The sequence below is a fragment of the Mesorhizobium sp. M1E.F.Ca.ET.045.02.1.1 genome, assembly GCF_003952485.1.
Lineage (GTDB): Bacteria > Pseudomonadota > Alphaproteobacteria > Rhizobiales > Rhizobiaceae > Mesorhizobium.
This window is the reverse complement of the sequence record NZ_CP034447.1, coordinates 2320244-2431035: the sequence shown is the minus strand read 5'-3', so window position 1 is coordinate 2431035 and position 110792 is coordinate 2320244. Positions and strand designations below refer to the sequence as shown.

General features: G+C 64.6%; 105 protein-coding genes, 2 pseudogenes and 1 riboswitch. Of the genes and pseudogenes, 48 read left to right on the top strand and 59 right to left on the bottom strand.

Annotation, left to right across the window (positions count from 1 at the left end; translation table 11 throughout):
* Positions 1-151: 151 nt before the first annotated feature.
* A complete protein-coding gene (locus EJ070_RS11820; RefSeq protein ID WP_126091528.1) occupies positions 152-1165 on the bottom strand; it encodes an NAD(P)H-quinone oxidoreductase in 1014 nt (337 codons plus the stop codon).
* A gap of 107 nt (positions 1166-1272) precedes the next feature.
* Between EJ070_RS11820 and EJ070_RS11815 the strand changes: the two genes are divergently transcribed.
* From EJ070_RS11815 to EJ070_RS11805, 3 genes are all read left to right on the top strand, one after another.
* A complete protein-coding gene (locus tag EJ070_RS11815) occupies positions 1273-1467 on the top strand; it encodes a DUF1192 domain-containing protein (protein ID WP_126091527.1) in 195 nt (64 codons plus the stop codon).
* A 102-nt stretch (positions 1468-1569) separates the two neighbouring features.
* Entirely contained in the window at positions 1570-2817 is a 1248-nt protein-coding gene (locus EJ070_RS11810; protein WP_126091526.1) for an MFS transporter, read from the top strand.
* Positions 2818-2848: 31 nt separating this feature from the next.
* A complete protein-coding gene (locus EJ070_RS11805) occupies positions 2849-3124 on the top strand; it encodes a metalloregulator ArsR/SmtB family transcription factor (protein WP_126091525.1) in 276 nt (91 codons plus the stop codon).
* 23 nt (positions 3125-3147) lie between these two features.
* Here EJ070_RS11805 and EJ070_RS11800 read toward each other — a convergent pair whose 3' ends face one another.
* The 4 genes from EJ070_RS11800 to EJ070_RS11785 form a co-directional block, all read right to left on the bottom strand.
* On the bottom strand, positions 3148-3612 hold the full coding sequence (locus EJ070_RS11800) for an SRPBCC family protein (protein WP_126091524.1): 465 nt from the start codon (positions 3610-3612) through the stop codon (positions 3148-3150).
* Positions 3613-3622: 10 nt separating this feature from the next.
* Positions 3623-3958 carry a metalloregulator ArsR/SmtB family transcription factor gene (locus EJ070_RS11795; protein WP_126091523.1) on the bottom strand — a complete coding sequence of 112 codons (336 nt, stop codon included), beginning with the start codon at positions 3956-3958 and terminating at the stop codon, positions 3623-3625.
* A gap of 6 nt (positions 3959-3964) precedes the next feature.
* The gene (locus EJ070_RS11790; RefSeq protein WP_126091522.1) at positions 3965-4621 is read right to left on the bottom strand and encodes a glutathione S-transferase family protein; all 657 of its coding nucleotides are present in this window, start codon (positions 4619-4621) and stop codon (positions 3965-3967) included.
* An 88-nt stretch (positions 4622-4709) separates the two neighbouring features.
* Positions 4710-5534, bottom strand: coding sequence for an alpha/beta hydrolase (locus tag EJ070_RS11785; protein ID WP_126091521.1), 825 nt, complete (start codon positions 5532-5534; stop codon positions 4710-4712).
* 92 nt (positions 5535-5626) lie between these two features.
* Between EJ070_RS11785 and EJ070_RS11780 the strand changes: the two genes are divergently transcribed.
* Entirely contained in the window at positions 5627-6145 is a 519-nt protein-coding gene (locus tag EJ070_RS11780; protein ID WP_126091520.1) for a helix-turn-helix domain-containing protein, read from the top strand.
* Between the two features lie 135 nt (positions 6146-6280).
* On the opposite strand, the gene EJ070_RS11775 is transcribed toward EJ070_RS11780, so the two are convergent.
* The 3 genes from EJ070_RS11775 to EJ070_RS11765 form a co-directional block, all read right to left on the bottom strand.
* Entirely contained in the window at positions 6281-6682 is a 402-nt protein-coding gene (locus EJ070_RS11775; protein WP_042641631.1) for a hypothetical protein, read from the bottom strand.
* A gap of 236 nt (positions 6683-6918) precedes the next feature.
* The gene (gene rpmF / locus EJ070_RS11770) at positions 6919-7101 is read right to left on the bottom strand and encodes a 50S ribosomal protein L32 (protein WP_126091519.1); all 183 of its coding nucleotides are present in this window, start codon (positions 7099-7101) and stop codon (positions 6919-6921) included.
* Between the two features lie 330 nt (positions 7102-7431).
* Positions 7432-8139: a transglycosylase domain-containing protein gene (locus EJ070_RS11765; protein WP_126095712.1), complete on the bottom strand. Its 708-nt coding sequence runs from the start codon at positions 8137-8139 to the stop codon at positions 7432-7434.
* Positions 8140-8268: 129 nt separating this feature from the next.
* Here EJ070_RS11765 and EJ070_RS11760 point away from each other — a divergent pair, with 129 nt between their 5' ends.
* Positions 8269-9186, top strand: a complete 918-nt coding sequence (locus EJ070_RS11760; RefSeq protein WP_126091518.1) for a polyprenyl synthetase family protein — start codon at positions 8269-8271, stop codon at positions 9184-9186.
* Positions 9187-9231: 45 nt separating this feature from the next.
* Here the strand turns inward: EJ070_RS11760 and EJ070_RS11755 are convergent, their stop codons facing one another.
* Positions 9232-10125 (bottom strand): LysR family transcriptional regulator, encoded by an 894-nt coding sequence (locus tag EJ070_RS11755; RefSeq protein WP_126091517.1) that lies wholly within the window; start codon positions 10123-10125, stop codon positions 9232-9234.
* 105 nt (positions 10126-10230) lie between these two features.
* Here EJ070_RS11755 and EJ070_RS11750 point away from each other — a divergent pair, with 105 nt between their 5' ends.
* The 3 genes from EJ070_RS11750 to EJ070_RS11740 all read left to right on the top strand — a co-directional run bounded on the left by EJ070_RS11750 (position 10231) and on the right by EJ070_RS11740 (position 12168).
* A complete protein-coding gene (locus EJ070_RS11750) occupies positions 10231-10965 on the top strand; it encodes an SDR family oxidoreductase (RefSeq protein ID WP_189350490.1) in 735 nt (244 codons plus the stop codon).
* Between the two features lie 63 nt (positions 10966-11028).
* Positions 11029-11925 carry an SDR family oxidoreductase gene (locus EJ070_RS11745; RefSeq protein ID WP_126091515.1) on the top strand — a complete coding sequence of 299 codons (897 nt, stop codon included), beginning with the start codon at positions 11029-11031 and terminating at the stop codon, positions 11923-11925.
* A gap of 24 nt (positions 11926-11949) precedes the next feature.
* Entirely contained in the window at positions 11950-12168 is a 219-nt protein-coding gene (locus tag EJ070_RS11740) for a 4-oxalocrotonate tautomerase family protein (RefSeq protein WP_126091514.1), read from the top strand.
* 231 nt (positions 12169-12399) lie between these two features.
* Here EJ070_RS11740 and EJ070_RS11735 read toward each other — a convergent pair whose 3' ends face one another.
* The 3 genes from EJ070_RS11735 to EJ070_RS11725 are packed head-to-tail and all read right to left on the bottom strand — an operon-like array spanning position 12400 to position 15840.
* Entirely contained in the window at positions 12400-13560 is a 1161-nt protein-coding gene (locus tag EJ070_RS11735) for an ABC transporter permease (RefSeq protein ID WP_245464852.1), read from the bottom strand.
* A 55-nt stretch (positions 13561-13615) separates the two neighbouring features.
* A complete protein-coding gene (locus tag EJ070_RS11730; protein ID WP_245464851.1) occupies positions 13616-14359 on the bottom strand; it encodes an ABC transporter ATP-binding protein in 744 nt (247 codons plus the stop codon).
* Positions 14360-14370: 11 nt separating this feature from the next.
* Entirely contained in the window at positions 14371-15840 is a 1470-nt protein-coding gene (locus EJ070_RS11725) for an efflux RND transporter periplasmic adaptor subunit (RefSeq protein WP_126091512.1), read from the bottom strand.
* 1090 nt (positions 15841-16930) lie between these two features.
* Here EJ070_RS11725 and EJ070_RS11720 point away from each other — a divergent pair.
* Positions 16931-19264, top strand: a complete 2334-nt coding sequence (locus EJ070_RS11720; protein WP_126091511.1) for a response regulator — start codon at positions 16931-16933, stop codon at positions 19262-19264.
* A gap of 101 nt (positions 19265-19365) precedes the next feature.
* On the opposite strand, the gene EJ070_RS11715 is transcribed toward EJ070_RS11720, so the two are convergent.
* From EJ070_RS11715 to EJ070_RS11705, 3 genes are all read right to left on the bottom strand, one after another.
* Complete coding sequence (locus EJ070_RS11715) at positions 19366-20220, bottom strand: lytic transglycosylase domain-containing protein (RefSeq protein ID WP_126091510.1); 855 nt, start codon at positions 20218-20220, stop codon at positions 19366-19368.
* Positions 20221-20224: 4 nt separating this feature from the next.
* Positions 20225-21475, bottom strand: coding sequence for a flavodoxin-dependent (E)-4-hydroxy-3-methylbut-2-enyl-diphosphate synthase (gene ispG / locus EJ070_RS11710; protein ID WP_126091509.1), 1251 nt, complete (start codon positions 21473-21475; stop codon positions 20225-20227).
* Between the two features lie 280 nt (positions 21476-21755).
* The gene (locus EJ070_RS11705; RefSeq protein WP_126091508.1) at positions 21756-21935 is read right to left on the bottom strand and encodes a YdcH family protein; all 180 of its coding nucleotides are present in this window, start codon (positions 21933-21935) and stop codon (positions 21756-21758) included.
* A gap of 238 nt (positions 21936-22173) precedes the next feature.
* Between EJ070_RS11705 and EJ070_RS11700 the strand changes: the two genes are divergently transcribed.
* Entirely contained in the window at positions 22174-22377 is a 204-nt protein-coding gene (locus EJ070_RS11700) for a DUF465 domain-containing protein (protein WP_126091507.1), read from the top strand.
* Positions 22378-22401: 24 nt separating this feature from the next.
* Here the strand turns inward: EJ070_RS11700 and EJ070_RS11695 are convergent, their stop codons facing one another.
* A complete protein-coding gene (locus EJ070_RS11695; RefSeq protein ID WP_126091506.1) occupies positions 22402-23202 on the bottom strand; it encodes an IclR family transcriptional regulator in 801 nt (266 codons plus the stop codon).
* 128 nt (positions 23203-23330) lie between these two features.
* On the opposite strand from EJ070_RS11695, the gene EJ070_RS11690 reads away from it, so the two are divergent.
* The 6 genes from EJ070_RS11690 to EJ070_RS11665 all read left to right on the top strand — a co-directional run bounded on the left by EJ070_RS11690 (position 23331) and on the right by EJ070_RS11665 (position 28158).
* Positions 23331-24203: a transporter substrate-binding domain-containing protein gene (locus tag EJ070_RS11690; protein ID WP_126091505.1), complete on the top strand. Its 873-nt coding sequence runs from the start codon at positions 23331-23333 to the stop codon at positions 24201-24203.
* Positions 24204-24318: 115 nt separating this feature from the next.
* Positions 24319-24984, top strand: coding sequence for an amino acid ABC transporter permease (locus EJ070_RS11685; protein ID WP_126091504.1), 666 nt, complete (start codon positions 24319-24321; stop codon positions 24982-24984).
* On the top strand, positions 24984-25634 hold the full coding sequence (locus tag EJ070_RS11680) for an amino acid ABC transporter permease (RefSeq protein WP_126091503.1): 651 nt from the start codon (positions 24984-24986) through the stop codon (positions 25632-25634). Before EJ070_RS11685 ends, EJ070_RS11680 begins: the two co-directional genes overlap by 1 nt.
* Before the next feature lie 4 nt (positions 25635-25638).
* Positions 25639-26433: an amino acid ABC transporter ATP-binding protein gene (locus EJ070_RS11675; RefSeq protein WP_126091502.1), complete on the top strand. Its 795-nt coding sequence runs from the start codon at positions 25639-25641 to the stop codon at positions 26431-26433.
* A gap of 37 nt (positions 26434-26470) precedes the next feature.
* Positions 26471-26932 (top strand): RidA family protein, encoded by a 462-nt coding sequence (locus tag EJ070_RS11670; RefSeq protein ID WP_126091501.1) that lies wholly within the window; start codon positions 26471-26473, stop codon positions 26930-26932.
* 20 nt (positions 26933-26952) lie between these two features.
* A complete protein-coding gene (locus EJ070_RS11665) occupies positions 26953-28158 on the top strand; it encodes an aminotransferase class V-fold PLP-dependent enzyme (RefSeq protein ID WP_126091500.1) in 1206 nt (401 codons plus the stop codon).
* A 13-nt stretch (positions 28159-28171) separates the two neighbouring features.
* Here EJ070_RS11665 and EJ070_RS11660 read toward each other — a convergent pair whose 3' ends face one another.
* Entirely contained in the window at positions 28172-29065 is an 894-nt protein-coding gene (locus EJ070_RS11660; RefSeq protein WP_126091499.1) for a LysR family transcriptional regulator, read from the bottom strand.
* Between the two features lie 97 nt (positions 29066-29162).
* Here EJ070_RS11660 and EJ070_RS11655 point away from each other — a divergent pair, with 97 nt between their 5' ends.
* The 3 genes from EJ070_RS11655 to EJ070_RS11645 all read left to right on the top strand — a co-directional run bounded on the left by EJ070_RS11655 (position 29163) and on the right by EJ070_RS11645 (position 31582).
* Positions 29163-29912, top strand: a complete 750-nt coding sequence (locus EJ070_RS11655) for a glucose 1-dehydrogenase (protein ID WP_126091498.1) — start codon at positions 29163-29165, stop codon at positions 29910-29912.
* A gap of 99 nt (positions 29913-30011) precedes the next feature.
* The gene (gene purE, locus EJ070_RS11650; protein ID WP_126091497.1) at positions 30012-30509 is read left to right on the top strand and encodes a 5-(carboxyamino)imidazole ribonucleotide mutase; all 498 of its coding nucleotides are present in this window, start codon (positions 30012-30014) and stop codon (positions 30507-30509) included.
* Positions 30506-31582 (top strand): 5-(carboxyamino)imidazole ribonucleotide synthase, encoded by a 1077-nt coding sequence (locus EJ070_RS11645; RefSeq protein ID WP_126091496.1) that lies wholly within the window; start codon positions 30506-30508, stop codon positions 31580-31582. Before purE ends, EJ070_RS11645 begins: the two co-directional genes overlap by 4 nt.
* Positions 31583-31592: 10 nt before the next feature.
* Here the strand turns inward: EJ070_RS11645 and EJ070_RS11640 are convergent, their stop codons facing one another.
* The gene (locus tag EJ070_RS11640; RefSeq protein WP_126091495.1) at positions 31593-32015 is read right to left on the bottom strand and encodes a lysozyme inhibitor LprI family protein; all 423 of its coding nucleotides are present in this window, start codon (positions 32013-32015) and stop codon (positions 31593-31595) included.
* A gap of 244 nt (positions 32016-32259) precedes the next feature.
* Here EJ070_RS11640 and ykgO point away from each other — a divergent pair, with 244 nt between their 5' ends.
* The 3 genes from ykgO (at position 32260) to EJ070_RS11625 (ending at position 34350) form a co-directional block, all read left to right on the top strand.
* On the top strand, positions 32260-32385 hold the full coding sequence (ykgO, locus tag EJ070_RS11635; RefSeq protein WP_040974291.1) for a type B 50S ribosomal protein L36: 126 nt from the start codon (positions 32260-32262) through the stop codon (positions 32383-32385).
* A gap of 123 nt (positions 32386-32508) precedes the next feature.
* Positions 32509-33120, top strand: coding sequence for a hypothetical protein (locus EJ070_RS11630; RefSeq protein WP_126091494.1), 612 nt, complete (start codon positions 32509-32511; stop codon positions 33118-33120).
* Positions 33121-33282: 162 nt separating this feature from the next.
* Complete coding sequence (locus EJ070_RS11625; RefSeq protein ID WP_126091493.1) at positions 33283-34350, top strand: alpha/beta hydrolase; 1068 nt, start codon at positions 33283-33285, stop codon at positions 34348-34350.
* Positions 34351-34616: 266 nt separating this feature from the next.
* On the opposite strand, the gene pyk is transcribed toward EJ070_RS11625, so the two are convergent.
* Together pyk and EJ070_RS11610 are read right to left on the bottom strand one after the other, a co-directional pair.
* Positions 34617-36044: a pyruvate kinase gene (gene pyk / locus EJ070_RS11615; RefSeq protein ID WP_126091492.1), complete on the bottom strand. Its 1428-nt coding sequence runs from the start codon at positions 36042-36044 to the stop codon at positions 34617-34619.
* Positions 36041-36595, bottom strand: a complete 555-nt coding sequence (locus EJ070_RS11610; RefSeq protein WP_189350488.1) for a DUF1036 domain-containing protein — start codon at positions 36593-36595, stop codon at positions 36041-36043. Before EJ070_RS11610 ends, pyk begins: the two co-directional genes overlap by 4 nt.
* Positions 36596-36775: 180 nt before the next feature.
* Between EJ070_RS11610 and EJ070_RS11605 the strand changes: the two genes are divergently transcribed.
* Complete coding sequence (locus tag EJ070_RS11605; RefSeq protein ID WP_126091490.1) at positions 36776-37573, top strand: N-formylglutamate amidohydrolase; 798 nt, start codon at positions 36776-36778, stop codon at positions 37571-37573.
* A 25-nt stretch (positions 37574-37598) separates the two neighbouring features.
* Positions 37599-37907, top strand: a complete 309-nt coding sequence (locus tag EJ070_RS11600; RefSeq protein WP_126091489.1) for a DUF1244 domain-containing protein — start codon at positions 37599-37601, stop codon at positions 37905-37907.
* 232 nt (positions 37908-38139) lie between these two features.
* On the opposite strand, the gene EJ070_RS11595 is transcribed toward EJ070_RS11600, so the two are convergent.
* Positions 38140-38733, bottom strand: coding sequence for a hypothetical protein (locus EJ070_RS11595; RefSeq protein ID WP_126091488.1), 594 nt, complete (start codon positions 38731-38733; stop codon positions 38140-38142).
* A gap of 179 nt (positions 38734-38912) precedes the next feature.
* Here EJ070_RS11595 and EJ070_RS11590 point away from each other — a divergent pair, with 179 nt between their 5' ends.
* Positions 38913-40094, top strand: coding sequence for an MFS transporter (locus tag EJ070_RS11590; RefSeq protein WP_126091487.1), 1182 nt, complete (start codon positions 38913-38915; stop codon positions 40092-40094).
* On the opposite strand, the gene EJ070_RS11585 is transcribed toward EJ070_RS11590, so the two are convergent.
* A complete protein-coding gene (locus tag EJ070_RS11585) occupies positions 40052-40966 on the bottom strand; it encodes a LysR family transcriptional regulator (protein ID WP_126091486.1) in 915 nt (304 codons plus the stop codon). The two genes, EJ070_RS11590 and EJ070_RS11585, sit on opposite strands and share 43 nt — an antisense overlap.
* A 97-nt stretch (positions 40967-41063) precedes the next feature.
* Here EJ070_RS11585 and EJ070_RS11580 point away from each other — a divergent pair, with 97 nt between their 5' ends.
* Complete coding sequence (locus EJ070_RS11580; RefSeq protein WP_126091485.1) at positions 41064-42020, top strand: SDR family oxidoreductase; 957 nt, start codon at positions 41064-41066, stop codon at positions 42018-42020.
* Between the two features lie 61 nt (positions 42021-42081).
* Here EJ070_RS11580 and EJ070_RS11575 read toward each other — a convergent pair whose 3' ends face one another.
* From EJ070_RS11575 to EJ070_RS11550, 6 genes are all read right to left on the bottom strand, one after another.
* Positions 42082-42240 (bottom strand): DUF3309 family protein, encoded by a 159-nt coding sequence (locus EJ070_RS11575; RefSeq protein WP_126091484.1) that lies wholly within the window; start codon positions 42238-42240, stop codon positions 42082-42084.
* 98 nt (positions 42241-42338) lie between these two features.
* Entirely contained in the window at positions 42339-45515 is a 3177-nt protein-coding gene (locus EJ070_RS11570; protein ID WP_126091483.1) for an efflux RND transporter permease subunit, read from the bottom strand.
* Between the two features lie 80 nt (positions 45516-45595).
* Positions 45596-46768 carry an efflux RND transporter periplasmic adaptor subunit gene (locus tag EJ070_RS11565; protein WP_126091482.1) on the bottom strand — a complete coding sequence of 391 codons (1173 nt, stop codon included), beginning with the start codon at positions 46766-46768 and terminating at the stop codon, positions 45596-45598.
* Between the two features lie 367 nt (positions 46769-47135).
* Entirely contained in the window at positions 47136-48557 is a 1422-nt protein-coding gene (locus tag EJ070_RS11560) for a coniferyl aldehyde dehydrogenase (RefSeq protein ID WP_126091481.1), read from the bottom strand.
* Between the two features lie 124 nt (positions 48558-48681).
* Complete coding sequence (locus EJ070_RS11555; protein ID WP_126091480.1) at positions 48682-49812, bottom strand: patatin-like phospholipase family protein; 1131 nt, start codon at positions 49810-49812, stop codon at positions 48682-48684.
* A 515-nt stretch (positions 49813-50327) separates the two neighbouring features.
* Positions 50328-51419, bottom strand: coding sequence for a citrate synthase/methylcitrate synthase (locus EJ070_RS11550; protein WP_126091479.1), 1092 nt, complete (start codon positions 51417-51419; stop codon positions 50328-50330).
* A 93-nt stretch (positions 51420-51512) separates the two neighbouring features.
* Between EJ070_RS11550 and EJ070_RS11545 the strand changes: the two genes are divergently transcribed.
* Positions 51513-52676 carry a citrate/2-methylcitrate synthase gene (locus tag EJ070_RS11545; protein ID WP_126091478.1) on the top strand — a complete coding sequence of 388 codons (1164 nt, stop codon included), beginning with the start codon at positions 51513-51515 and terminating at the stop codon, positions 52674-52676.
* Between the two features lie 202 nt (positions 52677-52878).
* Here the strand turns inward: EJ070_RS11545 and phaR are convergent, their stop codons facing one another.
* Complete coding sequence (gene phaR / locus EJ070_RS11540) at positions 52879-53472, bottom strand: polyhydroxyalkanoate synthesis repressor PhaR (protein WP_126091477.1); 594 nt, start codon at positions 53470-53472, stop codon at positions 52879-52881.
* A gap of 304 nt (positions 53473-53776) precedes the next feature.
* Here phaR and EJ070_RS11535 point away from each other — a divergent pair, with 304 nt between their 5' ends.
* The 6 genes from EJ070_RS11535 (at position 53777) to EJ070_RS11510 (ending at position 61734) form a co-directional block, all read left to right on the top strand.
* Complete coding sequence (locus tag EJ070_RS11535; protein WP_126091476.1) at positions 53777-54961, top strand: acetyl-CoA C-acetyltransferase; 1185 nt, start codon at positions 53777-53779, stop codon at positions 54959-54961.
* A gap of 113 nt (positions 54962-55074) precedes the next feature.
* Entirely contained in the window at positions 55075-55800 is a 726-nt protein-coding gene (locus EJ070_RS11530) for a beta-ketoacyl-ACP reductase (protein WP_126091475.1), read from the top strand.
* 706 nt (positions 55801-56506) lie between these two features.
* Positions 56507-59887 carry a helicase-related protein gene (locus EJ070_RS11525; protein WP_126091474.1) on the top strand — a complete coding sequence of 1127 codons (3381 nt, stop codon included), beginning with the start codon at positions 56507-56509 and terminating at the stop codon, positions 59885-59887.
* Between the two features lie 15 nt (positions 59888-59902).
* Complete coding sequence (locus tag EJ070_RS11520; protein ID WP_126091473.1) at positions 59903-60289, top strand: RNA-binding S4 domain-containing protein; 387 nt, start codon at positions 59903-59905, stop codon at positions 60287-60289.
* 149 nt (positions 60290-60438) lie between these two features.
* Complete coding sequence (fdxA, locus tag EJ070_RS11515; protein WP_126091472.1) at positions 60439-60777, top strand: ferredoxin FdxA; 339 nt, start codon at positions 60439-60441, stop codon at positions 60775-60777.
* 375 nt (positions 60778-61152) lie between these two features.
* On the top strand, positions 61153-61734 hold the full coding sequence (locus EJ070_RS11510) for a CarD family transcriptional regulator (RefSeq protein WP_040974338.1): 582 nt from the start codon (positions 61153-61155) through the stop codon (positions 61732-61734).
* Positions 61735-62028: 294 nt separating this feature from the next.
* Here the strand turns inward: EJ070_RS11510 and EJ070_RS11500 are convergent, their stop codons facing one another.
* The 3 genes from EJ070_RS11500 to EJ070_RS11490 all read right to left on the bottom strand — a co-directional run bounded on the left by EJ070_RS11500 (position 62029) and on the right by EJ070_RS11490 (position 64482).
* The gene (locus EJ070_RS11500) at positions 62029-62823 is read right to left on the bottom strand and encodes an amino acid ABC transporter ATP-binding protein (protein WP_126091471.1); all 795 of its coding nucleotides are present in this window, start codon (positions 62821-62823) and stop codon (positions 62029-62031) included.
* Positions 62820-63500 (bottom strand): ABC transporter permease subunit, encoded by a 681-nt coding sequence (locus EJ070_RS11495; RefSeq protein ID WP_126091470.1) that lies wholly within the window; start codon positions 63498-63500, stop codon positions 62820-62822. The genes EJ070_RS11500 and EJ070_RS11495 overlap by 4 nt, the downstream gene beginning before the upstream one ends.
* A gap of 208 nt (positions 63501-63708) precedes the next feature.
* On the bottom strand, positions 63709-64482 hold the full coding sequence (locus tag EJ070_RS11490; RefSeq protein ID WP_126091469.1) for an amino acid ABC transporter substrate-binding protein: 774 nt from the start codon (positions 64480-64482) through the stop codon (positions 63709-63711).
* A 308-nt stretch (positions 64483-64790) separates the two neighbouring features.
* Here EJ070_RS11490 and EJ070_RS11485 point away from each other — a divergent pair, with 308 nt between their 5' ends.
* Complete coding sequence (locus EJ070_RS11485) at positions 64791-65654, top strand: RNA polymerase factor sigma-32 (RefSeq protein WP_126091468.1); 864 nt, start codon at positions 64791-64793, stop codon at positions 65652-65654.
* Between the two features lie 22 nt (positions 65655-65676).
* Here the strand turns inward: EJ070_RS11485 and EJ070_RS11480 are convergent, their stop codons facing one another.
* The 4 genes from EJ070_RS11480 to thiB all read right to left on the bottom strand — a co-directional run bounded on the left by EJ070_RS11480 (position 65677) and on the right by thiB (position 70954).
* Complete coding sequence (locus EJ070_RS11480) at positions 65677-67083, bottom strand: M48 family metalloprotease (protein WP_245464941.1); 1407 nt, start codon at positions 67081-67083, stop codon at positions 65677-65679.
* A gap of 217 nt (positions 67084-67300) precedes the next feature.
* Positions 67301-68089 (bottom strand): thiamine ABC transporter ATP-binding protein, encoded by a 789-nt coding sequence (gene thiQ / locus EJ070_RS11475; protein ID WP_126091466.1) that lies wholly within the window; start codon positions 68087-68089, stop codon positions 67301-67303.
* Entirely contained in the window at positions 68086-69705 is a 1620-nt protein-coding gene (gene thiP, locus EJ070_RS11470; RefSeq protein ID WP_126091465.1) for a thiamine/thiamine pyrophosphate ABC transporter permease, read from the bottom strand. The genes thiQ and thiP overlap by 4 nt, the downstream gene beginning before the upstream one ends.
* A 238-nt stretch (positions 69706-69943) precedes the next feature.
* Positions 69944-70954 (bottom strand): thiamine ABC transporter substrate binding subunit, encoded by a 1011-nt coding sequence (thiB, locus tag EJ070_RS11460; RefSeq protein WP_126091463.1) that lies wholly within the window; start codon positions 70952-70954, stop codon positions 69944-69946.
* A 42-nt stretch (positions 70955-70996) separates the two neighbouring features.
* Positions 70997-71112, bottom strand: a riboswitch (TPP riboswitch).
* 144 nt (positions 71113-71256) lie between these two features.
* Here thiB and EJ070_RS11455 point away from each other — a divergent pair.
* The 3 genes from EJ070_RS11455 to EJ070_RS11445 are packed head-to-tail and all read left to right on the top strand — an operon-like array spanning position 71257 to position 74026.
* Positions 71257-71904, top strand: coding sequence for a thiamine diphosphokinase (locus tag EJ070_RS11455; protein WP_126091462.1), 648 nt, complete (start codon positions 71257-71259; stop codon positions 71902-71904).
* 1 nt (position 71905) lies between these two features.
* Positions 71906-73726: an ABC-F family ATP-binding cassette domain-containing protein gene (locus tag EJ070_RS11450; protein ID WP_126091461.1), complete on the top strand. Its 1821-nt coding sequence runs from the start codon at positions 71906-71908 to the stop codon at positions 73724-73726.
* Between the two features lie 57 nt (positions 73727-73783).
* Entirely contained in the window at positions 73784-74026 is a 243-nt protein-coding gene (locus tag EJ070_RS11445; RefSeq protein ID WP_126091460.1) for a type II toxin-antitoxin system CcdA family antitoxin, read from the top strand.
* Positions 74027-74079: 53 nt separating this feature from the next.
* Here the strand turns inward: EJ070_RS11445 and EJ070_RS11440 are convergent, their stop codons facing one another.
* Both EJ070_RS11440 and EJ070_RS11435 read right to left on the bottom strand, forming a co-directional pair.
* Entirely contained in the window at positions 74080-75861 is a 1782-nt protein-coding gene (locus EJ070_RS11440) for a hypothetical protein (RefSeq protein WP_126091459.1), read from the bottom strand.
* Between the two features lie 67 nt (positions 75862-75928).
* Positions 75929-77227 carry an adenylosuccinate synthase gene (locus EJ070_RS11435; RefSeq protein WP_126091458.1) on the bottom strand — a complete coding sequence of 433 codons (1299 nt, stop codon included), beginning with the start codon at positions 77225-77227 and terminating at the stop codon, positions 75929-75931.
* 267 nt (positions 77228-77494) lie between these two features.
* Here EJ070_RS11435 and EJ070_RS11430 point away from each other — a divergent pair, with 267 nt between their 5' ends.
* Positions 77495-78427 (top strand): DMT family transporter, encoded by a 933-nt coding sequence (locus tag EJ070_RS11430; RefSeq protein WP_126091457.1) that lies wholly within the window; start codon positions 77495-77497, stop codon positions 78425-78427.
* 122 nt (positions 78428-78549) lie between these two features.
* Here EJ070_RS11430 and serA read toward each other — a convergent pair whose 3' ends face one another.
* The 5 genes from serA to glmM all read right to left on the bottom strand — a co-directional run bounded on the left by serA (position 78550) and on the right by glmM (position 85168).
* The gene (gene serA, locus EJ070_RS11425) at positions 78550-80151 is read right to left on the bottom strand and encodes a phosphoglycerate dehydrogenase (RefSeq protein ID WP_126091456.1); all 1602 of its coding nucleotides are present in this window, start codon (positions 80149-80151) and stop codon (positions 78550-78552) included.
* Between the two features lie 69 nt (positions 80152-80220).
* Positions 80221-81396 carry a phosphoserine transaminase gene (locus EJ070_RS11420; protein ID WP_126091455.1) on the bottom strand — a complete coding sequence of 392 codons (1176 nt, stop codon included), beginning with the start codon at positions 81394-81396 and terminating at the stop codon, positions 80221-80223.
* 196 nt (positions 81397-81592) lie between these two features.
* A complete protein-coding gene (locus tag EJ070_RS11415; RefSeq protein ID WP_126091454.1) occupies positions 81593-82459 on the bottom strand; it encodes an outer membrane beta-barrel protein in 867 nt (288 codons plus the stop codon).
* 207 nt (positions 82460-82666) lie between these two features.
* A complete protein-coding gene (locus EJ070_RS11410; protein ID WP_126091453.1) occupies positions 82667-83509 on the bottom strand; it encodes an outer membrane protein in 843 nt (280 codons plus the stop codon).
* Between the two features lie 306 nt (positions 83510-83815).
* On the bottom strand, positions 83816-85168 hold the full coding sequence (gene glmM, locus EJ070_RS11405; protein WP_126091452.1) for a phosphoglucosamine mutase: 1353 nt from the start codon (positions 85166-85168) through the stop codon (positions 83816-83818).
* Positions 85169-85535: 367 nt separating this feature from the next.
* On the opposite strand from glmM, the gene EJ070_RS11400 reads away from it, so the two are divergent.
* Positions 85536-86384 carry a hypothetical protein gene (locus tag EJ070_RS11400; protein WP_126091451.1) on the top strand — a complete coding sequence of 283 codons (849 nt, stop codon included), beginning with the start codon at positions 85536-85538 and terminating at the stop codon, positions 86382-86384.
* A gap of 422 nt (positions 86385-86806) precedes the next feature.
* On the opposite strand, the gene ftsH is transcribed toward EJ070_RS11400, so the two are convergent.
* The 9 genes from ftsH to ybgC all read right to left on the bottom strand — a co-directional run bounded on the left by ftsH (position 86807) and on the right by ybgC (position 96998).
* The gene (gene ftsH, locus EJ070_RS11390; RefSeq protein ID WP_126091450.1) at positions 86807-88741 is read right to left on the bottom strand and encodes an ATP-dependent zinc metalloprotease FtsH; all 1935 of its coding nucleotides are present in this window, start codon (positions 88739-88741) and stop codon (positions 86807-86809) included.
* A gap of 105 nt (positions 88742-88846) precedes the next feature.
* The gene (gene tilS / locus EJ070_RS11385) at positions 88847-90256 is read right to left on the bottom strand and encodes a tRNA lysidine(34) synthetase TilS (RefSeq protein ID WP_126091449.1); all 1410 of its coding nucleotides are present in this window, start codon (positions 90254-90256) and stop codon (positions 88847-88849) included.
* Positions 90257-90307: 51 nt separating this feature from the next.
* Positions 90308-91456 carry a tol-pal system protein YbgF gene (ybgF, locus tag EJ070_RS11380; RefSeq protein WP_126091448.1) on the bottom strand — a complete coding sequence of 383 codons (1149 nt, stop codon included), beginning with the start codon at positions 91454-91456 and terminating at the stop codon, positions 90308-90310.
* 289 nt (positions 91457-91745) lie between these two features.
* Positions 91746-92252: a peptidoglycan-associated lipoprotein Pal gene (pal, locus tag EJ070_RS11375; protein ID WP_126091447.1), complete on the bottom strand. Its 507-nt coding sequence runs from the start codon at positions 92250-92252 to the stop codon at positions 91746-91748.
* 245 nt (positions 92253-92497) lie between these two features.
* On the bottom strand, positions 92498-93781 hold the full coding sequence (gene tolB, locus EJ070_RS11370; protein WP_245464940.1) for a Tol-Pal system beta propeller repeat protein TolB: 1284 nt from the start codon (positions 93779-93781) through the stop codon (positions 92498-92500).
* A 67-nt stretch (positions 93782-93848) separates the two neighbouring features.
* Positions 93849-95003 carry a cell envelope integrity protein TolA gene (locus EJ070_RS11365; RefSeq protein WP_126091445.1) on the bottom strand — a complete coding sequence of 385 codons (1155 nt, stop codon included), beginning with the start codon at positions 95001-95003 and terminating at the stop codon, positions 93849-93851.
* An 8-nt stretch (positions 95004-95011) separates the two neighbouring features.
* Entirely contained in the window at positions 95012-95473 is a 462-nt protein-coding gene (gene tolR / locus EJ070_RS11360) for a protein TolR (protein ID WP_126091444.1), read from the bottom strand.
* Positions 95474-95482: 9 nt separating this feature from the next.
* Entirely contained in the window at positions 95483-96193 is a 711-nt protein-coding gene (tolQ, locus tag EJ070_RS11355; protein WP_126091443.1) for a protein TolQ, read from the bottom strand.
* A gap of 337 nt (positions 96194-96530) precedes the next feature.
* Positions 96531-96998, bottom strand: coding sequence for a tol-pal system-associated acyl-CoA thioesterase (ybgC, locus tag EJ070_RS11350; protein WP_126091442.1), 468 nt, complete (start codon positions 96996-96998; stop codon positions 96531-96533).
* A gap of 97 nt (positions 96999-97095) precedes the next feature.
* Here ybgC and EJ070_RS11345 point away from each other — a divergent pair, with 97 nt between their 5' ends.
* Positions 97096-98346: a cellulase family glycosylhydrolase gene (locus tag EJ070_RS11345; protein WP_126091441.1), complete on the top strand. Its 1251-nt coding sequence runs from the start codon at positions 97096-97098 to the stop codon at positions 98344-98346.
* Positions 98347-98621: 275 nt separating this feature from the next.
* On the opposite strand, the gene EJ070_RS11340 is transcribed toward EJ070_RS11345, so the two are convergent.
* The 5 genes from EJ070_RS11340 to EJ070_RS11320 all read right to left on the bottom strand — a co-directional run bounded on the left by EJ070_RS11340 (position 98622) and on the right by EJ070_RS11320 (position 102476).
* Positions 98622-99518: a metallophosphoesterase gene (locus EJ070_RS11340; RefSeq protein WP_126091440.1), complete on the bottom strand. Its 897-nt coding sequence runs from the start codon at positions 99516-99518 to the stop codon at positions 98622-98624.
* Positions 99519-99654: 136 nt separating this feature from the next.
* A complete protein-coding gene (ruvB, locus tag EJ070_RS11335) occupies positions 99655-100692 on the bottom strand; it encodes a Holliday junction branch migration DNA helicase RuvB (RefSeq protein ID WP_126091439.1) in 1038 nt (345 codons plus the stop codon).
* 40 nt (positions 100693-100732) lie between these two features.
* Positions 100733-101353, bottom strand: a complete 621-nt coding sequence (ruvA, locus tag EJ070_RS11330; RefSeq protein ID WP_126091438.1) for a Holliday junction branch migration protein RuvA — start codon at positions 101351-101353, stop codon at positions 100733-100735.
* A 10-nt stretch (positions 101354-101363) separates the two neighbouring features.
* Entirely contained in the window at positions 101364-101873 is a 510-nt protein-coding gene (gene ruvC, locus EJ070_RS11325; RefSeq protein WP_126091437.1) for a crossover junction endodeoxyribonuclease RuvC, read from the bottom strand.
* Positions 101874-101945: 72 nt separating this feature from the next.
* A complete protein-coding gene (locus EJ070_RS11320) occupies positions 101946-102476 on the bottom strand; it encodes a DUF1465 family protein (protein WP_126091436.1) in 531 nt (176 codons plus the stop codon).
* Positions 102477-103014: 538 nt separating this feature from the next.
* Between EJ070_RS11320 and EJ070_RS11315 the strand changes: the two genes are divergently transcribed.
* Positions 103015-103566, top strand: coding sequence for a DUF2269 family protein (locus EJ070_RS11315; protein ID WP_126091435.1), 552 nt, complete (start codon positions 103015-103017; stop codon positions 103564-103566).
* 34 nt (positions 103567-103600) lie between these two features.
* Here EJ070_RS11315 and EJ070_RS11310 read toward each other — a convergent pair whose 3' ends face one another.
* Positions 103601-104371: a sulfite exporter TauE/SafE family protein gene (locus tag EJ070_RS11310; protein WP_126091434.1), complete on the bottom strand. Its 771-nt coding sequence runs from the start codon at positions 104369-104371 to the stop codon at positions 103601-103603.
* A gap of 196 nt (positions 104372-104567) precedes the next feature.
* On the opposite strand from EJ070_RS11310, the gene EJ070_RS11305 reads away from it, so the two are divergent.
* The gene (locus tag EJ070_RS11305) at positions 104568-105026 is read left to right on the top strand and encodes a GNAT family N-acetyltransferase (RefSeq protein ID WP_126091433.1); all 459 of its coding nucleotides are present in this window, start codon (positions 104568-104570) and stop codon (positions 105024-105026) included.
* Positions 105027-105126: 100 nt separating this feature from the next.
* Here the strand turns inward: EJ070_RS11305 and EJ070_RS11300 are convergent.
* Positions 105127-105252: pseudogene (locus EJ070_RS11300) on the bottom strand (SRPBCC domain-containing protein); the annotation flags it as partial.
* Positions 105253-105415: 163 nt separating this feature from the next.
* Between EJ070_RS11300 and EJ070_RS11295 the strand changes: the two are divergent.
* The 6 genes and pseudogenes from EJ070_RS11295 (at position 105416) to EJ070_RS11270 (ending at position 110767) form a co-directional block, all read left to right on the top strand.
* Positions 105416-106513 (top strand): adenylate/guanylate cyclase domain-containing protein, encoded by a 1098-nt coding sequence (locus EJ070_RS11295; RefSeq protein ID WP_126095709.1) that lies wholly within the window; start codon positions 105416-105418, stop codon positions 106511-106513.
* 129 nt (positions 106514-106642) lie between these two features.
* Positions 106643-107277, top strand: a pseudogene (locus EJ070_RS11290) (thiamine phosphate synthase).
* 43 nt (positions 107278-107320) lie between these two features.
* Positions 107321-108394: a tetratricopeptide repeat protein gene (locus tag EJ070_RS11285; RefSeq protein WP_245464850.1), complete on the top strand. Its 1074-nt coding sequence runs from the start codon at positions 107321-107323 to the stop codon at positions 108392-108394.
* Positions 108395-108519: 125 nt separating this feature from the next.
* Entirely contained in the window at positions 108520-109086 is a 567-nt protein-coding gene (gene efp, locus EJ070_RS11280) for an elongation factor P (RefSeq protein ID WP_126091431.1), read from the top strand.
* A gap of 26 nt (positions 109087-109112) precedes the next feature.
* Positions 109113-109913: an inositol monophosphatase family protein gene (locus EJ070_RS11275; RefSeq protein ID WP_126091430.1), complete on the top strand. Its 801-nt coding sequence runs from the start codon at positions 109113-109115 to the stop codon at positions 109911-109913.
* Between the two features lie 143 nt (positions 109914-110056).
* On the top strand, positions 110057-110767 hold the full coding sequence (locus EJ070_RS11270; RefSeq protein WP_126091429.1) for a hemolysin III family protein: 711 nt from the start codon (positions 110057-110059) through the stop codon (positions 110765-110767).
* Positions 110768-110792 lie beyond the last annotated feature (25 nt).

Here is a 110792-nt window from a genome sequence, read left to right as displayed (position 1 = left end):
GGCGGCAATGCATTTGTTGCAATGCAGCATTAGTAAAGGGAGTAGGGGAGTAGGGCAGTAAGGGAGTAGGATAGTGGGGCCACTGGCCCCGCCTCACCCTACTCCCTACCCCCTACCCCCTACTCCGCTACTCCCCTACTCCCCTACTGCCCTACTCCCCCACATCGAGCACGATCTTGCCGATATGCTCGCCCTCCTCCATCCGCTCATGCGCTCGCCAGGCTTCCGTCAGCGGGAAGATCATGTCCATGACCGGAGCAACCTTACGGGTGCCGAGCAATGGCCAGACCTGAGCCTCGAGCGCGGCCGCGATGGCCGCCTTGAATTCGACGGTGCGCGGGCGCAGCGTCGAACCGGTATGGACAAGGCGTTTGACCATGAGCTTTGCGAAGTCGGCGCTTGCGACAGCGCCGGCCTGCACCGCGATCTGGACGATGCGCCCTTCGATCGCCGCCGCATCGTAGTTGCGCGCCACATAGTCGCCGCCCACCATGTCGAGGATGACGTCGGCGCCCTTGCCCCCGGTTGCGTCCTTGACTTCGGCGACGAAGTCCTGCTCCCGGTAGTTGATCGCCCGGTCGGCGCCGAGCTTCAGGCAGGCGTCGCACTTCTCCTTGCTGCCGGCCGTGGTGACGACATAGGCGCCGAACGCCGAGGCCAGTTGGATGGCCGTGGTGCCGATGCCGGACGAGCCGCCATGGACGAGCAGCGTCTCGCCCTTCTTCAACCCGCCGCGCTCGAACACATTGTGCCAGACGGTGAAGTAGTTCTCCGGCACGGCGGCGGCTTCCGAATAGGTGAAGCCGGCCGGGATCGGCAGCACGCTGCCGGCGTGGACCTTGACATATTCGGCATAGCCGCCGCCGGGCGTCAGCGCGCAGACCCGGTCGCCGATGCGCCAGCGCGATATCTCGTCGCCGAGCACGGCCACTTCGCCGGCCACCTCGAGACCCGGCAGGTCCGAGGCGCCAGGCGGCGGCGGATAGACGCCCTTGCGCTGCTGCACGTCCGGCCGGTTGACGCCGGCGGCGTGCACGCGAATGAGGATTTCGCCGGGACCTGGCGTGGGCACGTCGCGCGTCTCGGGCTTCAGCACCCTGGGGCCGCCCGGCTGCGAGATCGCGATGGCCGTCATCTTCGCCGGAATCTTCTGTCCGCTTGCCATGGTGTCCCGTCTCCTTGTGCCGTTGGCCGGCTATTTGCATCGGCGCCCTTGCCCTATGTATGCTGATTGCCAAATCAGGCAAATGGCCAAGTGAGGGAGGAGCGACGATGGCGATCTTCGACGACGAACCCAAGAAGAAGCCGCGCCCGCACGAGATCGGCCAGGATCTCTCGCTGCTGTCCGTCGACGAATTGTCCGAGCGCATTGCCCTGCTGCGCGATGAAATCGCCAGGCTGGAAGCCGAGCGGACAGCCAAGGGCACTACCAAATCAGCTGCCGAGGCGCTGTTTCGCCGCGGATAATCCCGGCGTCGTGCCCGTCTGCCCCGGAAAAGCCTGAAAGCGACTGCCAGACCTTCGCTCCGAAACAGACCTGCGCTTCGAAATTTCCAGCCGGATCAGCCCATGTTCGCAACCTACCGACCGATCCTCTCGTTGCTGCGCGGCACCGCGTTCCTGCTGGCGGCGTCGGGCCTGCACGGCCTGCTGCTGCCGCTGCGCGGGCAAGTGGAGGGATTCTCGACCGCCTCGCTCGGCCTGATGGGCACGGCCTGGGCCGGCGGCTTCGTCACCGGCTGCTTCTTCGCGCCGCGCCTTGTTCGCCGCGCCGGCCATGTCAGGGCGTTCGGCGCCTTTGCCGCCTCGGGGGCGATCATCGCGCTGCTTACCGGTCTCATCATCGACGAGTATTTCTGGATCCTGCTGCGCGCCTTCACCGGCTTCACCATGGCCGGCGCCTTCATGGTCATCGAAAGCTGGCTCAACGAAAAGGCCACCAACGAGAACCGCGGCACCGTCTTCGGCCTCTATATGATGGTCACCTATGCCTCGATCATGGGCGGCCAGATGATCGTCGCCGGCGGCGACGTGAAATCGGCCTCGCTGTTCATGATCACCGGCATCCTGTTCTGCCTGTCGCTCATTCCGACCGCCGTCTCGACGCAGTCGCATCCGAAGCCGCTGCAGGACGTCAAGCTCGACGTCAAAGGACTCTATGCCAATTCGCCGGTCTCGGCGGTGGCCTGCCTTCTGATCGGCATCGCCAATGGCGCCTGGGGTACGCTCGGCGCCGTCTATGGCGCCCGTATCGGCATCTCCACCGCCGAGATCGCGCTGATGATGAGCCTGGTGGTTGTCGCCGGCGCGGCCATGCAGCTTCCCGCGGGGCGGCTTTCCGACACGACGGACCGCCGCTTCGTGCTCGCCGGCGCCGCCTTCGGCGCGGCGCTCTTCGCGGTGCTGATCTTCCTGATCGAGCCGCATTCGGGCGTCTTCGTCATCGTGCTGACCGCCTCCTATGGCGCCTTCGCCTACACGCTCTACTCGATCGCCGTCGCGCATGCCAATGACCACGCGCGGTCGGAGGATTTCGTCAAGGTTTCGGGTGGCCTGCTTCTGCTCTACGGCTTCGGCACGATGATCGGACCGCTGCTTGCGGCCGCCCTGATGGGCTGGCTGCGGCCGGAAGGCCTCTTCCTTGCAACCGCGCTCGCCCATCTCGCTCTCACCGGCTACACGCTGCTGCGCATCCGCGCCCGCGCGCCGGTTCCGATCGAAAACCGCGATGCCTTCAAGACGCAACCGGCCGATCGTGCGGTCACACCGGAAGCCTTGCGGCTCGATCCGCGCACAAAGGTTGAAACCGACAGTTGAGATTTGGAGAACTTTGCCCCACAAATAAGGCATGATGTTTTCCGACGCCTTCGTGGCGATAGCCGATCCCAACCGGCGCTATCTCTTGGAAGAGCTCCGGCGCGGTCCCAAGACGGTGAACGAATTGGCGGCCGGGTTGCCCGTTTCACGCCCGGCCGTTTCCCAGCATCTGAAGGTCCTGCTCGACGCCGGCCTGGTCAAGGCCAGGGCGGAGGGCACCAGACGCGTCTACGCCGTCAGCAGCGCCGGCTTCCTCAGGCTCAACGTCTGGCTCGACCAGTTCTGGGAACTGTCGCCTGGAGAGTGATCGCTGGCCACCAGCCGGAGGCCTCAGTTCGCTGCCTGCAGCGCCGCCCCAAGCGCGTCGAGCAGTTCGCCCGTGCCATGCTCGCGTGTGCCCGGCTTATCGTGGCCGTCGAAGAAGGCTCCCTGCTCTGTCAGGATAAGTCGCATACCCTTGCCTTCCGCGATGAGCTCGATCGTCGCAAGCGACACCGAGACCCGGGTTTTGCCGAACAACAGCTCGTAGCTGTAGACGATGCGCCGGTTCGGCACGATGTCCTGGTAGACCGCGTTGTAGAAATGCATCTGCCCGTCGCTCGGGCAGCCGGCATTCACCTCCTTGCCGCCAACGCGGAAGTCCATCTCATGCCGGTTGGGCTGCGGATTGTCCGGATCGACAAACCAGCGCTTCTTGGCCGCCGGATCGCTCAGCGCGAAATAGACCTTTTCGGGCGCCGCCGGATAGACGCGCTCGATGACAAAGGTGGAGTGGACGACGGATCGTTCGGTCATGACATATCCCTCAGGTTTCTAGCTTGGTTTCCGAAAGATATTCGCCAAGCCGGTCGAGCCGGCGCTCCCAGGCGAGACGCCGCTCGTTGATCCAGTGCTCGGCGGCCCTGAGCGCCTTCGGCTCGATCCGGCAGGTGCGCACCCGGCCAAGCTTCTCGGTGCTCACCAGGCCGCTCGCCTCGAGGACGTTGAGATGCTGGACGACGGCCGACAGCGACATCGCCAGCGGCTCCGCCAGCTGACTGACCGAGGCCGGTCCGCGTGACAGCCGTTCCACCATCTGGCGCCGCGCGGGATCCGCGAGCGCCTGGAACATCAGGTCGAGCTGGGCGGGATCGTGCAGCATCTCGCTCTAACCGTTGTTGTAGGGGAAGAACTTGAAATAGGGCTGCGCCTCCTCGATCACGCGGGCGAAGGTGGGGCGCTCGAGCAGACGATCATGATAGCGTTTCACGGTGGGGAATCTGTCGCCGAACGGCTCGACCTTGTTGGCATAGAACAGCGCCGGCGAGGCCGCGCAGTCGGCCATGGTGAAGGTCTCGCCGACCGCCCAAGTCTTTCCCTGCATTTCCTGTTCGATGATGGCGTAGGAATTGCGGAGCTGCTCACGCGCCTGCTCGACCCCGAACGGATCGGTCTTGTCTTGCGGCCGCAGCCGGTCGCCGACGATCTTCTGCATCGGCTCCTGCACGTAGAAGTCGTAGAAGCGGTCGGACTGGCGAACCTTGATGGCGAGGTCGATGTCGGCGGGGATAAGCTCGACCGGCCCGGGATAGTAAGCGGCGAGATATTCGATGACGATGGTCGATTCCAGTACCGTGCGGTCGCGCGCATCGTCGCGCAGGGCCGGCATCTTGCCTGCCGGCGAAACCTTCAGGAAAGCCGCGCGCGATTGCTCGTCGCCGAGATCGACGATCACCGGCGTAAAGGGCGTGTCGTTCTCGTAGAACGCGATCAGCGGCTTCCAGCAGAAGGAAGCAAGCGGATGGAAATGCAGCGTCAGGGACATTTTTTCTCCTGTCGTCGGGCGCGCTTAATACTGAAGTGATCACTTAACTATTTTCACAGACCACCAGAGTCAAGGTTGATCCTCGCGGTTAGCGATGCGCCGCGATGGCTTCGATGATTTGCGGCCAGTCGTTGCGGTGCAGCTCGTGGCCGCCGCCTTCGATCCGCACCAGCCTGGCGCCGGGAACCGCATCGGCAAGCGCCTCGCCATGTTCGATCGGGAAGATCGGATCGGTGACGCCGTGGATAACGAGCAACGGCACCGTCAAATCCTTTATCCGCCGCTCCGGACCGCCACCCTTGAGCAGGAAATGATTGGTGGCGCTGCCGAGGCCCCCGGAGCGATCGCAGTCCTCCTCGATCGCCGCGCGTGCGCGTTCCTCATCGAACGAATGCCGGCTGCTCGCCAGCGCCCGCGCGTCCTTCACCATGTAACGAAGCACCTGCTCCCGATCCGACCAATCGACATCGGCGCCTTCCGCCGAGTGCTCCTTGTAGGCTTGGCTTGTGCCGGGCAAACCAGACGTATCGACGCCGAGCGGCGAGCTGGAGATGACAGTGAGCGCGCTGACGCGCGCCGGATATTTCAGCGCCACGATCTGCGCGATCGTGCCGCCCATCGACATGCCGACGACATGCGCCCTACCGATATTGTGGTCGTCGAGCACGCGGATGGCATCGTCGACCATGTCCTCGAACGTATAGGGCGGCGTGCCCGGCTTGTATTTGGTCGACTGGCCGGTATCGCGATTGTCGTAGCGGACGACGAAGCGGCCGTGCCCGGCGAGCTGCCGGCAGAAGGCTTCCGGCCACCACAGCATCGAGGCCATGGCGCCCATGATCAAAAGGATCGCTGGATCGGCCGGATCGCCGAAGGTCTCCGAGACGATTTCAGGGCGCGGCAAAGCGGTCATCGTTCTCTTCTCCTAATCTGATTGCATTTTGCAATCAGTTGCATGATAATCAGACCGATATCATAATGCAACCGGTTTTCTTGGAGACTGTCATGAGCATTGACCGCCGGTCCGGCTGCCCGATCAATCTGTCGCTCGAGGTTTTTGGCGACCGCTGGAGCCTGATCATCCTGCGCGACATGATCTTCGGCGGCAGGCGCCATTTCCGCGAGCTGCTCAACGGATCGCTGGAAGGCATCGCCTCCAACATCCTGGCCGACCGGCTGAAGCGGCTGATGGAACTGGGCCTTTTGACCAAGGCCGACGATCCCAGCCACAAGCAGAAGGCGATCTACAGCCTGACCGAGATGGCGATCACCCTGGTGCCGATCATGGCGCATCTCGGCGCCTGGGGACGGGTATGGCTGCCGGTCAGCGAGGAGCTTTCGATCCGCGCCGAGCTGCTCGAAAAGGGCGGCCCGCCGCTGTGGGAGCAGTTCATGGACGAACTGCGCCACGAGCATCTCGGCGCGCCGGTGAAGACGCCGCCGGGCACGCCGACCGTGCGCCAGAAACTGCAGGCTGCCTATGAAGCGGCGGTCGCCCGCAAGGCCGAGGCCGCTGCAGGCTGACCGCGCCTAAAGCATGTCTCCCGAAAGTGGGAACCGGTTTCGGGACAAAGACATGCGTAGAATCAAAAACCTAAAGCGCACGGAGCGAATCTGAAAGATCGCGACGCGCTTTAGCGCCGCAGGTCGCCGGATGCCTTAGTTCAGATTGATGTCACGGCTGGCCGACCGCATCGACACCGAGAAGCCGGCGAGCACATCGAACAGCGCGATGATCATCAGCGTGAAGAACACCGAATGCGCCGCACCCTTCACCAGCAGGAACTCGACCAGGAACGCGATGAAGACCAGCGTCGACAACAGATGATCCAGGATCGATGCATTGGTGGTGCGCACCGATTTTGAGATCTCGATGAACAGGAAGATCAGTCCGATCAGCACCATCAGGTCGCCGAGCGTCATCGAGAAGACGCCGCCCGACATCATGCGGAACGAGAACATTTCGGTCATCCACGGATCGTCGCCGCCGCCGAACAGCCCGAGCAGTCCGAGATTGTAGAGGACGAAAGGCACGATGAGCAGCGGGATGGCACCGAACATCTGGGCGTCTCCAATGGGGCACCCTTTTGTAAAATCCGCGGCAGAGACGCCGTCAAGGTCTTTCGCGGCCGGCGTCGAACACGCTCTAAGACCTAATGAAATAAGGATGTCAGCCGGTTGCCCTTGCCTTGCCGCAGCCTGCGCGATCCACTCCGAAATTCATCAACCATCTGTCGAACGCAAAAAGACCGGCCAGAGGCCGGTCTTTTGAAAACGTCACAAACCGTGGAAGCTTCTCAGCTTTCCTTCGGCTCCAGGACCTGGCGGCCGCGATACATGCCGGTCTTCAGGTCGATGTGATGCGGGCGGCGCATTTCGCCGGAATTCTTGTCCTCGACATAGGTCGGGGCCTTGATGGCGTCGGCCGAGCGGCGCATTCCGCGCTTCGACGGAGAGGTTTTTCTTTTTGGAACGGCCATGGATATGCTCCACTACATGGTCAAAATGCCCCGTGAACCCTCGCGAAAGGGCCGCATCGAGGCCATAATCTGAGAAAGTCGGGTGCCTATACACGCCTAGCGCCGTTTTGGCCAGCGCTGTGGCAAAAATTTTTGCCGAACCAGCAAAAGAGCTAGGTGTGTCGAGATTCAGGTCAGGCCGAGCCGAGAACGGTGGCTTCCGAGAACCGGCCTACGCCGGCCGGAGCCTTAATTTAGCTGCCACGCCATTCGTGAATGCTTCGGCCGGCGAAGGCCGGAAGCGGAGGAAGCCGCCGTTCGCAGGCCGGCCTCACCTGAATATCGGCACACCTAGTCCAGGCAGCCGACATAGGCGCCGGACCTGCCGGCGCGCCGCTCGATCAGATTGGCGAGCCGTCTGAGCCCCGGCCCCGGCTTGGCCGGGTTGCGGGCGATCGGGTTGGGCAGGCTGACGGCGAGAAGTGCGGCCTGCCGGCGCGACAATTGCTTGGCCGAGACGCCGAAATGGTGCCGCGCGGCGGCCTCGATGCCGTAGATGCCAGGCCCCCACTCCGCGATGTTGAGATAGATCTCCATGATCCGCCGCTTCGACATCACCGCGTCGAAATAGACGGCCAAAGGCAGCTCGACCACCTTGCGCACGCTGCCCAGCGGCCGCGACCACAAGAAGAGATTCTTCACCGTCTGCATGGTGATGGTGGAGGCGCCGCGCGTTGCCTCGCCGGCAAGCGCATCGTCGACCACGCCGCGCAATTCGCCGAGATCGACGCCGCGATGGAAGCAGAATTGCCCATCCTCCGACATGATCACCGAATGCGCCAGCACCGGCGCCACGTCGTCGATCGACACCCAGCGCCGGTCGTAGCCGGAGAAAGTCGCGAGATCCTTCAGCATCAGCGTCGAGACAGGATGCACGAAGGACGGCAAATAGAGGAAGGTGAGCACGACCGGTATCGCCGCCAAAATGATGGCCACGACCAGGCAGCGCCGGCCAAGGCGCTTGAGACCGGCGCGGTTCAGGCGCCGTGGTCGCGCCATGTCCAGCCCTTCGATTTCATGTTCGACGATCGGTTCCGACAAGCCGCCCCACCCGTGCCACGCGCCCAATCGGCATAAAGCTGCCAGGCTTCTTGCGCAATGTCTGAGTGTCGGCTACCGGTCCCGGCCATGACGAAAGACGACCATATGGCCTTCGAAACCGCGTTTTTTGCGCGCGCCGCCGCAATCGAGGTCCTGCTCCGGCAGATCCTCGACGCGCCTCTGCTTTCCGGCGAGATCGCCCGGCCTGAACGCTTGATGGCGGCGATGCGCCATGGCGTGCTCAACGGAGGCAAGCGGCTCCGCCCTTTTCTGGTCATGGAAAGTGCCGCTCTCTTTTCCGCCGATGGCGAGGCGGCGATGCGCATTGCTGCGGCGCTCGAATGCGTGCACTGCTATTCGTTGATCCATGACGATCTGCCGTCGATGGACAATGATGACCTGCGCCGCGGCCAGCCGACCGTGCACAAGGCCTTCGACGAGGCGACCGCCATCCTCGCCGGCGACGCGCTGCTGACTTTGGCCTTCGACATCATCGCCGACGAGGCGACCGCTCTGCCGGCCGAGCGCCGGACAGCGCTCGTGCTGGCGCTTGCGCGTGCCGCCGGAGCCGGCGGCATGGTCGGCGGTCAGATGCTCGACCTCGAGGCCGAGCGCAGGCGCCCGGACGAAGCCGGCATCATCAGGCTGCAGGCGATGAAGACCGGCGCGCTGATCCGCTTCGCCTGCGAGGCCGGAGCCATCGTCGCCGGCGCGCCCGCCGCCGATCGTGAAAGACTGGCGGAGTTCGGATCGGCCATCGGCCTTGCCTTCCAGCTCGCCGACGACCTGCTCGACCTCACTGCGGACGCCGAGCAGATGGGCAAGGCGACGAAGAAAGACGCCGCCGCCGGCAAGGCGACGCTCGCCGCGCTGCACGGCCCCGACTGGGCGCGCGAGCAGCTCCACGGCCTGATCGACCAGGCGCATGCACTGCTCGATCCCTATGGCGAGGAGGCGGCCCTGCTCAAGGCCGCGGCGACTTTCGTGGCGACGCGCAACAGCTGAACTGCGGTGCCGGCAGACCACGCCAGCCGGGCACCGATCCGATCGTCACAGCCTTGCCTCGGCGAAAATGCGCGATGCCCACTCCAGAAAGGCGCGCAGCCGCGGCGCGAGCTGCCGGTTTTGCGGATAAAGTGCGAACAACGGCGTCGGCGTCGGCGGAAAATCCTCCAGCACCTCGATCAGCGTCCCGTCGGCCAGATCCTTTTCCAGCCGGTAGCGCGGTGCTTGCAGCAAGCCGAAGCCGAGGCGCGCCAGCGCGGCGGCGGTGTCCGAATTGTTGACCCTTACCCGCCCCGGCAGCGTTGCCCGATGCACCTTTGTGCCGACGGTGAACTCCAGCGGCAGCACTTCGCCGGTGCGCGAGGAGACGAAACCGATGGCCTGGTGGCCGTCCAGCGCATCAGGCGACGCCGGCACGCCGTGCCTCTCCAGATAGCCAGGGCTGGCGCAGGTGATTTCGCTGATCGTCGCCAACCGTCGCATGATCATGCCGCTGTCCTGCGGTTCACCGGCGCGGATGACGCAGTCGACGCCTTCGCGCACCAGGTCGACCAGCCGGTCGCCCTGGCCTATATGCAGATCGATCTCGGGATAGCGTTCGAGGAAGACGGGCAACCCCGGCAGCAGGAATCGCTGCGTGAGCAGCGGATGCGCGTCGATGCGCAACAGGCCCCGCGGTTCGGCGCTGCGGAACCCGGCTTCGGCATCCTCCACCTCTCCAAGGATAAAAAGGCAGCGCTCGTAATAGGCCTGCCCGTCGAGCGTCGTGGCGACATGGCGGGTCGTCCTGTCCAGCAGACGCGTGCCCAGATGATCCTCCAGCTGCTTGATCGCCTCGGTGGCGGTCGAGCGCGGCAAGCCGAGATCGGCGGCCGCCGCGGTGAAATTGCGCCGCTCCACCACGCGAACGAACAGCCGCATCCTGTCGAGTCGATCCATGTTAGATTGTTCGCCCCATCCGAATACTGCTGTCAATAGCGGGCCGATTATCCGGCAGAGGGTACAGTCTATATCCGTTCCACAACAAACGAACGGAGATCGATCATGCAGAAGACAAGAGCCGCGATCGTGACAGGCGCGTCGAGAGGCATTGGCGCGGCGATCGCCAAGCGACTCGCCCAAGAGGGCATTGCCGTCATCGTAAACTATGCGCGCGGAAAGGACGCCGCCGACGAAGTCGTTTCGGCGATCGAGGCTGCCGGCGGTACCGCTCTCGCGGTGCAGGCCGATATTGGTGAACCGACCGGTATGACCGCTTTGTTCGATGCGGCCGAAAAGGCATTCGGCGGCACCGACATCCTCGTCAACAACGCTGGCATGATGAGGCTGTCGTCAATCGCGGAGACCGGAGATGGTGAGTTCGAACGCCAGCTTGCGATCAATCTCGGCGGATCATTCCGCGGTATGCGCGAAGGCGCGCGGCGGCTGAACGACGGCGGACGCATCATCAACTTTTCCTCGAGCGTGGTGGGCTTCTACCAGCCGAACTATGGCGTCTATGCCGCAACCAAGGCCGGCGTCGAAGCCATGACGCACATCCTGGCCAAGGAACTTGGCCCGCGCCGTATCACTGTCAATGCCGTCGCCCCCGGCCCGGTCGGTACCGACCTCTTCACCGACGGCAAGAGCGCCGCGCAGATCGAGGCAATCACCAAACTCATTCCGCTCGGCAGACTTGGCCAGCCGGACGACATCGCCAGGCTCGTCGCCTTCCTTGCCGGTTCCGACAGCCAATGGGTCAACGGCCAGGTCATCCGCGCCAATGGCGGCGCGATCTAAGGGCAATCGGCAAGACTTCGCAGCGGTTTCGCGTCCGGAACTGCGTAAAAAAGAAGGTACACGATCATGCAGCAGACAATTCTCATCACAGGCGCGTCCAGCGGCTTCGGCGCAATGACAGCGGAGGCGCTCGCCAGAGCCGGCCACCGGGTCTACGCCTCGATGCGGGATCCGCAAGCGCGCGGAGGCGCGGCGGCCGCCGCAATCGAAAGGCTGGTGCGTGAGGAAAAGCTCGCGCTCAGCGCCATCCAACTCGACGTGCTCTCCGAACCGTCGATCGATGTGGCCGTCAAAACCATCCTCGCCGAAGCCGGCCGGATCGACGTCGTCATCCACAATGCCGGGCATATGGTTTTCGGACCGACCGAAGCCTTCACGCCCGAGCAATTGGCTGCGCTCTATGACGTCAATGTGCTGGGCACCCAGCGCGTCAACCGTGCGGTCCTGCCGCATATGCGCTCGCTCGGCCAAGCTCTGATGATATGGGTCGGATCGAGCAGCACCCGCGGCGGCACGCCGCCCTTCCTTGCACCATACTTTGCCGCCAAGGCGGGCATGGATGCGCTGGCGCAGAGCTACGCGCTGGAACTCGCCCGTTTCGGCATCGAGACGACCATCGTGGTGCCGGGCGCCTTCACAAAGGGCACGGAACATTTCGCCCATTCCGGCAAACCGGACGACACCGAACGCGCCGCCGCCTATTGGTCGGGACCGTATGCCGGCGCGGACGACAAGGCGCTCAAGGGCCTTGCCGGCTTGGAACCCGCCGATGCCGATCCCTCAAAGGTCGCGCAGGCCATCGTCGATCTCGTGGAGATGCCGCATGGCCGCCGGCCGTTCCGTGTCCATATCGATCCGTCCGATGACGGCGCGACCATCGTCAACGGCGTCGCCGATCGCGTCCGGACGCAGCTTCTGGAGCGCATCGGCCTCGCCGACCTTCTCCATCCAGCGCTGTGAAATCCAACCCGAAGGAACCTGGAAATGCCATTTGCCAACTTCAAGATGCCCGAAGCCGCCCTCACAATAGCGCAGAAGGAAGACCTCGTCCACAAGACCACGCAGATGTTTGTCGAATATTTCGGCGAGGATGTGCGTCCCTACACCATGGTGCTGATCGAAGAAATTCCCGATGGAGGCTATGGCCGCGCCGACGAAGTCTTCATTCTTCCCGATGCCTACCGGGCCAAGGATATTGCTTGATTTGAACCGGGCGAGCCGCTTGCCGAGCGGCTCGTTTCAAGTTGATCCATCGGCGGCGCTCTTTTCCGCCGATGGCGAGGCGGCGATGCGCGTCGCGACACGCAATAGCTGAAGCGCGAGCGATTAACGCCCTTTCGGCTTTGTCAGCCATGCTCCAGGAGCGACTGCTCGCCGCCAGGTCTCGAATAACTGCGGTAGCTTCGATGCTCCGACCGCGGCCGACCCGGAAGGTCACTCAGCGCGCAAGGCGTCGATAGGCTGAAGCCGTGCCGCCTTGCGGGCGGGATAATAGCCGAAGAAAACACCCACGCAGGCGGCGAAACTGACGGCCAGCAGCACCGCGCTGATGTCGATGACCACCGGCCATCGGGCAAAGGCGCCGATGCCGGTTGCGGCGGCGATGCCGACAAGCGCGCCTAGCATTCCACCCAGCGAGGCGAGCGTCATTGCCTCGACGACAAACTGGACAAGGATGTCGCGTCGACGCGCACCGACCGCCAGCCGGAGCCCGATCTCGCGGGTGCGCTCCGTCACCGTCACCAGCATGATGTTCATAATGCCGATGCCGCCCACCACGAGCGAGACCGAGGCGACGGCGGAAAGCAGCAGCGACACGACTCGCGTAGTCGAACCCTCGAGATCGGCGGCTTCCGCAAGGTTGCTGATCATGAAGCTGTCTTCCTGACCTGCCCGCAACCGGTGACGTTGCCACAGGAGATCGCGGATGGCTGCCATCGCATCATCGGCCGATAACCAGTCGGCGAACTTGACGGTGATATTGTGCACGAGGGCGGGATTGGCCCGGCTCGTGCCGACAAATTGGCGTCGTGCCGTTCTCAGCGGTACCAGCGCCACATCGTCTTGGTCCTCACCCCAAACGCTTTGCCCCTTCCGCTCCAGCAGGCCTATGACCGTGAACGGCACGCCACGAATGCGGATAGCAGAGCCGACAGGATCGGTCTCGCCAAACAGCTTCTCGCGCATCGTCGTGCCGAGGAGCACCACGTTGGCGGCGCGTCGGTCGTCGTCCGAGGTCATCTCCCGACCCGCGATCACGCGCCATTCCCGCGCCGTAAAATAGCCGGGCGTCACGCCGCGAAGCACGCCTTGCCAGTTCAGCGATCCGACGGTGAGCTGCTCGCGGGCATGCAGTAGTGGTGCCGCCACGACCACACCGGGGATCTCCGATTGGATCGCTAGCGCGTCGTCTTCGCTCAGCTGCGGCGCGGCGCCGCTGCCCAAACGCACGCTGCCCATGCGCACACTGCCTGGCGTCACCACGATAAGGTTCGCGCCGAGGCTGCGGATCTGGGCCGCGATTCGGTCGCGAGCGCCGATCCCCACCGCGATCATCACGACGACGGCGGCAACACCGATGACGATGCCCAGCATGGTGAGCGTGCTGCGCAGATGGTGAGCGCGAAGCGACCGCAGAGCTGTTCTGACGCTACCGGGCATTGCTGCGAACCAGCGACAGATGGCAGGTGTCGCCCGAATTCAAGCCGCTCCGCGTCTCGGAATCCTCAGGCACCACGCGGCCATCTCGGAAGGTCACGATGCGATCGGCATTGGCGGCAACCTCTGTCTCGTGCGTAACCACAACGACCGTCAGGCTTTCACCATTCAGATCGCGGAAGATACTCATGATCTCCTGCCCGGTCTGGCTGTCGAGCGCACCGGTCGGCTCGTCGGCAAGCAGAACCAAGGGCCCGGTGACCAGAGCGCGGGCAATGGCGACGCGCTGCTGCTGACCGCCCGACAGCTCGGCCGGCTTGTGACTCGCCCGGTTCGCCAGACCGAACTTTTCGAGCATCGCAAGCGCGCGCCGGCGGCGCTCGCCCGGCCACATACGACGATAGAGGAGCGGCAGCTCGACATTTTCCAGGGCGCTGGCACGTGGCAGCAGATTGAATGACTGAAACACGAAGCCGACGCTGCGGTTGCGGATAGCCGCGAGCGCATCGTGATGAAGGCGGCCGACATCGATCCCATCCAGCCGGTATCTGCCTTTGGTCGGCCGGTCGAGGCAGCCCAGGATGTTCATGAAGGTGGATTTGCCCGAACCCGACGGTCCCTTCACGGCGACGAATTCACCCTGCTGGATTGTCAGGCTCACGCCGTCGAGCGCTCTGATCCATGAGCCGCCGATGCGGTAGCTGCGGTGTACGTCCTCGACTTCGATCAGGGCCACGGCGAGCTCTCTCACTGAAAGCGGAACCTGATCAGCACGGAAGACGCCTCGTCCTCCGGGCCGGGTGCGGCGGGCCCAACGATCACCGGCTGCGTCTCGGTGAGATCGCCAGCCACAACCTCCGTCGTTCGGCCGTCAGTGATCCCGAGACGAAGCGGTACCGGCCTTGGTTCATCATGCGGTCCCAACACGAACACCTGGCCGGCCGATCCAGGCTCTATGCCGCGGTCCGCTGCGAGCTTGGATGAAGGGATAACTGCGAGGCGACGCCCGTCCGGCCTGGTATCCTTCGGGCGGAAACGCAGGGCGGCATTGGGCACTTTGAGAACATGTTCCCGTCTTGCCACCACCACTTCGAGATTGGCGGTCATCCCCGGCAGCAGAAGCTCTTCCGGGTTTTCGGCAGCCACCACAACGACATAGGCGACGACATTCTGCACGATTTGCGGCGCCTTGCGGATCTGCTTCACCGAGCCGCCGAAAACGCGATCGGGATAGGCATCAACAGTGAAAGTGACTGGCTGTCCTACGGCAAAACGACTGATATCGGCTTCGACCACCGTTGCTTCGACCTGCATCTGCGTCAGGTCTTTGGCTATGGTGAACAGGATCGGCGTCTGCAAGCCCGCCGCCAGTGTCTGACCGCCGCTCACCGCACGATTGACCACTGTGCCGGTGACCGGCGCTCGGATATACGTCCGCTCAAGATCGATCCGGGCCTGCCGAAGCATGGCTTCCCTCTGCTTGACCTGGGCCAGCATGTTGGCAAGCTCCGCATCAGCCATGCTGACGCTTGATTGGGCGGCGCGGACGGCGGCCAGTTGCGACAACTCCTCCGCGCCGATGGATGTGGCCTGTGCTTCAGCCGATTCGTGCGCGTTCTGGGTGCGCTCCCATTCGCCTGCCGTAATGACATTGCGCTGTGCCAACGGTCGCTTGCGTTCCATGTCCTGGAGCGCCTCGGCAAGCCCTATTTGCGCACGCCTGTTCTGACCCACCGCCGCTTCATGCTTGGCTTCAGCGGTCTCCAGTTCGGCCCGGACTCGTTCGATCTGCGCCTGCTGCACCAAGACCTGCGTCTGCGCCATCTCCAGTTCGGCTTCGGCCTGGGCCACCCGGGCCTCATACATTTCCGGTTCGACACGCGCGATGACCTGGCCCAAGGTCACCTTGGAATTGAAATCGGCGTAAAGCTCCTTGATCCGGCCGGAAAGCTGAGACCCGACTTCCACGACCACCAGTGCATTGAGCGTACCGGCGGCTTGCACGGTCGTAACGATGTCGCCCCGCTCCACAACTTCGGTTTGGTATGCCGGCCTCTTCAGCGCTTCGGAGTGCGTAGGCTTCACCTGCATCAGCAGCTGCCGGAAAGCTGATGAAATCTGCTCGGCCCCCGACGTCAGCGACGGTGCGAGCGAAGCCTCCGGCATCGTTGCCGCGCCGACGATCACCGCCGCAAACAGGACACTGCGCATCATCATGTGCGACCTAATCCATATCGCCGGGAGGGCGGGGCTCTCCCGGCTGTTCGCCCTGGCTCGTGAGCGGGCGGGACTTCAACTACCCATAGCTTCGCGTCAGGCAATGACCACGCCGCATCAAATGCAGATACCCGAGGCGAGACATTCCGGCCATTACTTGCAATGCCCCGGATTGCCGGTGCAGCTCGTCTCGGTCTTGTTGCCCAAATTGCCTTGGCCGCTTGAAGTATCCGTCGTCGCCGTGCCGAACGCGTTGCCGTTCACGTCCTTTGTCGTCGTGTTGCAGACGCAATCGGGCGTCGACCCTGTCTTCGTGCAGGAAGCCACCCCGGCATCGCCGCATAGGTCTGTGCACTGTGTGGCCGAGACGCCGGGGCACAGATTCTGCGCTCCCGCGTTGCCTGTGCCAAGCATGAGCGCGCCGCCCAGGGAAACGGCGGTTGCAACCGCCAAAAACAACTGTCTACACATGTGTTACTCCCTTGTTGGCCAGAGTCACCATCTCCCTCATCGCAGGTCACCTCTGGCAGTGACCTGCAGACAAAAGAAAAGCGATACACTCCGGTCTTGACCGGAGCGGTCTGTCTTCAAGGCATGTTCGGGGAGGAGGCACTAACGGCGGCAGCTAGACCGCCGCGCCTCCTGACACTCTTCTGGATGCGGACATTTTACCCATGCGCAAACGCGGCGCCGATCCGACAACTGGATCGCGGCGCGCAGCAACGCACCCTCCAGTTCTTTAAGTTGGTGTGTCAATCAACCGGTAACAAGACGGATTATATTAGCACTTAATTAACTAATTGCAAAGCGCGTTTCATATACGTCAGGTAGCTGCTTGTGGGGTGCACTACGTGGCCAAGCACCCGCTGGTTACAGATCTGGTCACATCGGGCTTGAAGCACCTATCCTGATGCGACAGTCATCGAGGAACTCGGTCCTTCCCGGAGGCGTGATTGGCAAGGCCGTTCTGGAACAACTACGACCGTTGGTGTCGTCGCCGGCGATGTCTGGCCGCGCACCAACGAAATCTTAATGTAAATCAAGCGTAATCCCGACCGTTAAAATTGTGCGTACGGGTTTGGGGTTGCGCATGCCGGAGTACTCCTCCTTCATCCGGTCGATCCGGATTCGCTATATTTCGGGATTGCTCGTCTTCGCGCTGGCTTCGGCCGCCGTCATGTTCGCGCTCAACCGCGTGAATTCATACCGTCACGAGGTCGACGCGCTGAGCGGCAACTTCGTCATCTTCTCCCGCGACCTGCGCAACGCCACCAATTTCGCCGAGACGACCGGAACGGCCTGGCGGGCCGAGACGCGCGAGGCGCTGACCACCGCCGCGCGCGGCCATTCCGAACGGCTGACGGGCGAGATCGAGATCCTGAACGCGCAGCTTGCGGCGATCAGGCCGCGCCTGTCGAACAACACCCTCAACGCGCTGGAATCCGCTTCGGTGAACGGCGATCTGTTCTGGTCGGCGCGCGACATGGTACGCAACTTCAACCTGATGTCGGTGGCCCAGAAAGTCGACGAATGGAGCTATCGCGAGATCCGCAACCAGAACGATCTTTTCGCCCAGCCGATGCTGGTGCGCGTGCGCACCGCGCTCGACGACGAGCGGCACCTCGCCGACGCTTCCAGCGACCGGCTGCTCTTGTGGGCGAGCGGCCTGCTGATCGCCGTGATCGCCATCGCGGCGATTCTGATCTTCCGGCCGATGGAGAACGCGATCCGCCGCGCCTTCGCCGAAACCGCCGCATCGCTGTTCAAGGCGGAAGCGGCCGACCGCGCCAAGTCGGAATTCCTGGCCAATATGAGCCATGAGATCCGCACGCCGATGAACGGCGTGCTCGGCATGGCCGAGCTTCTCGCCAAGACCGAGCTGACGCCACGCCAGAAGACCTTCACCGACGTGATCGTCAAATCCGGCAACGCGCTGCTCACCATCATCAACGACATCCTCGATTTCTCGAAGATCAATGCCGGCCAGTTGACGCTCGACCCCGCGCCCTTCCGCCTGGCCGAGGCGGTCGAGGACGTGGCCACCCTGGTTTCGGCCCGGGTTGCCGAAAAGAACCTCGAGCTCATCGTGCGCGTCGATCCGCGCTTGCCGGCCTTCGTCGTCGGGGACGCCGGGCGCTTCCGCCAGATCGTCACCAACCTGCTCGGCAACGCGGTGAAGTTCACCGAGAAGGGGCATGTGCTGATCGATGTCGGCGGCGATGTTGTCGACGGCGTGGTCCAGCTCAAGGTCCGCGTCGAGGACACCGGCATCGGCATTCCCGCCGAGAAGCTGCAGAGCGTGTTCGAGAAATTCGCCCAGGTCGACGGCTCGTCGACCCGCCGTCACGAAGGCACCGGCCTCGGCCTCGCCATCTCCGCCCGCCTCGTCGACCTGATGGGTGGCAAGATCGGCGTCGAAAGCGAGATCGGCCGCGGCTCGGTCTTCTGGTTCGCGGTGCCGCTGCCGGCGCACAGCCAGGCAGCGCGTGACGAGATCGTGCCGGTCGACGTCACTGGCGCCCGCGTGCTGGTCATCGACGACAATCCCGTCAATCGCGAGATTCTGCTGGAGCAGTTAAGAAGCTGGAGCTTCGATTGCGCCGCGGCCGAGAGCGGCGCCGTCGGCCTTGCCTTCCTCGACCGCGCCTGCCAGCTCGGCGCATCGGTCGACTGCATCATCCTCGATTACCAGATGCCCGGCATGAACGGCGCCGACGTCGCCAGGTCGATCGCCGCCGACAGCCGCCTTTCCTCCATTCCTGTCGTGCTGCTCACCTCGGTCGACCAGGTCGATTTCGGCAGGATGGTGATCGATTTCGGCATCGTCGCGCATCTCACCAAGCCGGCGCGTTCGGCGGTGCTGCTCGGCACGGTCATTTCCGCCATTCAGAAGGCGCGCACGCAGGGCGCCAAGGCGCATTTCGTGCGCGAGCCGGTCGTGGCCCAGCCGGCCGCGCCGGCCTTCACCGTCATCCGCGGCCCGGTCGTTCCTGTCCCGGCCGCGCCGGAATCGACCGCCGCGCCGAGCGGCCCGATCGACATCCTGATCGCCGAGGACAATGACGTGAACCAGTTGGTCTTCGGCCAGATCCTCAGCGGCCTCGGCTTGAGTTACCGCATCGCCGGCAATGGACGCACCGCGGTCGAAATGTATCGTTCGCTGCGGCCGCGGCTGGTGCTGATGGACGTCTCCATGCCGGAGATGAACGGCTACGAGGCGACGCGCGCCATCCGCGCGATCGAGGAGCAGAACGGCAGCCACACGCCGATCATCGGCGTCACCGCGCATGCGCTGAAGGGCGACCGCGAGAAATGCGTCGAAGCCGGCATGGACGACTATCTGCCGAAGCCGGTTTCCCCCGACCGCCTCGGCGCCAAGATCGGCACCTGGCTGAGCGAAACCGTGGCGGCGAAGACGGCTTGAGCATCCATTGACTAAAGACGGGTCTCTACAAAGACTGCCGAGTTCCCGCCAACCCCCCCTCTGTCCCGCCAGCATCTCCAATTTCGTTGCGATGCGTAAAGCTACCGATTGCGCATAACCACGCACGCCCCGCCGACGCTGTGCAGCTTGTTGCAGATACCGTTGGCCTCGGCGCGCGAGTCGGCGCCGATTCTGACCGCATAGATGCCGCGCCGGCCGATCGGCGTTCGCACGCGACTCACCACCGGATCGTGGCTGGCGAGCAAGGCCGGGAACCGGCCGCGCACCCTCAACCACTGGCCGATCGCCGCGGAGCGGCGGAAATTGCCCGCCACCTGGACGCCCCACGGCTTGACGTTGATCGAGGCCATGGCGACTGTCTGCGACATGATCACCGGCAGCCGGCGGCAGGCGACTGCGAAGCTGGTCTTCGGATCGAGCGGCTGGATGGTCCCGGCGTAAGCGGTGTCGGAGAACTTGTCGACCGGTTCGCCCATGACGTCGAAGACGTAGCTTTCGGTCTCCATCGGCAGGAAGCCGCCGGAATCCAGCCAGCGCGACACGCGGTTCTCGCCGGCATTGTAGGCAGCGGCGGCGAGGCCGAGATTGCCGTAACCCACCTTCATCTCGGCGAGATATTTCGCTGAAGCCGGGATGGCCTGCTCGATGTCGAAGGGATCGGCAAGCCCGCGCAGCTTGGCCGTGCCCGGCATGAACTGGGCGATGCCTTCCGCGCCGACCGGGCTCACCGCATTGGGGTCGAAACGACTCTCCTTCCAGATCAGTCGGGCGAAGAAATCCTTGGGCAGGGCGTTTTGTTCGGCCTGCGTCTCGATCAGGTCGCAGACACGGCCGATCAGCCGTTTGGCGGCCGATTGCGGCGGATCGGCCAATGCTTCGCCGGTCCAGCACAACCCCAAAACCAGGAAAAGCGTCGCCTTCCATAAACGACGCATGGGCTCATTCCGCAGCGGCTTTGCCGTGTCCGTACCGCTGCTCGATATAGTCGGCGACCATCTTCTCGAAATCCTGCGCGATCGAGGGGCCGCGCAGCGTCGCCGCCTTCTTGCCGTCGATGAACACCGGCGCCGTCGGCGTCTCGCCGGTGCCGGGCAAAGATATGCCGATATCGGCATGCTTGGACTCACCGGGGCCGTTGACGATGCAGCCCATCACCGCGACCTTGAGGTTCTCGACACCGGGATATTTCTCGCGCCATACCGGCATGTTCTTGCGGATGTCGGCCTGGATGCTCTGGGCCAGTTCCTGGAACACCGTGGACGTCGTGCGGCCGCAGCCCGGGCAGGCCGCGACGATCGGCACGAACTGCCGGAACCCCATGGTCTGCAAGAGTTCCTGCGAGACCTGCACCTCGCGGGTGCGGTCGCCATTCGGCTCCGGTGTCAGCGAGATGCGGATCGTGTCGCCAATGCCTTGCTGCAGGAGGATGCCCATCGCCGCGGATGAGGCCACGATGCCCTTGGTGCCCATGCCGGCCTCGGTCAGGCCAAGATGCAGCGCATGGTTGGAGCGCGTCGCAAGTTCGGTATAGACGGCGATCAGGTCCTGCACGCCGCTCACCTTGGCCGACAGGATGATCTTGTCGCGCCCAAGCCCGATCTCTTCGGCCAGCTCGGCCGACAGGATCGCCGACTGCACGATCGCCTCGCGGGTGACCTCCTGCGCGGTGAGCGGCGAGCCCTGGGCCTGGTTGTCGTCCATCAGCCGGGTCAACAGATCCTGGTCGAGCGAGCCCCAGTTGACGCCGATGCGTACCGGCTTGTCGTATCTGATCGCCATTTCGACGATCGCCGCGAACTGCCGGTCCTTCTTCTCCTTGAAGCCGACATTGCCGGGATTGATGCGGTATTTCGCCAGCGCCTCGGCGCAGGCCGGGTGGTCGGCGAGCAGCTTGTGGCCGATATAGTGGAAATCGCCGACCAGCGGCACATTGACGCCGAGCCTCAACAGCCTTTCCTGGATGCGCGGCACGGCCGCGGCGCTCTCGTCGCGATCGACGGTGATGCGCACGATCTCCGAGCCGGCGCGATTGAGCGCCGCGACCTGCGCGACGGTCTGGTCGACATCGGCCGTGTCGGTGTTGGTCATCGACTGCACGACGACCGGCGCGCCGCCGCCGACCATCACGTCGCCGACCGAAACACCAATCGATGTCCGGCGCGGGAAAGGAGAAGAAAAATATCCGGTCATGCCGGCCGCCTTTTGCTTGGAGCAGGGATGCTCAAGGGTCCGGGCATGAGGTGGAGGAGCAAAGATGGCTTGTCAATGGCAAGCGGCAGGCAGCCGGTCAAATCGGTTGCCTGACTGATTGCCGAAACCACAAGTCCCTACTCCGGCGGCGAAGGTGTCCAAGCTGCGCCGCCGCTGCCGAAACTGGTCAAAATCCGGAGTAAGACCCAGACGCCGGTGGCATGACAGCCACCGGGTGGATGATTGCGCCGCAATGGCGGCTATGTTGCCTAGAGGAGCTTCAGTGTGCCGTCGGTTTCGCCTTCAGCTTTTCAATCTCGTCCTTGATTGCCAACTTGCGCCGCTTGAGATTGGCGATCTCGAGGTCGTCTACCGAAGGATGCATCATCGCATCGGTGATTTCGCGCTCGATGTCGCCGTGCTTCCGCTGCAGCTCATCAAGATGGGATGCAAGAGACATGATTGGTTCTCCCTTTCATGGTTTCCTCGATTGCAGCCGTCGCAGCCACGTTCCACCGCAGGTCGCTACTGTGACGGCACGGTGACACTTTGCCACCAACCAATCTCGATGTCGAATGCCGCGTGGTAGCATTCCACGACAATGTGAAATGTGATATGGGCTGCCCGCCGGTCACAAACCCCACCGGCCCCGCCCAGACAGGCCCATCCTTGGGCGACGCATACGCAGACGGTAGATAATGTCCGAACAGGAACAGGCTGAGATACGCCTAGAATATTCCCGGCTCAAACAGGAACACGCCGATTTCGACGCCGCCATCAACGCGATGATCGCCATGGGCTGCGACCCGCTCCAGGTCCAGCGCATGAAGAAGAAGAAGCTCCTTCTGAAGGACCGGCTGATGGCGCTGGAAGACCGCATCATCCCCGACATCATCGCCTGACCGGAGCTTTCCTTCGCTCGAAGGCTACGAGATCGAGAGCCGTGCCGCGCGCTCGCGCAGCAGCGCGACCAGTTCGCCTGTCCGCTCCTCTGACGTATCGATCGGGACCACCAGGCACATCGTCGCCTCGATCTTGCCGGGCGACGAGAAGACCGGCGCCGCGAGGCATTTGGTGTAGGCGTCGACAAGGCCTGACGTCACGCAATAGCCGGTGACGCGGGCTTTTCCGATATCATCGACAAAATCATCGAGCTCGATCTTGCGGCCGTCCGGCAGCACGAGATCCTCTTCCGAGATCATCGCCTCGATACGGTTCCGTTCGAGGCCGGCGAGCAGCAGCCGGCCGGAAGCGGTCCAGGGAAGCGGTATCTGCAGCCCGGTGGCCGAGCTGATGCGGAACGGCCGGGTACCGGGGCTCGAATGGACGATCGTGTAGCGGCCGCTCTGCAGCATGCAGAGCTCCGAGGTCTCCCCCGTCTCGCGCGACAGCGTGTCGACCTCCTGCCGCCCGCGCCTGAGCAGATCGTTGCCGCGCATATAGGCCATTCCATAGAGGTAGAGCTTCTTGCCGAAATAGACGCGATTGCCGTCGCCGGCCATCTCCAGCAGCCCGGCATCGACCAGCTCGCGCACCAGCGTATAGGTCGTCGAACGCGGCGCGTTGAGCCCTTTCGCCAGCTCGCCGATACCGATCGCGCGCTGGTTGGCGTGCAGGAACTCCAGAATGTGAAGCACCCGGTTCAGGCCCTTCTCGCGTGAATTGGCAGGCTTCTCTTCATCCACGCCGGCGGCCTGCCATTCGCTCTGCGTCTTGCCATCTTGCATTGTCGATTCCTAATGCTAGTATCTGTCTTGTACAGGATACATGCGTCTCTTGTAAGAGACAATACCTATCGATCACCGGCGCATGCATCGCTGCTTCATTGGGGAACACACCATCAAAGGAGGTCGCCGTGAACGACACATCCGGCAGACGTGATTTTCTGAAATTGGGAATGGCGGGACTTGCCGCCGCCGGCGCGCTCACCGCGGTCAGCGCCGAAAAGGCAGCCGCGCAAGCCGCATCCGACAGCGTGCTGCGCACCGCGCTCGACCGCGGCAAGCTGATCGTCGGCACCGGCAGCACCAATGCGCCCTGGCATTTCGAGAATGATGCCGGCGAGCTGGTCGGCATGGACATCACCATGGGGCGCATCCTCGCCAAGGGCCTCTTCGACGATCCGACCAAGGTCGAGTTCGTCATGCAGGATCCGGCGCAGCGCATCCCGAACGTGACCACCAACAAGGTCGACATCACCATCCAGTTCATGACCATGAGCGCGCAGCGCTCGCAGCTCATCAACTTCTCCAGGCCTTACTATGTCGAGGGCGTCGCGCTGCTGACGCTGCCTTCGTCCGAGAACAAGACCTTCGACAAGCTGCTGGCCGGAGGCTCAGCCACCCGCGTCTCGATCCTGCAGAATGTCGATGCCGAGACCTCGGTGCATTACGCCTTGCCGCAGGCGCAGGTGATGCAGATCGACACCCAGGCCAACGTGCTGCAGGCGCTGGAATCCAAGCGCGTCGACGCCGCGGCGGTCGACCTCTCCACCGTGCGCTGGCTCGCCTCGCGCAATCCGGACAAGTATTTCGATGCCGGCAAGAGCTGGTACTCGATGCTTTACGGCGCGGCGCTGAGACAGGGCGATCTCGACTGGCTGACCTTCGTCGACCAGACCTTCACCATCGCCATGTTCGGCCATGAGACGGCGCTCTACGATGCCGCCTTCAAGGAATATTTTGGCCAGGAGCCGCCGCCGCGCCACCCTGGCTTCCCGGTCATCTGAAAAGGCCCATTTCACAAGCCGGCGGAAGGCGATGTCCTTCCGCCTGTTTCTCCTCGACACGGGCCGTGCGACAATGAATCCTAGGTTCGCCATCGCAGGCCATTGAGACGGACGCATGGGCTATACGCTCAATTTCAATCTGATCTGGCGGCATTTCGACAAGCTCTCGGGCGGCCTACTGCTCAGCCTCGAGCTTGCCGTGATCTCGATCGCCATCGGCATCGTCATCGGGCTGGTGCTGGCGGTCTGGTATGTCTCGGCCGGACGCATCGTGCGCGGCATCATTGCGGCTTACGTGGAATTCATCCGCAACGTGCCGCTGATCCTCTTGGTCTATCTGGTCTTCTATGGTCTGCCGACCGTCATCGACATCGCCTACAGCGCGCAGACCTCCTTCGTGGCGACCCTGGCCCTCTATAGCGGCGCCTATCTGGTCGAGGTGTTCCGCTCCGGCCTGGAGGCCGTGCCGCGCGGCCAGATCGACGCCGGCAAGGCGATCGGCCTGACGCCCTGGCAGCGGCTGCTGCATGTGCGCCTGCCGACGATGATGCGCATCACGCTGCCGGCGCTGTCCAACACCTTCATCTCGCTGTTCAAGGACACGTCCGTCGCATCCGTCATCTCGGTGCCGGAGCTGACCTACGGAGCGCAGTGGATCAACTTCAACACCTTCCGCATCGTCGAGGTCTATCTCGTGGTCACGGCGATGTATCTGGTGACGGGCTACGCCCTGCTCTTCGCCCTGCGGCTGGTCGAGCGCTGGTACAGGACGGCGCGCTGATGTTGAGCCAGATCGCCTATGCCCTGCCGTTCCTCGCCGAAGGCTTCGCGCTGACGCTCTGGGTGTCCTTGCTCGTTGTGGTGCTGTCGCTGATTGCCGGCGTCATTCTCGGCGTCGGCCTCGTTTACGGGCCGGCGCCGCTGCGCTGGGCGGTGCGCATCTTCAGCGACACCATTCGCGGCATTCCGATCCTGGTGCTGATCTTCTTCGTCTATTACGGCCTGCCGGCCGTCGGCGTGCATCTCCAGTCCTTCTGGGCGGCGGTGCTGGCGCTGACCCTGTTCAAGACCGCCCAGGTCGTCGAATATCTGCGCGGCGCGGTCGCCTCGATCCCGAAGGGCCAATCGGAAGCGGCGATGGCGATCGGCCTGACCTTCCGCCAGCGGCTTGCCTACGTCATCTTCCCGCAGGCTTTCCGCCGCTTCCTGCCACCCTGGATCAATGGCGTCACCGACGCGGTGAAGGGCAGCGCGCTGGTCTCGCTGCTCGGCATCACCGATCTGATGCAGGCCATCAACCAGGTCATCGGCCGCACCTATGAGGCGATGCCGCTCTATATCCTCGGCGCCCTGCTCTATTTCGCCGTCAACTACGCGCTTTCATACGCCAGCCGGCGGCTGGAGCAGCGCTTCGCCTTCATCCGGGAATAGCACGATGGCCACCAGTTCCAACGACAGCGCAGCGCTTCTCGACATTGCCGAGGTCTCGAAATCCTTCGGCTCGGTCGAGGTGCTGCGCTCGGTCAGCCTCAAGGTGGCGAAGGGCGAGGTGGTCACCGTCATCGGCCCGTCCGGCAGTGGCAAGACCACGCTGCTGCGCTGCGTCAACTTCCTCGAAAGCTACGACAGCGGCTCGATCCGCATCGACGGCAAGGAGGTCGGTTTCCGCGACGGCGGCGCGCGCCAGCGGCGCAGCGAGCGCGACTTGGCCGCCATGCGCGCCGAGACCGGCATGGTGTTCCAGGGCTTCAACCTGTTCCCGCATCTGACGGCGGCCGGCAACATCATGCTCGGCCTCACCAAGGTGCGCGGCAAGAGCAAGGTCGAGGCGCGCTCGATCGCCGAGCATTGGCTGGGCCGCGTCGGCCTCGCCCACAAGGCCGACAGCCTGCCGGCGGAGCTTTCCGGCGGCCAACAGCAGCGCGTCGGCATCGCCCGCGCGGTCGCCATGGAACCAAAGATCCTCCTGCTCGACGAGATCACCTCGGCGCTCGATCCGGAACTCGTCGGCGAGGTGCTGGCCGTGGTGAAGAGCCTCGCCGAGGACGGCATGACCATGGTGATGGTGACGCACGAAATGGCCTTCGCCCGCGATGCCTCCAGCCGCATCGTCTTCATGGCCGATGGCGGCGTCAGCGCCGTCGGGCCGCCGAAAGAGGTTCTCGCCGCGGAGACGACTAATGAGCGTCTTCGCACGTTTCTGGCGCGCTTTCGCGCCTCGCAATTCTGAAATCGGACGGCCTTCGCCGTCCAAGGAGCATTCTTCCATGACGCCTTACACCCGGCTCGCCGAACTCGGCCTGACGCTGCCCGAGCCGCCGACGCCCATCGCCAACTTCGTCACCCATGCCGAAAGCGGCCGGCTGATCTTCCTGTCCGGCCAGGGGCCGCTGCGCGCCGACGGCACGCTCTGCACCGGCAAGGTCGGCGAGGACGTGACCGTCGAAGAAGCCTATGAGCATGCCCGCCTCACCGGCCTCAACCTGCTTGCCGTCATGCATGCGGCGGCGGGCGATCTCGGCCGCATCGTGCGCGTGGTGAAACTGCTCGGCTTCGTCAACGCGACACCGACCTTCAGCGACCACCCAAAAGTCGTCAATGGCTGCTCCGACCTCTTCGCCGAAGTCTTCGACAGGATCGGCGGCCATGCGCGCTCGGCGATCGGCGTCGGCTCGCTGCCTGGTAACATCACCGTCGAAATCGAAGCGGTCGTCGAGATCGCGGCCTGACCTTCATGGAGTCCACTGCAATGAAAACCTATTCCGACACCGGCTCCAACACCACGATCCGCGAGCGGCTGGGGCTGCGTCCGATCATCAACGTCTCCGGCACGATGACGACGCTCGGCGCCTCGATCATCGTTCCCGAGGCGATATCCGCCATGGCCGAGATCGCCTCGCAATGGGTGGAGATGGACGATCTGCAGCGCGCCGCGAGCACCGTCGTCGCGCGCCTTACCGGCGGCGAGACCGGCTTTATCACCGCCTGCTGCGCCAGCGGAATCACCATGGCGATCGCCGGCGCGATGACCGGCACCAATCTGCTCGCCATCGAACGGCTGCCGGACGACAACGAAGGGCTGAAGTCGGAGGTCGTCATCCAGCTCGGCCATATCGTCAATTACGGCGCGCCGATCGACCAGTCGATCCGTGTCGCCGGCGCCAAGGTCGTGCCGGCGGGCACCGTCAGCGTCACCCAGGACTATCACGTGCGCGAGGCAATCAACGAGCGCACGGCGGCCGCACTCTACGTCGTCGCGCACCACACCGTGCAATACGGCATGCTTTCGCTGGAGGAGTTCTGCGAGATTTGTCATGCCAAGAATATTCCGGTGATCGTCGACGCGGCCTCGGAATACGATTTGCGGAGCTTCCTCGCGCGCGGCGCCGATATCGTCGTCTACAGCGGCCACAAATTCCTGAGCGGCCCGACCAGCGGCATCGTCACCGGCCGCAAGGACCTGGTGCGCGCCGCCTATCTGCAGAATCGCGGCGTCGCGCGGGCCATGAAGGTCGGCAAGGAAAGCATCGCCGGCACCATGGCCGCGCTCGAGGCCTGGGAGAAGCGCGACCATGCCGGGATCCGTCGCCGCGAGGAGGCGGCGCTCAATCTGTGGAAGGACGCACTCCAGGGCATTCCCGGCATCGGCGCTGAGATCATTCCGGATCCGACGGCCAATCCACTCGACCGCCTGCAGGTCTTCGTGCGCCCGGAAAGCCGCTTCACCGCCGCCGGCCTCGCCTCGGCTTTAGCCGCCGGTTCGCCGCCGGTCATCGTGCGCAACCACGAGGTCGAGCGCGGTCACTTTTTTCTCGACCCCTGCAACCTTCACTCCGGCGAGGCGGAGATCGTCGCCGAGCGCCTGCGCGCCGTGCTGACGGCGAAGGAGCGTCCTGCGGATGCGATGAAAGCGGCGCGCAAGGATCCGGCCAGCGCGCTGCGCTGGCCGGACTAGCACCGGCCTGCAACTACCTTGACAGGGCGGCCATCCGGCCTGCGAGGAAATCAACGAACAGGCGGGCCCGGACCGGCAGCTGCCGCCCGAACGCGTGCACGATATGGACCGGCATGGTAGGCATCGCCACCCCGGGCAGGATGCGAACCAGGCGACCAGCATCGAGATCGTTCTGCACCGCAAACTGCATCAGATGAGCGATACCGGCTCCAGCAAGCGCCGCCTGCCGGATGGCGCCCCCGTCGTCGGTGTCGAGGCGCCCGTTCGGCACGATCTGTGTGCCGTTCGCAAAAGTGACGGGATAGGGCCGCCCTGCCATCTGGTGGCGGATGAAGTCGTGGTCCTGCAGCGCGTCTATCGAGGCCGGGTGGCCCCGCCGCTCGATATAGACGGGCGCGGCGACCAGCACGATCGGAAGATTGCCGATCTTGCGGGCGACGAGACCGGTGTCGGACAGGTCGCCTAGGCGCACTGCCATGTCGTAGCCCTCACGAATCAGGTCGGCATGGCGGTCGGTGACGCTGAGCTCCAGTTTCAGTTCGCCATGTTGCGAAAGGAAGAGCTCCGCCCACGAGGCGATCAGGCCGCGCCCGAGCTCGATGGGTGCGGTGACTCGCAACAGGCCCCGCGCCGTATCGGCCATCTGGACGATATCTTCAGCGTCGTCGAGCGCCCTCAGCAGCGGCGCGACCCGCTCGTAATAGGCGATGCCTTCGCTGGTCAGGCCGAGGTGGCGCGTCGAACGTTGGATCAATCGCACGCCCAGCCGCCGTTCCAGCCGCGCCACGCTTTTCGATACCGCCGACGGGCTGGAGCCGAGCAGACGGCTGGCTGCGTGAAACGAACCGGCATCGACGGTGCGAACGAAGGCGACAAGACCGGCGGTCTTTTCGAGGATTGTCGTCATTCCAGAATTCAGGCACCAAAGAAATGATCAGGCTGATCCTAATACGCCTTCCGATCATCACCAGATACGGCTCATCATCAACACAAGGAGAGATTTGATGAGCAGACTGGCCGAAAAGGTCGCTATCGTCACCGGCGCTTCGAAAGGCATCGGCGCCGCCATCGCCAGAGGATTGGCGGCAGCCGGCGCTGCCGTGGTCGTCAACTACGCCACTTCCAAGGAAGGTGCTGACCGCATCGTTGCGGAGATCAAGGAAGGTGGCGGCCGGGCGATAGCCATCCAGGGCGACGTCTCGCTGGGCGACGACGTGCGCCGTCTGTTTGAGGCGGCGAAGTCGTCCTTCGGCACCATCGACATTCTGGTCAACAATGCAGGCGTGTTCGAATTCGAGCCGCTGGAAGCCGTAACCGAGGCCGAGTTCCATCGCCAGTTTGACACCAACGTGCTGGGCACGATCCTGACCATCCAGGAAGCGGCGAAACATTTCGGCCCAGCGGGCGGCAGTGTCATCAACATCAGCTCGATAGCCAGCCTGAACCCGCAACCCAATTCGCTCATCTATGCCGCAACCAAGAGCGCGGTGGATTCGATCACGCTGTCAATGTCCCGGGAACTCGGGGCTCGCAACATCCGCGTCAACGCAATAGCTCCGGGCGGCGTCGACACCGAGGGGCTGAAACGGGTAGGCGTCGTAGGCAGCGAGTTCGAAAAGGAAATCATTGCGAAGACCCCGCTCGGCCGTTTCGGCCAGCCCGAGGACGTCGCCCGAGTTGCGGTCTTTCTCGCTTCCGATGAGGCGTCTTGGCTAACCGGTGAGCGCATTGCCGCCTCTGGTGGCTGGCGATAGGCGTCGGCCGGAGCATCGATCGTGCGCAAACGCGTCCGAATCCTTGCGGCTCGTAGCGAATTCCGCTAAGGCGCGCCTTTGCCGCCGGGAGCGATACCCTTGACCGATCAGCGTGCCGACGTCGCCATCATCATGGGCAGCCAGTCCGACTGGGCGACGATGCGCCAGGCGGCGGAAACGCTGGATGCGCTGGGCATTCCGCACAAAAGGCTGATCGTCTCGGCGCACCGCACGCCCGACCGCCTCTATGAATTCGCCAAGGGCGCCAAGGCGGCCGGCTACAAGGTGATCATCGCCGGCGCCGGGGGCGCGGCGCATCTGCCCGGCATGACGGCGGCTATGACGCCGCTGCCGGTCTTCGGCGTTCCTGTCGAATCCAAGGCGCTGTCGGGCCAGGATTCGCTGCTCTCCATCGTGCAGATGCCGGCCGGCATTCCGGTCGGCACTTTAGCCATCGGCAAGGCGGGCGCGGCCAATGCGGCGCTTCTCGCCGCAGCCGTGCTTGCGCTGAACGACGAAAAACTCGCCGCCCGACTCGACGCCTGGCGCGCGGCCCAAACTGCCAAGGTCGCCAGCGAGCCGGCGGACACGCCGTGAGCCTGGCGCCGGGATCGACCATCGGCATCATCGGCGGCGGCCAGCTCGGCCGCATGCTGGCGATGGCAGCGGCGCGCCTCGGCTACCGCACAATCGTGCTGGAGCCGCAGGCCGATTGTCCGGCGGCGCAGGTCGCCAACCGGCAGATCGTCGCCGCCTATGACGATCCGGGAGCGCTTGCCGAACTCGCTGTCGCCAGCGCCGTCGTCACCTATGAATTCGAGAACGTCCCGGTTGCGGCGGCGGAGACGCTTGCCGCACGCGTTCCGGTCTATCCGCCGGCCCGCGCCCTTGAAGTCGCGCAGGATCGCGTGACCGAGAAGAGTTTCCTGAACGGCATCGGCATCCCGACGGCGGAATTCTGCCCCGTCGACAATGACGACCAGCTGACGGTGGCGCTGAGGAAATTCGGCGGCAGCGGCGTTTTGAAGACGCGGCGCATGGGTTATGACGGCAAGGGCCAGCGCGTCTTCCGCAACATGGAAACCGGCGGCTTTGCCGGCGCCTGCGAGGCGATGGGCAATGTGCCGCTGATCCTCGAATCGTTCGTCGCCTTCGAGCACGAGATTTCGGTGATCGCCGCGCGCGGACTTGACGGGAGCGTTGCCGCCTACGATCCGGCCGAGAATATCCACCGCGAGGGCATCCTGCGCAGCTCGACGGTACCGGCCACGATCGGGCCGGAAACTGCCGCGGCGGCGAAGGAGGCGGCGGCGAAAATCCTCTCGGCGCTCGGCTATGTCGGCGTCATCGGCATCGAATTCTTCGTCCTCGCCGACGGCTCGCTGCTGGCCAACGAGCTGGCGCCCCGCGTCCACAATTCCGGCCACTGGACGGAGGCCGCCTGCCTCGTCTCGCAGTTCGAGCAGCATATCCGCGCCGTCGCCGGCCTGCCGCTGGGCTCACCGGCCCGACATTCCGATTGCGTGATGGAAAACCTGATCGGCGACGACATGCTGAAGGTGCCGGCGCTGCTCGCCGAACCCGACCTGATGCTGCATCTCTACGGCAAGGCCGAGTCACGCCCCGGCCGCAAGATGGGTCATTTCACCCGGATCAGCCATAAAAACTGACCAGCGTTGGTTACTGCATATCCTGATCTTCGTCCTCGTCCGGGCTGGCGCAGCTCGGATCGCCGTCCTTGCAATTGGCACCGGAGGTGAGCTGCTTGGTGCGCTCGTTGGTCAGCTCCGTCAGGCATTGCGAAACCTCCATCGGATAGATGGAGCCGCCCTCGCTGTCGGCGGCCGAATAAGCGCATTCGGCGTCGCGGAACGCGATCCAGGCGCGCTGCGCCGTCTGCAGCAATTTGTTGGCTTTCTCGTCATTTCCGCTGACGATATCCTTGTAGGCGGCGTTGAGCTTGGCGTCGGCCGCCTCATAGTCGGCGTTGGCGCAGATATTCATCATCTGCTGGCTGTCGTCGTTGCGGTCGCACTCCTGCCCCCAGGCCGCCGGAGCGGTTGCCACGAGCATAAGGCAGGCTGACAAAAACAGGCGGCGCATGCCGGATCTCCCAATCGCTTCGCGTTGCGGCACCTTTCCAGCCGGCCTTGAGTCGCGCAATGCCAGGTCGCCGCGATGGCGAATATTTGATGATGTGGGCTCCTGCGCCGGTTATACGGCGCGCTTGCGGTTGACAGGAGCAAGGCTCCTCGTTTATGAGCCACGCAAGTTCAAAGGCGCGCTTTTTCCGGGCGCGCCTTTAAAATTCGGCCCGGAACCGGGCCCCGACCGGATAGGCAAGACCATGAAGATCAAGAATTCGCTCAAGGCGCTCAAGGCGCGTCACCGCGACAACCGGCTGGTTCGCCGCAAGGGACGCATCTACATCATCAACAAGACTGCTCCGCGCTACAAGGCGCGCCAGGGCTGAGACTTGCGCGCGGCGCCACAAACGAACCAAGCGCCGCGCCCGTTTGATGTCGATTGCCGGTTCGCCGGCCCTCTCACGCTAAAATCATTTTGACGATCCGCCGTCCGGCATTAGATTCCGGCGATGCGGATTCTTTTTGCTTCTTTCGCCGCTCTGCTCCTTTTCGGCCTGCCCGCGTCGGCGGAGGAGCCTGCCTCGCCGCCCGCCGCCACGCCGCCGCCCGCCCTCACGCCGCCGCCGGTCGCCTCGACCAGGCAGGGCCGCCTTGATCAGCTCTTCACCGACCTGAAGCGTGAGCGCAACGAAAAGGCGGCCGAACGGATCGCCGGCCGCATCTGGAATGAATGGAACCAGTCCGGCAGCGCCTCGATCGACCTGATGATGCAATGGGCGCAGAAGGCGACGGAAGACCAGAAATTCGACGTCGCACTCGACTTCCTCGATCAGGTGGTGACCTTGCAGCCGGGCTATGCCGAAGGCTGGAACCGCCGCGCCACCGTGCATTTCCTGATGAAGAATTACGGGAAGTCGATGGCCGACATTGACCACACCTTGCAGCTCGAACCCCGCCATTTCGGCGCGCTCTCCGGCCTGGCGCAGATCATGGCCGAAACCGGCCACAAGCAGTCGGCGCTGGAAGCCTGGCAGAAGGTGCTCACCATCTATCCGATGATGCGCAGCGCTCAGGACCAGGTCTCGACACTGTCGGAAGAGCTGGCCGGCGAGGGTATTTGATTCCTTTAAGGCAGTAGGGGAGTAGGGCAATAAGGGAGTAGGGTAGAGATTGGCCAGGAAACAGCTCCCCTACTCCCCTACTCCCCTACTCCCCTACTCCCCTACTCCCCTACTCCCCTACTCCCCTAAACTAACTTCCCGCCACTTCCGTATCTCCTCCGCATGAACCTCATCTGCGCCGCGTTTCTCTTCCTCATTGCGCTCATCTTCGCCCTTGCCGTCGTCACCCGCGCCGGCGCTTGGCTGATCGAGCGTCGCAACCCGCCGGCCGGCGCATTCATCGACATCGATGGCGCCCGCATCCACTACGTCCATATCCCGGCGCCGGCCGGCGCCGATTTGCCCCCGATCGTCTTCATCCATGGCGCCAGCGCCAACCTCAAGGACCAGATGCTGCCGATGAGGCCGCTGCTCGAAGGCCGCGCCGAGATGCTGTTCCTCGACCGCCCCGGCTTCGGCTGGTCCGAGCGTGGGCCGGGCAACAACGAAACGCTGGCGGCGCAGGCCGACACGATCGCCACGCTGATGGACCGCCTCGGTATCGAAAAAGCGATCATCGTCGGCCATTCTTTCGGCGGCGCGGCCGCCACCGCCTTTGCCCAAGCGCATCCGGAAAAGACGCTCGGCCTCGTTTTCCTGGCGCCTGTCAGCCATCCTTGGCCAGGCGGCGCGACCGCCTGGTATTACAAACTGACGGCCACTCCGGCCGTCGGCTGGCTGTTTTCCGAGACGCTCGCCTACCCCGCCGGCATGCTGCAGATCGGCAACGCGACGGCCTGCGTCTTTTCACCCAACAACCTGCCGGACGACTACATCGGCAAGGCCTCGATCCCGCTGGTGCTGCGGCCGCCTGCCTTCCGCGCCAACGCCCGGGATATGGCTCAGCTCTACGATTATGTGCGCCAGGCCTCGCCGGACTACTGTGAAATCAAGGCGGCGACTGTCGTCATCTCCGGCGACCGCGACAAGGTGGTCTACGCCACCATCCATTCCGTCGGTCTCGAGCGCGATATTCCCGGCGCCGAACTGGTCTGGGTCCGTAATCTCGGCCACAAGCCCGACTGGACCGCGCCCGACCTTGTCGTCGGCGCCATCGAGAAGATCGCAGGCATGCCTGTCGACCTGCAAGCCATGGCAAGAATGGTGGAAGGCCGGATAGCCGGCGACACGCAGGGCGCCGGCAGATTTCCGGAACTCAGGGCTCCAGACGCCGAGCTGGCGCTGGGCTGAGCAGTTTCACCGCCGTGCTTGAAAGACCTCAATGCAGCGCTGCCCCTCATCGCCCTGCCGGGCACTTCTCCCCGGATAGTGACGGGGAGAAGAACGCTGTCATCGCCGATTTCGCCAATCGCCAACGTGGGAGCAATGGCGCTGACGCCAAAGCTTCTCCCTTCTCCCCGTCACTATACGGCGAGAAGGTGCCGGCAGGCGGATGAGGGGCGGCGCCGACCTTGAAAAGGTTTCAAACGGCGGTCACAGCAGACCAGCTCTTACGGCTAATGCGTCTCCGACCCCACATAGGCAATACGCAGCATGTTGGTCGAGCCGGGCGTCCTCAGCGGCACGCCGGCGGTGATGATGACGCGATCGCCCGGCTTGCCGAAGCCTTCGTCGAGGGCGATGCGGCAGGCCCGGTCGACCATGTCGTCGAGGTCGATGGCATCCTCCGAAACCACGCAATGCGTGCCCCATAGGAGCGACAGCCGCCGCGCCGTGTTGACGATCGGCGACAGCGCCACGATCGGCACCTGCGGACGCTCGCGCGCGGCGCGGAGCCCAGTGGTGCCGGAGGCGGTGTAGGTAATGATCGCCGACAATTTCAGCGTCTCGGCGATCTCGCGCGCGGCGAGCGAGATCGCGTCCGCGCCGGTCGCTTCCGGCTCCGAGCGCTGCGCGTTGATGATGCCGGCATAGGTCGGGTCGGTTTCGACCTTGGTGGCGATGCGGTTCATCATGGCGACCGCCTCGACCGGATAGGCGCCGGCCGCGGATTCGGCCGAAAGCATGATCGCGTCCGCGCCTTCGAACACGGCGATCGACACATCCGACACTTCGGCGCGGGTCGGCACCGGCGCGGTGATCATCGATTCCAGCATCTGGGTAGCGATCACCACCGGCTTGCCGGCGCGGCGCGCGGCGCGCGTGATCTGCTTCTGGATGCCGGGCACGGCTTCGAGCGGCATCTCGACGCCGAGATCGCCGCGCGCAACCATCAGCGCGTCGGACAGCTCGATGATCTCCGGCAGACGGGCGACCGCCTGCGGCTTCTCGATCTTGGCCATGATCAGCGCGCGGCCGCGCGCGATCTTGCGGGCTTCCGCCAGATCCTCCGGCCGCTGCACGAAGGACAGCGCCACCCAGTCGACGCTCGCCGCAAGCACCGCGTCGAGATCGGCGCGATCCTTCTCGGTCAGCGCGCCAACCGGCAGGTCGGTGTCGGGCAGGCTGACGCCCTTCTTGTCGGAAATGCCGGTGCCGGCGACGACCGTGCAGGTGATTGACTTGCCGTCGCTCTTCACCGCCTTGAGCTCCAGCTTGCCGTCGTCGATCAAAAGCCGGTGACCGGGCTCGACCGAGCTCAGGATTTCCGGATGCGGCAGGTAGACCCGGCTGGACGTGCCGGGTTCCGGATTGTCGTCGAGCGTGAAGGTCTGGCCGACGGTCAGCGCTTCCTTGCCGTTGGCGAACTTGCCGACCCTGAGCTTCGGTCCCTGCAGGTCGGCGAGAATGCCGATCGGTCGGCCGACGGCCGCCTCGACGGCGCGGATGCGGCCGACCAGCGTGCGCATCAGCTCGTGGTCCGTATGGCTCATATTGATGCGGAAGACATCGGCCCCAGCTTCGAACAGCTTTCGCAGCATCTCCTCGGACGAGGAAGCCGGACCGATGGTGGCGAGGATCTTGACCTTGCGGATACGTCTCATTGACTGTTTGTTCCCGGAGCAGGGGTCGCTGGCGCGCCTCCCGTTGCGGGCTCGTCGGTCAGCTGGACCATCCAGCTTGCCTGCTCGCCCGTGTCATATTCCTGAAATCCGGCGCGCTGGAAGCCCCGGGCGACGCAATCATTCACGCCGGCAATCTTGAACTCTTTTTCGGCGACGCACATGTTGATCGGGCCGTCCCAACGCCCGCCGCGCTCGGCGTCTTCTGCATAAAGATAGTAAAACCTTGATGACAGCGGTCCCTCGATCAGCGTCTTGCAGGTCGATCCTTCGATGTGCCACCAGCCCTCGGTGATCCAGCCGGCCTTGGCACGATAGCCGATGCCGACGCCGACCAGGTTTTGTGTCGCGTTGCAGACGCGGAAGTCGGCGCGGGCAGGCGAGGTCGTGCAAAGCGCGCTGAGACCCGCGCCAACGATCAGGAGCGGCAGGGCCAGGCGCTTGCGCAGCCTGCCGGCGAAAACCATTCCAAATCCCCTCACGAACCACATCGGCATCTCTCGAAGCCCCTTTTCAGCAAACTCCGGGCGCATGTCAACGCGCCGTTTTGTTCAATTCCAATCGATTTAGAGAGGCCCGGCGCGTGGTAAGTCGTCCCCATTCGGGATTTTTTGCAGAAACCGTGGCCAAACAACGGCATTGCGCCTCAGTCCTCTTCGTGGAATGACGATACCACCCTGCCCGGATGCCAGCGACCGACCCATTTTCAGCCGATGACCCGATCCACAGTTTTCGCGCCTTTCGATATCGTCGAGGGCGACCGCAAGAAAGGCATCGTGCTTCTGGCCGATCACGCCCGCCGCGACCTGCCGGAGGAGTATGGCAGCCTCGGCCTACCGGCTGCCGAGTTCGAGCGCCACATCGCCTATGACATCGGGGTCGAGACGGTGACGCGCGAGCTGGCGGGGGCGCTCGACGCGCCGGCGGTGCTTGCCGGCTTCTCGCGGCTGTTGATCGATCCCAACCGGGGCGAGGACGACCCGACGCTGATCCGTCAGCTCTATGACGGCACCATCGTGCCGGGCAACTATCCGATGGCCGCCGAGGAGCGGGAGCGGCGTCTCGACCGCTTCTACCGGCCCTATCACGACGCCGTCGGCGCCATGATCGCTTCCGTGGCGCACGCCTCGGGGAAAGCGCCGTTCATCTTCTCGGTGCATTCCTTCACCCCGCGCATGCAAGGCTTCATCCGGCCCTGGCATGTCGGCATCCTGTGGGACCTCGACGACCGCGTGGCGCGGCCGCTGATCGACATGCTGGCTGAGGACGAAAACCTCGTCGTCGGCGACAACGAACCCTATGACGGCGCCTTGCGCGGCGACACCATGTTCCGCCACGCCATCGTCAACGGCTACGCCCACGCGCTGATCGAAATCCGCCAGGACCTGATCGCCGACCGCGCCGGCGCTCTTGCCTGGGCCGAACGGCTGGCGCCGATCGTTGACGCCATCGACCGCCGTGCCGATATACACCAGGTGAAGATGTTCGGCTCGCGCACCGGGCCAGCATGAAGGCCGTCAGGCCGGGAACAGACAAATGACCGAACTCAGCGACGAGCAGAAACGCGATTTCGAGGCCGCAGCCTTCCGCCGGCTGGTCGATCACCTGCGCCAGCGCGGCGACGTCCAGAATATCGACCTGATGAACCTCGCCGGCTTCTGCCGCAATTGCCTGTCGAACTGGTATCGCGAGGCCGCCGAGGCCGATGGCGTTGCATTGTCGAAGGATGAATCGCGCGAGATCATCTACGGCATGCCTTATGCCGAATGGCAGGCGCTCAACCAGACCGAGGCGTCGGACGCCAAGAAGGCGGAGTTCGAGGCCAAGCGCCCCAAGGATCACTAGAGCAATTCCAGGAAAGGTGTGAAACGGCTTTCCGTCCGGAATTGCGTCAAAACAAAGAGATAGAGCGGGTCGCCGTTTCCGTGAAACGGTCAACTGCTCCTAGAGCAATTCCAGGAAAAGTGTGAGCGGTTTTCCGTCCGGAATTGCGTCAAAACAAAGAGATAGAGCGGGTCGCCGTTTCCATGAAACGGTGAACTGCTCTAGCGGAGCCCTCGATCCTGCGTTGAGGCCCCTAACCGGCTCGGCCCAACGCTATGGCCGACCCCGTGAACGGCAGCACCAGATCATAACCGGCCGGCGGCGGCACGATCGGCGTTGCCGCGGAGGTGCCGAACTGGGTGACGCCCTCGCCGAGATGGCTCGCCAGATCATGGCGGCCGCCGCCGAACTCAAACGCAGTGCTGGCGAGCAGGCGCGCGGAGAACACGTTGGTGCCGATCAGTTGCACCATCGTCGTGCCGGCGGAGACCGCGACCGTCGTGCCCGCCACCAGGCTGGTGCGGCGGAAGGTGGCGATGCATTCGCCTTGCTCGAACGAAGCTGGATCGTCGAAGGTCCCCATCGGCCGGCGCTGCAGATAGAGCGAGAACTCTCCCACCGGATCGAGCCCGAGCGACAGCGCGCCGTTGTCGATCCCCGGTGCCTTGAACGGCCTTGCGGCGAAAGTGAAATGCGCTGCCGTCTCGGCGCGCTTGCCGTCGAACAGCGGCACGTCGGGGAAAGGCAGATGCAGGAAATATCCGTAGTCGGCCACTGCGCCATCCTTGGCGCGATAGAAGCGGCCGGTGGCGTACCAGGCGAGTTCGGCGGGAAACAGAGCGGTCATGCGGCGGTCCTGTGATGTCTTGGGAATGGACACCGCGACTGTGCCGCGTTCCGGTGCGGGCGGGAAGCGCCGGATTGCCGACGCGCTTGGCCCAAGCGCTTTCGGCCGGCAGCGCTTGACTGAAGATTGAATCGATCTAATTTGCCGCAAAAATCGGGCGGCGCACCGGATTTCAGAGCATGAGCCTGCAAACCACAATGCAATCCGCGACGCGCGGCCGCTGGGCAGTTGCCGGGATTTTCCTTGCCAATGGCTTCCTCACCGGCAGTTGGGCGCCGCAGATCCCGGTGTTCCTCACCCGTCTGGACATTTCGAAATTCACGCTCGGTCTGCTGATTCTTTTGTTCGGCGTCGGCGCGGTCATGGCGATGACCTGGTGCGGCCATCTCATTTCCAGGCACGGCTCGCGCACAGTGCTGCGCTGGTTCGGCCTCTGCGGCAGCTTCGGCCTGCTGGTCGTGGCGCTGGCGCCCAACGTGCCGCTGGCGGCAATCGCCATGCTTGTCTTCGGCGGCTCGATCGGCGGCATGGACGTCGCCATGAACTCCAACGCCGTTATCGTCGAGCGCCGGCTTTCCCGCGCGATCATGTCGTCCTCGCATGGCTTCTGGAGCCTGGGCGGCTTCGCCGGCGGCGCGCTCGGCGGCTACTCCATCCAGAATTACGGCCATCTCGCCCACGCCATCGTGGTGACCGTGATCGCCTTCGCCATCATCGCCCTTGCCATTCGTTACCTCGTCGCCGAGGACAGGCCTCGGGTCGCCGAGCACCAGAAATTCGCGCTGCCGCGCCACCCAATCGTCTATCTGGTCGGGCTGATGGCGCTGCTCACCATGGTCTCCGAGGGTGCGGTGCTCGACTGGGCGGCGCTCTACCTCCATCAGGAGCTCGGCGCCGATCTTGCGATTGCAGGTCTAGCCTACGCCGCTTTCTCCGGCGTCATGGCGCTGATGCGCTTCCTGGGCGACGGCGTGCGCAACCGCTTCGGCGCCGTGGCGACGCTGCGCGGCTCGGCCCTTGTCGCCGCCGCCGGCATGCTGGTGGGGGGCCTCTCGCCCTCGCCTTATCTTGCCATTGCCGCTTTCGCCTTCTGCGGCTTCGGCATCGCCAACATGGTGCCGATCCTGTTTTCGGCCGGCGGCAACCAGGAAGGCATGTCCTCCGGCACCGGCATGAGCGTCGTCACCACCATGGGCTATTCGGGCATTCTGGTGGCGCCGTCGGCGATCGGCTTCGTCGCCGAGCGATCGAGCTTCGGCCCGATCTTCGTCGCGCTCTCCGGCCTGCTGGTCGTCGTGCTGTTGATGGCGAGCCTCGCTCACCGGGCCGAGTTCGCCCCCGCTCCAGCGCCGGCCGAATAGCGCTTCAGCTCCTCATGCAGGAAATCCGCCACGCGGCGGATGCGCATGCTGGTGCGCACGTCGCGGTGCATGGCGAGCCACACCGGCAACACGGGCAAGGGAACCTCCGGCAACAGCGTCTCCACATCCGGGTCGCGGTCTGCCAGCGGCTTCTGGCCAAGGCCGATGCCATTGCCCGTCCGCACCGCCTCCCAGAGCACGATCTGGTTGTCGGTCCTGAAGCGGAAGTGGCTGCGGCCGACCGGAACGCCGAAGGCGGCGAAGCCGCGAATGATCTCGTCGCTGCGGTCGAACCCCACCAGGGCATGATCGGCGAGGTCTGCTGGTTTTTCCGGCCGGCCGTGTCGCTCGAGATAGGATTGGGCTGCACACAGGCAGAGCCGAATGTCGGTGACCTTGCGCGCCACCAATTCGTTCTGCGCCGGCCTGACCATGCGGATGGCGATGTCGGCATCGCGGCGCAGCAGGTTCTCGACCTGGTTGGAGGCGACGATCTCGACCTCGATGCCCGGCTCCTCCTCGCCAAGGCGCGCCGTCAACCGCGGCAGCACATAGGCCGCGACCACCTCCGAGGCGGCAATCCGCACCGTGCCTTCGATCGCCTCGACCGATCCCAGCGCCAGCAGCGAGAAGGCATTGGCCTGCTCGCTGACCGCCCGGCCGCGCTCATAGAGCACGCTGCCGGCTTCCGTCAGCTCGTAGCCGCGCCGCCCGCGCCGGAACAGCGTGACGCCGAGCGCCTGCTCCAATTCGCCGATGTGGCGGCCGAGCGTCGGCTGGCTGGCTTCAAGGCTGCGCGCGGCCGCCGAAAGGCTGCCGGTCTCGGCGACCGCCACGAAGCTCTTGATCAGGTTCCAGTCGAATTCATTCATTCATTTTTGAATATCAGATCGCCAGATTCAGTCAATTTCCATTCGTTTCCGGAGTGTCCAGATTAGGCGGGCAAAACGCAAGCAACGGAGACAAACAATGACCAAGATCGCAATTCTGGGCGCCAATGGCCGGCTCGGCCGCGTGGTTGGCAAGGCCTTCATCGACGCCGGTTTCGACGTCCGCGCCGTCACCCGCACCGGCAAGGTGCCGGCCGAGATCAAGGGCGCAACCGCTGTCGCCGGCGATGCTTTCGACCGCGAGTCCCTGATCCGGGCAACGCAAGGCGTCGACATCATCTTCAACGGCCTCAACCCGATCTACACCGACTGGGGCAAATGCCTGCCGATGGCCGAGAACGTCATGGCCGCCTGCCGCGCGAATGGCGCGCTGCACCTCTTCCCCGGTACCGTCTACAATTACGGCTCGCCGATGCCGCAGGTGGTCACGGAGGAGACGCCGTTCCATCCGACCACCGAGAAGGGCCGTATCCGCTGCGCCATGGAAGATCTGTTCCGCCGCGAGGCCGATGCCGGCCGCGTGCGCACCATTGTCCTGCGGGCCGGCGACTTCTTCGGCGGCACCGGCACCGGTTCCTGGTTCGACCTCGTCGTCGCCGCCAAGATGGAGAAGGGCGTCTACACCGCGCCCGGCCCGGCCGACCTCGTGCACGAATGGGCCTATCTGCCGGACTTTGCGGTCGCCTTTGTCGGACTGGCGCGCAACCTCGACAAGCTCGGCTCCTACGAAGCCATCAACTTCCCGGGCCACGCCGTCACCGACCTCGACATCAAGGCTGCGGCCGAAAAGGCGCTGGGACGCAAGCTCAAGCTCTCTTTCATGCCCTGGTGGGTGCTGCGCGCCGGCAGTCCGTTCGTGGCCATGTGGCGCGAGATCGTGTCGATGTCCTATCTGCGCTTCGAGGCGCACCGGCTGACCTCGACGCGGCTCGAAGAAATCATCGGCGAAATCCCGCACACGCCGCTCGACCGGGCGGTGGCGGAAGCCATCCAGGATATCGGCATCGCCGTCGCGCCCTCGCGCGAGGCCGCCTGATCAAGGCAAGGAGCGTCCTGGAAATGAAACGGCCGGGCTCTGAAGCCCGGCCGCAAATCGATCAGACCCGGCCCAACAGCAACATGATCAGCAGAATGACCAGGATGACGCCGACGATCCCCGATGGGCCGTAGCCCCAGGCCCGCGAATGCGGCCAAGCAGGCACTGCGCCGATCAGGATCAGGATCAGGATTATTACAAGAAGTGTACCGATCGTCATGAAAAGCCCTCGCCGTCTGGTTGAACTTCAAGGGAACAATGCAAAAAGCCGCCCGGTTGTTCCCGGACGGCTCTTCGCATTCGGGCTTCGAAATCCCGCTATTCCGCGGCTTTCGGGAAGGCGACGTCCGGCTCGGCGTTGGCTTCCTTGGCCGGTTCGTCGGTCACGACCTTGCCCTTGCCGAGGCGGAACAGGCCGCTGAACCAGCCGCGCCGCGCGCCGGGCTTCACCTTGGCGCGGGTGAACACCATCAGCATCGAAGGCGTCACCACCAGCGTGAGCAAGGTGGCGAAGGACAGGCCGAACACGATCGCCGAGGACAGCGAAATCCACCATTGCGTCGACGGCGCGTTGATCGTCGTCTCGTGATGGAAGATTTCGAGGCCGAGGCCGAAGGCGATCGGCAGCACGCCGAGGATGGCCGAAACCGCCGTCAGCACCACCGGCCGCGCGCGCTCGCGGCAGGTCTGCAGCACCGCGTCCATCTTGTCCCAGCCTTCCTCGCGCAGCCGGTCATAGGTGTCGATGAGAACGATGTTGTTGTTCACCACCACGCCGGCGAGCGCGATGACGCCGATGCCCGACATGACGATGCCGAACGCCTCGCCTGTCAGAAGCAACCCGAGGAACACGCCGATCGTCGCCATGACCACGCAGGACAGCACGAGCCATACGCTGGTGAACTTGTTGAACTGCGCAAGCAGCACCAGGAAGATCAGGAAGATCGCCGCGCCGAAGGCCTTGCTGAGGAAGGCGCTGGCTTCCGCGCTGTCCTCGTTGGAGCCGGCGAGCTTCCAGCGGATACCGCTGCCGAGATCCATGTCGGCGACGGCCTTGGTAACCTCCTGCTGCACCGCCGCCACCTGCGCGCCGGCGCTGACATTGGCCTGCACTACCACGGTTCGCGCGCCGTCGATGCGGTTGAGGATGCCGACCGTCGGCTCGGGCTTCCTGACGACGAAATTCGAGATCGGCACCGATCCTTGCGAGGTCTGCACCCGAAGCTCGTCCAGCGTCGACAGCGTGCGCCGGTCCTCCGGCAGGCGCAGCCGGATATCGACCGCGTCGTCGGCGCCGGCCGGCCGGTATTCCGACAGCTTGAGGCCATTCGTCACCAGTTGCACCACCGTGCCCACGGAGGTCGGGCTGATGCCGTACTGCGCCGCCTTGGCGCGATCGACATCGAGCGCCCAGTCGACGCCGGGCGGCGGCAGGCCGTCCGAAACATCGATGACGTTGGGTATCTTGGCGATGCGCGCGGCGACGGCGCGCGCCTTGTCGTCGAGCCCGGCAGGATCCGCGGCCGAAAGCCTGATCTGGACCGGCTTGCCGGTCGGCGGACCGGCTTCGGGCACGCGCACCTCGACATCGACGCCCGGAATGCCGGCCATGACGCCGCGCAGATCGTTGAGGATCTGGTTGGCGGACTTGCGCTGGCGCCAGTCGACGAATTCGTACTGGATGACGCCGACGACATCTTCCGGAATGTCCTGGCCGCCGCCTTGCGTCTTGCCGACGCGCGTATAGACCGATTTCACCCCCGGCCAGCCGAGCAGCCGGCTTTCGGCGGTCCTGGTGGCGGCGTCCATTTCGGCCAGCGAAAGGTTGCCGCGGGCATGCACGTAGAGCAGGCCGTAATCCGGCTCGACATTGGGGAAGAACTCGACGCCGGCGCCGTATTTCGAATAGGCGAAGCCGACGCCGACCAGCAGGCCGACGGTGAGCAGGATGACGGTGATCGGGAAGCGCACCGCCTGCTTGACCAGCGCCATGTACCAGCCGTCGCGATTGCTCTCCTCATGATGCGCCGGCGCCTTGGCGAAGATGGCGCCGAGCGTCGGCGCGAAGACCAGCGCATAGAGCATCGAGGCAGACAGCGTCACGATCAGCGTGATCGGCATGTACTTCATGAAGTCGCCGATGATGCCGGGCCAGAAGAGTAGCGGCGAGAAGGCGGCGATGCGCGTCATCGTCGCCGCGATCACCGGGCCGGCCATGCGCTTGGCTGCAAGCGCGAAGGCGTCCGCCTTCGGCATGCCTTCGGTCATGCGCCGTTCCGCGAATTCGGTGACGATGATGGCATCGTCCACCAGCATGCCGACCGCCAGGATGAGGCTGAACAGCACGATCATGTTGATCGTGTAGCCCATCATCGCCAGCAGCAGGATGCCGATCAGGAACGAGGAGGGGATGGCGAGGCCGATCAGCAGGGAGGCCCGCCCCGATAGCGCATAGAGGATGACGATGAACACCAGGATGACCGCGATCATCACATGGTTCTGCAGGTCGCCGAGCAGCTGGTTGACGAAGACCGACTTGTCCTGCGTGTAGGTGACGTGCATGCCCTCGGGCATTGTCTTGATGAAATTGTCCGACACCTCCCTGACATGGTTCAGCGTGTCGATCAGGTTGGCGCCGATGCGCTTCTTCACCTCGATGGCGATCGCCGGCTTGCCGTCGAGGCGGGTCACCGTCTCGGCGTCCTTGAAGGTCGAGCGGATGGTGGCGATATCCTTGGCCTGCACCACAGCGTTCGGCGTGGCGACGACCGGCAGGTTGGCGACATCCTCGGGCGTCTCGATCAGCGACGGCACCTTGACCGCGTATTTGCCTTCGGATCCTTCGAGGTTGCCGGCCGCGACCAGGCTGTTGGAGGCGCCGACGCCCTGCATCACCTGGTCGAGTTGCAGCCCGTAGGAGGAGAGCTTGACCGGGTCGACGACGACTTCGACCAAATCGTCGCGCGCGCCCTGCAGCGAACCTTCCAGCACGCCCGGCACTTCCTCGATGCGGTCGCGCAATTCACGCGCCGCGGCCGTCAGCACGCGCTCCGGCACGTCGCCGGAAAGTGTCACGACGAGAACCGGGAATTCCGAGACGTTGACTTCGTTGACCGTCGGCTCCTCGGCCGCCTGCGGCAGGTCGGCCTTGGCATCCTGCACCTTGCTGCGCGTATCCTGCAGCGCCGTCGCCAGATCGGTCTGCGGCTGGAATTCGACCAGCACATAGCCGCCGCCCTGGAAGGCGGCCGAGCGCATCTCCTTCAGCCCCTTGAGGCTCTTGAGCTTGCTCTCCATCGGCCTCAGCAGCAGGCGTTCGGAGTCCTCCGGCGAGATGCCCTGATAGATCAGGCTGACATACATCATCGGAATCGGAACGTCGGGTTCCGCTTCCTTCGGCGTCGACTGATAGGCGACCCAGCCGGCGGCAAGCAGGAACATCAGCGCCGATATTGTGAGGCGGGCGTTGTGGATGGCGAGTCTGACGATATCCATGACCTATGCCTGCTGTTTCCATGTGAGCGGCGACGTTGACCGGCGGCGCCGGGACAAGCCCGGCGCGCCTGGCGGTCGCGCTACTGCGTGCCGGCGGCAGCTTCGCTGATCAGCTTGTTGATGGTCGCCTGGTCGGCCTCGACGGGCTTCACCAGATCGCCTTCCTTCACCAGCTCCTGGCCGGCAACGATGATGCGCGCGTCCTGCGGAATGCCGCCGAGCACCAGTCCCGTCGGGGTGTCGTCGACGAGGTCGATCGGGAAGAACGCCACCTTGTCGTCCTTGCCGACGGCGCGGATGCCGAGGTCGCCCTTGTCGCCCAGAGTGACTACCGAGCGCGGCAGCAGCACCGCGTCGGTCGGCTCGGCGCTGAGCGCGATCTCGGCCGTCATGCCGGCGGGGATCGAGCCATCCCCGTTGGGGATCGCCACCTCGACACGGAAGGTGCGGGTCTGCGATGAGGCATCGCGGCTGATATAGCGCACCGTGCCGGTGACCTTCTGGTCGTTGACCAGGCGCACATTGGCCTCGTCGCCGATCTTGATGTAGCGCAGGTCGCGTTCGCTGATCTCGCCGCGCGCGATCACCGGATCGAGCTTCAGGATGGTGGCCACCTCGCCGCCCTGCATGACCGAGCTGCCAAGCTCGACCGGCACCCGGTCGATGACGCCGTCGAACGGCGCCTTCACTTCGTTGCGGTCGAGTTCGGCCTGCGCGGTCTCCAGCATCGACTGCGCCGCCGTCAGGTTCGAGCGGGCGGTGTCGAGCTGCAGCTTGGGCAGGTTGCCGGTCTTGGCCAGCCGCTCGGCGGCATCGAGCTCGGCCTTGCGCTGCACCAGAAGCTGCCTGGCGTTGTCGACGTTCGAGATCTTCTCCTCGGCGGCCAGCATCAGCACCAGGTCGCCCGTCTTGACATGGTCGCCCTGCTTGACCGGCAGCTTGTCGATGACGCCGCCGACGCGCGTGGCAAGCACCGCCCGCTTGTCGGCTTCGGTCAGCCCGGAAATGCGGATGGCGCGCGCAAAGGTCTTGCGCGGCGGCGTCACCACCGCGACGGTGCGGGGCGCGGCCTTCGGCTCGACCTCCGCCGTCTTGGGCTTGTCGGCCCCGGATTGCGTGGCTTTGCCTGCCTCTCCTGCCTTCTGGTGGTCGGCGGCGCTGCCCACGGACGAGAACTCGCCCGTTGCCATCCAGGCAGCAAATCCGATGAGCACAGCAATGGCTGCAAGCTTGTGAAACCTGATTTTCGGCATCGTCATTTTTCCGTTGCTGGCTTGGCGAGGTCGGCGCCTTCGACTCCCGGGCGCGCGGCCGATATGGGTGCGCGCAAAGCCATCTTCAATTTGCCGTGATCGGCGAAGGGCGCTTCTACCTCAAAGTTGCGGCGCAATATAGTGAGAAAAATTGCAGCATCATTGCGCCTCCAGCCGTGGCGGACAGGCTCTATTCTATTTTTTCGACACTCGACTGCCCGGCTTTTCCCCGTCCGGGCAGATTTTTCGCTCGTCCAACCGTTCAATGGCAGTAGGTGTCAGTATGATGCGGAAATTTTTCGCGTAATGACTTGCTGCATTGGCACGAGACAATGTGAAGGACGCGCCCACTTCGAAAATAATGCTGTCAGGTGATGAGGTTCAGCAACCGGAACAGCCGCTCGAATGTTCCGCCATAGGGCGGTCTGAGCAAGCCGCCGGCGCTCAGCCTGGACTGGACGAAGATCGGCTTTTCCTTGCTGAAGGTCCGGAAACCCCATTCGCCGTGATAGGCGCCCATGCCGCTCTCGCCGACGCCACCGAATGGCTGCCTCTCCTGCACCAGATGCATCATGCAGTCGTTGACCGTCACGCCGCCGGCCACGGTTTCCCGCATCACCCTTCGGCGATTGGCGCTGTCCTTGCCGAACCAGTAGAGTGCCAGCGGCCGCTCGCCCCGGTTGACGTGCTCGATGGCGTCGTCGACCGTGCCATATTCGAGGATCGGCAGCACCGGCCCGAAGATTTCCTCGCGCATCAGCCGCAAATTCTCGCCGGCATTCCTGACCAGCACGGGCGCCATTTTGCGATCACTCACGCCAAGCTTTTCCTTAGCCGGATTGACCTCGGTGATATCGGCGCCGCTGTCGCGGGCCTCGGCGATCATATCGCTCAAACGCTGATGGTGCCGCTCGCTGACGATTGCCGTGTAGTCGGGATTGTCGCGCAGGCGCGGATAGAGCCGCCCCATCGCGGCGGCGAGCTTCGCGGCGATCGCGGCACCTTGCCCTTGCGGGACCATCAGATAGTCCGGCGCGATGCAGGTCTGGCCGGCATTCAAAAGCTTGCCGTAGGCGACGCTTGCGACAGCGGCGTCGAGATCGCAGGACTGATCGAAGATCGCCGGCGACTTGCCGCCGAGCTCGAGCGTCACCGGCGTCAGATTGACGGCCGCGGCCAGCGCCACCTGCCGGCCGACGGCGGTAGAGCCGGTGAACAGGAGATGGTCGAAAGGCATCGACACGAATGCCTTGCCGACCTCGGCATCGCCGGCCACCACGCTCATCTCGTCGGCAGAGAAATGCTCTTCGACGAGACGGGCGAGCAGGTCCGAAAATTTCGGTGTCAGCTCGGACGGCTTGATCAGCACGCGGTTGCCGGCGGCAAGTGCCGCGGTCGCAGGCGCCATGGCGAGCTGGAAGGGATAGTTCCAGGGCGACACGATGCCGACGACGCCAAGCGGCTGCGGCAAAAGGCGATTGCGCCCCGGCAGGAACGGCAGGCTGGTGGCGACACGGCGCTCGCGCATCCAGCCGCGCAGATGCCGAACGGCATGCCTGATCCCCGCGCGGACGACGAAAAGTTCCGCAAGCCGCGTTTCCTGCGCCGCCCGTCCAGTGAAATCGCTGTCGATCGCAGCACAGATCTCGGCTTCATGCCTTTCGGTCAGTGCCAGCAGCCGCTTCAGCCGATCCTTCCGCACCTCGAGGCTGGGGAAGGGTTCCGCCTCGAAGGCCCTGCACTGCGCTTCAAACCTGATCCCGAGAGCGTTCTGTCTGGTCTGCAGCATCGCCACCTCCCGTTTACGTAGAGGTAAACTACTCGCGCAGCGCAGGTGAATCCAGCGCGCCGCCGGTTCCGCTGGGTAAGTTTCAGCGTAGCCTAAAATGCACGCAAGGGGTCTGGAGGCGGTTCTACGCCCGGCGGCGCGCCGCCTCCGGCTTCAGGTGTGCGGCGAGGAATTCCTTGACCCGCCGGCCCGGCGCCGGACCATGCACCGGCTTGAAGCCGTCGTCGAGCTCGCCCGACAGGTCGAGCGTCGCTTGGCTGCCGACGGCATCGTAGTTCTCCTCCAGCCAGTCACTGGCCGCATTTCGGCCAAGGTCGCGCAGATAGGCGAGGAAGGCCCATTCTGCATTGACCTTCGACGAGGCCGAGAGATCCTTGAACGCCTCGTCGGCATCGATACGGTGCATGCGGATATCGCGGTATTCGCCATGCGGCAGGCGGCCGGCCGCTATCAGTTCCTTGACGAAGGCGATCGAGCGGAATTCGCGCAAGAGTCCGGCGTTGAAGGTGATCTCGTCGATGCGGTTCTGGATCTCGTTGGCGCTTTTCGGCGTGCCTTCGCGCACCACCGGGTTGATCTGCACTAGGAGCACGTCCTCGGTCGCCGCCGTCTTGAAGAAGGGATAGAGCGCCGGATTGCCGCCATAGCCGCCATCCCAGTAGGGCACGCCCTTGATCTCGACGGCACGGAACAACTGCGGCAGGCAGGCCGAGGCCATCACCGTGTCGAGGTCGATCTCGCCGTCGGAGAAGACGCGCAGCTGCCCGGTCTCGACATTGGTCGCCGAGATGAAGAGTTCCATCGACTTGCAGGCGCGCACATTGCGGAAGTCGATCTCCTTCTCGACCACGTCGCGCAGCGGGTTGAGGCCGAGCGGGTTGGCGACGTAAGGCGAAAACACCCGCGACATGGTGTCGAAGAAGAGGTAGCCCGGCGTGTTCTCGATCGACCAGTTGCCCCACACGACATCCCACGGCATGCGCTGCACCGGGCTGAAGCGGCCCTTCGAGGCCACGGCGCGCCAGAAATCGTCGAGCTTCTTGCGCGCGCCCTCGACGCCGCCGCGCACGAACCCATCGGCCAGCGCCACCGCGTTCATGGCGCCGGCGCTGGTACCCGACACGGCCGCGATTTCCAGCCTGCCATCCTCGAGCAGCCGGTCGAGCACGCCCCAGGAGAAGGCGCCGTGCGAGCCGCCGCCCTGGAGAGCGATGTTGATCTTCTTCTTGTCCTCCGCCTTGCCGTTCTTCGCCATGCCGTTCCTTGTCTCGACGCTGTGGGCTGCCCTTGCGTCATTTGGGCGGAGCCGCTGCTATCAGCTTATGTTGCAGTGCAGCATATAAGGACGAACCAAGGCAAGAACACGAACACACAAGCGTGACCGGATGAAATTATGTCCATGGGACTCTTTCCTCGCCCCACGAAAGTGGCCGGGGATGCACACAACTTCTGTGACTGGCGTGACTGATAAGGCCGAGGCTTGATTGCCACGTGGTTCCCCCAATCCGTCGCTGCTTCGCAGCGCCACCTTTCCCCCTCCGGAGGGAAAGGAAGGGAGCGTTGCTGGACGAGCGTCGACGGCAAAAAGCTTGGCGCCTTTCCTCTACCCCGTCGATCGGGGGAGAGGTGGCTCGGCGTGGCCGAGACGGAGTGGGGGTCGACCCCGCTACTAGACAATGCATGCGCCAAGCTGCCATGCACGCTATCGCCTAAGACCAGCCGCTTGGAAATGTGTGCATGCCGCAGTCGAAGTGGGGCGAGGAACCAGGTTCAAGCCACCAGATCCGGCACCGGCCCGACATAGCGCGACTGCGGGCGGATGAGCCGGCCGGTCGCCTGCTGCTCGCGTGCGTGCGCAATCCAGCCGGCGACGCGGCCGGCGGCAAAGACGTTGGAGAACGCCTCCTTCGGGAAGCCGGCGGCTTCGAGCAGCAGCGCCGTATAGAATTCGACATTGGTCTGGATCGAGCGCTGCGGCTTTGCGACCTTGAGCACGTCGAGCGCCACCTGCTCCACCGTTTCGGCGAAGGCCAGCCGGCTGCCCGTCTCCCGGCTGTCGCGGGCGCCGAGTTGCCGCACGACCGCCTTCAGCACGTCGGCGCGCGGATCGCGCACGCGGTAGATGCGATGGCCGAAGCCCATGATGCGCCCGCCGCGCGCGATCTCGCCGCGCAGCCAGGCTGCGGCGTCGCCGCTCGCCTCGATCGCATCGAGCATCTCGATCACCGGTCCCGGCGCGCCGCCATGCAGCGGACCCTTGAGCGCGCCGAGCCCGGCGAGGATCGCCGAGGTCAACCCCGCCTGCGTCGACGCCACCACCCGCGTCGCGAAGGTCGAGGCATTGAGCCCATGGTCGCAGACCGTCACCAGATAGGTGTCGAGCGCCTTGGCGAGCGCCGGCGATGCGCCGCCGCCGAGCATCCGCAGCATATCGGCGGCATGATCGGCACGTCCGTCCGGAGCGATTGGTTTCTCCCCGCGTGCGATCCGCATCAGGGCCGGCGTCAGCACCGCCGGCGCCGCGGCCAGCCTGAGCGCATCGGCAAGCTCCTCGCCATCCGGCAGCAGGGCGATGCCGGCGCGCATGGCGCTGTAGATGTCGAGCGGCGCGAGCTGGCCAAGCATCGGCTGCAGCCGTTCGAAAACCTCGACGCGCGCTTTGCCGATCGCCTTCTCCAGTTCGTTGTCGCCGGGAAGCCGGTCGAAAAAGCCGTCGAACAGCAGCCGGACCACCTGGCCGAAGCGCCAGCGACCGGCCAGCTCCGTCAGCGAGTGGCCTCGGATGGTGAGATGTCCGCCGGCGCCGTCGACATCAGAAAGAACCGTGTCCGCCGCCACAACATCATCGAGCCCGTTCGCCATGACTGTCTCCTTGACCTTTTGTGCATTGCAATTAATGCTGCGCAATCAATGCATCAATCTTGATCAACTGAATCAATATAGGCGCGGAGCGATATGTCCGAATGGCTGACGCGGGAGGAGGCGCTGGCGCGGCTCAACGTCCGGCCGCAGACGCTCTACGCCTATGTCAGCCGCGGCCGCATCGGCATGCGGCCGGACGGGGCCGACCCGCGCCGCAGCCAGTACCGCGCCGACGACATCGCGGCGCTCGCCACCCGCCGGGCGCGCGGACGCAGCCCGCAGGCGATCGCCGAGAGCGCCATCGCCTGGGGCGAACCCGCCATCACCACCGCAATCTCGACGGTTCTGCATGGCCGCCTCGTCTATCGCGGCAAGGATGCCGCAGCGCTTGCGGCGACGGCGACGCTGGAGGAAACCGCTGGCCTGCTTTGGGCCTCCGACGCTTCGGTCTCCTTCGCTTCGTTGACCCCTTCGACCGCTCGGCAGAGCGGCACCCCGACGGCTTTTGCGAGGCTCTCGGCGCTTGCGGCCGAAGGCCGGCCCTCGCTCGGCCGCAGGCCGGCCATGCTGCAGCAGGACGGCACAAGCGCCACCAGCGTCCTTGCGACGGCGCTCGGTGCAGCCCCGGGTTCGGAACCTGTACACGAAAGGCTTGCCCGCGGCTGGTCGGTCAACGACGCCGGCGCCGATCTCATCCGCAAGGCGCTGGTGCTGCTCGCCGATCACGAGCTCAACGCCTCGACCTTCGCCGCGCGCGTCGCGGCCTCCACCGGCGCGCCGATCGCGGCCTGCCTGCTTGCCGGCCTCGCCACCCTTACCGGCCCGCGCCATGGCAGCGCGGGCGCCGCGGCGATCGCCCTTGTCGAGGATGCCGAGCGGCTGGGCCCGGACGAGGCGATTTCGCGCTGGCTCGCCCACGACCGGCCGCTGCCCGGCTTCGGCCACCAGCTCTATCCCGAAGGCGATCCGCGCGCCGAAGCTATGTTTTCCGGGTTCAAGATCGACGCCGGGCTGTTGCGTTTGCGCGATGCTGCCTTGGCCGCGACCGGCATGCCTCCGAACATCGATTTTGCCCTGGCTGCGCTGACGCGAGGCCTTCGGCTACCTGCCGACGCACCCTTCCGCCTGTTCGCGCTCGGGCGCAGCGTCGGCTGGACGGCACATGCCATCGAGCAGGTGACGAGCAACAGGCCGATCAGGCCCCGCGCCCGCTATAACGGGCCTGCGGGGATGAAGGGGACCGATGGCAACATTTAGCGCCTCACCGTCAGGATGAAGCGCGCCAGGTTGTGTTGAGATTCAGGTCAGGCCGAGTCGAAAATAGTGGCTTTCGAGAACCGGCCTACGCCGGCCGTAGCCTTAACTACCACGCCACTCTCATGAATGCTTCGGCCGGCGAAGGCCGGAAGCGCAGAAAGCCGCTATTTGCAGACCGGCCTCACCTGAATATCAACGCAACCTACGACATGGTGTCGAGCTTGCGCTGCATGGCGGCGATCTGCGCCTTCAATTCCTGCAGATCGTCGGATTTCTCTTCCTTCTTCGGCGGCTCGGTGGGCGCCGCGGAATTGGAGCCGGCCGTTGGGAACGGCGTGAACATGCGCATCGCGTTCTGGAACATCTCGACGTTGCGGCGCGTCTGCTCTTCCAGCGCCTTCATCGGCGTCTTCATCATGTCCATCGGCGCCTTGCCGAAAGCGCCCTTCATCTGCTCGCGAAACCGCTCCTGCTCCTTGGAGAAGGCGATCATCGATTGCTCGAGGAAGCTCGGCACGATCATCTGCATCTGATCGCCGTAGAAGGCGATAAGCTGGCGCAGGAACGGGATCGGCAGCATGTTCTGCCCGTCCTTGTTCTCCAGCTCGAAGATGATCTGGGTGAGCACCGGATGCGTGATGTCGTCGCCGGTCTTGGCGTCCTGAACCGTGAACTCCTCGCCTTTCTTGACCATATCGGCCAAGTCCTCGAGCGTCACATAGGTGCTGGTGCCGGTGTTGTAGAGCCGGCGGTTGGCATATTTCTTGATGACGATCGGGTCGTCTTTTGCGGCCATCCGTATCCTCCCCAGGATACCGGCGCGTTCTGAGCAAGCGGCCGGTAACGATTGCGCCATGTATCGAGGATATGCGCAAAAGCGTCACAATTCCAAGCGCTTTGTGCAGTGCGGCATCATTTAGTGTCTGATGGCCGTGGCAAATTATGCTGCGCAGCGAACGCAATGCGGTGACGATCCGCCCGCGGTGTGCTTGCCGCGCATGGCCGCCATGCCCATTTCCGGTTTGACTTGAGGGTTCGAACGGGCAAGAAAAGTCTTTAACAATACCTAAAACACGACAGCTCGAAGTCTGGAGAAGAAAATGTCCGCTTCCAATTCAATCGTCGTCGCCAGCGCCGCCCGCACCGCGGTCGGCTCCTTCAACGGCAGTTTCGCCGCAACGCCTGCGCACGAGCTCGGCGCCGTGGTCATCAAGGAACTGCTCACGCGGGCCAAAGTCGCGCCCTCGGAGGTCGACGAGGTCATCCTCGGCCAGGTGCTGACCGCGGCCCAGGGACAGAACCCGGCCCGCCAGGCTTCGATCAATGCCGGCCTGCCGAAGGAGACCACCGCCTGGGGCCTCAACCAGGTTTGCGGCTCGGGCCTCAGGGCGATCGCGCTCGGCATGCAGCAGATCGCCACGGGCGACGCCAAGGTGATCGTTGCCGGCGGCCAGGAATCGATGTCGCTCTCACCGCACGCCCAGCACCTGCGCGCCGGCGTCAAGATGGGCGACTACAAGATGATCGACACCATGATCAAGGATGGCTTGTGGGATGCCTTCAACGGCTACCACATGGGTAACACAGCCGAGAACGTCGCCCGTCAGTTCCAGATCACCCGCGAAGACCAGGATGAGTTCGCGCTTGCCTCGCAAAACAAGGCCGAAGCCGCGCAGAAGGCCGGCAAGTTCAAGGACGAGATCGTCGCCTTCACCATCAAGGGCAAGAAGGGCGACACCATCGTCGACCAGGACGAATATATCCGTCACGGCGCCACACTTGACGCCATGACCAAGCTGAAGCCGGCCTTCGACAAGGACGGCACGGTCACCGCCGCCAACGCATCCGGCATCAATGACGGCGCCGCCGGGGCGCTGCTGATGACGGAGGCTGAGGCCGCCAGGCGTGGCATCACCCCGCTCGTCCGCATTGCTTCCTGGGCGACAGCAGGCGTCGATCCGGCGATCATGGGCACGGGCCCGATCCCGGCCTCGAAGAGGGCGCTGGAGAAGGCCGGCTGGTCGGTCAAGGATCTCGACCTCGTGGAGGCCAATGAGGCCTTCGCCGCGCAGGCCTGCGCCGTCAACAAGGGCATGGGCTGGGATCCGTCGATCGTCAACGTCAATGGCGGCGCCATCGCCATCGGCCATCCGATCGGCGCCTCAGGCGCCCGCATCTTCAACACGCTGGTCCATGAAATGCGCCGGCGCGGCGCAAAGAAGGGTCTCGCGACGCTTTGCATCGGCGGCGGCATGGGCGTCGCCCTGTGCGTCGAAGCGCTCTGAGCGAATAGCGAATAGGGAGTAGCGAATAGAGAAGAACGGCGTCGGCGCGATGGGACACCAAATCCCTATTCGCTACTCTCTATTCGCTTCAGCGACAAAAAGGGAGGAACCTCATGTCCAAGGTAGCAATCGTCACGGGCGGATCGCGCGGCATCGGTGCGGCGATATCGGTGGCGCTGAAGAGTGCCGGCTATTCGGTGGCCGCCAACTATGCCGGCAATGACGAGGCCGCCGCGAAGTTCAAGGCAGAGACCGGCATCCCGGTCTACAAATGGTCGGTCGCCGACTACGACGCCTGCGCCGCCGGCATCGCAAAGGTGGAGGCCGATCTCGGCCCGGTGTCAGTGCTGGTCAACAATGCCGGCATCACCCGCGACGCCATGTTCCACAAGATGACGCGCGAGCAGTGGAAGGAAGTCATCGATACCAACCTCTCCGGCGTCTTCAACATGACGCATCCGCTGTGGGGCGGCATGCGCGACCGCAAGTTCGGCCGCATCATCACCATCTCCTCGATCAACGGCCAGAAGGGTCAGGCCGGCCAGGCCAACTATTCGGCGTCGAAGGCCGGCGACATCGGCTTCTCGAAAGCGCTGGCCCAGGAAGGCGCGCGCGCGGGCATTACCGTCAACGTCATCTGCCCCGGCTACATCGCCACGGAGATGGTCAAGGCCATCGACGAGAAGGTGCTCAACGAACGCATCATCCCGCAGATCCCGGTCGGTCGCCTCGGCGAGCCGGAAGAAATCGCGCGCTGCGTCGTCTTCCTGGCCTCGGACGAGGCCGGCTTCATCACCGGCTCGACGATCACCGCCAATGGCGGGCAGTATTTCGCCTGAGGCTTGTCCCGGTTGCGGGGCGGCCTGAACGCTCGGGCCGCCTTTTTCTTTCTGCGTCGTCCATCGCCGACACGACACCTTGCCTCAATTCGGCACGCAAAGGTTAACGGCCTCGCCGTGCCCTGTGCGAAACCTCGTTCACAAGCTGTGAATTTTCGGTGCGCAAGCTGTGGACGACACCATATCTAGGCGTGAACAAACCGGGAAAACTCGCAGATCGCTGATTCGTCGCCGATTCGTTCCGGCTTTGGTCGAAAAGTTAACGCGAAGAGCCGGAAACGGTTCGGAAGTGATTAACGCCGATTAGGAAAGATCAACAATTTCATAATCTTGGCGACCGCATTCAGATAGTCCTGACCGTTCGCCGGCAAAGGTTAACGACCCTTCAAGGCACGGCTGAGGCAAGCATGAAACGGGCCAACTCCGGGATTCAGCATGTGGTGAGACTCATCGTCAAAAAATCCACATATAGCCGTGAACAAAACCTGAATCAGGACGAGTCAGCGATTCGTCGCCGATTCGTTCCAGACTCGTTCCAACGGTTAATCGACAGCGGATTTTGACCCCTGCCTGTCGGAGTGTGGTCTGTAAGGGAAACATTCCACTTTCGCTTCGCGCCTGAAATCCCTATGTGTCGCCTGTCACACGCGGCGGCATCGCTGCGTTCCCGACAACAAGCGGCAGAAAGACTTAAATTTCCGAGCCGATGAATATCCAGCCCAAACACACCCAGCCGTTGATCCTTTCGGGCCGCGACGTGACGGCTGTGCTTGGGCCTACCAACACCGGCAAGACCCATCTCGCCATCGAGCGCATGGTGGCGCACGAGACCGGCGTCATCGGCCTGCCGCTCAGACTGCTTGCCCGCGAGGTCTATGGCCGCGTCTGCGAGAAGGTCGGCGCCAACAAGGTGGCGCTGGTCACCGGCGAGGAGAAGATCGTCCCCGCGGGCGCGAAATATTCGGTCTGCACCGTCGAGGCGATGCCGCGCGAGACCGATGCGGCCTTCGTCGCCATCGACGAGGTGCAGCTCGCCGGCGATCTCGAGCGCGGCCATATCTTCACCGACCGGATCCTGCATCTGCGCGGCCGCCAGGAGACGCTGCTTTTGGGCGCCGCCACCATGCACGGCATCCTCCAGAAGCTGCTGAAGGGCGTGTCGGTTGTGACGCGGCCGCGGCTGTCGCACCTTGCCTATGCCGGATCGAAGAAGCTCACCCGCCTGCCGCGACGCACGGCGATCGTCGCTTTCTCCGCCGACGAGGTCTACGCGATCGCCGAGCTGATCCGCCGCCAGCAGGGCGGTGCTGCCGTCGTGCTCGGCGCTCTCTCGCCCCGCACCCGCAATGCCCAGGTGGAGATCTTCCAGTCGGGTGACGTCGACTATCTCGTTGCCACCGACGCCATAGGCATGGGGCTGAACCTCGACCTCGAGCACGTCGCCTTCGCCCAGAACCGCAAGTTCGACGGCTACCAGTACCGCAATTTGACCGCCGCCGAGCTCGGCCAGATCGCCGGCCGCGCCGGCCGGCATCTGCGCGACGGTACCTTCGGCGTCACCGGCCAGGTCGATCCGCTCGACGAGGGTCTGGTCGAGAAGATCGAGGGGCACGATTTCGACCCGGTGAAGGTGCTGCAGTGGCGCACCGCCGATTTCGATTTCTCCGGCCTGGACGCGTTGAAGCGCTCGATCGAAACCAACGCGCCGGTCGAAGGGCTGACCCGGGCATTGCCGGCGGTCGATGCCCAGGCGCTTGAGCATCTGTCGCGCGACGAGGGCATCAGGGCGCTCGCCACCGGCAGGGAGCGCGTGGCGCTGCTCTGGGAAGCCTGCGCGCTGCCGGACTATCGCAAGATCGCGCCCGCCCAGCATGCCGACCTTGTCGCCTCGATCTACCTGGACCTTGCGCGCCATGGCCATGTCGACGAAAATTACATGGCCGAGCAGGTGCGGCGGGCCGACACGACGGATGGCGACATCGACACGTTGTCGCACCGGATTGCCCAGATCCGCACCTGGACCTTCGTCTCCAACCGACCGGGCTGGCTGGCCGATCAGGCACACTGGCAGGAAAAGACGCGCGAAATCGAAGACAGATTGTCGGATGCGCTGCATGAGCGGTTGACGAAACGCTTCGTAGACCGCAGGACTTCCGTCCTCATGCGGCGCCTTAGAGAAAATACCATGCCTGAAGCCGAAATCAGCCCTACCGGAACCGTCCTCGTCGAAGGCCATCATGTCGGCGAGTTGCAGGGTTTCCGCTTCACCGCCGACCAGAGCGCCGGCGGCGAAGACGCCAAGGCGGTGCGCACTGCTGCCCAGAAGGCGCTCAGCGCGGAGTTCGAGGCACGCGCCGAACGCTTCGCCGCCTGCTCCAACGGCGATCTGGCGTTGGGCTCGGACGGCATCCTGCGCTGGATCGGTGCCCCGATCGGGACGCTGGTGGCCGGCGACGAGGCATTGAAGCCGCGCCTTGTGCTGCTTGCCGACGAGCAGCTCACCGGACCGGCACGCGACAAGGTCGCGGCCCGCGCCGAGCGTTTCGTCAACTTCCAGATCGAAACGCTGCTGAAGCCGTTGGTCGATCTGAAGAATGCCGAGCAGCTCGCAGGCATCGCCCGCGGCATCGCCTTCCAGCTCGTCGAGCATTTCGGCCTCATCAACCGCCGCGACATCGCCGAGGAAATGAAGTCGCTCGACCAGGAAGGCCGCGCAGCGCTGCGTCGCCTCGGTGTGCGCTTCGGCGCCTACCATGTCTTTGTGCCGGCGTTGATCAAGCCGGCGCCGGCCGGGCTGGTGACGTTGCTCTGGGCGCTGAAGAACGACGGCAAGGACAAGCCCGGCTTCGGCGACGTGGTCCACGCGTTGGCTTCGGGCCGCACCTCGGTGGTCATCGACGTGGCCTTCGACAAGACCTTCTACAAGCTCGCCGGCTATCGCAATCTGGGGCGCCGCGCCGTGCGCGTCGACATACTGGAGCGGCTGGCCGACCTCATCCGCCCGGCGACCAACTGGAAGCCCGGCCTCGGCCAGCGCCCGGACGGCGCCTATGACGGCCACGCCTTCATGGTGACGCCGCCGATGATGTCGATCCTCGGCGCCACCGCCGACGACATGGAAGAGATCCTCAAAGGCCTCGGCTATCGCGCCGAGCCAAAGCCGGCCGCCGAGGTGAAGGCCAAGCTCGAGGCGCAGGACAACGCCGTCCGTGAGGCCGCCGCAGCGAAGCTGGCGGCGGACGAGGCGGCTCAGGCGGCGAAGGCAACCGCCGATGCCGTTGCCGAAGCATCGACTGCCGAGGTTTCGGAAACGGCAGACGAAGCGCAAACCACGGAAGCGGTGGCAGACGCCGGGACAGAGCCCGCCGCAGAGATTGGCGTAGAGCCGGTGTCGGAAGAGCAGCCTCAAACCGAGACTGTCGAAGAAGCCGTAACCGCGACAGAGCCGATGGCGGCTGAGGCTCCCACCTCCCCCTCGATGGGGGAGGTCGCGGCGCGAAGCGACGCGGGTGGGGGTGAAAGCGCCGGCGATGCAGATAGTGCTGACGGCGCCGGCGCTCCCCCCGCCCCGGCGCTGCGCGCCCACCCTCCCCACGAGGGGGAGGGTAGCGCCGCCGCCGGTGAAGCCTCTGCCGAGCAGGAAGAACCGAAGCCGATCCTGCTGTGGCGGCAGGCGCGCTTCGATCATCAGCGCCCGCGCCATCGCCACGACAACCGCCGGGATAATCGCCCGCGCGGCCAGGCAGGCGCCGCAGCCGGCCAGCCCGGCGATCGGCCGACGCATGAGGGCCGCCGCGACCAACGCGACGGTGCCGACAAGCCGCGCTTCGACCGCTCGAAGTTCAAGCCGCGGCCGGAAGCCGGCGATCGGCGCGAAGCCGGCGAGAAGCGGGACGCCAGGCCGCAGGGCGAGCGTCCCGACCGCCGCGAGGGCCGACCGGACTGGAAAGGCGACAGGCAGGGCGGTAAGGGCAACGCCGGCAAGCCGGTCTTCCAAAGCAAGCCGCGCGAGGAGCGCCCGCAGCGCTTCGACCCGGATTCGCCCTTCGCCAAGCTCGCCGCCTTGCGCGACCAGCTGAAGAAATAGCCTCGGCCGGTTCCGATGGTTGGAGAAGGCCGCCAGCGCATCGACAAATGGCTGTTCTTCTCGCGAGCGGTGAAATCGCGGTCGCTGGCGGCCAAGCTCGTCGTCGCCGGACGGGTCCGCATCAATCGCGACAAAGCAGCGCAGGCCTCGGATCTGGTCAAGGCCGGCGATGTGCTGACCATCACGCTCGACCGCCGTATCATGGTCTGGAAAGTGCTCAACCCCGGAACCCGGCGTGGCCCGGCCGAGGAAGCGCGCCTGCTTTACGAGGACATGTCTCCGCTCCCGACACCGAAGGGCGAGGCCGTTCCCGACGCCATTCCGGCCTTGCGCGAGGCCGGCAGCGGCCGCCCGACCAAGCGGGAACGCCGACACACCGACCGGCTGCTCGGCGAGGACTGAAGACATAACCGAACCTCGTCGCGGCAAACGGCTGGAATTCTGTTCCGCGAAGCCGGCTCAGACACGCAGGCCCTGCCCTTGCAAGCGACGGGCAAAGGCGTTACCTCACCAAAAAAGCCCAGCAAATACGGGACGTCCCGGAGCCTGCGATGACCTATGTCGTGACCGATAATTGCATAAAATGCAAATACATGGACTGCATCGAGGTCTGTCCGGTCGACTGTTTCTACGAAGGCGAGAACATGCTCGTCATCCATCCTGACGAGTGCATCGACTGCGGCGTCTGCGAGCCCGAATGCCCGGCCGACGCGATCAAGCCGGACACCGAGCCCGGCCTCGACAAATGGTTGCAGGTCAATTCCGAATACGCCGAGAAATGGCCCAACATCACCGCCAAGAAAGAGCCGCCGGCGGACGCCAAGGCCTTCGACGGCGAGACCGGTAAGTTCGAGAAATATTTCTCGCCCGAGCCCGGCGAAGGCGACTGATTTGGCTGCCGGCACCGCCGGCATGACCCGACGTAACGGCCCCGATACAATTGCTGTCTTGACAGGCAGTGATGAAGCTCGGCCTTAGCGAATGCAGCAAAACCTTGATTCTTCCGACTTTTTGTGTTACATGAGCGGAACATGCCGGTGACACAACGTCGATTTATGGCGCTAACGCCCCAAATCACTGAAAGGTGAGCTTCTCAATCCGGACCAGAGCGATCTGGGGCAGGCAGGTGGCATTCGTGCGCTTTGTCGGTCCCGGCTTATTCCGGTGGTTCACATGTTGTGCGGCTAAAGGTCGGCTTCCGCCGATCGTCTGAGTTTCAGCCGGCGCCGCCATGCCGGCGCTACAACTAAGGAGTTCAGGGCGTAATGGCAACGATCACCCCGCAGAAGAAGTCTACCGCGGCCCGTCACGGGTTCAAGACCGGCGAATTCATCGTCTATCCGGCGCATGGCGTCGGTCAGATCGTGGCGATCGACGAGCAGGAAGTCGCGGGTCACAAGCTGGAACTGTTCGTCATCGATTTCCAGAAGGACAAGATGCGGCTCAAGGTGCCGGTCGCCAAGGCGACCTCGATCGGCATGCGCAAGCTGTCGGAAGAGGACTATGTCGATCGCGCGCTGAAGGTCGTGCAGGGCCGCGCCCGTATCAAGCGCACCATGTGGTCGCGCCGCGCGCAGGAATATGATGCCAAGATCAATTCCGGCGACCTGATCTCGATCTCGGAAGTGGTGCGCGACCTCTACCGCGCCGACAACCAGCCGGAGCAGTCCTATTCCGAGCGCCAGCTCTACGAAGCCGCGCTCGACCGCATGGCCCGCGAGATCGCGGCCGTCAACCGCATGTCGGAGACGGAAGCCGTGCGCCTCATCGAGGTCAACCTCAACAAGGGCCCGAAGCGCGGCGCCAAGGCCGACAACGAGGAAGCCGAGCAGGAAGAAGCTGCCTGAGCTGATCACTCACCCGAACTCAAAAAACCCGGCTCCGCGCCGGGTTTTTTGTTTCTGGGCCGGTTTTGTGGGTGGGACGCGGGGATGAGGCGCGTTCTATCGAGCGTCTGCGCCGCCCCTCATCCGCCTGCCGGCACCTTCTCCCCGTATAGTGACGGGGAGAAGGCAGATGGCCGCAACCTCGGTGCAGGTCTTGCAACGGTGAAAATTGGCGAAGCTTTGATGAAAGCATCATTTCTCCCCGTCACTATACGGGGAGAAATGCCCGGCAGGGCAATGAGGGGCAGCGCAGACCTACGAAGAAATCGTACCTGATCCCTCGCCGCCGGCCTCCCTCTGCGCCTCTTCCTGCCGTAGCGAGGCGATGAAGCGCTTGGTCCGCTCACGCTCTGGCCGGTCGAACACGACCGAGGCCGGACCTTTCTCGACGACGACACCGGCATCGAGGAACACCACTTCCTGCGCGATCTTGGAAGCAAGCCTGAGATCATGCGTGGCCATCACCATGGTCGTGCCTTCGCGCGCCAGTTGGCCCAGCACATCGACCACTTCCTGCGCCAGTTCCGGATCGAGCGCCGAGGTCGGCTCATCGCAAAGCAGCACGCGCGGCGACGGCGCCAGCGCCCGGGCAATCGCCACGCGCTGCTGCTGGCCGCCGGACAGCGTTGCCGGCCAGGCATCGGCCTTGTGTGCCATGCCGACCTTCTCGAGCAGCGCCGTTGCCCGCTCGAGCGCCCGTGGCTGCGGCCATTTCAGCACTGTGACCAGCCCTTCCATGACATTCTCGATCGCGGTGCGATGCGGAAAGAGCTGGAAGTTCTGGAACACCATGCCGGTCTGCAGGCGCACCCGCTGGATATCTCTTGAAGGCACCTTGGCGCCGGGGTGGAACGCAAGCGTCTCATCGCCGATGCGCAAGGTGCCGGCGGTCGGGATTTCCAGGAGATTGATGCAGCGCAGAAGCGTGCTCTTTCCGCCGCCCGAAGGCCCGACCAGCGCCGTGACGCTGCCCTCGTCGATGCTGACGGTGACGCCCTTCAGGACGAGGTTGTCGCCGAAGCGCTTTTCGATGTCGGTGAGGCCGATCATGCATTGGCCTCCAGGAAGCCGCCATAGCGGTTGAGCCGCACCTCAAGCCGCGCCTGCAGCGCCGACAGCACGGAGCTCATCGCCAGGTAGAGCGCCGCCGCCTCGACATAAAGGATCAGCGGCTCATAGGTGGTGGCGACGATGCGCTGCGCCGCTTGGAACATTTCGGGCACCGTTATTGCCGCCGCCAACGAGGTGTCCTTGACCAGCGAGATGAAGGTGTTGGAAAGCGGCGGCACCGCGACGCGGCCCGCTTGCGGGAGGATCGTGCGCCGCATCGCCTGGCTCCAGGTCATGCCGATCGAGTAGGAAGCCTCCCATTGCCCCTTCGGCACCGAGCCGATGACGGCGCGGATGATCTCCGAGCTGTAGGCGCCGATGTTGAGCGTGAAGCCGATCAGCGCGGCGGGAAAGGCATCGAGCAGGATGCCGACCGACGGCAGGCCGTAGAAGATCAGGAAAAGCTGGACCAGAAGCGGCGTCCCGCGAAAAATCCAAACATAGAAGCGGACGAGCGCCACCAGCGGCTTCGGGCCGAACAGCCGGATCAGCGCCGTGACCAGCCCGGCGATGAGCCCGAGGGCGAAGGACAGCAGCGTCAGCGGCACGGTGAAGATCAGCGCCGCCCACAGCAATGTCGGCAATGATTCCAGCATCAATTGCAGCCAATGCGCCACGAAACCCTCCTTGCCAGACCGTCCTGGCTCCAACGACTATCATGCAAAAACCGGCGGGCCGTCAAAGACGGCCCGCCGGAATTCAAGCAAAGGACGATTAAAGCGCGTCGCGCTGAAGCGGATTCAGGCGACGCGCTTTAGGTCTTTGTTTTGATGCATGTCGTTCTCCCAAAACCGCTGCACACTTTTGGGCCACATGCATTAGGGCTTACTGCGAGACGTCCTGGCCGAAATAAGTATCGGCGATCTTCTTGTAGCTGCCGTCGGCCTTGATGTCGGTCAGCGCCTTGTTGATCGCGGCGACCAGTTCAGGATCGCCCTTGCGCACGATGACGCCGGAATAGTCGGCGTTCTCTTCCTGCGCGGCGATCTTCACATTGGCGTCGGGCTTGTGCTTCTTGAAGTCGAGGAAGGACAGGCTGTCGTTGATGGTGGCGTCGGCGCGGCCGGTCAGCAGCAATTGGATCGACTGGTCGAAACCATCGGTGCCGACCAGCTCGGCGCCATTCTTCTCTGCGAGCTTGCCGAAATTGGAAGTCAGCGATTGCGCCGCCTTCTTGCCCTTGAGATCGGCAAAGGTCTTGATGTTGGTGTCGTCGCCGCGAACGATCAGCACCGCCTTGGAAGCGATGTAGGGATCGGAGAAATCATACTTGGCCTTGCGCGCATCGGTGATGCCGACCTCGTTGATGACGGCGTCGTAGCGATTGGCGTCGAGGCCGGCGATCAGGCCGTCCCACTTGCCTTCGAGGAACTGGACCTTGACGCCGAGCTTCTCGGCGATCGCCTTGGCGATCTCGACATCGAAGCCGACCAGCGCTCCGGATTCGTCATGATAGGTGAAAGGCGCGTAGGTGCCTTCCGTGCCGACCTTCAGGACGCCGGTCTGCTTGATCTGGTCGAGATTGGCGCCGGCATGTCCGGCGGTGACCGCCAGAACCTGCAGGGTTCCGGCGACGAGGAGCGATTTGAGCCATTTCATTTTTCTGTGATCCCGTTTTGACCGGTGCCCCGGCGCAGTGTGAGGGCCGCAAACTGGCAGATAGAAGCTCACGAAATAAGGAACCAGATTTCAAAAATTGGCTCAGCCAGAAATCTGGTCCTCAAAATCAGCGCAAATCACGGCGGGCGAACGTCCCGGATCGATAACAAAGCCGTGCCTGGCGCACTGGATGCGCGCCGCCGCAGCTACGGAACCATCCATGCTCCTGGCACGTTGCAGGCTGTTGTAGGGCGCGGCAGCGTCTTTTCAACCGTCATCAGCGCGAACGACCGCCAAGAGGAGCCGGCATGATCGAGGACGTGGCAGGACGGACACTGGTCCGGGCGGCAATGAAGGCTCCCTATCTCGAGCGCGACGAGGAGCACCTCCTGGCCATACGCTGGAAGGAAAAGAACGACCAGGACGCGCTGCATCTGATCACCGTCGCCCATATGCGCCTGGTGATTTCCATGGCGTCGAAATTCCGCCATTACGGCCTGCCGCTCGGCGATCTGATCCAGGAAGGCCATGTCGGCCTGTTGGAAGCCGCGGCCCGCTTCGAGCCTGCCCGCGAGGTGCGCTTCTCGACCTACGCCACCTGGTGGATCCGCGCCTCGATGCAGGACTATATCCTGCGCAACTGGTCGATCGTGCGCGGCGGGACGAGCTCGGCGCAGAAGGCGCTATTCTTCAATCTGAGACGGCTGCGCGCGCGGCTCGCCAACGGCGCCGAGCCGATCTCCAATGCCTCGCTCTACCGCGAGGTCTCGGCCGCGCTCGGCGTGCCGGAAGCCGACGTGGCGATGATGGATTCGCGCCTTTCGGCTCCCGACAGCTCGCTCAACACCCCTTTGGCCGACGAGAACGGCGCGGCCGAGCGGATGGATTTCCTGGTTTCCGAGGATCCGCTTCCGGACGAGGTGGTCGGCGAGACGATCGACGTCGAGCGCCGTGCGGTCTGGCTGAGGAGCGCGCTCGGCGCGCTCAATGCCCGCGAGCTCCGGATCATCGAGGAGCGCCGGCTGAGCGACGACGGCGCCACCCTGGAATCGCTCGGCGAGGCGCTCGGCATCTCCAAGGAGCGCGTCCGCCAGATCGAAGCGCGCGCCATGGAAAAGCTGAAAGTGGCGCTGGTCAAGCAGAACCCCGAATTCCTGGCGGAAGCAGCCTGAAATATGAACCGCAGTCGCGGGCTTACCTGTCGGTGACGATCTTGACCTTGTCGCCGGCCGACACCGTCGCGCCCGGCGACATCGCGTTCAGTACGCGGAAGAGGTCGAGCTTGCGGTCGACGCCGACCATTTGCGCCGCGAGCGTGCCCATGTTCTGGCCCGGCTGCACGGTGACCACCCTGATGTGCAGCGGCTTCAGCGCCGCCTTCTCGGCCGCGCTCAATGTACGGAACGAACCGCTGACCGAACGCGCGACCGGCTCCAGCGCGGTGCTGGCCGAAGGTGCCGCAGTCAGCAAGCGATAGACCTGCCCGCCGGCGCGGATGACTGCGATATCGAACTGCCACCCTTGCGCGCTGGCATGCGCCATCGCGGCTTCGTTGCCGTTGACCGTTTCCTGGCGCACGCTGGTGTCGTCCAGTCCGGCGACCCAGCCGCTGCGGATGTAATCGGTCAGCGACACCGACTTGTCGATCGCCACGCCGTCGAAGCGGATGGCGATATCGCCAGGTCCGGTCGCGGTCACCGCGGCCGCCGAATTGTCGATGACGAAGCCGTCCGGCACCGAGAACGAGACGCCAAGGCCGGGATGCATGAAGGTCTGGCCGCGCACATAGCCCTCTTCCGGCGTATCGCCGTAGAGCAACCCGTCTATGCCGGCGAGGAAGGCATCGCGGTCGCGCGTGCCGACGCCAGGCGGGCCAAAGTTGCGGGCAAGCCGCTGCGCCAGATCGATACGCTGCGGCGTGTTGGGGTGCGTCGCCAGGAAGTCGAGGCTGGCATCGGTGGCGCCGCTGACCGAGCGGAAATCGGTATAGGCGGACATCGACTGCAGGAAGCGGCCGGCCGCGTACGGATCATAGCCTGCCTCGCCGATCGACTTGATGCCGATGGCGTCGGCCTGCAGTTCCTGATTGCGCGAGAATTGCGCGAGCTTCAGCTTGCCGCGGATCAGCGCCGCCTTGGCGGTCGGGCTGTCGCCGAGCACATCGGAGACAACCTTGGTCGCCAGGCCTTCCTCGGCCTCGAGCTGTTGCCGCTGCAGGCCGTGATTCGCGGTGACGTGGCCCATCTCATGCGCGATGACGGCGGCAAGCTCGGAGGAGTCGTTGGCCAGAGCCAGCAGCCCGCGCGTGACGTAGAGATAGCCGCCCGGCAGCGCGAAGGCGTTGACGTTGGGCGAATTGAGGATGGTGATGCGATAGGTCTGCGTCGGGTTGGCCGACACCACCGTCAAATTGCCGACGACCTTGGCGACCATGCGCTCGAGCTTGGGATCGGAATATTCGCCGCCATAGGTGGCAAGAATCCGCGGATGCTGCGCCTTCGCCATGTCGGCGAGCTTGGCATTGGCGACGACATTGTCGACCGTGATCGGCTTGTCGGAGGGCTGGAAGCCGGATTCCTGCACATCCGGCGGCGTGAACATCTGGCAGCTCGCCAGCGTCACGGCAAAGCTGGCCAACGCGAAGAATCGCGTCAGCGGCCTCATCCAAACTCTCTCCGCGCCGCTCGGCAGATCGGCTTCCTTTCCAAATTTCTCGGCAAATCAGCCCGGCCCCCGGGCCGGTATGGCCGGACCTAGCCACACTCCCCCGGACAAGGCAAGCAAACGCCGGATCGCCCGCTGCCGGTTTGAGCGTAAATTATGTCCGCTTCCGGGCAATATGTTGTGATCCGGCAACGCTGCCGCCTCGATCGCCGATATAGCGCCGGAAGGCGTCCGGTCCAGACCGGCCGAAGAAATCCGCGGCCGGTCCGGTCGCGGCGATCCTTCCTTCGTCCAGAAATGCCATGTTCTCGCCGATGCGGCGGGCATCGTCCGGCTGGTGCGTGACGAAAAGCACGGTCATGTGCCGCTCGGCATGGATGCCGGCCACGAGATCGAGCATGTCGTCGCGCAGTGCCGGTCCGAGCGAGGCAAAGGGCTCGTCGAGCAGAAGCACGGGCCGGTCGCGTAAGAGCACCCTCGCCAGCGAGACGCGCTGCCGCTCGCCGCCGGAAAGTTCGCGTGGCAGCCGCTTTTCCTTGCCGGCAAGGCCGACGCGCGCCAGCGCTTCCGCGACCGCGCGGTGGTCGGCGGAGGTGAGCTTGAGCGACGGCGAGCGACCGAGCCCGACATTGCTTTCGACCGAAAGGTGGGCAAACAAATTGTTTTCCTGGAACACCATCGATACCGGCCGCGCCGAAGGCGGCGTGTTGCCGACATCGGCCCCGCCGATCAGCACCTTGCCCGCGTTCGGCGCTTCGAACCCGGCGATCAGATTGAGCAGCGTCGACTTGCCCGACCCGCTCGGCCCCATGATGGCGGTGATCCTGCCGGCGGCGAATTCGGCATCGAAGCGGAAGGATGCCTCGCCATAGCTGAACGAGACGCCATCCAGCGCGACAGCCAGTCCCTTCTGCGCCGCAATGCCAATGTTCGCCGTTGTCATGCCTTTGCTTCCCGCCCCAGCCAGTCGGCGGCGACCACCAGCATCAGGCAGACGAGGCCGAGCAGCAAGGCCAGCCCCGCGGCATCGGCGGTCCGGTAGCTGCCCATGCGCGCCAGCAGAAGATAGGGCAAGGTCTGCACCGAATCGCTGCCGAACAGCGCAATCACGCCGAGATCGCCAAGCGAAAGCGCCATGGCGAAGGCAAAGCCGGTCGCCAAGGGCCGCCTGAGCGACGGCCAATCGACCAGGCTCAGCCGGCTCCAGCCGGAAATGCCGAGCGCCAGGCAAAGCCGCTCATGGCGCTCGCTCGCCGCGTCGTAAGCGGGGCGAACGGCGCGGATGGCGAAAGGCATCGCCATCACCGCATTGACGGCGACGACCATGACGGGTGCGACGGCGAACACGTCCGTGAAGCCGCGCAAGGCCAGGAACCAGCCGGCGCCGACCACGATCGGCGGCACGACGAGCACGAAACCGGCGCCGGTGTCGGTGGCATGTTCGAGCAGCGACATGGCGCTGCCCTCGCGGCGCCGCAAGGCCAGCGCGCGCCGGGCCGCGATGAGCGAGAGCGACAGCGTCACCGAAAGCAGCGCCGAGAGGAAAGAGAGCGTGGCGCTGGTGAGCGTCGCACGGCGCACGGCCTCCTCGTCGGCCAGCCGGCCAAGGTCTGCGTCCAATCCAGCCAGCACGGTCGCCGCCATCGGTCCGGCGACGAACAGCAAGGCAAGTACGATCAGGCCGGCGTTCATCACCGTTTCAGCCTTGCCTGTCGCAAGATAGCGGCGCGGCGCTACCGGCAGATTGGCATCGCCGACCGTATTGGCGCCGAGCCGCGTGAGCAGAGCGACGATGACGAAGGTCAGGCCGATCTGCAGCAGCGTCAGCACCACCGCCCGGGCCGGATCGAAATCGAAGCGCAGCGCCTGATAGATGGCGACTTCCAAAGTCGTGGCGGCAGGTCCGCCGCCGAGCGTCAGCACGATGGTGAAGGAAGTGATGCAGAGCATGAACACCAGCCCGGCGACGCCCGGCAAGGCCGTGCGCAACGCCGGCCATTCGATCAACCGCAATGCCGGACAGGCGCCCATGCCGAGCTGGCTCGCCAGCCGCCACTGGTCGGCGGGCACCGTGCCCAACGCCTCGAGGAACAGGCGCGTGGCCAAGGGCAGGTTGAAGAAGACATGCGCGATCAGAATGCCGGACAGGCCGTAAATGCCAGGCCATTCACCGCTGCCGAACCTGACGAGAACGCCGGCAAAATAGCCGGCATGGCCGTAGAGCGCCAGCACACCAAGGGCGGCGACGATGGCCGGCAGCGCCAGCGGCACGGTGAAGAGCTGCAGGATCAGGCGACGCCCCGGAAAGCCCGGATGCCTGGACAGGGCGCGTGCCACCAGCAGCGCCGGCGCGACCGACAGCAGTGTCGACAGCAGCGCCTGCCAAAGCGTGAAGCGGGCGACGCGCAGGAGATAGCCGTCGAAGGCAGCGACAGCGCCGGATGGATCGTGCGCGCCTTCCAGCGCGAGGCCGGCGAAGGCGCCGCCGATGAGCAAGGCGATTGCCGCGAGGGCGATGACGCCAGCGCTGATGCGGGAGTCAGAGCGCGCGGGCTGCACGCGGCACCATCTGGGCGTGAGCTAGCCGACGCCGCGTTCCTTCGCGCCCCCCTCTGTCCTGCCGGACATCTCCCCCTCTAGGGGGGAGATTGGAAGTTCGAACGCCCCGCTCGGTCCTGCAACGTTTGAGATTGGCGAAAGTCGAGGTGACAGCCAATCTCCCCCCTTGAGGGGGAGATGTCCGGCAGGACAGAGGGGGGCGCCGTAGAGCAACCATCTTTCGAGAACTAGCCGGACTCTACTTGCTCATCGCCGCCAGCCACTCATCCACCCAGGCTTTGCGGTTGGCCGCGACCTCCTCGGGACTGAACAGCAAGGTCTTGGTCGGCTTCACCAGCTTGTCGAAGGCCGGATTGAGCGGCTTGTCGGTCTTGCCGGCCGGGAACATCCAGTTGGTCTCCGGGATGACGTCCTGGAATTTCGGCCCGGTCATGAAAGCGATGAACTTTTCCGCCAGCGGGTTCTTCGCGCCCGTCTTGGTGACGCCGGCGACTTCGATTTGCAGGTATTCTCCTTCCTCGAAGGACGCCGCCTGGTAGCGTTCGGTGTTCTCCGCCACCATGTGATAGGCCGGCGAGGTGGTGTAGGAGAGCACCATCGGCGCCTCACCCTTGGTGAACAGGCCGTAGGCCTCGCTCCAGCCCGGCGTCACGGTCAGCACCTTCTGCTTCAGCTTCGCCCAGGCTTCCGGCGCCTTGTCGCCATAGACCGACTTCACCCAGAGAAGCAGGCCGAGGCCCGGCGTCGAGGTGCGCGGATCCTGGATGACGATCTTGTCGGAGGCGCTGCCCTCGACTAGCTCCTTCAGGCTTTTCGGCGGGCTCTTCAGCTTCTCAGTGTCGTAGACGACGGCGAAATAGCCGTAGTCGAAGGGCACGAAGGTATCGTCGCTCCAGCCGCCGGGCACGTTGATGCCGGACACTTCGCCATGCGGCACGAACAGGCCGCTCGCCTTGGCGTCCGCCGTCAGGTTGGTGTCGAGGCCGAGCACGACATCGGCCTTGGTGCCGGCGCCTTCCAGCTTGACGCGATTGAGCAATGCCACGCCGTCGGCGACCGAGACGAATTCGAGGTCGCAGCCGCATTCGGCCTCGAATTCCTTCTTCACCGCGGGTCCAGGACCCCAGTCGGCGGTGAAGCTTTCATAGGTATAGACAGCGAGCTTGTCCTTCGCCTCGGCGGGCCCGAGACCCGCCAGCAGCGAAACCAAGCCGGTTGCGAGAATAAGCTGGGACCATAGTGAGCGCATCGGCGCCTCCTTCGTTCGTGTTAAAGGAATTGAGGCGTCGGATGGTCCGAGACGTCTAATCCCTCCGCCGGTACAAACCGGATCAGGTTCAGCGGGTTGGCTTTGTTGCCTCTCAGCCGGTTCGCGAAAGTCAGCGTCCGGCACCCCGTTAGAGCGCTTCGAGACATAGGCCCGGCCGAAGCGGCGCGCAAGCGGAAGTTGCCGGGCATCCAATGCATCACGGCTTACTCCGTAACGAGCGCCGTTCCGTTTGGATGCGCCCGGCTTCCGTTTCGCGGGCGGGGCTGGTAAGGGCGACGGCCATGGGCACATTCACCATCCTGCTTGGCGGCGAACTCGTCCGCACGCCTCGGCTCGATCGCCAGATCGAAGGCTCGCGCGTCATCGCCGCCGACGGCGGCATCGGCCATGCCCGCATGCTTGGCCTCGTGCCGGAGCTCTGGGTCGGCGATTTCGATTCGGTGCCCGCGGACCTGCCGGAGGATCTGGCCGCCGTGCCGCGCAAGATCTTCCCGGCCGAGAAGGACATGACTGACGGCGAGCTCGCAATCGCCGAAGCGCTCGCGCGCGGCGCCACCAGCCTGGTGCTGGCCGGCGCCTTCGGCGGCAGGCGCGCGGACCATGCCTTTCTGCATCTGGCGCTTGGGCTTCGGCTGGCCGAGGCCGGCACCAATATTCTGCTGACCAGCGGCGCACAGGAAGGTGTCCCCATCCTGCCGGGGAAACCAGCCGGCTTCGACTATGCCGACGGCACGCTGTTTTCGGTGCAGGGCTTCTCCGATCTCACCGGCCTGACGGTCACCGGCGCAAAATGGCCGCTCGATCGCGTCAAGGTGGCGTTCGGCTCCTCGCTCACTATATCGAACGAGGTCAAGGGACGGCTCGAGATCGCGCTCGAGCGCGGCCGGGCGCTGCTTCTGGCCCACCCTTATCCTCTTCCCGAAAGCTGACATGGCTCCGCCTCTTCTCAATCTCGACGGCATAAAACTGACCTTCGGCGGCACGCCGCTGCTCGACGGCGCGGCGCTCAGCGCCTCCGCCAGCGAGAAGATCGCGCTGGTCGGCCGCAACGGCTCGGGCAAGTCGACGCTGCTCAAGATCGCTGCCGGGCTGATCGAGCCGCAGGACGGCGAGGTCTTCCGCCAGCCTTCGGCGACGGTTCGCTATTTGCCGCAAATGCCCGACATGGACGGCTTCGCCAGCGTGCGCGCCTATGTCGAGGCGGGGCTGGGCCCGGCCGACGATCCGCATCGCGCCACCTATCTCATGGACCATCTCGGCCTGACCGGCGAGGAACGGCCGGACGACCTTTCCGGCGGCGAGGCGCGCCGCGCAGCCCTTGCCCGCGTCATGGCGCCGGAACCCGACATCCTTCTGCTCGACGAGCCGACCAACCATCTCGACCTGTCGGTCATCGAATGGCTGGAAGAGGAGCTTGCCCGCACCTCCTCGGCCGTCATCCTGATCTCGCACGACCGCCGCTTTCTCGAACGCGTCTCGCGCGCCACCGTCTGGCTCGACCGCGGCCAGACGCGGCGGCTGGACAGGGGCTTTGCGCATTTCGAGGAATGGCGCGACCAGGTGCTTGAGGAGGAAGAGCGCGAGCAGCACAAGCTCGGCCGCCAGATCGTGCGCGAGGAGCATTGGCTGCGCTATGGCGTGACCGCCAGGCGCAAGCGCAACATGCGCCGGCTCGGCGAGCTGCAGGCCATGCGCCAGCGTTTCCGCAGCCATCGCGGCGCCGAGGGCACGGCGACCATGGTGGCGAGCGATGCCGCCGAATCCGGCAAGCTGGTGATCGAGGCCAAGGCCATCGACAAAAGCTTCGGCGACCTCACCGTGGTCAAGGGTTTCTCGACCCGCATCCAGCGCGGTGACCGTGTCGGCCTGGTCGGGCCGAACGGCGCCGGCAAGACGACGCTGCTCAAGATGCTGACCGGCGAGCTGACGCCGGATGCCGGCTCCGTGCGGCTCGGCGTCAATCTGGAGATCGCGACGCTCGACCAGAAGCGCGAGGCCGTCGATCCGCAGGAGACGCTGGCGCACTACCTGACCGACGGGCGCGGCGAGAACCTTGTGGTCAATGGCGAGCAGCGCCATGTCGTCTCCTACATGAAGGATTTTCTGTTCAAGCCGGAGCAGGCGCGCACGCCGGTGCGCGAGCTTTCGGGTGGCGAGCGGGCGCGCCTGCTGCTCGCCCGCGTGCTGGTGCGGCCGGCGAACCTCCTGGTGCTCGACGAGCCGACCAACGATCTCGACATGGAGACGCTGGAACTGCTGCAGGAACTGGTCGCCGGCTTTGCCGGAACGGTGATCCTTGTCAGCCACGACCGCGATTTCCTCGACCGCACCGTCACCAGCGTGATCGCGCCCGACGGCAGCGGCCGCTGGATCGAGTACGCCGGCGGCTACTCCGACATGCTGGCGCAGCGCGGCGGCTCGAGGCTCGAGGAACGCAGAGCAAGGCCGAAGGCCGAAACCACCGACGCAAGCTCTGCGCCGAAAGGCGAGCAGGCGACCGCGAAAGGCCCGGCGAAGAAGCTTTCGTTCAAGCAGAAATTCGCGCTGGAATCCCTGCCGAAGAAGATCGAGGCGGTGACGGCCTCGATCTCGCGGCTGGAGAACAACATCGCCGACCCCTCCTTCTACGAGCGCGATCCGGTCTCGTTCCAGAAGACCATTGCCGCCCTCGACAAGGAGCGCACGACGCTCGCCGCACTTGAGGAAGAGTGGCTGGAGCTGGAGATGCTGCGGGAGGAGATGGAAGGGTGACGCGCTTGCTTGCGAGCTTCGTGGCGTTTTACGATACGCACGATCGGAGGCTCCAACATGCTTCGGCCCGGTTCCAGATCTGAGCGAAAATCAGTCAGACTCTCTATTGACTCTCGGCTGATCGAGGACGTCAAGGCATTGGGCATAGACATTTCCAGCATCGCCGAAGCGGCTATCGCGGCGGCGGTGTCAGCTGAAAAGACACGTCGATGGCAAGATGAGAATAGGGAAGCCATCGATAGCTGGAATGATTACGTCAGGCGCCACGGCCTGCCCTTGGCCAAGTACCGCCTGTTTTGATCCCGTAGCAGGTTTTGCGATCCTCCGGAAAAATCCGAGGATCGCCCCCCACCTCAACCCGACGTCTTCGTCGCCCAGGCCTTCAGCGCCTCATCAAAAACCTTCCCGCCGGGGATGCCCTTTTCCATGGTGAGCAGCGCACGGCGTCCGGTCTTGTAGACCACCGGCACGTCGATCCAATCCTGTCCCCTGAGCAGCGTCAGGTTCGCGTCCTCGTCGGCCTTGGTGTCGTTGAGCGCGACGAGGAAGAAGCCGTCGGCGATCTTGGCCGGGATGCCGATCAGCGGGCTGCCGGCATCCTGTTCCGAACTCTTCATGGCGATGCGCAGGATGTTGTCGACGCCGCCGCCGTCAAACCCTTCCGGCGTCAGGAAGATCATCTCGATGATGTGGCTCGCAGGCAGGGTCTGGTCGGTATTGCGCCGGATGGTCATCCTGAGCTGGATGTCCTTGCCCGGTATCGTCGCCTCGGCGCGGATCGCCGGCTCCGGCGGCAGGTCGCCGCCCGGCGATTCCTGCACCAGCGACCAGACGATGCTGCCGGGCTCGGCCGTGCCCTGCTGCGTGCTGGTGCGCTCCTCATAGAAGATCGCCTTCTGGCCGACCGGCACCGTCGCTTCGGCCGTCGCGGGCGCGGGCGTGGTCCCAGACGCGGGTGGCGTGGTGCCGGCCGCCGGCGGTGTCGTCCCCGCGGCAGGAGGCGTAGCGCCGGCAGCCGGCGCGGGCGGATTGGCCGCGGCATCGGCCGGCGCCGGCGGCGTTGCGCCCGGCGTTTGAGCGGCCGCGCCCGGCGGCGTGCCGGCAGCGGGCGGGGTCGTCGTCGCAGGCGCGGGCGGCGGCACGGTTGCGGCCGGCGGCGGCGTGGTCAGCGCAGCGACCGATTCGCCTTCGCCGATCGTAGCCTGCCCGCCGGCGGGGCCGGGATCGACCTCTTTGCCATCAGACGTCAGGCGCTGGGTGAACTTGGCCGTCTCGGTCGGCTCATTGGCAGCGGCCGCGTTGTTGCCCGCGGCGGGCGGCGTGGCCGCCGTCTCGGTGGCCGGCTTTGCCGGGGCGGGCTTGACCAAAGGCTCGGTCGAGACCGTCTTGCTGCCGCCGCCGTTCAGGCCGAGCATCGAGCGGAACGCATCCTTGTTCAGCCAGACGCCATAACCGCCACCGGCCAGCACCAGCAATGCGACAACGGCCGCGATCAGCCCGCCATAGCTGCGTCTGCGCGGCGCCGGCCGCAGCCGCTGGAAAGTATCGGCCGGCTGCTCGTCATTGGCGAAGACATCGCTGCCGTCGTCCGGCTCGGCGGCGTTCGTGCCGGGCAGGCCGACGTCGTCCTCGCGCGGCGAGGGCATCGGCGGCTGTGCCGAAGGCACTTTGTGCCAACCGCCGGGTTCCGTCTTCGTTGCCCCTTGCCAGCTTGGTTCCGTCTTTGCTGCACCTTGCCAGCTCGGTTCCGCCTTCACCGGTGCCGGCGCCGGCTTGAAAGGCTCCGGCTTGGCCGGTTCGGGCTTCGCCACCGGCGGCTGCCGCACATGGCTTGGCTGGTTCTTGTTGCGGTCGATCGACGAGAAGATATGTTCCAGCTCCGCCAGCGGATCTTCCGCCGGTGCCGGCTTGGGCGCCGGAGCCGGCGCTGTATACTCCCGTTCGACGCTGGAAATGGCATCTTCCAGCGAACGCTTCTGCTTGGCGATGACATCGGCGGACAAAGGAGGAGAATAGTCCGCGAGCTTCTTCGCCAGTGCCCCACGAGCATTCTCGTAGATCCGCTTGCGCAGCTCGGGCGAGGGCTCGCCGTGCTTCTCAAGCTGCTTTTTCAGAACACTAACGAAATCCGCCATGCGTCAGTCGACCTGCATTCTTTCCCCGGGCCGCAAATCAGTCGTAGCGCCGGGAAGGGCTGTGAAACTAGTCTTGAAACGGGTCGGTCACAAGTATCGTGTCGTCCCGCTCCGGGCTGGTGGAAAGCAGCGCAACCGGGGCGCCGATCAGCTCTTCGATGTAGCGGACATATTTGACCGCTTGCGCCGGCAGATCGTTCCAGCTCCTGGCGCCCGCCGTCGTCCCCTTCCAGCCTTCGAGCGTCTCATAGACGGGTTCGACGCGCGCCTGCGCACCCTGGCTTGCCGGCAGATAGTCGATCAGCTCGCCATCGAGGCGGTAGCCGGTGCAGACCTTGATCTCGTCCAGCCCGTCGAGCACGTCGAGCTTGGTGAGCGCGATGCCCTTGATGCCGTTGACGGCGACAGCCTGGCGCACCAGCACGGCGTCGAACCAGCCGCAGCGGCGCTTGCGGCCGGTGACGACGCCGAATTCGTGGCCGCGCGTGCCGAGGAACTCGCCGATCTCGTTCTTCTGCTCGGTCGGGAACGGACCTTCGCCGACGCGCGTCGTATAAGCCTTGGTGATGCCGAGCACGTAGCCGATCGCGCCGGGCCCGGTGCCTGAGCCGGCCGCCGCCTGTCCAGCCACCGTGTTGGACGAGGTGACGAAGGGATAGGTGCCGTGGTCGATGTCGAGCAGCGTGCCCTGCGCGCCCTCGAACAGGATGCGCTCGCCCGCGCGCCGCTTATCGTCGAGCACTTTCCAGACGCGGTCCATGTAGGGCAGGATGTCGCCGGCCACCGAGGTCAGTTCCTGCATGATCGCCTCATGCGTCGCCTCGGCATGGCCGAGCCCGCGGCGCAGCGCATTGTGATGCGTCAGCAGCCTGTCGACCTTCAGGGGAAGCGTTTCCAAATCCGCCAAATCCATCACCCGGACGGCGCGCCGGCCCACCTTGTCCTCGTAAGCGGGACCGATGCCGCGGCGGGTCGTGCCAATCTTGGTTCCGGAATTCGAGGCGGCGTCTTCGCGGAATCCGTCCAGCTCCCGGTGCAGCGACAGGATAAGCGCGGTGTTTTCGGCTATTTTCAGGCGCTCTGGCGTCACGTCCACGCCCTGCTCCTTGAGCTTCGCCACTTCCGCGACGAAGGCATGCGGATCGAACACCACGCCATTGCCGATGATCGACAGCTTGCCCTGCCTGACCACGCCGGACGGCAGGAGCGACAGCTTGTAGACCTTGCCGTCGACGACCAGCGTATGACCTGCATTGTGGCCGCCCTGGAAGCGCACGACCACGTCGGCACGTTCCGACAGCCAGTCGACGATCTTGCCCTTGCCTTCGTCGCCCCACTGCGAGCCGACGACCACCACATTGGCCATGTTCTTTTCCCTTGAGATGCCGCCTTAGCGGCTGAAACGACAGGCCTCTATAGACTCATGTGCCGGCCGATGCGACCCTTTCTTTGCCGCCGAAAACCCCAGAGCATGGTGCCGAAAAGTGGAAGCCGGTTTTTCGGAAGAGATCATGCTCCAACCGTCATCCTGATCCAGGCACAACAAATTCCGGCTTTCGCATCATTTACTTGGCCCGGCCGTCGCAATAGGTCGGATTAGCTCCTCAAACGCGTCCCCGCACCGGATTGAGCAATGCATCGAGCCGCCTATCTGTTCCTTCTCTCCACCACGCTGCTATGGGGCGGCAATTCCGTGGCCGGCAAGCTTGCCGTCGATCACGTGTCGCCGATGACGCTGGTCTTCCTGCGCTGGGTATTGGCAGTGCTGATCCTGCTGCCCGTCGGCTGGCGGGCGTTTCGCGAGGACTGGCCCGAATTGCGCCGGCATTGGCTGCTGCTCGCCGGCCTCGGCGCCTGCGGCTTCACGATCTTCAACGTCATCTTCTACACGGCGCTGAACTACACGACCGCCATCAACGTCTCGATCGAGCAGGCCGCCATACCGATCGTCATCATCCTTGCCAATTTCGTGCTGTTCCGCCTGCATGTGCAGCGCCTGCAGATCGTCGGCGTGGCGCTGACCATCGTCGGCGTCGCCCTCACCGCGAGCCATGGCGATCTCAGCCAGTTGCTGAAGCTCGAGCTCAATTTCGGCGACGCCATCATGCTGGTCGCGGTTCTCTGCTACAGCCTCTATTCGGTGGGGCTGCGTCTGAAGCCCGCCATCCGCTGGCAAAGCCTGATGCTGGCTTTGTCGTTCGCCGCGCTTTTGACCTCATTGCCCTTCTTTGTCTGGGAAGTGGCGGCGGGCCGCGTCATCGTCCCGGACGCGAGAGGATGGACGATCGCGTTCTACACCGCACTCGGCGCTTCCGTCGTCTCGCAGATCTTCTACATTCGGGGCAATGAGCTGATCGGCGCCAACCGAGCCGGGCTGTTCATCAATCTGGTGCCGATCTTCGGCACGCTGCTTTCGGTGCTGATCGTCGGCGAGCGGTTTGAGCTCTATCAGGGTCTTGCGCTCGCGCTCGTGCTCGGAGGCATCGCGCTGGCCGAATACAGCGGCAGAAGGGCTACCTTGCGGATGCTGCGATCTCCCTTGCTGAATACGCAAGGCAGCGATTGACAATGACGATGCATGATCGAGCCCGCTTCCCCTACGAGTGAGATCTGACAAGGCCTGATATTATGGAAACGCCCCGCTTGCTGCCACAGGCGGGGCGTTTCCATTTCAGGCGATTGGCGCGTTCACTCGCTCCCGACGTCGAACCGGAGCGGCTTGGCCGAGTCGATCGACTCGTGCGCCCGCAGCTGATCCAGCACCTTTTCCGGAAACGGCGCGTCGAGATAGAGCAGCGCGATCGCATCGCCGCCCGGCCGGTTGCGGCCGAGCTGGAAGTTGGCGATGTTGACGCCGTTCTCGCCGCAGACGGTGCCGAGCAGGCCGATGATGCCGGGCGCGTCGGCATTGGTCGTGTAGAGCATATGCTGGCCGACCTCGGCGTCGAGGTTGATGCCCTTGATCTGGATGAAGCGCGGCTTGTGGTCCGAGAAGCAGGTGCCGGCGATCGAGCGCGTCATATGCTCGGTGGTGACGGTTAGCTTGATATAGCCGTCGAAGACACCCGACTTGTCTCGCTTGACCTCGGCGACGATGATGCCGCGCTCCTTCACCATGATCGGCGCCGACACCATGTTGACGTCCGAGACCTGCGGCCGGATCAGGCCGGCAAGGGCGGCGCTCACCAGCGCGCGCGTGTTCATCGTCGCGGTCGAGCCGTCGAACAGGATCTCGACCTCCTTGATCGGATCCTCGGTGACTTGGCCGACAAAGGCGCCGAGCACCTCGGCGAGCTTGACGAAGGGTTTTAGCCGCGGTGCTTCCTCGGCGGTGATCGAAGGCATGTTGATGGCGTTGGAGACGGCGCCCTTGATCAGGTAGTCCGACATCTGCTCGGCAACCTGCAGCGCGACATTCTCCTGCGCCTCGGTGGTCGAGGCGCCGAGATGCGGGGTCGCCACGACATTCTCCATGCCGAACAGCGGATTGTTCTCCGCCGGCTCGACTTCGAACACGTCGATACCGGCGCCGGCCACCTTGCCGCTCTTCAGCGCGGCAACCAGGTCGGCCTCGACGACCAGGCCGCCGCGCGCGCAATTGATGATGCGCACGCCGTCCTTCATCTTGGCGATCGCAGCCGCGTCGATGATGTTGCGCGTCTTGTCGGTCAGCGGCGTGTGCAAGGTGATGAAGTCGGCGCGGGCGAAAAGCTCGTCGAGCTCGACTTTCTCGACGCCGAGCTCCTCGGCGCGGCTGTCCGACAGGAACGGATCGAAAGCCACGACATGCATCTTCAGGCCGACGCCGCGGGTGGCGACGATCGAGCCGATATTGCCGCAGCCGATCACGCCCAGCGTCTTGCTGGTGATCTCGATGCCCATGAAGCGGTTCTTTTCCCACCTGCCGGCATGCGTCGAGGCGTTGGCCTCCGGGATCTGGCGCGCCAGCGCGAAGATCATCGCAACGGCGTGTTCCGCCGTGGTGATCGAATTGCCGAAGGGCGTGTTCATCACGATGATGCCCCTGCGGCTTGCCGCCGGGATGTCGACATTGTCGACGCCGATGCCGGCGCGGCCGACGACCTTGAGCCTGGTTGCGGCATTGATCAGCTTCTCGGTGACCTTGGTTGCCGAGCGGATGGCCAAGCCATCATATTGGCCGATCACTTCGAGCAGTTTTTCCTTGTCCTTGCCGAGATCGGGCAGGTAGTCGACCTCGATGCCGCGATCCTTGAAGATCTGCACGGCGGTGGTTGAAAGCTTATCCGATACGAGAACGCGGGGCGCCATGGCGGCCTCCTTCAAAATGGGATTGATCCGTGTGGGGATCGGCGGCCCGAAGGCCGCCGTGCAATGATCTCAGGCCGCCGCCTTGAGCGACGCCTTCTGCGTGGCGAAGGCCCAGTCGAGCCATGGCAGCAGCGCCTCGAGGTCGGACGTCTCGACGGTCGCGCCACACCAGATGCGCAGGCCGGGCGGCGCGTCGCGATAGGAGCCGATGTCGTAGGCGACGCCTTCCGTGTCGAGCGCCGAGACGATGCCCTTGGCGAACGCCGCCTGACCGTCGGCATCGAGCGCCGCCACTTGCACGTCGGTAAAGGAGAGGCAGACCGAGGTATTCGAGCGTGTCGCCGGATCGGAGGCCAGGTGGCCGAGCCATGGCGACTTGTCGACGAACCGATCGAGCACCGCGGCATTGGCGTCGGCGCGGGCAATCAGCGCGTCCAGGCCGCCGATCGACCTCGCCCATTGAAGCGCATCCAGATAGTCCTCGACGCACAGCATCGATGGCGTGTTGATGGTTTCGCCCTTGAAGATGCCTTCGATCAGCTTGCCGCCCGAGGTCAGGCGGAAGATCTTCGGCAGCGGCCAGGCCGGCTTGTAGGTTTCCAGCCGTTCGACGGCGCGGGGCGACAGGATCAGCATGCCGTGCGCGCCCTCGCCTCCCAGCACCTTCTGCCAGGAGAAGGTCACGACATCGAGTTTTTCGAAGTCGAGCCTCTGGGCGAAGGCAGCCGAGGTGGCGTCGCAGATAGTCAGACCCTTGCGATCGGTTGGAATGAAATCGCCGTTCGGCACCCGCACGCCCGAGGTCGTTCCGTTCCAAGTGAAGACCACGTCGCGGTCGAAATCGATCTTGGTGAGGTCCGGTAGTTCGCCATAGCCCGCTTCGAAGCGGCGCACGTCGGCGAGCCTGAGCTGCTTGACCACATCGGTCACCCAGCCGGAACCGAAGCTTTCCCAGGCGACCATGTCGACGCCGCGCTCGCCGAGCAGCGACCACAGCGCCATCTCCACCGCGCCGGTGTCGGATGCCGGCACGATGCCGATCCGGTAGCCGGCCGGAACCTTGAGGATTTCGCGCGTCAGCTCGATCGCCTGCTCGAGCTTGCCCTTGCCGATCTTGGCGCGGTGGGAGCGCCCGAGCGCGGCAGCCTTCAGCGCCTCGGCCGACCAGCCGGGACGTTTTGCGCAGGGACCTGAGGAGAAATTGGGATTTGCCGGACGGAATCCGGGCTTGGTAAGCGTCGTCATCGTGAGTCTATCCTTCCAGATAGTGGCCCCTCGTTGGGGAGGGGTGGCCCACGGACGGCGATATGCGTTCAGGCTGTCGGCGTCAAGAGCAAAGTTTTTGTCGCTGGCGGGATACTTGCATAGCCCCGACTACGCGCCCTGAAGCAAAAACGGCGGACCGGTGATCCGCCGTCGGCAATTTTCCAGGCTTTGTCGCTCACCAAAGGTCGTAGCGCAAACCCAGCTTGACCGTCTGATAATCGATGCCCTTGTGAACATTGAAGGCGCCGTTGTCATAGGCGACATATTTGCCGCTTGGGATCGAGAAATACTCGTAACCGAGGTCGACGGAGAGATTTTTGCTGACCTGATAGGACAGACCCGCGCCGATCGAATAGGCCAGGTTGAACTTCGCCTCTGAGTCCTCGGAGCCACCATAGCCCGCGGGATCGTCACAGGTGAATCCGCCAGCACCGCTCGAATCCGGATCAACTTCCACGCATTTCCGTTCGCCCTGGGTCTTGAAATACTTGTTGTAGGCGATGCCGACGCCGCCACCGATATAGGGCGTGAGCCCGACATAGGTGCCCAGGTCCACATAGCCATTGGCCATCACGCTGTAGCCCTTGTTGGTGGCCCGGTTGGTGGCTTCGCAGTCTTCCGTGGCGGCAACTGACTGGATGATCGCTGTGCCGCCGACGATAACCAGGTTGTTCGTGTGACCGGCGCAGCCATTCGGCACCAGGGCGTGGTCGCCGAACTTATTGGTGGGCAGGATGCCGCCATTGAGCTCGACCCTGAGAAAGTCGTTCAGGTGGTAGCCCATGCCGATGCTGCCCGTGAACAGGCTGCTATCGTTGGTGAAACTCGTAGACCCGCTTGCCGATATCTGATGCTCAAACGGATGGCTGAAGGCGTAGCCGACATCGCCGCGCAGGTACCAGCCCGAGCCGACCTCGACCGGCTGATAATCCGGCGCCTGGTCGACATAGATCGGCGGATCGTAATCGGCCGACAGCGCCTGTGTCGCCGGCATCAGCACGATTGCGGCGAGCGCCAGTGCGATACGCGATTTTGATGTCATGGTCCCCGGCTCCTGAAGTTGGCGCCAGTCGCGAACGCGAGCACAGCTGCCGTTTCCAGGATGCATTGTTAACCATACTGGTTAAGTGGCGGTTAAGGATAACAGCCGGTTACCGAATTGATTTCGATGACATTTTACCAACCGCGCGCAAACGAAAACCGCCCGGCTGGCGCCGGGCGGTTGGAAAATTTCCGGTCTTCGAAGCGATTACTTGGTGTAGATCGGCTCCGGCTCCGGTACGTAGGGTTCCGGCGGCGGGGCGCAGTCGGACCTGCCGAACTGATAGCGCAGGCCACCGCGAACTTCATGCACGTTGATGCCGCGATCGTAACCCGGGCCGACATTGCTGTCGGAAGCGTATTCGAACATCTTGCCGCCATTGATATGGCTGTAGCGGTAGCCGACGTCGAGCTTGACGCGATCGGTCAGGCAGTAGGAGGCGCCGGCCATGAGCGCGTAGGCAAAGCGCCAGCCCTTGCCGCCGGCATGCTCGAACGAGCCGTCGAGATCTGTGTTGTGCAGCGTGTCCCACTTGACCCAGGCGCCGCCGATGCCGGCGCCGACATAGGGCGTGACACCATGCCAGGTGCCGATGTCGACATAGGCATTGGCCAGAAGCAGCAGCGCCGAATAGGACGAGGTGTCGACGGAGGTACAGGGCACCCCGCCGGCGCAGAAGCCATCGGTCGAACCGCTGAAATTGGACTTGGCCAGCCAGTCGGCGGTGAGGTCGGTGCGGAAATACTGATTGACCTGGTAACCGACGCCGGCGCCGGCGGAGAAGGCGCCTTTCAGCTTGCCGCTGGCGAAGCTGCCCTGGGTCTGGGGCGCCGCGCCGTAGGTGATGTAGTCGCCGCCGCCGAAGCGCGACCAGTGGTAGTCGATATCGCCGCGGATGTACCAGCCGCCGACATCGACCGGCTGGGCCTCGACGACTGGCGGCGGCGCCTCTTCGACCGGAGGCGGTTCCGCGAGGTCGGCGGCAAGCGCCGGCCCGGCCACACCCGCGAACAGCGCGGCAAACAATGCCATTCTTGCTGTATTCAACATGCTGTCACCCCTAAGAAGCCTCGGGACGACATCGCCCGAAGTTGAACCTCGGCGTGGATAATGAAGTGCAAAAGTTAAAAGCCGTTTAACCGTACCGATTAACCACGAATCTATACAATTTTAGAGGGAATGCCGTTGTCCCCGGGCCGCTGCGGGCGCGCACGAAAGCCCGCCGGGCGGCGGGCTTGTGGATGCGGCGGGCTCGGCTGGCGCCGGCTGTCAGGGCAGTTTCAGGAAAACTGCGTAGCGGTGAGGTTCGGCGACTTCGCCGTGGCCTTCCGTCCGGAATTGCGTAAAAGCAAATAGTTAGGCGGCGCTGCGGGTTTCCGAAAGGATGCCGACGATGTCGTTGACGACGGTCTCGACCAGTTGCGGATCGTCGCCTTCGGCCATGACGCGGATGAGCGGCTCGGTGCCGGAAGGCCGGATGACGAGCCGGCCGGCCTTGCCGAGCCGGTTGCGCGCATCCTCGATGGCTGCCTTGACCGGCGCCTCCTCCAGCGGCTTGCCGCCGGAGATGCGGACATTCTTCAGAACCTGCGGAACTGGTTCGAACTTCTTCGACAGCTCGCTGACCGGCCGGTTCTGCCGCTTGATGCAGGCCAGCACCTGCAGCGCCGAGACCAGACCGTCGCCGGTGGTCGAGAAATCGGAGAGCACGATATGGCCGGACTGCTCGCCGCCGACATTGAGGCCGTGCGCGCGCATATGCTCGACCACGTAGCGGTCGCCGACCTTGGTGCGATGCAGTTGCAGCTTCATGTCGCCGAGGAAGCGCTCGAGACCGAGATTGGACATCACGGTTGAGACCACGCCGCCGCCGGCCAGCCGCCCGCTCTGGTGCCAGGATTCGGCGATCAGCGCCATGATCTGGTCGCCATCGACGATCGCGCCGTTCTCGTCGACGATGACCACGCGGTCGGCGTCGCCGTCAAGCGCGATACCAATATCGGCGCGCACCTCATGCACCTTCTTCTGCAGGCCGGCCGGATGGGTCGAGCCGCACTCCTTGTTGATGTTGAAGCCGTTGGGTTCGACATTGATGGCCACCACCTCGGCGCCGAGTTCCCACAGCGCCTCGGGCGCCACCTTGTAGGCGGCGCCGTTTGCGCAGTCGACGACGATCCGAAGGCCGGAAAGCGACATCGAGCGCGGCAGCGTGCGCTTGGCGAATTCGATATAGCGGTCGTGGACGCCGTCGACACGCTTGGCGCGGCCCAGCCCATCGGAATCGGCAAGCGCAAGCTCGATATCCTTGTCGAGCATGCCTTCGATGCGCTCCTCGATCTCGTCGGAGAGCTTGTAGCCGTCGGGGCCGAACAGCTTGATGCCGTTGTCGTAGTAGGGATTGTGCGAAGCCGAGATCATCACGCCGATATCGGCGCGCAGCGAGCGCACCAGCATGGCGACCGCCGGTGTCGGAATGGGTCCGAGCAGGAACACGTCCATGCCGGCGGCGCACAGGCCCGACACCATCGCATTCTCGATCATGTAGCCGGAAAGCCGCGTGTCCTTGCCGAGCACGACGCGGTGCCGGTGATTGCCGCGCTGGAACGAAAGCCCGGCAGCCATGCCGACCCGCATGGCGACCTCGGCCGTCATCGGAAACTTGTTGGCGCGTCCGCGGATGCCGTCGGTGCCGAAATACTGCCCTGCCATGCCTGCCAATGTCCCCGTCGGTTTCAGCCGCCCGTAGTGCCACAATTGGGCCGCATCCGATCATCACATTTCGTGATTATATATTACCCTTCCTTAGAAAATCATTGTCGCTGGCGGTTCAAGTGATTCGACAGCCTACCACGACCTCTCACTGTAGCGGCAATATACCAGCCGAGGCGAGCTTTTCTATCCAAAGCCGCCCGGAAGAACCTTGTTTGCGCGACCAACCGCAAGCAATTCATCACCTTGTCGGGAGCAACACACTTTGTGACGGCGTCCACGCTGGAAGCATCTGGCGCAATCCGAAGTTGAGAGCTATTGATTTGGTATAGGGACACCACCTGGCGGCAGCAAGGGAGAAAACGCCATGCTTATTCATAGACTTGCAACATTGACGGGCCTCGCCGTCGCAGCCTTCTTCGTGGCGGCGCCGGCCAACGCCCTGACCATGGCCGAGTGCAGCACCAAGTACAACGCGGCCAAGGACGCCGGAACGCTCGCCGGCCAGACCTGGAACCAGTTCCGCAAGGCCCAGTGCGGCAGCGACGCTTCGGCCGCGACCGACACCAAGGCGGCGACCGACACCAAGGCTGCTGAGACCAAGCCGGCCAAGAAGGCCAAGGAAACCACGGCCGCGACCGCCGACAGTTCGGCAAAGGGCCTGACCGCCAAGGAATGCAGCGCCAAGTACCAGGCCGCGAAAGCCGCCGGCACGCTGAACGGCATGAAGTGGAACGACTTCCGCAAGACCGAATGCGCGGCCGGCGCCGCCGCGGCGGCGACCGACACGAAGCCTGCCAAGGCGACCAAGACCTCGACCGAGGCCGCCGACAGCGGCAAGGGCCTGAGCATGGCCGAATGCAGCACCAAGTATCAGGCTGCCAAGACCGCCAACAAGCTGAACGGCATGAAGTGGAACGACTTCCGCAAGGCCGAGTGCGGCGCCGGCGCTGCCGACGACGACACCGTGCCGGCTCCGACGGAAGCGACTTTCACAAAGGAACCGGCGAAGCCGACCGTGACCGCTCCGAAGGGCGTGACCTTCCCGACCGCCATCTCGCCGAAATTCGCCACCGAGACCCCGGCCAAGGGCCGCATGCATACCTGCCTCGAGCAGTATTATGCCAACAAGGACGCCAACACGCTGAACGGCCTCAAGTGGATCCAGAAAGGCGGCGGCTTCTACAGCCTCTGCAACGCCAAGCTGAAGAGCTGATCCCGTAAGCTATTCGAAGAAAGAAGGCCCGCGAGCCGCAAGGTTCGCGGGCCTTTTTGTTGCGCATCGCGCTGATCGAAACACGCGGATCGGCGGGTGGGTAGTTCGCGAAGGGTTGTGCTGCCCCTCACCTGCCTGCCGGCATCCTCTCCCCGTATAGTGACGGGGAGAGGGGCGCTCTCATCGGCGGTTTCGCCAATCGCCAGCGTTGCAGGAAGAGAGCCAGCGCAGCCGCGGTGCCCCTTCTCCCCGTCACTATACGGGGAGAAGGTGCCGGCAGGCGGATGAGGGGCAGCGCCGGCTTCGAAGAATGGGCACGCAGACGAAACGGCCGAGAGACCGCCGCTGGTCAACACTGAATTTCAAAGCAAAACGCCGCGGTTTGATCCGCGGCGTTTCAAAGTTCCTTTGTTCTCTTCGAACTAGCCCTGCGGCTGCGGTTCCATGCCGCCTTCGGGCTCGGGGCCCTTCTTGCGGCGGCCGCCGGTGCCGGCCTTCGGCACGGCCGAGCCACGGCTCGGCGGCGTGTCGTCGCCGAGGTCGCGGGCGGGCTTATGGCCGGCGATCAGTTGCTTGATCTCGTCGCCGGTCAGCGTCTCGTATTCGAGCAGCCCTTCGGCGAGCGCGATCCAGTCCTTCTTCTTCTTGGTCAGCACGGTTTTCGCGGTGGAGTAGGCGTCGTCGATCAGCCGGCGCACCTCGGCGTCGATGATCTGCGCCGTCTCTTCCGAGATGTTCTGCTGGCGCGCCACCGAATGGCCGAGGAAGACCTCTTCCTGGTTGTCGCCATATGCGACATGGCCGAGCTTGTCGGAGAAGCCCCAGCGCGTGACCATGGCCCGCGCCAGCTTGGTCGCCTGCTCGATGTCGGAGGAGGCGCCGGAGGTGATGTTCTCCTTGCCGAACTTGAACTCCTCGGCGACGCGGCCACCCATCATGATCGCGAGCCGCGAGATCATGTATTTGTAGCTCATCGAATAGCGGTCGCCTTCCGGCAACTGCATGACCATGCCGAGCGCGCGGCCGCGCGGAATGATGGTCGCCTTGTGCAGCGGATCGGCCGTCGGCACGTTGAGCGCCAGGATGGCGTGGCCGGCCTCGTGATAGGCGGTCAGTTCCTTCTCGGCCTGCGTCATCGCCGAGGAGCGGCGCTCGGCGCCCATCATGATCTTGTCCTTGGCGTCCTCGAACTCGGCCATGGTGACGAGCCGCTTGTTGCGGCGCGCCGCCATCAGCGCGGATTCGTTGACGAGGTTCATCAGGTCGGCGCCGGAGAAGCCGGGCGTGCCGCGCGCGATGACCTTGAGATCGACATTGGGCGCCAGCGGCACGTTGCGCACATGCACCTTGAGGATCTTCTCGCGGCCGACGATGTCGGGGTTCGGCACCACGACCTGACGGTCGAAACGGCCGGGCCTCAGCAGCGCCGGGTCGAGCACGTCGGGCCGGTTGGTGGCGGCGATCAGGATGATGCTTTCGTTGGACTCGAAGCCGTCCATCTCGACCAGCAACTGGTTCAGCGTCTGCTCGCGCTCGTCATTGCCGCCGCCGAGGCCGGCGCCGCGATGACGGCCGACAGCGTCGATTTCGTCGATGAAGATGATGCAGGGCGCGTTCTTCTTGGCCTGGTCGAACATGTCGCGCACACGGGATGCGCCGACGCCGACGAACATTTCGACGAAGTCTGAGCCGGAGATGGTGAAGAACGGCACATTGGCCTCGCCTGCGACGGAGCGGGCGAGCAGCGTCTTGCCGGTTCCGGGCGGGCCGACGAGCAGCACGCCGCGCGGGATCTTGCCGCCGAGCCGCTGGAACTTCTGCGGATCGCGCAGGAACTCGACGATCTCCTCCAGGTCTTCCTTGGCCTCGTCGACGCCAGCGACATCCTGGAAAGTGACGCGGCCATGCGCCTCGGTCAGAAGCTTGGCTTTCGACTTGCCGAAGCCCATGGCGCGGCCGGAGCCGGACTGCATCTGGCGCATGAAGAATATCCACACGCCGAGGATCAGGATCATCGGCAGCCACGAGATCAGCATCGAGAACAGCGAGCCGGAGCCGTCGTTTTCAGGCTTGGCGTTGATGGTGACGTTCTTGTCCTGCAGCCTGGAGACCAGCGACGGATCGCCGGGCGAATAGGTCTGGAAGCCGTTGGCGTTGTCCGTGTAGTTGCCAAAGATACGGGGGCCGGTGATGGTCACGCTTTTGACTCGGCCCGAGCCGACATCCTGCAGGAACTGCGAATAGGGAATATCGGTAGTCGCACCGCGCGTCTGCGGCGTCTGGAAAAGATTGAACAAAGCGATGAGCAGGACCGCTATGATCGCCCAGAGCGCAAGATTGCGATAATTCGGATTCATCTATTGTCCTGTTGGCGTCCGCATGCGGACCCACGATGGTGATGGAAGCTTGGGCCTAACATAGGGAGAGCGCCTCCCCTTGCCAAGCATAACAGCATGCCTCGGTTAAGCTTTCGCCCATGCTCCGCCGCGATCATGGCTGAGAAAAGGCGATGGCGGCAGCGGCGGTGCGCCGATCAGCGTGGCGACGGCGGCGGCGGGCTTGAGATCGAAGGACGGCAGGAAGCGGGCAAAGGGCGCCACAACAGGTGCGATCGGGATCGGCGGCGGCAAGGCATCGCCGCCAGCAAAATCAAGGCATTCGCCGCCGCGCCACAGCGCGGGTTCGGCGGCCAGCGCCATGCGGCGCAGGTTTGCCGGAGCACCACCCTCGGCGACGCGTTTGGCCGCGGCCGGCCCGAGGGGCGCGATCACCAACCCGCCCGATCTGTCGCTCAATGTGATCCGCCGCCGGCCGTCCCAAAGCATGCCATCCACCGCCGGAGCGGCGGCAGGCAGATTGCGGGCCTCGCGATAAAGGAAGATGCCGGTGCGGCGCGCGTCGACCACCGTCCGCGACAATGTGGCGCAAAGCGGCCCGATCCGCAGTCGCTCGAACAGGGCGCGGGAGCGCGCTTCGTCCGCAAGGAAGGAGACGCCGCCGACCGTGGCGAGCAGCATGCGCAACGCATAGGTGGCGCCTTCACCGTCGTCGCTGGCGGCGAAAGCGCGGTCGAGGCGGATGAGACCGGGAGACGGTTGGCGGGCAAAAGCACCGATCTGCATGGCCGCCCGCCGGCCGAGCGCCTCACGTTCGGCCGCGGCTTGCCTGGTTCGCGCGATTGCCGCCTCGAAACGCCGTTCGCCGTCATCTGATGCAAGGGATGCCCGCACGCGCGGCCGCTCGAAACGCTGGTCGACATTGGTCGGATCCTCGATCCAGCCGATGCCGCGGCGCTTGAGCATCTCGCGCAATACAGCGCGGCGCGTGCCGAGCAGCGGCCGGGCGATCCATGCCCGCCAATCGTAAAGCGTGGCGGGCGCCATGCCGGCGAGGCCGCGGCCCCCGTCGCGCGCGTCCTCGGCGCGAGTTCCCTCGTCGCGTGCCCCTTCGTCGCGAGCTTGCCGCATCAGCACCGTCTCCGCCTGATCGTCGGCGGTGTGGCCGGTCAGGATCAGGCGGGTGCCTTCCGCTTCGGCAGCCTCCGCCAGCAGCCGGTAGCGCGCCTCGCGCGCGGCGGCGGGCAGGCCCGTCGACGGCTTGCGGCCGGACCAGGTGAGCGTGCGATGCGCGATGCCGCGCTCGGCGCAGAGCTGGGCCACGGCTCGCGCTTCCGCCGCCGAGCCTGGTCTCAGGCCGTGATCGATCGTCACCGCAAGCAGCTTTGCCGCGGACTGGGTTCGGTCGAGATGGTCCTTGAGGAGAAAGAGAAGGGCGGTCGAGTCGCTGCCGCCGGATACGGCTGCAACGGCGCCGCTGGAAAAGTCGAAGTCTGAAAAAATTCGGTCCGAAAGGTCAGGCTCGGTATCGAGCATCAGTGCATGTCGCCCAAACTTGGTCCCGGTTCTGGGACAGCGACATGCAAGCTAGCACGACGCCAGCGCCTTTTCCTGCTTGATACGTTCCTTCAACGTGCCGGAAACATCCGGATAGCGCTTGCCGATCTCGTTGAAGGTGGCGCAGGCCACGTCGTTCTGCTTGAGGCCGACCAGCGACACGCCGAGCTTGAGCAGCATGTCGGGCGCCTTCTTGGCCTTCGGATACTCCTTGCTGGCGCCAAGGAACACCTCCGCCGCGTCGCGGTATTTCTGCTGGCCAAGCAGGGACTCGCCCAGCCAGTAATGCGCATCCGCCGCCTTCGCGTCCTTGGGGAAGCGCGAGATATGATCGCGGAAACCCTGTTCGGCGGTGGGATAGTCGCCCGACAGAATGAACTGGTAGGAGTTGCGGTAAAGCTCATCGGGATTGTTGGTCGAGGGCAATGAAGCCATCACCGTGCCGCCGGACTTGCTCTTGCCGCTGTTGTTGCCGGTTTCGGCGGCGGGCGCGTTCGCCGTGGCCGCCGGAGCCTGCGCCGGCGCGCCCGCCTGGGGATCGGTCTCGGCATTGACGACATTGCCGTTCTTGTCGACCGTGATGGTGCCGAAGGTCTTCGGCGGCGCGCCGGTGATCAGCTTACCCGGGTCGCCGGTCTGCGACTCGACGATGACGTCGCCGACGCTCTTGCCGCCGCCGTCCTGCGCTCCCGCATCGGCCGGAGCTTGCGTCGCCGGGGCCTGCGCGACGCCGGTATCGGTGCCGGCATCGCCGGCGCCCGCATCGCCGTTGCTTGCATTGTTCGTATCGCCGTTCGGGGGCGCGGCCTCGGACTTTTTCTGGCCGGTCGGCTTCGCACCTTGCGAGCCGCCCTCGAGCTGCTGGAAGCGGAATTCGTTGTCTTCCTGCTGCTTGCGCATCTGCTCCTGCATCTGCAGGATTTGGAAGTTGAGCTCCTCGATCTTGCCATTCATCTGGCGGAGCTGATCTTCCAGACCGGTCGCGCCGGCGCTGTCCTGCTGCGCCATCTGGGCCTGCTGCGACTTCGTCTTGTCGCCGAAGATGCCGAGCGTCGGCAGGTGGAAAGTGAACCCGCTGTCCGAGGACTGCCCGGTGCTGCCTGCCGGGGCGGCGACGCCTGGGATGCTTGATACGAGCAGCAGCGCAAGCGTGCCGCTCAGGACCGTTCTGAAATGCATTATGTCTCTCGCCGTGAAATCTGTTGGCCTGATGCGCCTTTCCAAATCGGAAGGGAGGAAGCGCCCTCGCGCTCATAGCAGGACGCGAGACTTCGGCCAAATTTTGTTTCAGCCCGTCGCATACGAAAAAGGCAGCCCTGAGGCCGCCTTTCATTTCGCCATGTTGTATTTTTGCCGTCCACAGCGCCGCGCGTCGTCAGACGCCCAAAGGACGCTGTGGCGCTTGTGATCCCTTCCGAACCGAAGGTCAGCGAAGCAAAAATCGATATCGATTTTCGGCGCGGAGCCGTCAGGAGCCGGCGCCGGAGAGCGTGGTGACGGCGCGGCGGTTCTGCGACCAGCACGAGATGTCGTCGCAGACCGCGACCGGGCGTTCCTTGCCGTAGGAGATCGTCTTCAGGCGGTTGGCCGCAACGCCCTTGGAGACCAGGAAATCGCGGGTGGCGGCGGCGCGGCGGGCGCCCAGCGCCAGATTGTATTCACGCGTGCCGCGCTCGTCGGCATGGCCCTCGATGACGATGGCATACTGCCTGTACTGGTTGAGCCACTGCGCCTGGCGCCCCAGCGTCGTCTGCGCGTCGGCGCGGATCGAGGAGGAGTCGGTATCGAAGAAGATGCGGTCGCCGATATTGACGGTGAAGTCCTGCGCGGAGCCCGGCGTGGCGGCGCCGGCGCCGTTGAGGCCGAGATCGGCCGCGCTGTTCGGCGTCTTCTTGGAGGCGCAACCCGTGATGGCAAGCGCTGCCACCAGCGCGATCATCGCCGGATTCCTGGTAAGTGCTGCGATACGGCTCATGCCGCCTCTCCTTCGCATTCGAGTGATTTCGTTGATCACCCAGTAACCACGTTTGGGTTAACCGGCATTCAAGAAACAGGGTTAATTTTTGGTTTCGGCCGCCGTCCTCGGCCTTCTTGCCCGGAACCACTGGGCGCGGACCGTAGGCGGAAATGCGGCCAAAACATGAAAAAAGGGGGAAATGAAGCGTTGAGGAATCCGCCTTTCCTCAGTTCTTCAATTCGTCAGTTCCCCAGTTCCTCTCCTCACTCCAGCAGCGGCGACCACGCTGGATCCGAGGCGAAGTTCGAGGTCGGGATCGGCTGCTCGTTGCGGCCGGTGAGATCGACCGTGACCAGCTTCGGCCCGCCGGCCGAGTCACGGAAGAACATCAGCACGCGGCCGTTCGGCGCCCAGGTCGGACCCTCCTGCTGGAAGCCGGAGGAAAGGATGCGCTCGCCGGAACCGTCGGTCTTCATGACGCCGATCTGGAACTCGCCGCCGGTCTGCTTGGTGAAGGCGATGAGATCGCCGCGCGGCGACCAGACCGGTGTCGAATAGACGCCGTCGCCGAAGGAGATGCGGGTCTGACCCGAGCCGTCGGCGCCCATCACATAGATCTGCGCGCGGCCGCCGCGGTCCGACGTGAACACCACCTTGCTGCCGTCGGGAGAATAGGACGGCGAGGTGTCGATGGAGGTAGAATTGGTCAGCCGGGTGGTCGAGCGGCTCCTCAAATCCATGGCGAAGATGTTGGAATTGCCGTCGTCGCGCAGCAGGCTCATGATCACCTTCTGGCCGTCGGGCGAGAAGCGCGGCGCAAACGTCATGCCCGGGAAGTTGCCGACCAGCTCGCGCTGTCCGGTCTCGATCTGCAGGAGATAGACCTTCGGCTGCCCGCTCTCATAAGACATATAGGTGATTTCCTGCCGGTTCGGCGAGAAGCGCGGCGTCAGCACGATCGAGCGGCCGTCCGACAGATAGCGCACATTGGCGCCGTCCTGGTCCATGATGGCGAGGCGCTTCTTGCGTGCGTTCTTGGCGCCGGATTCATCGACGAAGACGACGCGCGTATCGAAATAGCCCTTTTCGCCGGTCAGCCGCTCATAGATGGCGTCGGCGATGATATGGGCGACGCGCCTGGTGTTGGCGTCATTGGCGAAGAACTGTTCGCCGGCCATCTGCTGCCCCGCAAACGTGTCCCACAGACGGTACTGGGCGCGGATGCGGCCGTCGGCCTCCTTGCCGACGCTGCCCGTGACCAGCGCCTGCGCGTTGATCACCTTCCAGTCGTCGAAGCGCGGCGTGGCGTCCGGGCCCGAGATCTTCTCGATAAAGGCGCTCTTGTCGATCGGCGCGAACAGTCCGGAACGCTTCAGATCGGCGGTGACGATCTCCGTGATCTGCGCGCCGAGCGCATCGCTGGACTGGAAGTCCGTGATGGCGATCGGCAGCGGCTCGACATTGCCCTTGTTGACGTTGAGCTCGACGAGGGCCCAGGCCGGCAAGGTGGCGCCGGCCGTCATGCCCAGCGCCATGGCGGCAATCATCAGGAGCGGCTTGAGGAAAGATCTCATGTCTTCTCGCTTCTCTTCTTTGATGGTTCAGACGCCGGGCCTAGAGGCCAAGCATCTCCCTTGGATCGAAGGTGACCCGGATGTCGTTCCAGATGTCCTGCTTGCCGGCGGGAACCTGCAGGCCGGCCACGTCGCATTTTTGAACCGCGCGCACGGCGCTTTCGTCGAACTGCCGGTTGCCGCTCGACTGCTCGACCGATGGGCGGCCGTCGAGCTTGCCATTTGTGTCGAGATTGAACCGCACCACGACGACGAAGTTCTCCGAGCCCTCCAACCCGACAGGCAATGTCCAGCAGCCGCCGAGCTGAGATTCCAGAGCCCCCTGCTCCGACTTGGAGAGCTTCTGGCCCTGGTCCTTTTCACCACCCAGCGATGACTGCTGTGTCGAGCGCTTGGCGCCGCCGCCGGATGGCTTCTGCTTGTCGAGCAGCGCGGAAATCTCGTCGGCGTTGAACTGCTTGTCATCCGACTTCGGCTTCGAGGAGGCTTCCTTGACCGGCTTTTCCGCATCCTTGCGTTCCGGCGCCTTGGCGCTCTCGGCGGGAGCAGGCTGCGGCTTCGGCCGCGCCTCCGGCGCCGGCGCGGAGTCCGGAAGCTTGGCCTCGTCGGTCGGCTGCTCCTTGGCGATCGCCTCCGCGACGGCGTCAGGCTTGACCTCCTCCTTCTGGATGGCGGCGGTCGTTTCCTTCGGCGGCGTTGGCGTCGGCTCCTTGGCTGGCGTCGGCTTGGGATCCGCCTGCTTGACCGGCTCGGGTTTGACCTCTTCCTTCGGCGCCGGCGTCGGCGCCACTTCGGTCGCAGGCACCGGCTTCGGCTTTTCCTGCGGCTTCGGCACGTCTTCGGCGGCCGGCTTCTCGGTCGGCGTCGGCGCAGGCGGCGGCGCGGACGTCTTGTCGACCGGCTTCGGCTTGGCTTCGTCCGTCACCGGCTTGTCGGTGTCGACGCTGTTCTCGCCGACCTTCTGCGCATCGGGAACGATATCCGGGCGCTTTGTCGGCAGCGGCGCCGGCTTGTCGTGCATCACGGCTTTCTTGTCGCCCTGCAGCGTCTGCGCAACCGCTTCCATCGGCACGATGTCGACCGCCACCGACTCCACGTCGCTGGCTGGCATGGCCGGCGGCGAGGATAGCGTGAACAGCCCGAAGGCCAGCGCCACCGCATGCAAGATCACCGATGTGGTGAGGCCGGTCCTCATCTTCGTGTCTACTGGTCCTGTTCCTGCAGCGAAACCAGGCCGATGTTCTTGTAGCCGGCCGCTGAAATGCGGGCCATGACCTTCATGGCGGTGCCGTAGTCCGTCGACTTGTCGCCGCGGATGAAGATGCGCTCGTCGTAGCCGGTCTTGGAGATCGCCTGCAGCTTCGCCACCAGCTCCTCGATCGGGATCTCGGTTTCCTGCAGATAGATCTGGCCGGTCGAATTGATCGACACCGTGATCGGCTGCGTGTCGACATTCATCGCCTTGGCCTGCGTATCCGGCAGGTCGATCGGAACGCCGACCGTCAGGAGCGGCGCCGCGACCATGAAGATGATCAAAAGCACCAGCATCACGTCGACCATCGGCGTGACGTTGATTTCCGACATCAGGCTATGATGGCGCCCGCGCCGCCTGTGGCCGCGTCCGCCTCGCCCTATGCCACCTGCGCTAGCAGCAGACATCCCCATGATCGTACCTCAGGCCTTCTGCGCCACTTTTTCATCGATTTGGCGCGAGAGTATGGCGGAGAACTCATCCGCAAACCCTTCCATGCGCATGGCGAGTTTGTTCGCATCCGATGACAGCTTGTTGTAGGCGATGACCGCGGGGATGGCCGCGAGCAGGCCGATGGCCGTCGCCAGCAGCGCCTCGGCGATGCCGGGTGCCACGACCGACAGGCTGGTATTCTTCGAGGCGGCGATCGCCTGGAAGGACGTCATGATGCCGATGACCGTGCCGAACAGGCCGATGAAGGGCGCGGCCGAGCCGGTCGTGGCGAGAAAGCCGAGGCGGCCCTCCAGCCTTTCCATCTCGCGGGTCAGCGCCAGGTCCATCGCCTTGTCGATGCGGGTCTGCAGCGCCAGCGGCGATTTCGCGCCCTTCTCGAAGCTCTTCTTCCATTCGCGCATGGCGGCGACGAAGATCGCGCCCATGCCGGTGGTCTTGCGGTCGGCGAGCGTCCGGTAGAGGTCCTCGAGCGACTGTCCCGACCAGAACACCTGCTCGAAGCGGTTGAGGGCGAGGCGCATGCGGCTGTAGGCGACAAGCTTGTCGATGATGATCGCCCAGGTCCAGATCGAGGCGCAGAGCAGGCCGATCATGACCAGCTTGACCACCCAGCCGGCCTGCATGAACAGGGCCCATATCGACAAATGCGCGCCCGGGTCGGCGAGTGCGATGTTTTCCATGACTTAAGTCCTTAAGAATTTTCCGGGCATCGCTGGCGGCTGGCCCATGGGCATCCCTTTGGTCCGATCGCGCGAAGCTTGAAGCTTGCGGGACAAGCCCCCGAATGCACCGTTTCGCGGCCTTTTCGGGGCAAATCTTGGTGAAAGGAAGGCGGCACGAATTGCGCCAATCTTCACCAATTCCTTCATGAACCGTTATGGTTAAGGATGGGTTAGGATATGAAGCGCGGCGCATTGCCGCGCCTCGCACGGATACTCATTGGCCGACTGGGGTCGAGGTGCGTTGAGATTTCAGGTCAGGCCGAGCCGTCGTTCGCAGGCCGGCATCACCTGAATATCAGGACACCCGAGGCATGAAAGCGGCGATCCACTCTTTAGGAAACCGCCTCGGCCTCCCGTTATCGCCGATGATCGCCGCCTCGACCTTTGCCTCGACCAGCACCTCGTCGCCGCGCTTCAGTTGCTGCGCCATGAAGATACGGGCGCCCGAGATGTCCTCGGTGCGCGTGTCGATGGTCAGAATATCATCCATGCGGGCCGGCGCGCGGAAGTCGATCTCCATGCGCCGCACCACCCAGACGATGCGCTCGCCATGCTTGCCGTCCAAAAGCTCGGTATGATGGACGCCGGCGAGCCGCAGATAGTCGGAGCGGCCACGCTCGAAGAATTCGAGGTAGCGCGCATGGTAGACGACGCCCGAGAAATCGGTGTCGGCATAGTAGACCCTGGCCATCAGCCGGTGGCCGAACTCCGTCAGCGCCCCGGAAAGCCCGGCGCAGAGCGCCGATTCACCATGATCGTCCATCGCGCTTTCCTTTTCAGGCCCGAACGGGCACCTGTTCGTTCGCGCGCCCTCCGGACCGCTGGACGGCTCGGGGCGGTGCGCATGGCGCGGGAACCGGATGGCACTGTTGGGCGCGATGATCAAGACCTTGACGGCGGCGCTGCTGACGCTGGCCGCGCTGACGCTGCCGGGTCAGGCAGCGACGTTCTCGATGAAGCGCGGCCTCAATCTCGACCAGTGGACGACCTGGACCGGCGAGGAGAAATGGAACGACCCGAAGGCCATCCTGCCCTATCCGGAATGGCGCAAATTCCTGAAGGAGGATGACCTCAAGGCGTTGAAGGATGCCGGTTTCGATTTCCTGCGCATGCCGGTCGATCCCTCGCCCTTCCTGTCCGACGAGACGCTTTCGCTGCGCGACGACCTCTACGCCAGCGTGCTGGACTCGGCGCGCATGATCAACCGCGCCGGGCTGAAAGTGATCGTCGACCTGCATCTCATCCCGGCCGGAGGCAACCGCAAGATCGGCATGAGCGAGGTGATGGACGATCCGGCCACTTTCGACGCCTATGTCGAGGTCGTGCGCAAGATGGCGCATACGCTCGCCGCCGAGGACCCAGGCCGGGTTGCCTTCGAGCTGATGAACGAGCCGATCGTCGACTGCGACGGGAACGGCACGAACCTGTGGCCCGACCGCCAGAAGAAATTGTTCGCGGCCGCGCGGTCTTCCGCCACCAGGCTGACGCTCATCCTCACCGGCGGCTGCTATTCCAATGCGGCCTCGCTGGCGAAGATCGATCCGAAGGCGATCCCCGACGACAACATCATCTGGACTTTCCATTCCTACGATCCGTTTCTTCTGACGCATCAGGGCGCGACCTGGGCCGGCGACTTCATCCGCTATGTCACCGGCCTGCCCTATCCGCTGACCGCGGTGCCGCGCGCCCGGCTCGACGTGGCGCTGGAGACGATCCGCGACAGGATCAGGGCCGAAGCGCCATGGACGCGCCGCAGCGGCATGCTTGCCTATCTGGACGAGCAGGTTGCCGGCATGGACAGCCCCGACAAGCTCGTTGGCCTGATGGACGCGCCTTTCAAGACCGTCGAGGGCTGGGCGAAGGCCAACGGCATCAAGCCGCAAGACATCACGCTCGGCGAATTCGGCATGATCCGCCAGGAATACGGCAACGCCTATGTGATGCCCGCCGAGTACCGCGCCGCCTATGTCAAGGACATGATCGCGCGCGCCGAGGCGCATGGCTTTTCCTGGTCGGTATGGGGCTATGGCGGCGCCTTCGGCATCGTCGATGCCTTCGACGGCGACAAGGCGGAGCCCAACGTGATGGACGCGATCAGGTCGCTACGCTGAGGCGCTTGGGGGCGAACCAGTCCCCGACATAGGGATTTTTGAAAGGTTGCCGTTTGCCTTGGTGCAGGATTCTCCGTTCATCTCCGTGAAATCAGCGCAACCGCCGGGGATTGGTTGAAGCCGCCCAAACGTCGTCATTCTAGGGTCTTCGCGACGGAGCTTCCCTCCTGCTCCGCCCGTGGATGACGACGGGGTGGGCGTTTCGGCCAATCTCCAAGGCATGCCACCTGCCAACGCAAACAGAGCCGACCAGTCAAAATCCCCGTGCTGGGGAACTAACCCAAATCGATCTGCAAAATCTCCGGCGGCATGCCGAAACGCACTGGCATGATGCTGAAGCCAAGCCCGCCGGATACGATCAGGTTGCGGTCGTTTTCCACGACATGGCCATAGGCGTAGCGGTTGCCGAACTCGGACGGCACGACCGGCGAATAGCCGAACAGCCGCACCTGCCCGCCATGGGTGTGGCCGGAAAGCGTCAGCGACACCCGCCAAGGGACTTTCGGGAAAATGTCGGGCTCATGCGCGAGGAGGATGACGGGCGCGCCGTCGCTCACCTTGGCGAGCGTGCCGTCGAGATCATCCAATCCTCTGGATTGTTCGCGATCCGGGCCTGGCAGCAGGGCGAGCTGGTCCGCCAGCCCGGCGATCCAGAAGGCGTGCCCATCCTTTTCGAGGCGCACCACATCGTTCTCCAGCACCGGGATGCCGACATCCTCCAGCGCCTTGCGCGCCACGGTCGGTCCCGAACGGGCCCGTTGCGCCATGATATCGTGCCACCAGTCGTGATTGCCGAGGATCGAGAGCACCCCGAGCGGCGCCTTCAGCCCCGACAGAGCCGCGGCCCATTCCGGGACGGGCACCTCGTCCGTCACCAGTCGCATGCCGGCGATATAGTCGCCGAGCAGGGCCACGAGGTCCGGCTGCAGGGCGTTGGCCCGCTCGACGAGCGAAGCGATGTGCCCGGCTGTCATCCAAGGCTTGCAGGCATGGATGTCGGCAAGAGCCACGACGCGGAGCTTGAGGCCAGCCGGCCAATGCGGCGGCGTCAGGCTGTAGCGCTTCACATGCGTCAAGAGCATCGGCTCGATGCCGACGGCATAGGCGCTGAGCGACACCATCGACAAGAACGAGCCGCCGATGAGGCGCAGGAAGCCACGTCTGGTGATCATCTGTCAGCCCAAGCCCTTGGGATTCAAGTAAGCGAGCCTTGCCTTAAAGGCGGCAATTGTGCCCTCACCTGGGCCGAGGCGAGCAGATTCTGCGCAGACAAGCCGTTCCCTGCCCGACAGGGAGAACAAATATCCGTTACTCTTCCTGGAACAGGCTGATCTGCTGCTGCGCGAGGTCCTTTGGCGGGTCGAGCCCGAGATGCCGCCAGGCATTGGCGGTCAGCACGCGGCCGCGCGGCGTGCGCTGGATGAAGCCCTGTTGGATGAGATAGGGCTCGATGATGTCCTCTATGGCGTCGCGCGGTTCCGACAGCCCCGCGGCGATCGTCTCGATGCCGACCGGCCCGCCGCCGAAATTGCGAGCGATCATCGAGAGGTACCGGCGGTCGAGCGCGTCGAGCCCGAGCCCGTCGACTTCGAGCCTGGTCAGCGCCTCGTCGGCAATGCGCTTGTCGACATGGCCGTTTCCGGCGACGGAAGCGAAGTCACGCACGCGGCGCAAGAGCCGTCCGGCGATGCGCGGCGTGCCGCGGGCGCGGCGCGCGATCTCCAGCGCGCCATCATCGCCGAGCGGCATCGAGAGGATGCGGGCGCCGCGGCGCACGATCTGCTCCAGCTCCTCGACCGTGTAGAAATTGAGCCTGACCGGGATGCCGAAACGGTCGCGCAGCGGGTTGGTCAAGAGCCCGAGCCGGGTTGTTGCGGCGACCAGCGTGAAGCGGGCGAGGTCGATCTTGACCGAGCGCGCGGCCGGCCCTTCGCCGATGATCAGGTCGAGCTGGAAATCCTCCATCGCCGGATAGAGGATTTCCTCCACCGCCGGATTGAGCCGGTGGATCTCGTCGATGAAGAGCACGTCGCGCTCCTCGAGATTGGTGAGCAGCGCCGCGAGGTCGCCGGCCTTGGCGATGACCGGCCCCGAGGTCGAGCGGAAATTGACGCCGAGCTCGCGCGCCATGATCTGCGCCAGCGTCGTCTTGCCTAACCCTGGCGGGCCGACGAACAGCACATGGTCAAGCGCCTCGCCGCGGCTCTTGGCGGCGTCGACGAAGACCTTGAGATTGGCGCGCACCGCCGCCTGGCCGACGAACTCGTCGAGCGACTGCGGCCGCAGGCTCTGGTCGGCGTCCTCGCCGCGCTTGTCGGGGGCAATGAGGCGGGGCGAAAGGCTCATGCGGCGTTCCTCGCATACGCCAAGGGCCAGGACAAGCGCCTCACCGCGCCAGTTCCTTCAGTCCGAAGCGGATCAGCTTCGAGGCATCCGCCCCTTCGCCGGCCGACTTCAGCGCTGCCGCTACCGCATTCGCCGCGATGTCGCGCGAATAGCCGAGATTGACCAGAGCCGAGACCGCATCGGTGATCGGCGCTGCTGCCACGCCCTCGCCAAGCTCCTGCTTGAGGCCGATCGTGCCGTTGGCGGAGCCGGCATAGGCCGGCGCCTTGTTCTTCAACTCTGTCACGATGCGCTCGGCCACCTTCTTGCCGACGCCGGGCGCGCGGGAGACCATGGCGATGTCGCGCAAAGCAATGGCATTGGCGAGGTCGGCCGGCGCCAGCGTCGACAGCACCGCCAGCGCCACCTTGGCGCCGACGCCCTGCACATTGTTCATCAACAGCCGGAACCATTCGCGCTCGAGCGCGCTCTGGAAGCCGTAGAGCCGGATCATGTCCTCGCGAACATAGGTCTCGATGAACAGTACCACCGCCTCGCCGGGCCCTGGCAGCGCTGCCAGCGTGCGCGCCGAGCAATAGGCGACATAGCCGACGCCGTGCACATCGACCAGGCAGGAGTCCTCATCGATCTCGTCCAACGTGCCCTTCAGCTTGCCGATCATGATTTTCCCCTCACGCCAGCGCCGTCATCCGGTAGGCGACGCTCTGGCGGTGATGCGCGTGGCAGATGGCGATGGCCAAAGCATCGGCAGCGTCATCGGTGTCGAAGACCGCCTTCGGCATCAGCACCTTCACCATCATGTGGATCTGCTTCTTTTCGCCGTGGCCGACGCCGATGACCGCTTTCTTGACCGCATTGGGGGCATATTCGGCGACCACCAGCCCGGCGCGCGCCGGCACCAGCATGGCGATGCCGCGCGCCTGGCCGAGCTTCAGCGTCGCCGTCGCATCCTTGTTGACGAAAGTCTGTTCGATGGCCGCCTCGTGCGGCATGGCCTGATGCAACACCTCCGCCAGCCCGTCATGCAACTGGCAGAGCCTTGCCGCGAGCGGCGCCTTGTCGTCGGAGCGCACGGTGCCGGAAGCGACGAAGCGCAGCGAGTTGCCGAGGCTCTCGACGATGCCCCAGCCGGTGCGCCTCAGTCCCGGATCGATGCCGATGATGCGAATCGCTTCCCCCATGCGCCAAGTCTAGCCGCCGCGCTTGGGGATGCCAGCAAAATGTGAACAAAGCAGAAACAGGCAGCGGTCGGGCTAGCCGCGTGCGAACGCCGTGTTGAGCAGCGATATCTGGTCGGAAACCGGATTGGCGCGGCGGGCGGAGCTGGGCGTCTCGTTCTTGGCACCGCCATAGATCTCTTCGTCCATGCGACGCACCAGCGCCTGCAGGCGCAGCGACCGGCTCACAAGGTCCAGAAATTCCTTCGGCAATTCGTTCCAGCCCAGCACCTCGTCATGCGCGGAAGCGGTGTCGAGCCGCACCTTGGATTTTTCAGAAGCGACCTGGTCTCGGGTCATTTCGCCGGAATTCGCCGCCCGCTGCAGCAGCAGCCACGACGCGACCTGCATCAGCCTGGTGGTCAGCCGCATCGATTCGGCCGCATAGAGCGTCGCCGCCGTGCGCGACAGCTTCTTGGCTTCGAGCCTGCCCTTGCCGTCGAGATATTCGGCCGCCTGTTCGACCAGGCCCATGCCCTCCTGGTAGAGCGGCTTGAAGGATTGGGAGAAAACCCTGCGTTCCGCGAGCTTTATGGTTTTCGCGCTGCCCGTCGAAGGCTCGGTCATTGATACGCCCCTGCACTGCCGCAAGCCGATTCGGCTATCCTTGCCGATACGTCCTGCACCCTTAAATGACTGAGGCTTGAAAATGCGCTTCGACGCCCATGAAGGCAAGCGCATGTTTAACAAACGGTTAACGCCGGGCCGCGCTCTCCCCGGCCGGCGGCGGACAAAAAAAAGAGCCGCGGATAAGGCGGCTCTCAGGAGTTTAACAGGGAGGCGTCAAACAAAGTGGCTCCAACCACTCGGTAAGAATCCAGAAAAACTGGATGCGCATAGTAAACGCCCGTAAAGCTTAATGAAGCCTTAACGCCGGGCGGAATTTTTGACCGAACGGACTTTCCTGTGCCGGAACGGGACAGACCGGTTTCGCCTTCCCGGCTCGCGGAGAACCGGATTTTCGGATGCCGATCGCGGCGCAGAAACATGCCGGCCGCCGCGGCGACATCGTTCCGAAACACGTGCCGCGCAAAACGCCGCTCCTCTCAATGGCTGGCGCAAATCCGCGCCGCCGCAAATCAAGAAAGACATCCAGGAGCGCACCATGGACTGGTACTCGATCGTCAAATTCCTTCACGTCGTCTCGGCCGTTCTGTGGGTCGGCGGCGGTTTCGTGCTGTTCCTGCTCGGCGCGCTTGCCGAGCGCGCCGGCAACATCGAGGACAAGCTGCAGGCGATGCGCGCCAGCGGCGAGCTCGGCGGCCGCTTCTTCGCGCCGATGTCGATGCTCACCCTGATCTTCGGCATCGTCATGTGTGCCTTCTGGGTCGGCTTTGCCGAGCTGTGGATCGTCATCGGCCTTGTCGGCTACGCCACGACGTTTTCGATCGGCATGCTCGTCTTCAAGCCGACCGGCGAGCGAATGGGCGCCATGGTCGCCAAGGAACGGATCACGCCCGCCGTTCTTGCCATCGGCCAGCGCATGATGAGCTGGGCGCGCCTCGACTACGCGGTGATGCTGGTGATCCTCGCCGACATGGTGCTGAAGCCCACCCTGCACGATATCGGCATCCTCGCCGGCATGGCGCTGGTGGTGGCGGCCGGCGCGGCGCTCGCCCTTGGCGGCAGCCGCCAGATGGTGCCGAGCGCCGTCTGAGCATTTGTTGGTGTGGGCGGCCTGGCAGCCGCCCTCACATCAGGCCCGCGATACCGTCCCAGAGCAGCTTGACCGCCACCACCGCGACAGTGGCGTAGGTGAATGGATAAAACACCTCCGGCCGCATGCGACGCACCAGCCAGGCGCCTGCCACGGTGGCGAGCGGCGCCAGCGGCATGAGCGCACCGGAAGCTATCAGGTTGGTGGTGTCGAACTGGCCGAGCGCGAAATAGGGGATGAGCTTCAGCGCATTGGTGGCGGCGAAGAAGATCGCGGCCGTCCCCGACAGCACCTTCGGGTCGAGCCGGATGGGCAGCGCATAGACCTGGAAAGGCGGGCCGCCGACATGGGCGACGAAGCTGGTGAAACCGGCAACCGTGCCCCAGAAAGCCGCCGCGATCCGGTTCGGCTGCACCGCGTGATCGGCGCCATGGCGGAACTGCAGATAGATCCAGCGCAGCACGAAGATCAGCGCGACGGCGCCGACGATCAGCCGCACCATCTCCTCGGTCACCAGGGCCGCCGTCAGCCAGCCGAGGCCGATGCCGATGACGGCGCCCGGCATCATGTCGACCAGCATCTTGCGGTCGTAGATGCCCCACCACGTCCAAACCGAGACGATGTCCATCAGGCAGAGAATCGGCAACAGGATGGCGGCGGCCTGCACCGGCGGAATGGTCAGCGCCATCAGCGGTACGCCGACAAAGCCGACGGCGCCGCCGAAGCCGCCCTTCGACAGGCCGACGAGGATGACCGCCGGAATGGCGGCGGCATAGAACCAGGGATCGCTGAGCAGGCCTGACATTATCTGGAAACGGCTGGGAAGTGGGGCGGCTGGAGGAAAGCGGGAGATTTCCAATAGACCACAAAGCCGGACACCGCGATAGCCGACGCGCCCCGTCAGCCGGCCGGCGCGATCAACTGTCCGTAACCTGGCCTTTCCGGTTTGCGGCAAGCACCGGGGCCATGCATAAGAACGCCGGTCCAGCATGAGGTTGACGATGAGCGAAATCCAGATCCGCCGCGCGCGGCAAGCCGATCTTTCGGCGATCGTCGCGATGCTTGCCGACGACGCGCTTGGCCGCGCCCGCGAGGACACCAGGCAGCCGCTGGCGCAAGCCTATCTGGATGCCTTCGCTGCGGTCGACAGCGACCCAAACCAGTTGCTGGCGGTGATGACGGACGGCGCCGATGTCATCGGCACGCTGCAGATCAGCTTCCTCGCCGGGCTGTCGTCGCGGGGCGCCTGGCGCGGCCAGATCGAGGCGGTGCGCATCGCGGCGAACCGGCGCGGCGAAAGATTAGGGCAGCGCCTGCTGGAATGGGCGATCGAAAAATGCCGCGAGCGCGGCTGCAGGGTCGTCCAGCTGACCACCAACAAGAGCCGGCTCGACGCGCACCGCTTCTACGAACGGCTCGGCTTCAAGGCCAGCCACATCGGCTACAAGCTCGAACTCTAATGCATGTCGCCCAGAAGTGTGCGCGGTTCTGGGACAACGACATCAAAACAAGGACTTAAAGCGCGTCGCCTGAATCCGTTTTCAGCGCGACGCGCTTTAGCGGTTCTGCCGTTGCCTCCGTTCCCATCCAGCGCACGATCTTGTCGGGATCTGTCAGGAAGGCGAAGACCGTCGCCGGCGGCGCCGCGATCTGCACCTCGCGACGAACGATCAAGGGTTCAGCCATCGAAAATCTCCCGGGTGCGCGCGCGGCAACTTGGCTCGCCCGACAGGCGGTGCCGGACCAGCGTTTTCGATTCGAAGCTAAATCGCCCTTTCGTTCAACAAAAATCTCCTTGGGTCGATTCGCGCTGGTGACAGCGACGGAACACCGACGCATGATCGTGTCGATGCGGCTTTCTTCAACTCTCGCCTGGCTGGTCGACAGCGCCGGCGGCGCCGTCCAACCGGATGATTTTCTGGCTACGCTCGGCGCGCGGCTGGTTGACGATGGGCTGCCGCTCGCCGGTGGGGCCCTGACGCTCGCCGCGCCGCATCCGATCATAACGCGCCGCGCCTGGCTGTGGCGTGCCGAGACAGGCGTCGTCATGGAGGCGCTGGGTTTTGGCGCCGGCGCGATGCCTGGTGCCGGGGAGGGCGATCTCGGACGCGAATGGCTGGCGGGACTGGGAACCGGTGTTGTGCACGATTACACGGTTGGGCCCGAACGTGAGGATGCGCAATCCGAGAATCCAAAACTGAATTGGGTCGCAACCCGTCCTCTCGCGGAGCACGAATCGAACACACTGGACCAGGTGGCGCGCTTCGCCGCCGCGCCACTTGCCGCTCTCGCCGCCAAGTCGGCACTGTCGGCCCTGCTTCAGGCCTATCTCGGGCAGCGCAGCGCGGCGCAGGTGTTGGCCGGCCGTTCTCGGCGCGAGGTTGGTGAGACGATCCGCGCCGTCCTGCTCTACAGCGATTTGCGCGACTTTACCGCCCTGTCGGAGAAGACGGAAGCCGAACAGGTCGTGGCAGCGCTCAACGCTAGCTTCGATCGCATCGCCGGCGCCGTTCACGCTTTTGGCGGCGAGGTGCTGAAATTCATCGGCGACGGGGTGCTGGCGATCTTTCCTGTCGGCGAGCGCTCGGCTTCCGAGGCTTGCGAGGCCGCGTTGCGCGCGATCGGAGCGGCGCGGGCGGGAATGGCGCAGCTCAATCAGGTTCGTACCAGACAGGGCATGCCCGAGCTGCAGTTCGGCATGGCGCTGCATCTGGGCGACATGGTGTGGGGCAATGTCGGCACAGCCGACCGGCTCGATTTCACCGCGATCGGCCCGGCCGTGAATCTCGTCAGCAGGCTCGAAGGCCTGTGCCGGCCGCTTGGACGGACTGTGCTGATCTCCGGCGCTGTCGCGGCGGAAATATCAACGCCCCTGGTCCCGCTGGGCGAACACCAATTGCGCGGAATCGCCAGATCGTGCGCCGTCTTCGGCCTATCGGACGGGTGATCCCCCCGTCTATACCAGGAGCGCCCCCAATGATCCTGCTTCGCCCGCCTGTTCAAGCCGAACGCTTTGTTCTATGCCGCAATGCAACCATCTTCGCCCGGCATAGGCGAAAACCGGGATCGAAGACCAATGAATGAAGCAACGCCGCCCAATCGCTGCCGCATCGTGCTGATCGCGCCGCCGCTTGCGACGGCCGAACACATCTGCGCGGCGTTCGAGGGCGGCGACGTCGCTTCGCTGATCCTGCCTGACAACGGCATGGACGATGCCGCCTTCCAGGCTTTCGCCGAGAAGATCGTGCCGGTCGCGCAAGGTGCCGGCATCGCCGTCATCATCGCCGGCGCGCCGCATCGCCCGCCGACGGCATCCATGTCGAGGCAAACCGCCGGGAACTCGCCGAGACGATCGAGCGCTTGGCGGACAAGATGATGGTCGGCGCCGGCGGCGCCAAGACACGCGACGACGCGCTGCAGCTCGGCGAGGAGCGGCCCGACTATATGTTCTTCGGCCGCTTCGGCTACGACAACAAGCCGGAGCCGCATCCGCGCAACCTCTCGCTCGGCGAGTGGTGGGCGCAGATGATCCAGATTCCCTGCATCGTCATGGCCGGCTCCGAGCTCGCCTCGGTGGAAACGGTAGCGGCCACCGGGGCCGAGTTCGTGGCGCTCTCCAGCGCCGTTTTCGCCGACGGCACCGATCCGCGCGCGGCGGTCGCCGCCGCCAACGCGCTGCTCGACGAAACCGCGCCGCGCTTCGAGGACTGACGTGGGCTGCCCCCGGCTTTTCTTCGCGGCATTGGCCGCTGCCTTGACGATCCAGACGGCCGCGGCGGCGGGCGCGGAGACCGTGCCGCTGCCGCAGCCCAGGCCGGACACGAGCGCGCCGGATACAAGCGCCCCCAATATTCGCGCCCCGAATACTGGCGCGCCCAGCACAAGCGTCCCGAGTCCTGGCGCGGCGCATATTGGCAAGCCGATCGAGACACCGCTGCCGCAGCCGGCGACGCTCGCGCCGCCATCCGCCGACACCGTCAATCCCGACCGCTTCGGCGCCAAGCCGGCGGACGCCGCCTACGGCGCCTTCCAGCGCGGGCTCTACAAGACCGCCTACAACCTCGCCATGGTCCGGGCCAAGAACGGCGACCCCGCGGCCCAGACGCTGGTCGCCGAAATCCTGTCGCGCGGATTGGGCGTGCCGCTCAACGCGGCCGAGGCCGCGAAATGGTATGGACTTGCCGCCGAGCAGGGCGTGCCGGAGGCGCAGTTCCAGTATGCGCTGATGCTGCTCGACGGGCGCTATGTGAAGAAGGACGACAAGGAAGCCTATGCGCTGATGCAGGCCGCCGCCGAGGCCGGCAACCGCCTGGCGCAGTTCAATTTCGCGCAATTGCTCGTCCAGCAGGATCCAGGCGTCGCCGGCATTGCCAAGGCCGCCGCGTATTACCAGCGTGCCGCCGACACCGGCCTTGCCGACGCCGAATACGCGATGGCGCAAATCTACGCCAACGGCGCCGGCGGCAAACCGCGCGACGACGCCAAGGCACGCGTGCTTCTGGCGCAGGCGGCCCGGCAGAACTACGACACCGCGCAACTTGATCTCGCCGCCTGGATGATCGAGGGGCGCGGCGGCGGGCGCGACCTGAAGTCGGGCTTTGCCTGGATGAGGCGCGCGGCCGAAGGCGGCAATGTCGCCGCCCAGAACCGCCTCGCCAAGCTCTATATGGGCGGCATCGGCACCGACCCGGACCTGATCCTGGCCGGCGCCTGGTACATCGTCGCCCGCCGCGCCGGGCTGATCGATCCTGAGATGGACGATTTCCTGCAAGGCCTCGACGACGGCCAGACCAAGCAGGCGTTGCAGAAGGCGAACCGGCTGCCCTGAGGGCGCCTCGCCGCGGCGGCCGACTCCGTGACCGCCACCCTCCCTTGCCTCTCCGGACAATTTGTGGTCTTGGAGGCGCCAAAGCGCGATCTGCGCGGAAAAATCTCATTCCGGATCAGTTCATCATGGCCAAGATCAGTGGCAGCGAAATCCGTCCCGGCTATGTCATCGAGCACGATGGCGGCCTGTGGGTGGCCGTCAAGACCAACACCGTCAAGCCCGGCAAGGGCGGCGCCTACAACCAGGTCGAGCTGAAGAACCTGATCAACGGCACCAAGCTCAACGAGCGCTTCCGCTCGGCCGAGACCGTCGAGCAGATCCGGCTCGATCTGAAGGACTTCTCCTTCCTCTACGAGCAGGGCGACGCGCTGGTGTTCATGGATACCGAAAGCTACGAGCAGCTCGAACTGCCGAAGGATTTTGTCGACGAACGCGCCGCTTTCCTTCAGGACGGCATGATGGTGACGGTGCAGCTCTATGAGGAACGGCCGATCGGCATTTCGCTGCCCGATCAGGTGACGCTGACCATCACCGAGGCCGATCCGGTGGTGAAGGGTCAGACGGCGGCCTCCTCCTACAAGCCGGCGGTGCTGGAAAACGGCGTCCGCGTGCTGGTGCCGCCCTTCATCTCGGCCGGCGAGCGCATCATCGTCGACACCAACGAGATCACTTACGTGCGGCGCGCCGAGTAGACGGCCAGCAACAGGAAGAAAAAGTAATGGCACGCTCCGCGATCCTCAATGTCATGGTCCAGGCCGCGATGAAGGCCGGCCGCTCGCTGTCGCGCGATTTCGGCGAGGTGCAGAACCTGCAGGTCTCGATGAAGGGACCGGGCGACTATGTCAGCCAGGCCGACCGCAAGGCGGAGGAAATCGTCTTTGCCGAACTGTCCAAGGCCCGCCCCGGCTACGCTTTCCTGATGGAGGAGCGCGGCGCCGTCGCGGGCGAGGATGACCAGCATCGCTGGATCGTCGACCCGCTCGACGGCACCACCAACTTCCTGCACGGCATCCCGCTCTTCGCGGTATCGATCGCACTCGAGCGCCAGGGGCAGATCGTCGCCGGCGTCGTCTACAATCCGGCGATGGACGAGCTCTACACCGCCGAGCGCGGTGGCGGCGCGTTCATGAACGACCGCCGGCTGCGGGTCGCCGGCCGCGCCAAGCTTACCGATGCCGTAATCGGCTGCGGCGTGCCGCATCTCGGGCGCGGCCAGCACGGCAATTTCCTGATCGAATTGCGCAATGTCATGGCCGAGGTCTCCGGCGTTCGCCGCCTCGGCTCCGCCTCCCTCGATCTCGCCTACGTCGCCGCCGGCCGCATGGACGGGTTCTGGGAAGTGGGCCTGTCCGCCTGGGATATCGCCGCCGGCCTGCTCCTGATCCGGGAGGCGGGCGGCTTCGTCTCCGACTTCGAAGGCGGACAGGATATGCTGGAGCGCGGCTCTGTCGTCGCCGGCAACGAGGGCATCCAGCGCGCTCTGCTCAAGACCGTGAAGAAGCCGCTCGCATCCCGCTGACAGGCAATTCGTGTCGACGGGCACGGCGCGTTGAAGCGCCCCTTTGCGCGTCGAAAGGCCGCGCGGCTGTAGTCGCAAAACCGCAACCGAAGCTTGAAATACTGGTCCGCGACTGCCCAGATAGGGGGCTTGCAGGATCATTCATGAGCGACGCGCGGCCAGACTCCCAGATCAAAATCGGGACCCAGATTGAAATCCCCTTCGTGGGTCGCTGGCATTACTCGCGCGCCGAGATGATCGCCGACGGCATTGTCCATGCCGTGGGCATCGTGCTGGCGATCGCGGCCGGCTCGGCCTTCCTGGCTTTAGCCGCCTTCCATTCCGGTCCCGGTGAATATGTCGCCGCGGTCTTCTACGTCGTGGCGCTGCTCACCGTGCTGTCGGTGTCGCTGGCCTACAATCTGTGGCCGATATCGTGGCCGGCGAAATGGATATTGCGCCGCTTCGACCACGCTGCGATCTATCTTCTGATCGCCGCCACCTATACGCCTTTCCTCGCCCAACTCCACGGCTCGCCGCTGACCGTGCCCATGATCATCGTCGTTTGGACGGCGGCAGTGATGGGGATCGCAATCAAGATGTTCCTGCCCGGGCGCTACGACCGCCTGGCGATCGTCTTCTACCTCGCCATCGGCTGGAGCGGCATCGCACTGGCCGGACCGCTGGTCGAGACCCTGCCGACAGCTTCGATCGTGCTGCTCGTCGCCGGCGGCATCGTCTATTCCTTGGGTGTCATCTTCTTCGCCTGGAAAGGCCTGCGCTTCCACAATGCCGTCTGGCACGGTTTCGTCGTCACCGGCGCCGGGCTGCATCTGGCCGCCATGGTCGACTGCCTGGTGATCAGCCGGTTCTGAGCGCCAATGCATGTCGCCCAAAGTG

Excerpts from the sequence above, each read along its gene's own strand:
- EJ070_RS11440 (WP_126091459.1), bottom strand. The coding sequence starts at position 75,861 with ATGGCGGATTTCGTTAGTGTTCTGAAAAAGCAGCTTGAGAAGCACGGC.
- fdxA (WP_126091472.1), top strand. The coding sequence starts at position 60,439 with ATGACCTATGTCGTGACCGATAATTGCATAAAATGCAAATACATGGAC.
- rpmF (WP_126091519.1), bottom strand. The coding sequence starts at position 7,101 with ATGGCCGTTCCAAAAAGAAAAACCTCTCCGTCGAAGCGCGGAATGCGC.
- EJ070_RS11740 (WP_126091514.1), top strand. The coding sequence starts at position 11,950 with ATGCCATTTGCCAACTTCAAGATGCCCGAAGCCGCCCTCACAATAGCG.
- EJ070_RS11715 (WP_126091510.1), bottom strand. The coding sequence starts at position 20,220 with ATGCGTCGTTTATGGAAGGCGACGCTTTTCCTGGTTTTGGGGTTGTGC.
- EJ070_RS11485 (WP_126091468.1), top strand. The coding sequence starts at position 64,791 with ATGATCGAGGACGTGGCAGGACGGACACTGGTCCGGGCGGCAATGAAG.
- EJ070_RS11415 (WP_126091454.1), bottom strand. The coding sequence starts at position 82,459 with ATGACATCAAAATCGCGTATCGCACTGGCGCTCGCCGCAATCGTGCTG.
- tolQ (WP_126091443.1), bottom strand. The coding sequence starts at position 96,193 with ATGGAAAACATCGCACTCGCCGACCCGGGCGCGCATTTGTCGATATGG.
- ispG (WP_126091509.1), bottom strand. The coding sequence starts at position 21,475 with ATGACCGGATATTTTTCTTCTCCTTTCCCGCGCCGGACATCGATTGGT.
- EJ070_RS11575 (WP_126091484.1), bottom strand. The coding sequence starts at position 42,240 with ATGACGATCGGTACACTTCTTGTAATAATCCTGATCCTGATCCTGATC.
- EJ070_RS11725 (WP_126091512.1), bottom strand. The coding sequence starts at position 15,840 with ATGATGATGCGCAGTGTCCTGTTTGCGGCGGTGATCGTCGGCGCGGCA.
- EJ070_RS11680 (WP_126091503.1), top strand. The coding sequence starts at position 24,984 with ATGTTGAGCCAGATCGCCTATGCCCTGCCGTTCCTCGCCGAAGGCTTC.
- ykgO (WP_040974291.1), top strand. The coding sequence starts at position 32,260 with ATGAAGATCAAGAATTCGCTCAAGGCGCTCAAGGCGCGTCACCGCGAC.
- EJ070_RS11420 (WP_126091455.1), bottom strand. The coding sequence starts at position 81,396 with ATGACGACGCTTACCAAGCCCGGATTCCGTCCGGCAAATCCCAATTTC.
- EJ070_RS11750 (WP_189350490.1), top strand. The coding sequence starts at position 10,231 with ATGCAGAAGACAAGAGCCGCGATCGTGACAGGCGCGTCGAGAGGCATT.
- EJ070_RS11445 (WP_126091460.1), top strand. The coding sequence starts at position 73,784 with ATGCTTCGGCCCGGTTCCAGATCTGAGCGAAAATCAGTCAGACTCTCT.
- EJ070_RS11560 (WP_126091481.1), bottom strand. The coding sequence starts at position 48,557 with ATGCTGCAGACCAGACAGAACGCTCTCGGGATCAGGTTTGAAGCGCAG.
- EJ070_RS11795 (WP_126091523.1), bottom strand. The coding sequence starts at position 3,958 with ATGCTGCACGATCCCGCCCAGCTCGACCTGATGTTCCAGGCGCTCGCG.
- EJ070_RS11705 (WP_126091508.1), bottom strand. The coding sequence starts at position 21,935 with ATGTCTCTTGCATCCCATCTTGATGAGCTGCAGCGGAAGCACGGCGAC.
- EJ070_RS11605 (WP_126091490.1), top strand. The coding sequence starts at position 36,776 with ATGACCCGATCCACAGTTTTCGCGCCTTTCGATATCGTCGAGGGCGAC.
- EJ070_RS11775 (WP_042641631.1), bottom strand. The coding sequence starts at position 6,682 with ATGTTCGGTGCCATCCCGCTGCTCATCGTGCCTTTCGTCCTCTACAAT.
- EJ070_RS11310 (WP_126091434.1), bottom strand. The coding sequence starts at position 104,371 with ATGTCAGGCCTGCTCAGCGATCCCTGGTTCTATGCCGCCGCCATTCCG.
- EJ070_RS11530 (WP_126091475.1), top strand. The coding sequence starts at position 55,075 with ATGTCCAAGGTAGCAATCGTCACGGGCGGATCGCGCGGCATCGGTGCG.
- efp (WP_126091431.1), top strand. The coding sequence starts at position 108,520 with ATGGCCAAGATCAGTGGCAGCGAAATCCGTCCCGGCTATGTCATCGAG.
- EJ070_RS11525 (WP_126091474.1), top strand. The coding sequence starts at position 56,507 with ATGAATATCCAGCCCAAACACACCCAGCCGTTGATCCTTTCGGGCCGC.
- EJ070_RS11535 (WP_126091476.1), top strand. The coding sequence starts at position 53,777 with ATGTCCGCTTCCAATTCAATCGTCGTCGCCAGCGCCGCCCGCACCGCG.
- ruvB (WP_126091439.1), bottom strand. The coding sequence starts at position 100,692 with ATGAGCCTTTCGCCCCGCCTCATTGCCCCCGACAAGCGCGGCGAGGAC.
- EJ070_RS11410 (WP_126091453.1), bottom strand. The coding sequence starts at position 83,509 with ATGTTGAATACAGCAAGAATGGCATTGTTTGCCGCGCTGTTCGCGGGT.
- EJ070_RS11630 (WP_126091494.1), top strand. The coding sequence starts at position 32,509 with ATGCGGATTCTTTTTGCTTCTTTCGCCGCTCTGCTCCTTTTCGGCCTG.
- EJ070_RS11555 (WP_126091480.1), bottom strand. The coding sequence starts at position 49,812 with ATGGCGAAGAACGGCAAGGCGGAGGACAAGAAGAAGATCAACATCGCT.
- EJ070_RS11340 (WP_126091440.1), bottom strand. The coding sequence starts at position 99,518 with ATGATCACCAGACGTGGCTTCCTGCGCCTCATCGGCGGCTCGTTCTTG.
- EJ070_RS11765 (WP_126095712.1), bottom strand. The coding sequence starts at position 8,139 with ATGGCGCGACCACGGCGCCTGAACCGCGCCGGTCTCAAGCGCCTTGGC.
- EJ070_RS11585 (WP_126091486.1), bottom strand. The coding sequence starts at position 40,966 with ATGAATGAATTCGACTGGAACCTGATCAAGAGCTTCGTGGCGGTCGCC.
- thiB (WP_126091463.1), bottom strand. The coding sequence starts at position 70,954 with ATGCGCTCACTATGGTCCCAGCTTATTCTCGCAACCGGCTTGGTTTCG.
- EJ070_RS11455 (WP_126091462.1), top strand. The coding sequence starts at position 71,257 with ATGGGCACATTCACCATCCTGCTTGGCGGCGAACTCGTCCGCACGCCT.
- EJ070_RS11520 (WP_126091473.1), top strand. The coding sequence starts at position 59,903 with ATGGTTGGAGAAGGCCGCCAGCGCATCGACAAATGGCTGTTCTTCTCG.
- EJ070_RS11800 (WP_126091524.1), bottom strand. The coding sequence starts at position 3,612 with ATGACCGAACGATCCGTCGTCCACTCCACCTTTGTCATCGAGCGCGTC.
- EJ070_RS11760 (WP_126091518.1), top strand. The coding sequence starts at position 8,269 with ATGACGAAAGACGACCATATGGCCTTCGAAACCGCGTTTTTTGCGCGC.
- EJ070_RS11550 (WP_126091479.1), bottom strand. The coding sequence starts at position 51,419 with ATGGCGAACGGGCTCGATGATGTTGTGGCGGCGGACACGGTTCTTTCT.
- ruvC (WP_126091437.1), bottom strand. The coding sequence starts at position 101,873 with ATGGGGGAAGCGATTCGCATCATCGGCATCGATCCGGGACTGAGGCGC.
- tilS (WP_126091449.1), bottom strand. The coding sequence starts at position 90,256 with ATGCTCGATACCGAGCCTGACCTTTCGGACCGAATTTTTTCAGACTTC.
- EJ070_RS11600 (WP_126091489.1), top strand. The coding sequence starts at position 37,599 with ATGACCGAACTCAGCGACGAGCAGAAACGCGATTTCGAGGCCGCAGCC.
- ybgF (WP_126091448.1), bottom strand. The coding sequence starts at position 91,456 with ATGCATTTCAGAACGGTCCTGAGCGGCACGCTTGCGCTGCTGCTCGTA.
- EJ070_RS11610 (WP_189350488.1), bottom strand. The coding sequence starts at position 36,595 with ATGCGCCCGGAGTTTGCTGAAAAGGGGCTTCGAGAGATGCCGATGTGG.
- tolB (WP_245464940.1), bottom strand. The coding sequence starts at position 93,781 with ATGATTGCCGCCATGGCGCTGGGCATGACGGCCGGCGCCACCTTGCCG.
- EJ070_RS11685 (WP_126091504.1), top strand. The coding sequence starts at position 24,319 with ATGGGCTATACGCTCAATTTCAATCTGATCTGGCGGCATTTCGACAAG.
- EJ070_RS11565 (WP_126091482.1), bottom strand. The coding sequence starts at position 46,768 with ATGCCGAAAATCAGGTTTCACAAGCTTGCAGCCATTGCTGTGCTCATC.
- EJ070_RS11320 (WP_126091436.1), bottom strand. The coding sequence starts at position 102,476 with ATGACCGAGCCTTCGACGGGCAGCGCGAAAACCATAAAGCTCGCGGAA.
- EJ070_RS11430 (WP_126091457.1), top strand. The coding sequence starts at position 77,495 with ATGCATCGAGCCGCCTATCTGTTCCTTCTCTCCACCACGCTGCTATGG.
- EJ070_RS11780 (WP_126091520.1), top strand. The coding sequence starts at position 5,627 with ATGAGCATTGACCGCCGGTCCGGCTGCCCGATCAATCTGTCGCTCGAG.
- EJ070_RS11670 (WP_126091501.1), top strand. The coding sequence starts at position 26,471 with ATGACGCCTTACACCCGGCTCGCCGAACTCGGCCTGACGCTGCCCGAG.
- EJ070_RS11365 (WP_126091445.1), bottom strand. The coding sequence starts at position 95,003 with ATGAGGACCGGCCTCACCACATCGGTGATCTTGCATGCGGTGGCGCTG.
- EJ070_RS11270 (WP_126091429.1), top strand. The coding sequence starts at position 110,057 with ATGAGCGACGCGCGGCCAGACTCCCAGATCAAAATCGGGACCCAGATT.
- EJ070_RS11345 (WP_126091441.1), top strand. The coding sequence starts at position 97,096 with ATGGCACTGTTGGGCGCGATGATCAAGACCTTGACGGCGGCGCTGCTG.
- EJ070_RS11785 (WP_126091521.1), bottom strand. The coding sequence starts at position 5,534 with ATGACCGCTTTGCCGCGCCCTGAAATCGTCTCGGAGACCTTCGGCGAT.
- EJ070_RS11545 (WP_126091478.1), top strand. The coding sequence starts at position 51,513 with ATGTCCGAATGGCTGACGCGGGAGGAGGCGCTGGCGCGGCTCAACGTC.
- EJ070_RS11755 (WP_126091517.1), bottom strand. The coding sequence starts at position 10,125 with ATGGATCGACTCGACAGGATGCGGCTGTTCGTTCGCGTGGTGGAGCGG.
- EJ070_RS11640 (WP_126091495.1), bottom strand. The coding sequence starts at position 32,015 with ATGCGCCGCCTGTTTTTGTCAGCCTGCCTTATGCTCGTGGCAACCGCT.
- EJ070_RS11790 (WP_126091522.1), bottom strand. The coding sequence starts at position 4,621 with ATGTCCCTGACGCTGCATTTCCATCCGCTTGCTTCCTTCTGCTGGAAG.
- EJ070_RS11435 (WP_126091458.1), bottom strand. The coding sequence starts at position 77,227 with ATGGCCAATGTGGTGGTCGTCGGCTCGCAGTGGGGCGACGAAGGCAAG.
- EJ070_RS11700 (WP_126091507.1), top strand. The coding sequence starts at position 22,174 with ATGTCCGAACAGGAACAGGCTGAGATACGCCTAGAATATTCCCGGCTC.
- ybgC (WP_126091442.1), bottom strand. The coding sequence starts at position 96,998 with ATGGACGATCATGGTGAATCGGCGCTCTGCGCCGGGCTTTCCGGGGCG.
- EJ070_RS11720 (WP_126091511.1), top strand. The coding sequence starts at position 16,931 with ATGCCGGAGTACTCCTCCTTCATCCGGTCGATCCGGATTCGCTATATT.
- serA (WP_126091456.1), bottom strand. The coding sequence starts at position 80,151 with ATGGCGCCCCGCGTTCTCGTATCGGATAAGCTTTCAACCACCGCCGTG.
- EJ070_RS11590 (WP_126091487.1), top strand. The coding sequence starts at position 38,913 with ATGAGCCTGCAAACCACAATGCAATCCGCGACGCGCGGCCGCTGGGCA.
- EJ070_RS11275 (WP_126091430.1), top strand. The coding sequence starts at position 109,113 with ATGGCACGCTCCGCGATCCTCAATGTCATGGTCCAGGCCGCGATGAAG.
- EJ070_RS11820 (WP_126091528.1), bottom strand. The coding sequence starts at position 1,165 with ATGGCAAGCGGACAGAAGATTCCGGCGAAGATGACGGCCATCGCGATC.
- EJ070_RS11805 (WP_126091525.1), top strand. The coding sequence starts at position 2,849 with ATGATGTTTTCCGACGCCTTCGTGGCGATAGCCGATCCCAACCGGCGC.
- EJ070_RS11660 (WP_126091499.1), bottom strand. The coding sequence starts at position 29,065 with ATGACGACAATCCTCGAAAAGACCGCCGGTCTTGTCGCCTTCGTTCGC.
- pal (WP_126091447.1), bottom strand. The coding sequence starts at position 92,252 with ATGAGCCGTATCGCAGCACTTACCAGGAATCCGGCGATGATCGCGCTG.
- EJ070_RS11595 (WP_126091488.1), bottom strand. The coding sequence starts at position 38,733 with ATGACCGCTCTGTTTCCCGCCGAACTCGCCTGGTACGCCACCGGCCGC.
- EJ070_RS11675 (WP_126091502.1), top strand. The coding sequence starts at position 25,639 with ATGGCCACCAGTTCCAACGACAGCGCAGCGCTTCTCGACATTGCCGAG.
- EJ070_RS11510 (WP_040974338.1), top strand. The coding sequence starts at position 61,153 with ATGGCAACGATCACCCCGCAGAAGAAGTCTACCGCGGCCCGTCACGGG.
- EJ070_RS11500 (WP_126091471.1), bottom strand. The coding sequence starts at position 62,823 with ATGATCGGCCTCACCGACATCGAAAAGCGCTTCGGCGACAACCTCGTC.
- EJ070_RS11450 (WP_126091461.1), top strand. The coding sequence starts at position 71,906 with ATGGCTCCGCCTCTTCTCAATCTCGACGGCATAAAACTGACCTTCGGC.
- EJ070_RS11625 (WP_126091493.1), top strand. The coding sequence starts at position 33,283 with ATGAACCTCATCTGCGCCGCGTTTCTCTTCCTCATTGCGCTCATCTTC.
- EJ070_RS11305 (WP_126091433.1), top strand. The coding sequence starts at position 104,568 with ATGAGCGAAATCCAGATCCGCCGCGCGCGGCAAGCCGATCTTTCGGCG.
- EJ070_RS11695 (WP_126091506.1), bottom strand. The coding sequence starts at position 23,202 with ATGCAAGATGGCAAGACGCAGAGCGAATGGCAGGCCGCCGGCGTGGAT.
- phaR (WP_126091477.1), bottom strand. The coding sequence starts at position 53,472 with ATGGCCGCAAAAGACGACCCGATCGTCATCAAGAAATATGCCAACCGC.
- pyk (WP_126091492.1), bottom strand. The coding sequence starts at position 36,044 with ATGAGACGTATCCGCAAGGTCAAGATCCTCGCCACCATCGGTCCGGCT.
- glmM (WP_126091452.1), bottom strand. The coding sequence starts at position 85,168 with ATGGCAGGGCAGTATTTCGGCACCGACGGCATCCGCGGACGCGCCAAC.
- EJ070_RS11810 (WP_126091526.1), top strand. The coding sequence starts at position 1,570 with ATGTTCGCAACCTACCGACCGATCCTCTCGTTGCTGCGCGGCACCGCG.
- EJ070_RS11665 (WP_126091500.1), top strand. The coding sequence starts at position 26,953 with ATGAAAACCTATTCCGACACCGGCTCCAACACCACGATCCGCGAGCGG.
- EJ070_RS11655 (WP_126091498.1), top strand. The coding sequence starts at position 29,163 with ATGAGCAGACTGGCCGAAAAGGTCGCTATCGTCACCGGCGCTTCGAAA.
- EJ070_RS11490 (WP_126091469.1), bottom strand. The coding sequence starts at position 64,482 with ATGAAATGGCTCAAATCGCTCCTCGTCGCCGGAACCCTGCAGGTTCTG.
- EJ070_RS11580 (WP_126091485.1), top strand. The coding sequence starts at position 41,064 with ATGACCAAGATCGCAATTCTGGGCGCCAATGGCCGGCTCGGCCGCGTG.
- ruvA (WP_126091438.1), bottom strand. The coding sequence starts at position 101,353 with ATGATCGGCAAGCTGAAGGGCACGTTGGACGAGATCGATGAGGACTCC.
- ftsH (WP_126091450.1), bottom strand. The coding sequence starts at position 88,741 with ATGAATCCGAATTATCGCAATCTTGCGCTCTGGGCGATCATAGCGGTC.
- EJ070_RS11315 (WP_126091435.1), top strand. The coding sequence starts at position 103,015 with ATGGACTGGTACTCGATCGTCAAATTCCTTCACGTCGTCTCGGCCGTT.
- tolR (WP_126091444.1), bottom strand. The coding sequence starts at position 95,473 with ATGGGGATGTCTGCTGCTAGCGCAGGTGGCATAGGGCGAGGCGGACGC.
- thiQ (WP_126091466.1), bottom strand. The coding sequence starts at position 68,089 with ATGACAACGGCGAACATTGGCATTGCGGCGCAGAAGGGACTGGCTGTC.
- EJ070_RS11570 (WP_126091483.1), bottom strand. The coding sequence starts at position 45,515 with ATGGATATCGTCAGACTCGCCATCCACAACGCCCGCCTCACAATATCG.
- EJ070_RS11400 (WP_126091451.1), top strand. The coding sequence starts at position 85,536 with ATGCTTATTCATAGACTTGCAACATTGACGGGCCTCGCCGTCGCAGCC.
- EJ070_RS11295 (WP_126095709.1), top strand. The coding sequence starts at position 105,416 with ATGCGGCTTTCTTCAACTCTCGCCTGGCTGGTCGACAGCGCCGGCGGC.
- EJ070_RS11815 (WP_126091527.1), top strand. The coding sequence starts at position 1,273 with ATGGCGATCTTCGACGACGAACCCAAGAAGAAGCCGCGCCCGCACGAG.
- EJ070_RS11480 (WP_245464941.1), bottom strand. The coding sequence starts at position 67,083 with ATGTTCACGCCGCCGGATGTGCAGGAATCCGGCTTCCAGCCCTCCGAC.
- EJ070_RS11735 (WP_245464852.1), bottom strand. The coding sequence starts at position 13,560 with ATGCTGGGCATCGTCATCGGTGTTGCCGCCGTCGTCGTGATGATCGCG.